Genomic DNA, 108,263 nt, shown 5'->3' on the forward strand with positions numbered 1-108,263 from the left:
GGCGTCAGAGATTAGGTATTGTGTCGAATTCATTTACAGTATTTTCAATAGGTGTTGATTTACTCAGACAACACCTATTGAGATAGGTTCTAAGTTGCGCTAAGTGTGTATTCATGCAACTACTCTTATATATAGGCGATGACTTGTCAATATTGTTTTGCTTAATAAGTGAACGATTTGATAGGAGAAAGAAAAGCCATCGCGATGGATGGCTTTGTCTAGGTTGAAAGAGACAGCTATTACAGCTCAACGCTCACTGGCTGTGCTTTAAACTTTTGAATCAGCTTTACGATTAGTGGACTTGCCAGTACCAATACGGCTAAAACAGTAAAGGTAAGGGTAATAGGGCGCTCCCATAGGAAACTCAATTCGCCGTCTGAAATCATTAATGCGCGGCGTAAGTTCTCTTCCATTAATCCCCCAAGGATGAAACCCAGCAATAAAGGCGCAAGTGGGAAGTTAGCGAGTCGAAGTGCAATGGCAGCCATAGCGACAATCAGCATCACGAACACATCCATGGTATTGAATGAGACCAAATAAACTCCGGTGATTGAGAAGAATAAAATCATCGGCAGAAGTACCGTTCTAGGCACCGCCAAAAGCTTTGAGATGTACGGAATCAACGGTAAGTTCAGGATCACGAGTACGATGTTGCCGAAGTACATGGAAATGATCACCGACCAGAACACGTCTGGGTGCTCAACAAACAGGCGAGGACCAGGTTGAATACCATAAGCGATCAGCGCACCGAGCATTATTGCTGTTGTACCAGAACCCGGAATGCCAAGCGTTAGCAGCGGTACAAATGAACCACTAGAGGCTGCATTGTTCGCTGATTCTGGCGCGACCAAACCACGGATACTGCCTTTACCGAACTCTTCCTTTTTCTCTTTAGGTGCGAGGTTGCGCTCCATGCCATAGCTTAAAAAAGCAGCAATGGTTGCTCCTGCGCCAGGAAGAACGCCAGTGAAGAAACCTAATATTGAAGAGCGAATTGAAACAGGCGCAACATCTTTGATTTCGTCCTTGGTCACTTTCATTGAGCCAATGTTACTCAGCTTTTCCTGTTCTTCATCGCTGGTGTCTTTTGATGGTTTAAGAATGCCCATCAGCGTCTCACCCAGTGCGAATGTCGCCATTGCAAGCAACAAGAAGCTAAAGCCATCCATTAAATCCGTTAAACCGAAGGTAAAGCGTTCAACGCCTACGCCTTTATCGATACCAACTGTAGATAGCATCAAACCAAGAATGGTCATCATCCACGCTTTGATGACCTGACCTTTCCCCGCAAAAGCCGCGACTGCTGATAACCCAAGTAGCATCAACGCAAAATAGTCTGACGATTGGAAGCTAAGTGAAACGCTAGCCAATGCTGGTGCTGCGACAAGCAACATAATGGCAGATAGCGTACCGCCAGTGAAAGAAGAATAAGCTGCCAAAGCTAATGCTTTACCTGCTTGGCCTTTTTGAGCCATCGGGTAGCCGTCGAATGCTGTCACCACGGTTGAAGAACAACCCGGCGCGTTAATTAAAATCGACGATGTAGAACCACCAAATACCGCACCGTAATAAACACCCGCCATCAAAATAAGGCCAGAAGAGGGCTCTAGGCCATAAGTAATTGGGATCATCAAAGCAATGGCTGAGATCGGCCCAAGCCCAGGTAACATGCCGATAAATGTACCGACGAAACAACCAACGATCACCATCATGATGTTCATTGGCATTACTGCAGTGGATAAACCTTGTAGAATTCCATCTAACATAATTCAGTCCTTTCTTTGACTACCAGATGGTGAAAATCAAACCCGGTTCGAGGTAGATGTCCAAACCTTGAGTGAGTAATAAATAGAACGCGATCACGAATGGAAACGACGCGCCGAACAGAACGGGTTTACGTCTTTCCCCCAGCAGATAAAAGCCAGCCAATAAAAAGAAGCCAGTAGCTATAACAAAACCTAGGTAAGTCAGGCCCACGCCGTAAAGCGCCATCAAAACCAAGAAAGCGATCAGTAACTTCCAATTAAAGGTCAGCACCGCGCCACTTTGTTTATCTGGTTGTCCTGTTGCCAGTAACAACAGAGAAAGGCCAGCACCAACGTAAGTCAGGATGGTTGGCAAAGTACGTGCGGTGAACGGTTCGTATTCATCACCAGGGAACAATGGAATTTGCGAGGTTTGATAACCGTAGCAAAGACAGAAGAGTAGAAAGATCATTGCGCCGACACGGTCACGACAGAGCAAATATTCTTTGATGAAAAAGTTGGTTGAACGAGGCATATTCAACTCCTAACAAAAATAAAAAAGACCGCATATGGACGTTAATGAATAAACTAAACCATTAACAATTAAGCATTTCGCTGCTAGTCGAGCTGCTTTGGGTATATAAACAAAGGAGTGTGCATGCCGATTGTCGACAATATCCATATACGGTGAAACTTAGAGTGCAAATACAGTTGGGGAAATACCAACCCCACGTTATTGGGTGAGGTTGGAATCTAAGGAACCCAGTTCGACTGTTACTTTAGGAAGCCTAACTCGCGCATTAAGTCACCCATTTGCTGCTCTTGCTCTTCAAGGAACGCGAAGAACGCTTTGTCCGCCTTGTAGTTGTCTATCCAACCATTGCGGTCACGGACGACTTGCCATTCGTCAGTGTTGTACATTTTGGTAAATGCTGCATTCCATTCATCCAGCTTTTCTTGGCTAGTACCTGGTGCAGCAAAGAATCCACGCCAGTTAGCGAAGACAGTTTCGTTACCATATTCTGTTAGCGTAGGGATGTTTGGTGCGGCTTCTAGGCGTTTTGGTGCAGTTACCGCTAGCACTTTGACTTGACCAGATTTTGACATCTCCAGTACTTCACCTAGGCCCGTAGAGAGCAGTTGAGTTTCGCCTGAAAGAAGGGCTGCCATGGCTTTACCGCCCGCATCGTAAGCGATGTAACGCACTTTACGCGCATCAAATCCTTCGCCTTTAAATGCGGCGGCAACGACGAGGTGGTCCATAGAACCACGAGCAGAGCCACCCGCGATTTTCACTTTGCGAGGGTTAGATTCAAATGCTTTTACTACGTCTTCCCAAGAATTGTATGGCGAATCAACAGAGGCTACGATGGCACCGTAATCCGCAATGGTGGCTGCAACGGGAGTGAGATCTCTAAAGGATTGAGGGAAAATACCTGTTAGAGAGCGAACGACGATCGGTGTTGAATTCACCATCAGCGTATCTTCTTGGCGATCTGCCGTTTCAATCAAGTGCGCAATGGCTTTACCGCCGCCGCCACCAGAAAGGTTTTGGAAAGATACCGTCTCAACGATGTCTGATTTGAGTAGCACATCACCTGTACCTCGTGCGGTCATGTCCCAGCCGCCACCGGCACCTCCAGGGATCAAGAAATGCATTTTTTCTACATCAGCAGCAAAAGCGTTAAATGAAAATGAAGCTGCGATGATCGATGCGGCGAGCGTTGGTTTGATTACCTTTAACATGTTCACGTTCCTTATGTTGGTGACTCTATTTTTTGATGAGTCTTATTTTTGTTTCAGCCTTTAACTCGAACTGGATGCTGATGTATCAAAGGTTAATCAAGTGTTAAATCGATGTCTTTAAAACGTCGATAAAGAGAATATTGAGCATAACGGGTATTTTGTTCATAAAGTTCACGCTGAAAAATTGGTTGCACATCACGCGTGCGTGCTAACAATTGCGTCATAATGGAATGACATCAAACGAATAAGGAAACAGAGAATGAAAGGGACATGTTTGTGCGGTGCTATTGAAGTGATCGCAGATGCTAAGAATGAGGTGAGTCTATGCCACTGCTCGATGTGTCGAAAATGGTCGAGTGGAGCACTCCATGCTGTGCATTGTGGTTCTAACGTAACGTTTAAGGGGGCCGAGCCAAAGCGCTATCAATCGTCTGACTGGGCGGTGAGAGGTTTTTGTGGCGAATGCGGTACAAACCTTTTCTATCATTTGTTACCGACAGGCGAGTACATTCTCTCCGCTGGTTTGTTCGACAATCCAGATTTCAAACTCTCATTAGAGATCTTTACCGATGAAAAGCCCGCGTATTATGACCTCAATCCCACCTCACAAAAGATGACATCGCAGCAAGTTTTTGAGCAATTTTCACCTAAAGAATAGCCTTTTGTATCCTTAATTGTTCGACAGCTTAATTATTTTTCTTTTATATCATGATGTTAAGAGGTGCTTTGCTGTCGACAATTTATTTTTTCCTTCGCAATTATCCCTCCATTAAGCCCGTAACAGACGATTTTCTTCGATTTAAATTACGACCTTAGTCTAAATTGTCGACAATTTACTTGATTGTCGACACTTTGATCGACTACTTTATATTCAGGTTAAGAAATTGTAGACATTTTGATGTCGGTAACGTGAGTATCTGAGTATGAACTCTGAGTTGAAAACTCGTTATAAAGTACTGGGTTCTGAGAAAGAACACACCAAGTCAGAAACACTGACAGAAACACTGATTGAAGTCATTGTGAATGGCGATGTTAAGCCTGGCCATAAAATCTCGGAGCCTGAACTGGCGAAGAAATATCAAGTCAGCCGTGGCCCTTTGCGTGAAGCATTAATGCGTTTAGAGGGGCTAGGGCTCATTGAACGTATTCCTCATGTCGGGGCTAGAGTGACCACTTTTTCTCCAGAAAAGCTGATAGAACTCTATGCGGTTCGCGAAGCGCTAGAAGGTATGGCGGCAAGGTTAGCAGCGCGACATATTACGCAAGAAGAGCTCTTGAGCTTGGAAATGCTATTGTCGACACATTCTAAGCACATAGATCAAGTGGAGGGAGCCTCTTACTTCCATCAGCATGGAGATTTTGATTTTCACTATCGCATCATCCAAGCAAGCCGAAACAGCAAGCTGATTTCTCTGCTGTGCGACGAGCTTTACCACTTGTTACGCATGTATCGCTATCAGTCACCGCGCGCGCAATCTCGTCCAAATGAAGCGCTGACTGAACACAAATTCATTCTGGAAGCCATCCGTAATCGCGATGAAGAGCTTGCAGAAATGCTGATGAGAAGACACATCTCAGGAAGTCGAAAGCTCATCCAATCGCAAATTATACATACAGAAAGTTTAGACAAAGACTAGAAGGAATTCGTCATGAGCTTAACACCGGGAGCGAAGTTCAGACTCGCTATTGAACAAAACAATCCGCTGCAAATTGTTGGCACCATTAACCCTTACTGCGCCATGATGGCGAAAAACTTGGGGCATCAAGCGATTTATTTGTCTGGCGGCGGTATTGCAAACGCGTCATACGGATTGCCGGATCTCGGTATTACAACATTGAACGACGTACTGGTCGATGTTGACCGCATCACTAACGCGTGTGATTTACCGCTATTGGTCGACATCGACACCGGTTTTGGAGGCGCATTTAATATTGCTCGCACGATCAAAGCAATGGAAAAGGCGGGTGCTGCTGCGGTTCATATGGAAGACCAAGTCGCACAGAAACGTTGTGGGCACCGTCCGAACAAAGCAATTGTGAGCCAGCAAGAGATGGTTGATCGCGTAAAAGCCGCGGTTGACGCACGCAATGATGAAAGTTTCGTGATTATGGCTCGTACAGACGCGCTAGCTGTTGAAGGCATGGACAGTGCAATTGAGCGTGCGATTGCGTGTGTGGAAGCTGGCGCGGATATGATTTTCCCAGAAGCGATGACCAAGCTGGATCAGTACCTTCAGTTCTCAAACGCACTTGAGCAAGCAACTGGAAAGCACGTTCCTATTCTGGCCAACATTACCGAGTTCGGCGCAACGCCACTGTACGGCTGCGACGAGCTTGCAAAAGCGAAAGTCGATATGGTGCTTTACCCATTAAGTGCGTTCCGTGCCATGAACAAAGCCGCTGAAACGGTTTATAAGCATTTGCTAGAAGTGGGCAATCAGGAAGCTTTGGTTGATTCAATGCAAACACGCAAAGAGTTGTATCAGCACCTGAACTACCACGATTACGAAGACAAACTTGACCAGCTATTCTCTGAAGGAAAATAGCGGGAAAAGAAAAGATAGACGGAAGCCCAAGAAAAGATAATCGGAATTTATCTAATTCAATAACGTGAAATTCGTCTGGCTAAAAAACGCTCCAAAGAGGGCAAAGCCAGACAGAAAAGGAGTTCAAACAATGTCTCAAACTGCAGAAAAGAAAGCAGAGTTAGGTGGTGCAGGCCTACGCGGTCAAAGCGCTGGAAGCACAGCTTTATGTACTGTCGGAAAAACGGGGACCGGTCTGACTTATCGCGGTTACGATATTACTGACCTTGCCAATAATGCTCAATTTGAAGAAGTTGCACATCTTCTGTTACGCGGTCACTTACCAACTCAGAAAGAACTGGATGCGTACAAGACACATCTCTTAAACCTTCGCGGCTTACCAACTGAGCTTAAGCAAGCGTTAGAGCTTATTCCTGCTACTGCTCATCCAATGGATGTGATGCGCACTGGTTGTTCTGTGTTAGGAAACCTAGAGCAAGAAATGAGCTTCGATGAGCAATTGCATTCGACGGAACGTATGCTGGCGCTTTTCCCAGCTATCATCTGCTACTGGTATCGTTTTAGTCACGATGGCGTTCGTATCGATACAGAAGATCAAACCGAAGACTGCATCGGCGGTTACTTCTTGCGATTGCTTACAGATAAAGAGCCATCAGCGCTACACAAACAAGTGATGCACTGTTCCTTAATCCTTTACGCTGAACATGAATTCAACGCATCAACTTTTGCAGCGCGTGTTTGTGCATCAACGTTGTCAGACATTCATTCTTGTATCTCGGCAGCAATCGGTACGCTTCGCGGGCCACTTCATGGCGGCGCAAACGAAGCAGCGATGGAAATGATTGAAGATTGGCAAACGCCAGATGAGGCGGAAGCGAACATCATGAAAATGCTGGCCAACAAAGACAAGATCATGGGCTTTGGCCATGCCATCTATCGCGAAAGTGATCCTCGCAACGCGTTGATTAAGCGCTGGTCGAAAGAGCTGTCACAGCAAGTCGGTGATACACATCTATATGCTGTTTCTGAGCGTGTGGAATCAGTGATGAAGCGAGAGAAAGGTCTGTTCTGTAATGCGGACTTCTTCCATGCATCGGCTTACCACTTCATGGACATTCCAACCAAGCTGTTCACACCAATTTTTGTGATGAGTCGTTTAACGGGCTGGGCGGCACACGTTTATGAGCAACGTGCCAATAACCGCATCATTCGCCCAAGTGCTGATTACACGGGCCCAGACCATCAAGAATGGGTACCTATCGAGAATCGCTAGCGCGAAGGTCAATCAGGGCACATATGCTTTGATTGACCACCTCCTTCCTTTGTACCTCTCTCTGACAGAGGAAGGAGCCCCTCTCATCACGATGTTTCTGGATCAATGGAAAACGTTGATGAAGGCAAGATGTACAGACTGAATGGAAGCAAACCATGAACACAAATATTAATACCCAATATCGTAAGTCGCTTCCGGGAACTCAACTGGATTACTTTGATGCACGCGAAGCCGTCAATGCCATTTCTCCTGGAGCCTATGAAAAACTCCCTTATACCTCCCGCGTGCTAGCTGAGCAACTGGTCCGTCGCTGTGATCCGAACACATTGACGGATAGCCTGAAGCAGTTAATTGAACGTAAACGTGATCTTGATTTTCCTTGGTATCCAGCACGCGTTGTTTGTCATGACATTCTTGGTCAGACCGCTCTAGTTGATTTAGCGGGTCTGCGCGATGCTATTTCGGATCAGGGCGGCGATCCTGCAAAAGTGAACCCTGTGGTTGAGACTCAGCTGATCGTCGACCACTCTTTAGCGGTTGAGCATGCAGGCTTTGAAGCTGATGCTTTCGATAAAAACCGCGCGATTGAAGAACGTCGTAATGAAGACCGATTCCACTTTATCGAGTGGTGTAAAACAGCGTTTGAAAACGTCAGTGTGATTCCTGCGGGTAACGGCATCATGCACCAAATCAACTTGGAGAAAATGTCTCCTGTGGTGCAAGCGAAGCAGGGTATTGCCTACCCAGATACCTGTGTGGGTACAGACAGTCACACGCCTCACGTAGACGCCCTCGGTGTTATCGCGATTGGTGTTGGTGGTCTGGAAGCTGAAACCGTAATGCTTGGCCGACCATCAATGATGCGTCTACCTGATATTGTTGGTGTAAAACTAACGGGTAAACGTCAACCGGGCATTACCGCAACGGATATTGTCCTCGCGATTACTGAATTCCTACGCAACGAGCGTGTCGTCTCTTCATATCTTGAATTCTTTGCTGAAGGTGCACGCGATCTAACGATCGGAGACCGCGCAACTATTTCAAATATGACACCAGAATACGGCGCGACAGCTGGCATGTTTTATATTGATGAGCAGACCATCAATTACTTGAAACTAACTGGTCGAGATGAAGAGCAAGTTGCTCTAGTAGAAAAATACGCAAAACAAACCGGACTTTGGGCAGACGATCTAGATACAGCGGTTTACGAGCGCGTACTTGAATTCGATTTGTCATCAGTCAGCCGTAACATGGCCGGCCCGTCAAACCCTCACCGCCGTTTACCAACATCGGAGTTGGCGCAGCGTGGCATTTCTGGTGCGTGGGAAGAGAAAGAAGGTGAGTTGCCAGATGGCGCAGTGATCATCGCTGCTATTACCTCATGTACTAATACTAGTAACCCAAGAAACGTCGTTGCGGCTGGCCTTGTCGCGAAGAAAGCCAACGAGCTCGGCCTTGTACGTAAACCTTGGGTGAAGTCGTCTTTTGCTCCGGGTTCTAAGGTAGCGCGTCTTTACCTAGAAGAAGCGGGCTTATTACCAGAGTTAGAAAAGCTTGGCTTTGGTATCGTCGGTTACGCATGTACCACTTGTAACGGCATGAGTGGCGCGTTGGATCCAAAAATCCAGCAAGAGATCATTGATCGCGATTTATATGCGACAGCCGTGCTGTCTGGTAACCGCAACTTCGATGGCCGAATCCATCCTTACGCAAAACAAGCTTTCCTTGCATCACCACCATTGGTTGTCGCTTATGCGCTAGCGGGTACCATTCGTTTCGATATCGAACGCGATGCTTTGGGTACTGACCAAAACGGTAAACCAATTTACTTAAATGATTTGTGGCCTAGCGACGAAGAGATCGATGCAGTGGTCGGCAAACACGTTAAGCCAGAGCAGTTTAAGCAAGTTTACATCCAGATGTTTAAGCTCGATGACGCAGAAAAAAGCTCTAGTCCGCTTTACGACTGGCGTCCGATGAGTACCTACATTCGCCGTCCACCTTACTGGGAAGGTGCGCTTGCGGGTGAAAGAACACTGTCTGGCATGCGTCCATTAGCGGTTCTTGGTGACAACATTACCACCGACCACTTATCGCCATCGAATGCGATCATGGCGAGCAGCGCGGCGGGTGAATACCTTGCCAAAATGGGCGTTCCGGAAGAGGACTTCAACTCTTATGCGACTCACCGTGGCGATCACTTAACGGCGCAACGTGCGACCTTTGCTAACCCGAAACTATTTAACGAAATGGTGAAAGAGAACGGTGAAGTGGTTCAGGGTTCTCTAGCGCGAATCGAACCAGAAGGCCAGGTTGTACGCATGTGGGAAGCGATAGAAACCTACATGAATCGTAAACAACCATTGATCGTGGTGGCTGGCGCGGATTACGGTCAGGGGTCATCCCGTGACTGGGCAGCAAAAGGTGTTCGATTGGCAGGCGTAGAAGCCATTGTTGCTGAAGGCTTTGAGCGTATTCACCGTACTAACTTGGTTGGCATGGGTGTACTACCACTGCAATTTAAGCCAGGCGTTAACCGCAATACGCTAGAGCTGGATGGTACTGAACTTTACGACGTAGTTGGCGAGATTAAACCGGGTGCGGATCTGGCCTTGGTTATCACGCGTAGCAACGGCGATAAAGTTGACGTTCCTGTTACCTGCCGCCTAGACACCGCTGACGAAGTTCACGTGTACAACGCAGGTGGTGTTTTGCAGCGTTTCGCACAAGATTTCTTGGCGCAATAAGGAGTGGGTATGGAAAGCAAAACTCCGAATCAAATGAGCCAAATCAAAGTGCCGGCGACGTACATGCGTGGCGGTACAAGTAAAGGGGTCTTTTTTAACCTCGACGATTTGCCACAAGAAGCACAAGTGGCAGGCGAAGCTCGTGACAAACTCTTGTTGCGTGTTATCGGCAGCCCAGATCCGTACGCAAAGCAAATTGATGGCATGGGTGGTGCGACGTCAAGCACCAGTAAAACAGTAATTGTTTCTCGCAGTAGCCGAGCCGATCACGATGTTGACTACTTGTTTGGACAAGTGTCGATCGACAAACCATTCGTCGATTGGAGTGGTAACTGCGGCAACTTGTCTGCCGCTGTCGGTCCTTTCGCCATTCATGCTGGGCTGATTCCACAAGATCGCATTCCAGAAAATGGCATTGTGACGGTGCGTGTTTGGCAGGTGAACATCAGCAAAACTATCTTGGTGCATGTGCCGATTGTGAACGGATTCGTCCAAGAAACCGGCGAGTTTGAGCTCGATGGCGTGACGTTTCCGGCCGCCGAGATTCAAGTCGATTTCGTTGACCCTTCTGATGGCGAAGGCAGCATGTTCCCAACAGGCAACTTAGTTGATGATTTAGTGGTGCCGGATGTGGGTACGTTCAACGCGACCTTTATTAACGCGGGCATACCAACCATTTTTATTGATGCTGAATCGATTGGATATCAGGGCACCGAGCTGCAAGACGATATCAACAACGATGACACAGCATTAGCGATGTTCGAATCCATCCGTGCACATGGCGCATTAAAAATGGGGCTGATCTCTGAACTTGAAGAAGCTCAAACACGCCAGCACACACCAAAAATCGCGTTTGTATCCAAGCCGAAAAGTTACCAGTCCTCAAGCGGTAAAGCGGTAAATGAGTCGGAAATTGATGTGTTGGTTCGTGCGTTGTCGATGGGCAAACTTCACCATGCAATGATGGGAACAGCAGCTGTTGCTATCGCTTCAGCGGCGTGTGTACCGGGTACGTTGGTTAACTTGGCTGCTGGTGGCGGTGAAAAAGAGTCAGTGACTTTTGGCCACCCCTCAGGAACGTTAAAAGTTGGAGCACAAGCGAAGCAAACTGAGCAGGGCTGGGTGGTGCAAAAAGCCATCATGAGCCGAAGTGCGAGAATACTAATGGAGGGATTTGTGCGTGTACCCTCTGATGTCTTTGAGTGAAAAGAATGGTCTTTGAATAGAGCGAGAGCAATGTCAGGACATACTGGAGGAAGCAATATGTCTTCATACGAAAAAGAATATTTATGGGCGAAAAACGAACCGGAGAGTTTTTGGCGCGCTCAAGCGGAGAATATCGATTGGTTCGAATCTCCTAAAACTATCTTGAAATCTGATGAAAACGGCATAGAACGTTGGTTTCCAGATGGTGTAATGAATACGTGCTGGTTAGCATTGGATTACCATTGCGAGCAAGGACGCGGTGATAATACGGCACTCATTTATGACTCGCCAGTAACCGGCAATAAAACAACGTATACCTATAGTGACCTGCGTGACCAAGTGGCAAAAATTGCCGGCATGCTGTCTGCCCAAGGCGTTGAAAAAGGCGATCGAGTTGTTATTTACATGCCGATGATTCCAGAAGCCGCAATGGCGATGCTAGCCTGTGCGCGTTTGGGGGCGATTCACTCCGTTGTATTCGGTGGTTTTGCACCTAATGAACTTGCTGTACGAATTGAAGATGCAGAGCCGAAAGTCATCATGACGGCGTCGTGTGGGATTGAGATCAACAAAGTTATTCCATATAAGCCAATGGTAGACAAGGCCATTATGGACAGCCGATGGAAGCCTGAAAAAGTATTTATATTCCAGCGTCCTGAGTGCGAAGCCGATCTAAACCAAGAAAGAGATCTGGATTGGCAGCAAGAGTACAACCAAGCGTTGCCACACGGTTGTGTTCCGGTGTTGGCAACCGATCCACTCTACATTCTTTATACTTCGGGTACGACAGGTAAGCCAAAAGGCGTTGTGCGTGACAACGGTGGCCATGCCGTCGCGATGAAGTACTCTATGAGCGCAATCTACAACATTCCTCAAGATGGCGTATTTTGGGCGGCATCTGATGTTGGCTGGGTAGTAGGGCACTCTTACATTGTTTACGCGCCACTGATTCACGGTTGCACAACAATCCTATTCGAAGGCAAGCCCGTCCGAACACCGGATCCTGGTGCATTTTGGCGAGTGTGTGACGAATACAAAGTAGATGCGTTGTTCTCTGCCCCGACAGCGTTCCGTGCGATCAAGAAAGAAGACCCAGAAGGTGAGTTTTTAAAACAGTATGATCTCTCTAAATTGAAAACCATCTTTATGGCAGGAGAACGCCTTGACCCTCCAACACTGGAATGGGTTCAGAGCAAAGCAGACAAACCCGTTATTGACCACTGGTGGCAAACGGAAACGGGTTGGGCTATCGCGGGCAACCCAACAGGTGTTGAAATGATGCCAGTTAAAGCGGGTTCTTCGACGAAGCCAATTCCGGGTTATCAGGTCGAGATTCTGAATGAACTTGGAGAGTCGGTCGGGCCTAACCAACAAGGCTTTGTCGCATTAAAACGTCCGCTGCCACCGAGTTGTCTGCCAACGGTTTGGCGTAACCATGACCGTTTTGAAACCGGTTACCTCAGCCAATTCCCTGGCTACTATGTGTCAGGTGATGGTGGCTATTTGGATGAAGACGGTTACCTGTTCATTATGGGACGTATTGATGACGTGATTAATGTCGCGGGGCATCGTTTATCGACAGGCGAAATGGAAGAAATTGTCGGTGGCCACCCAGCGATTGCGGAATGTGCAGTCGTGGGTATCCACGATGAGTTAAAAGGGCAGTTACCACTTGGTTTTGTTGTGCTTAAAGATGGTGTCAAAGTGGACGAGCTTGATCTTGAAGGTGAGCTTGTTGGCAAGGTACGTAGTGAGATCGGTGCGGTTGCCTGCTTTAAGCATGCACTGGTTGTGGATCGCTTACCGAAAACACGTTCGGGTAAAATTCTGCGCCGAACCATACGTCAAATAGCCGATGGTGAAAAATACACCGTTCCGTCAACGATTGATGACCCAAGTAGTTTGAACGAAATTGAACGAGTGTTAAGACGCTAATTAAAACTCAATTCTAACTAACCCCTGATCCTCGAACTCTGTAGGTTGGTTCTGCCTCTGTACGCTTATTAAGTGCAGGGGCTTTTTTGTTTGTAGATCGCGTAAACGTCTCGTGCAGGCAATTTTGTGACTTGCCAATACGGCATTTTCCTCACAAACTACAGCCATTCAATTTTTAGTGACCCTTTGTATGACCACGTTTGTAATTAAATCTGCGTGTTTTAGCGACCTTGAGTCGCTCAACGACCTTATGTTTGAGCTGCATGATGAGCATCATCTTCAATCTCCTGAGCTGTTCAAAACTGCAGAGGAGATAGAGCAAGAAAAAAGTATTGCTCGATACATTGATGATCCTGAATGTCTTGTTTATGTAGCAAAACAAGGAGATGAAATTATTGGTTTTATCTCTGGTCATTTCTGTGAACTTGTTTCTACCGTCAGTCAGCCGGTTATGATGGGAAGTGTGGATGAGCTCTATGTGTTACCTGAGTTTCGGAAACAAGGCACAGCTCAGGCATTGATTAACAAAATTGAGTCAACGTTCTCTGATTACGGTGCAAAACAGATGTTTGTTGAAGTATGGCACTTTAACCAGGGTGCAATCTCTTTGTATGAAAAACAAGGGTTTGCACACCATATTCACTATCTAAGAAAGCCGTTGAGCTAATGGCCATGCTTAATTTTAATATTGTGATACACATTCTAGCGAATTGAAATCATTCAGTTCGTCAATAGACTTTTCTCTATAAGTTGCTCGCAATGTTAGTAAATTAATATGCGCCCACATTGGTATTGGCGTTTTTGTCTGCTTGTTTATTAGTAGCACGAGGATCGTGCTTACAAAAACAAGAGGACAATATTTTGAAACTAACAAAATCGTTACTTGCGTTGGCTGTTTTGCCAATGTTCGCAAGTGCTGATGATTTGTCACAGACACAAAATCACACTATACAACCCCAGATCGTAGGCGGCATCACTGCTGATCCTAGTGAGTGGAGATTCTACACCCAAATTGTGGGCCGTTATGGTAACCGATCATATTGTGGTGCCAGTTATATTGGAAATGGCTACGTCCTGACTGCGGCCCACTGTGTCGAGGGTGATTCACCGAATCAGATTGCGGTTAAAATTGGTGGCGTCGTTTACAATGGCACTGACGGTGTTCGAGCTAACGTGAGTGAAATCCACATGCACCCGGCATATCGCCGAGCAACGCTTTCTCACGATCTCGCAGTCTTAAAGTTAGACTCTGTACCTCAAGGTGTTGCCGCGGTTGAAATTGCCGATGGCAGTCTAACGCAATACGCCAGCATCGGAGATTGGCTTACAGTCGCAGGTTTAGGGAGAACCTCTGAAGGAGGAAGCTCCCCATCTCGATTGCAAGAGGTTGACGTTCCGCTCGTGTCGGACACGACTTGTCGTCAAGCCGGTGGCAATTACACAACCGTTGGAGAAGTGTCATTCTGTGCGGGAATTCCTCAAGGTGGGATAGATTCCTGTCAGGGAGATAGCGGTGGCCCAATCGTTATTAATCGTGGTGGCGTAATTACTCAACTTGGTGTGGTCAGTTGGGGGATAGGTTGTGCTCGTCCGGGTATGTATGGTGTTTATAGCGATATCGCCGCCATGCGTAATTTTGTTAATGGTGTCATTGGCACGACTACACCTCCTAAAGAGAATGTTTCTGTTGGGTATACCACCGAACAGACATTGGCATCATTTAATGTTGGCGAGTTGCAGCAACATAGTTTTGTTATCAAAAATTCAGGTAACACGACGTTCACTGTAGAAAACGTTCGCGCGTTTGCTTCTGGCGTTGCTGATGCTGCCGTTATTGCAAATGATCAGTGTTCTCAGGCGACGTTAGCAATGAATGCAAGTTGTCGTGTCGATGTCGAATTTGGAGCAGCTCAGGCGGGAGAAGCAAGAGTTGCTTTGAACTTCAACGTTGATAAGACCAGTACACAATATCAGGCGCTAGTGTCGGCTCAAGCCAAAACAGTGACAACGCCTCCAACAGATAACTGCGCAGCAGAATGGCAAGCGAGTACGGTGTATCTCAAAGGGGATAACGTTACTTGGAATGGCAAAGTGTGGCAGGCGCAGTGGTGGACTCAAGGCGATAACCCAGCAGACTCTGGACCTTGGGGTGTTTGGCAAGAAGTTCGCGACGCACATTGCAAGTCTAACTAACCATCAAGCATTCAAAAGCTGATTCGTTGGTGACTTGAGGTAGAATTCATTCTTGGTTTCAACGAACAGCGCATAGTTATCATAAGCAGGGTTTATTGTTTTCGAATAATAAGCCCTTTTTTATTGTTCCAACTTTGAGAACCCATAAAATGTGTATGACTTTATCCTGACGCTACCTTTATATAACTGGCAGAATTGCGATCAACATTTCATGTTTTGTCTGATTTTTGTCAGGTTTGCATTAAATTACTCTCCAATGAGCTTCAAGATCATGCTTTATTCGATCAACGTTGTTTGGCATAACTCGTTACTTAATTTTTATCGAAAAAGATAAGATTAACTGCCATTATTCATTGGTTATCATAATGTTTACTTAAGGTCATATTTTGTGTTGAGACAGCTGTTATTACTCATCCTTTGTTTTATTTTGTTACCTGTTTCACCAATCTCTACGGCTAAAGCTGCCGCGAGCGAAGTAAAAGGGGCGCTCTGCGTTGTTCGTGCTGACGACAAGTTAGTGCTAGTTCATGAAATATTGACGGATAAGATTTCTCTACCTGGTGGGACAATTATTGATGGAGAATCCCCCAAAGTTGCTGCGCAACGAGAAACGTGGGAAGAAACGGGTTTAGTGGTCACGGTTGGGGAGGAACTTGGCAGAACAGATACCGCGGTTTATTACGATTGCATATCAGACTCTGAGATTATTGCTTTTTCGATGAACAATTCCTTGGGTGGGAATGAGTTACCTATTTGGTTTGCTCCTCACTACGGAGTAGAAATCGCATCAGCAATGTTACTTGGACCATCCGAGCTGCCATCATTTTTGTACCGCTATCCCGCTCAATGGCCACAAGCCATTCAGTTTTTTGAACAAGCTACTCAGCAGTCTGCATCTTATGTGACTCAGCTGATCGAATCCGCGCCTTCATTTCGTCAGATTGAATTGAGGTGGATGAAAGACTTACAAAGCTGGGTAGGAGCTTTATCAGAAACGAGTTTCGAGGTAGCGAATCAGATCTCAAATCTTGTTATAGAACTGACAGAACCTACGATACTGCTTTTTCTATTTCCGTTAGTAATGATGCGTTTTGGCAGTCGATTTGTATTCCGACTCTTTTTCGCTATTAGCGCGACGTCCCTGATGGTACTTGTAGCTCAACAGGGCTTTGCGCTTCCTCGCCCGCATGTCTATATACCAATGATGGAGTTAACACACAGCTTTGGATTTAGTTTTCCAAGTTTGCCTATTGCCGTTTGGTTTTGTGTTTTAACCTTTTTATTTCAGAGAACACATTATTTCGGTTTGAATGGTACGACCGCTGTCATGATGCTCGTCACGCTTACTATTATGTTATGTAAGTTTTTCCTTGGTAGCGCCTTTTTCTTAGATATGTTGTTTGGTGCGCTGTTAGGAAGCTTGGTAGCCTGGCATGTTCTGCGATTGGAAACAAATCAAGACGTGAATGTTGATCAAGTGCTGAGCTCAAAAGGCGTCTGGTTCATTATGACTGCGGTAACGGCGGTCATCTCTGTTATCTGGCCATTACCTGTGTTTGGCCGCTGGTTAGCTATTTTAATTACGGCATCAGCGTTGGTTATGACGTTTAGAGAGTCAAAAGTGCATTTGGATTCTCGTCAGATGATTTTTGTAACGCTTGCGTTGGTATTCGTTGAGCAACTTTATTTGTACTCAAGCTCTGTTGTCTCGTTTAGTGGTTTGTGGTCATTGGTATTGTCGACGTTGCATTATCCATTGTTGATGTTGCTGTTTATCTTGCTTGCAAGAAAGCTGATTCATGAAAAACAACAGAGAGAAACAGTGCTAGATTGATGGTTGTATGTTTTTTTCTCAGGCATACGAGTAAAAAGAAAGCCTTGCTTTACAGCAAGGCTTTTTTGTATGTTGAGTAGCTCAACAATGTGGCTTTGCGTATATCTGACGCCATGGCTGAGTTAAAGGTAATAACGTTGATGCCATAGCGGCGGAGAGAATTAAGCGTTAAGGACGAATTTGTCAATCGCTTTAGCTACACCGTGTTCATCATTACTTGCCGTAATGTAATCAGCGATTTGTTTGGTCTCTTCCATCGCATTTTCCATCGCGATACCAAGGCCAGCGTACTTCAGCATGTGGTGGTCATTTTCAGCATCACCCATACAGATCACTTCTTCCGGTTGAATACCTAGATACTCAGCAATTGCAGCAACACCAATACCTTTGTTGCTTGCTGGGTTAAGAAATTCCAGGAAGAACGGAGCGCTTTGAACCACCGTAAACTCTTCACGCATTTCAGACGGAAGCGCAGCGATGACTTCAGTTAACTTACTTGGCTCGGCAACCATCATTGCTTTGATGATTGGATGATCATCTTCTAGCGATTCAAAATTAATCTCTGTCACATTTAAGCCATTAATGTTGGCTTCTATGTCAGTGTATGGGTTTTTCTCATTGGTGATCAAGCCATGTACTTGGCTGAATGCGTGCACATAAGCGCCTAATTCTTTCGCTTTACGAGCGACTAATTTAGCTGCCTTACCATCAATGATTTGCTGGTGGATGATTTCATTTGTTCCTACGTTCTTAACCATAGAGCCATTGTAGAAAAGGACAAAATCTTTATCGGAATGGATATTCAGTTCGTCGAGCTTGCCTTGCATTCCTTCTAATGGGCGACCAGAAGCGAGAACGACAGTAACGCCTGCTTCTCGAGCCTTTGCGATCGCTTGTTTGTTTTCTTCAGAGATTGCTTTATCACTATTGAGCAGTGTGCCATCCATATCTAATGCGATCAGTTTATACATCATTTCTTACCTTAAAGTTTTTGGGAACTGTAAGTGAATAAGGTTTGGTATAACGCTAACCAGAAACCTACGCTCACCGCGACTATGAAACTACAAAATGGTCTATTTTAACAATTAATTTTTGGTTTAAATTGACCTAGACACGTGTGTCCATTAAGGTCTTCGCCTCGAAGTATTATGAGTTGAGTGAGTTCTACGTTGTATAAGCTAAATGAGATGTTTGAAACCATCCAAGGGGAAGGGGTTTTCACTGGAGTACCTGCTGTTTTTGTTCGCCTTCAAGAGTGTCCGGTTGGTTGCTCATGGTGCGATACCAAACAAACGTGGTATGCAGATGAGAATGACCAACGTCAAATTGGTGATATTTTGGTGAAGACGGAAGATTCTCCGACATGGTGCGTCGCATCTGCCGAGAACATCGTAGAGCAATATCAACTGCAAGGCTTTAATGCTAAACATATCGTGATTACTGGTGGTGAGCCTTGTATTTATGATCTACGCCCTTTAACAAAGGCGTTTGAGGATATGGGTTGCCAATGCCAAATCGAAACCAGTGGCACATCAGAAGTCATCACGTCAGAAAATACATGGGTGACCGTGTCACCAAAAGTGGCGATGAAGGGTAAACTGCCAGTTCTCAATAGCGCGTTAGAGCGTGCGAATGAGATTAAGCACCCAGTTGGTACGCAAAAAGATATCGACCACCTTGATGAGCTATTGGCAAATGCGAATGTCGCGGTTGAGACTGTCATTGCATTGCAGCCTATTAGCCAAAAGCCTCGTGCAACGCAATTGTGTATTGAAACGTGCATTGCTCGCAATTGGCGTTTGTCTGTTCAAACTCATAAATACCTAAGTATTGCTTAAGAGCGGAGAGAGAAATGAAAAAAGCCGTTGTTGTTTTTAGTGGTGGTCAGGATTCCACGACTTGTCTGGTTCAAGCACTTAAAGAGTTTGATGAAGTTCATGCCATTACTTTTGATTATGGTCAGCGCCACAAGTTAGAGATAGAAGTGGCACAAAAGATCGCAAAGGATCTTGGTGTCAAAGCGCATAAAGTGATGGATGTTGGCCTTTTAAACGAACTTGCGATTAGCTCTCTCACGCGCGATGACATCCCTGTCTCACACGAATTGCAAGAAAACGGCCTACCAAACTCTTTTGTTCCTGGCCGTAACATTCTATTTTTAACGCTCGCAGGAATCTACGCCTACCAAATTGGGGCTGAAACCGTAATTACTGGCGTGTGTGAAACTGACTTTAGTGGTTATCCAGATTGTCGTGACGATTTTGTGAAAGCAATGAACACGGCTTTGGTGAAAGGGATGGACCGTAACCTGACGATCAAAACACCGTTAATGTGGCTAAATAAAGCAGAAACGTGGGCGTTAGCTGATCAATATGACGCGTTGCAACTGGTTCGTGAAAATACGTTGACCTGCTACAACGGGGTCATTGGTGATGGTTGCGGTGATTGCCCATCGTGCGATTTGCGCAAGGCTGGCTTAGATGATTACCTAAACAATAAAGAGACCGTAATGCAGTCTCTTGTGAACAAGCAGGCTGCTGACGTTTAGTCGTGCCTTGCTTTACTGGCTAACATAGTCAGAACCTAGGCTAATTGGCTCATCGTATGCGTCTATAATGATGTTTTTTCCCTGCTTTTTAGCCTGGTATAAAGCTTGGTCTAGTATCGAATAAAGTTCATCAAAGTTGGTAAGCGGCATTGATGTTGATAGATAGGCCAAGCTAGCGGTTACACTCAGATCACTATTATTTACCGTGCGTACGCGCTTCTCTGAAATCGTTTTGTGTAGGCTTTGTACGCGGAAAGGAACGTCAATTTCATCGACGTTTTTCAATAGTAAGATAAACTCTTCTCCACCCAAACGGCCGATATACTCTCCCTTATTGAGCTTAGCTTTAAGCACTTGGCAAACTTGCTGTAACACCAAGTCGCCAGTCGGATGACCGTATTGATCATTTATCGTCTTAAAGTCATCAAGGTCGATTAATGCTAAAACATAGCGGAAGTCTTCGTCTGCTTTGGAGGTTTGACCTTTGATGGTCTCTATAATTGCCGCTCTATTCAACGCACATGTTAGACTATCTATTTTGGCTTTTTGTCGTGTTTGTCGCTGAAGTATCAATGCCAGAATGAGCAAGACCAACAAACAGGAAACCACAAAATTATAAGTGCGCTTTTGATCGGTAAGCTTCTCAAATTGATTCTGATTTAAGCTTTTTTCATTATTCAACCGAGCGACTTGAAGATCATATTCGTACTCTTTCTTTGTGAGGTCTAATGCCTCTAATGCTTTAATATTGCTAGCGTCTCGGTTGGCCAATTCAATGGTTGAATAGGCTTCGTGGTGCTCTAATGCCAGTTTATAATCACCTTGGGCTTGGTATGCTTCGGAAAGGAGTAATTGAGCTTGTGCCTGTAATAATGGTCTAGAGTTATTGATCGCTAGTGTTAACGCGACTTTGCCATGTGCAATCGATTTTTCAGTAGCATGGTTTTTCAAATACGCGAACCCAGCAGCTAAATGCCCTTCCGTTTCGAGGTGCGTATTTTCATACGTCTCAGCAATGTCTAAAGCTTTTCTAATGTAATCTACTGCGGTATCCAGTTGCCCACTTTCGGCTAAAACCGCAGACAGCCCTAAGTAGCTTAACCCTTGACCATATGGGTAGTGGATCTGGTTGAGTATTGTTAATGCATTTTGATAATGATTGATGGCTTTATCGAATTCTTTGGATTTCTTATACATTGCCCCAAGGCTATGTTCGACTTGGGCGACTTTGAGTGGTGTCCCTTCATCTTGACGAGCGAGTAGGGCTTGGATGAGATATTGTTCTGATTGTTCAAACTGCCCAAGCTCTGCAAGCAAATTTCCGACGTCATTGTAAATGCCAGAAGGATCGCTTTGAGCAGACATGTTGGCCAGCAGCTTTCGATAAAGGCTCAGCGCTTTTTCATAGTCACCACGATAGTTATAATTGTTCGCTACCACACGTAACGCGAGATCAATAGGGAAGTTTTCTTGGTGTTGTTGACTTAGATGACTTTCTAACGACGAGCAATAAAAGTTTGCTTTGTGATAACGACCTTGTTGATTCAAGGTATAACAGAGCTGATAGTTCATCAAAGCTTTGCCTTCAGAATCTGAAGTCTGCTTCATTTTTTGTCGCAATGAAGAAAAGCTATTTACTGAGGCGTCATAACTACCATGCTTACGTTCATTTAAGGCAAGAATGTACTCTGACTCTAACTGAGCAAAGTTATTGTTGAGAACTTGGCTGCTTCCATAGTACGGCTGTTTTATGTTCGACATGTATTCATAAATCAGCCCGCTGACGTAGAGTTTTTCGCTGTGCGATTTCGCTGTGTGGTATCGATCTTGAAGCATGCTTAATGCTGAGTCAGGATTACTTCTCAATGTGGTTTGATAAACGGCGTGCCACTGCGTGATATTTTGTTCTGGCTCAATATCTTGAGTGTCACTAGCATATACCGGGGCGAGTAAGAGTGACGCAAGCAAAGGATAGAGCGTGCGCATATTTAAACGTGCCTTATGTTCTTTTGTTGCTTTGGAATTAGAGAATCATAACGCTATTAATTGATCAGCGTTGTGATTGAGTTGGGTGTACGAAGAAAAAGAATAGGAAAACTATGCACTTGGTCGACATATCAAAAAAAGAGCATAAAAAGAAAGACCCCAACATAAAGTTGAGGTCTAGAAGTCGTTATGCAATGTAAAGCTTAGCTAGATCTTGAGGCTCCATTTCTTTGCCTTCTAGCTGATCGTTCCAGTTAGTACCAACAAGAACACCATCTTCTGCAAGAGTTAAAAGCCAATCTTCAACAAAGATATCTAGTGGGATTTCTAGTACAGTGAAGTCAGCCCATTCTTCAACATTGTGCGCTTCTGCATCTTCTTTCGAAGACCAGAAAGGCATGACTTCACTGTTTTCGAATTCAGTTGAATCGCAAGATAGCCAACCTTCTTCATTGCGTAAACCCCAAACCAGTTGGTTTTCTTTTGTTTCTGCAACAAAAAGGTCAAGGTTTGCTTGGATATCTGATGTAAGTTTGCTCATTTCAAAACTCTCGTTGTTATGACGCCGCTAGGGTAACACTAAAGTGCCGATTCCTAAAGCATAATACGGTTATTGCAATGAGTAAAAATAAAGGAGCCGAAGCTCCTTTTCTTATGTCGTTCTAGGTTTATTAATGCTTGTTTGAACAATCATTAATACAGACATTTTTACCTTTCAGGGAGGGTAGTGAATATTGTCCACTCTTTTTTAATCTCGCCTTTATAACCAACGACAGAAGCAGTTACTCGGCGGTTTAAAGCGTGGCTGACTTCATCGGTACCTTGTTGCGCTAGGTGAGTATCTCCAAAGCCAACAATACGAACTCTGCTCGGTTCGATGTTGTAGCTCAATAGCGCCTCACGGACATTGCGTGCTCGTCTCTCTGATAGATCTTGGTTGTGTTGAGAGCCACCAACTTTACTCGCGTAGCCGTGCAGTTCGATCGATGTAGTAGGGTATTCTTTTAAAAAATCGGACAGTTCACGTACTTGTCTTCTGAACACGGGATTGATTTCATCAGAATCATTGGCAAAAAGTATTCTCACTTGCATGTTATCTGATGCTTTAATGTATTCGCCGCAACCGTCATTGTCGACTTCTGAGCCTTCAGGTGTGCCAGGGCACATATCTCGAGCGTTGATGACGCCATCGTTATCTTCATCTTGAAGGTCAGCAATTTGTTCTGCACTTGGTACAGGTCGATAGTCATACTCGTCTTCAGCAACAACCTGTTGAGTAACGGCGAGAAGACTTAATACAAATAGAATTTTCATTGGTTTCATGATTAGTACTCCACCTTTTCATTCCATTCCGTAGGCACATCGACTCGCAAGGCATTTAACAATTGGCCGGTCGCATTCATTACACGGTATTTCGCGTATTGCTCTGAATATCGAGCATCCAAGTAGTTTTTTCTCGCTTCAAATAACTCGTTTTCAGTATTTAACAAATCCAGAAGGGTTCGTTTACCGATGCGATACTGTTTCTCGTAGGCGATAACAGTTTCAGATGCCGAATCTACGTGATCCGCCAGAAACTCTTTTTGCTGAAGCGTTAAATCTAGCGCGCTCCATGATAGACGAAGCCCTTCTTCAACGCTGCGGTATGCGCGTTCTCGTAAATCTTTGGCTTTGTTTAGTTGATAGGCAAAGTTTTCAGCATTGGCGACATCACTACCACCATTAAAGAGGTTGTAACGCATACGCAGCATCGCTGTCGTTTCATCACTGCTTCCTTCGATACCGCTTGCATCATCACGCCACGTTTGAGCCGCTTCTACAGATATCGTTGGATAGTAAGTTCCCTTAGATTGCTTATATTGGAACTTAGCTGAGTCTACATCTGCCATCGAAATTTTGATTACTGGATGCGATTCAAATGCCAAGTCAATTGCTTCATCTATGGTGTAGGGAATAAAGTTCTGGTCCGCTCGCGGAAAAATCAATCCTTGTGGGGACTGTCCGACAAGGCGTGTAAACGTGGTGTGGCTGTCATATAAGTTGTTCTGAGCCGCCACCAAGTTACCGTGAGCTTTTGCTAAACGAGCTTCTACTTGAGTTAGGTCAGCGGTAGACCCAAGTCCTGAGTTAACTCGCTTTTTAATGTCTTCGTAGATCTTCTTATGAACCTTCAAGTTGTTTTCTGAAAGTGTAAGAATTTCATAAGCTTTTACTGAATCTAAGTAAACCTTTGCCACTTCGAGTGCCGTGTCTTGAGCATCAGCGAGCAGTTGATAACGAACTGATTCTGCGTCAGCTGCTGTTCGATCCATATCGTTAAGTGTCGCAGAACCGTCCCATATCAACTGGGTTAGTGTCACGGTCGCTTCTTTTCTTGTCAGATCCGTTGAATCTCGCCCTGCTTCTGCTGGGTTAATGCCTTCATAACCGATACCGGCGTCTAAATCTACGGATGGGAGGTAAGCACCGCCAGATGCTTCATTCACATACTGCTTGCTAACGAATTCATTGAACGCACTTTTGATGTCAGGATTGGTTTTTAATGTGTTTTCAACCGCTTGCTCTAGTGTTTGCCCAAAAGCATGACTAGCTGCGAACACACCAATGCAAAAGGCGTTGGCACGAGTCCACTTCACTGTGATTCTCCTAGATAATAATAAAATTTCTCGAGGTGAGAGGGCTTATAAGTGGGATACCTATAAGGGCGTCAATAATTTAGCGCACAATAACATTAATACACGATGAAGTAACCTGTTGATTCATTGTTCATTTGTTTCATTCTTGATAAATCAATTCATTTGGTGGGTCTAAATTTTGAATAAGGATCCCGATTTTAAAGTGAAATTGATGTTTAACAAGAGTTGAGTGGCTTTTATTAAAACAAGATAAATATGCGCATAGATTCCTATTGATGTATGACACATAATTACTTAATTGAGCATCAAATTGCTGTTATTGCACTATATAATCAGGCAATATATAGCAAATTAGTATTGTTAGTCAAAAACTTGACAGTTATTTAGGGTTAAGATTTATATGGATCGTACAGCGTTAGTGTCACTCGGTAATCAAGTCGTCGTAATAGGTTTAGATGGGGAGCTGAGAGTCCTAACAGAAGGACAACAGCCCCTACCAGGTGAAGTGGTAGTGGCAACGACAGATGCTGCACCTCTAAATTTGAACATTCAACTAACTGAAGAGCAAGGCTCAAAAGATATTTCTGATGATGTGGCACGAATTATTGGTGCTATTGAGCAAGGTCAAGACCCTTCTATAGTTGATGAAGAACTCGCGCCAGCTGCGGGTGAAAACAGTGGTTCAAGTTTACAAAATAGTGCCACGATTGCACGGGATGGCACTGAAGTACTGGCCTCAACAAATTTTGAAACTATTGGCTTGGAATCCCTCGGTTTATCTGAAACACAAGCGTTGACCTTAAATGACTTTTTCGCAACAAATATAGAAACCAGTGGAGATGGCTCAAATAAACCACTTACTAATTCTCCAGTGACATTAAGCGCTATCGAAGAAGATAGCGATCCCATCACGATAACTACCGAAGAATTACTATCGAATGTCGATATTGAAGATGCTGATACTCTTATCGTTACAAACGTCACTATTGAGAGTGGGAATGGCACTTTAATTGATAACAACGATGGATCTTGGACTTATATCCCAGAAGCTGATGATGATACTGAAGTGTCATTCTCCTATGACATCATTGATGACGATGGGGGTGTTATTAATGGCAATGCTAATTTAGATATTAAGCCTGTTAATGACGCGCCAATAGCGACTAACGATGCGATTCAAACTGACGAAGATTCCCAGGTTGTAATTGATGTGCTCGCTAACGACAGTGACATTGAAGGTGACGATTTATCCATTACTTCTGCTTCTGTATCAGAAAAGCAAGGTATCGTTGAGATTGTCGATGGTAAGCTTGTTTTCACTCCGGCTGAAAACTTCAATGGTAATGCAACTATTAGCTACACCATCTCAGATGGTGAGCTAGAGGATGAAGCTCAAGTCTCGGTAACAGTAAACTCAGTTAACGATGCGCCTATTGCCCTTAATGACGCAACAATTACAGAGGAAGATACCTCAGTAACGATTGATGTGTTGCCAAACGACACTGACATCGATGGTGATACGTTAAGCATTGAATCGGCGTCTGTGCCGAGTGACCAAGGTCAAGTCGAGATTATTGACGGCAAGCTTGTATTTACGCCAACTGAGAACTTCAATGGCGACGCTGAGATCACTTACACCGTCACCGATGGTTCGCTGACTGACCAAGCGACGGTCACCGTCACCGTGAATGCGGTGAACGACACACCTGTGGTTGAAAGCAACATCGCAGACCAAACCTTGGCGGAAGATTTCACGCCATACACCATCGATCTAAATACCGCTTTCAGCGATGTGGATAACGCCGATGGCGAGTTAACGTTTAGCGTCTCTGGCAACAGCAACATTCAAGTTGCGATCGTCAATGGCATTGCTACGTTCACTCCAACCGCGGACTGGAACGGCTCAGAAATCCTAACGTTTACTGCCACTGATCCAAGCGGTGAAAGCGTTAGCCAAACCGTGAACTTCACGGTTGCGCCTGTGGCGGACATCGTGGCAGACAAAGCGACGGTTGTGGAAGACACGGCGACCATCATCAAGGTCTTAGATAACGACACGTTCGAAGGCGACGACAAAGTGGTGTCGCTTGATACCAATAACGGTCCAGCTAACGGCACGGTCTCGGTCAATCCTGATGGCAGCGTAACTTACACGCCAAACGACAACTACCACGGTACAGACAGCTTCACCTACATTGTCACGTCAGGCGGGGTATCGGAATCCACCACGGTGAGCGTTGATGTGACGCCAGTGAATGATGCACCAGTGGCAAAAGATGACACGGCGATTACTGACGAAGACACGCCAGTGACGATTGATGTCCTGCCAAACGACACCGATATTGATGGCGAGAAGCTGAGTATTGAATCAGCCTCTATACCTAAAGAGCAGGGCACGGTTGAAGTGGTGGATGGAAAACTCGTCTTCACTCCGGCAGAAAACTTCAATGGTGACGCTGAAATCACCTACATCGTTACGGACGGTGAATTGACCGACGAAGCGAAGGTGACCGTTACAGTAAATCCAGTAAACGATGCACCAACTATCAAAGTTGATGCCGTAGAAAGCATCACTGAAGATGCAGTGAACACGGATACGGTAGTCGCAACCTTAACGGTTCGTGATACTGATACGCCAGAAGACCAATTAACCGTTTCTTTAGAAAACAACTCAAACGGTTACTTTGTGTTAGTTGGCGATGAAGTCAAGCTGACTCAAGCAGGCGTCGATGCGGTTAACAACGATGAACTTAACCTAAAAGACCTGACTATCAGCGCGTCAGTATCGGATGGTGTTAATCCAACGGCTAACGACAGTGATAGTTTGATTGTGAATCGTGTTAACGATGCGCCGACTGTTGATAATGTCATCTCAGATCAAGTGCTATCGGAAGACTTCGCGACCTACACGATTGATTTAAACAACGCATTTAAAGACAGTGACTCCACACTTAACTTCTCAGTGTCCGGTAACAGCAACGTGTTGGTTTCGATTGAAAACGGCATCGCGACCATTTCACCAACAGCAGACTGGAACGGTTCAGAAACCCTAACGTTTACTGCTACCGATCCAAGTGGTGAAATCGTCAGCCAAGCGGTGAACTTTACGGTTGCACCAGTAGTCGACATCGAGGCTGACAGCACGGATGTAGTCGAAGACACGCCAACCGTCATTAACGTCTTAGGTAACGACACGTTTGACGGCGAAGATAAAGTAGTGTCGCTTGATACCAATAAAGGCCCAGCCAACGGCACGGTCTCGGTCAACCCTGATGGCACCGTGACCTACACGCCAAACGACAACTACCACGGTACAGACAGCTTCACCTACATCGTCACCTCCGGTGGCGTCAGTGAGTCCACCACGGTGAACGTCGATGTGACACCGGTCAACGACGCGCCAGTGGCAAAAGATGACACCGCTACGACACAAGAAGACACCGCAGTGACGATTGATGTTCTGCCAAACGACACCGACATCGATGGCGATACGTTAAGCATTGATTCGGCGTCTGTGCCGAAAGAGAAGGGCACGGTTGAAGTGGTTAATGGCAAATTGGTCTTCACTCCGGCAGAAAACTTCAATGGCGACGCTGAAATTACCTACATCGTAACGGATGATCAATTGACCGACGAAGCGAAAGTGGTAGTTACCGTTAACCCAGTAAACGATGCGCCAACTATCAAAGTTGATGCCGTAGAAAGCATCACTGAAGACGCAGTGAACACGGATACGGTAGTGGCAACCTTAACGGTTCGCGATACTGACACGCCGGAAGATGAGCTTACGGTGTTGCTAGAAAACAACTCAAACGGTTACTTCGTGTTGGTTGGCAATGAAGTCAAGCTAACTCAAGCGGGTGTTGACGCGGTTAACAACGATGAACTCGACCTTAAAGACCTGACTATCAGCGCGTCAGTGTCGGATGGTGTTAATCCAACGGCTAGCGACAGTGATAGCTTGGTTGTGAATCGTGTTAACGATGCGCCAACAGTTGATAATGTCATTACAGATCAAGTGTTATCGGAAGATTTCGATGCATACACGATCGACTTGAATGAAGTATTCAAAGATTCCGATTCCTCGCTAGAATTCTCAGTCTCTGGCAATAACAACATCCAAATTTCTATTGTGAATGGTGTTGCTACCATCACTCCGACTGCGGATTGGAATGGCAAAGAGACAATTACGTTCACAGCTAAAGACCCAAGCGGTGAAAGCGTCAGTCAAACGGTGAACTTTACGGTAGCACCAGTAGCTGACATTGAGGCTGATAGTGCGGATGTAGTCGAAGACACACCAACCATCATTAACGTCTTAGGTAACGACACGTTCGAAGGCACTGATAAAGTGGTGTCTTTGGACGCCGATAATGGTCCTAAAAATGGCACCGTCATTGTGAATAACAACGGCACGGTGACCTACACACCAGATGACAACTACGTCGGCAAAGATACGTTCACTTATGTCGTGACATCAGGCGGTGTATCCGAATTCACTACCGTTGAAGTCAATGTGACACCGGTCAATGATGCGCCTGTGGCAAAAGATGACACGGCGGTTACTGACGAAGACACGCCAGTGACGATTGATGTCCTGCCAAACGACACCGATGTGGATGGCCATGAGCTGTCTATTCAATCGGCGTCAGTGCCGAGTGTTCAAGGTACAGTCGAAATTATTGATGGCAAACTGGTGTTCACACCGGCAGAAAACTTCAATGGCGACGCTGAAATCACCTACATCGTTACGGACGGTGAATTGACCGACGAAGCGAAGGTGACCGTTACCGTTAACCCAGTGAACGATGCGCCAACCATCAAGGTTGATGCCGTGGATAGCATCACTGAAGATGCAGTGAACACGGATACGGTAGTGGCGACGCTGGAATTCGCTGATACTGATACGCCAGAAGATCAATTAAACGTTTCTTTAGAAAACAACTCAAACGGCTATTTCGTGTTGGCTGGCAATGAAGTCAAGCTAACTCAAGCGGGCGTCGATGCAGTTAACAACGATGAACTTAACCTTAAAGATCTGACTATCAGCGCGTCAGTGTCGGATGGTGCTAATCCAACGGCTAACGACAGTGATAGCTTGGTTGTGAATCGTGTTAACGATGCACCGACTATCGATAACGTCATTGCAGATCAAGTGCTAGCGGAAGATTTCGATGCATACACGATCGACTTGAATGAAGTATTCAAAGATTCCGATTCCTCGCTAGAATTCTCAGTCTCTGGCAATAACAACATCCAAATTTCTATTGTGAATGGTGTTGCTACCATCACTCCGACTGCGGATTGGAATGGCAAAGAGACAATTACGTTCACAGCTAAAGACCCAAGCGGTGAAAGCGTAAGTCAAACGGTGAACTTTACGGTAGCACCAGTAGCTGACATTGAGGCTGATAGTGCGGATGTAGTCGAAGACACATCAACCATCATTAATGTCTTAGGTAACGACACGTTCGAAGGCACTGATAAAGTGGTGTCTTTGGGCGCCGATAAGGGGCCTGAAAATGGCACCGTCATCGTAAATAACGACGGCACGATAACCTACACACCTGATGATAACTACGTCGGTAACGATACTTTCACTTACATCGTGACATCAGGTGGAGTGTCTGAATCCACCACCGTTGAAGTCAATGTAACACCGGTCAATGACGCGCCAGTGGCAAAAGATGATACCGCTGTTACTGACGAAGACACACCAGTGACGATTGATGTCCTGCCAAACGACAATGATGTGGATGGCGATAAGCTGAGTATTGAATCAGCCTCTGTACCTAAAGAGCAGGGTACGGTTGAAGTGGTGGATGGAAAACTCGTCTTCACACCGGCAGAAAACTTCAATGGCGACGCCGAAATCAATTACAACGTAACGGACGGCCAATTGACCGACGAAGCGAAAGTAACTGTTACAGTAAATCCAGTAAACGATGCGCCAACGATCAAGGTTGATGCCGTAGAAAGCATCACTGAAGACGCAGTGAGCACTGATACGGTAGTCGCAACCTTAACGGTTCACGATACTGACACGCCGGAAGATGAGCTTACGGTGTTGCTAGAAAACAACTCAAACGGTTACTTCGTGTTGGTTGGCAATGAAGTCAAACTAACTCAAGCGGGCGTCGATGCAGTTAACAACGATGAACTCAACCTTAAAGACCTGACTATCAGCGCGTCAGTGTCGGATGGTGTTAATCCAACGGCTAGCGACAGTGATAGCTTGGTTGTGAATCGTGTTAACGATGCGCCAACAGTTGATAATGCCATTACAGATCAAGTGTTATCGGAAGATTTCGATGCATACACGATCGACTTGAATGAAGTATTTAAAGATTCCGATTCCTCGCTAGAATTCTCAGTCTCTGGCAATAACAACATCCAAGTCTCTATTGTGAATGGCGTTGCTACCATTACTCCGATTGCGGATTGGAATGGCAAAGAGACAATTACGTTCACAGCTAAAGACTCAAGTGGTGAAAGCGTTAGTCAAACGGTGAACTTCACCGTAGCGCCTGTGGCGGACATCGTGGCAGACAAAGCGACGGTTGTGGAAGACACGCCAACCATCATTAACGTCTTAGGTAACGACACGTTTGACGGCGACGATAAAGTGGTGTCGCTTGATACCAGTAAAGGCCCAGCTAACGGTACAGTCTCCGTCAACCCTGATGGCAGCGTAACCTACACGCCAAACGACAACTACCACGGTACAGACAGCTTCACCTACATCGTTACGTCCGGTGGGGTATCGGAGTCCACCACGGTGAACGTCGATGTCACACCAGTGAACGATGCGCCAGTGGCAAAAGATGACGCGGCAACAACACAAGAAGATACCGCTGTCACGATTGATGTTCTGCCAAACGACACCGATATTGATGGCGATAAGCTGTCGATTGACTCGGCATCTGTGCCGAGTGACCAAGGTACAGTTGAAATTGTTGACGGCAAGTTGGTCTTCACACCGGCCGAGAACTTCAATGGTGACGCCGAAATTACTTACACCGTCACCGATGGTGCACTGACTGACCAAGCGACGGTCAACGTCACCGTGAATGCCGTAAACGACACGCCTGTGGTTGAAAGCAACATCGCAGACCAAACTTTGGCGGAAGACTTTACGCCATACACCATCGATCTAAATACCGCTTTCAGCGATGTGGATAACGTTGATGGCGAGTTAACGTTTAGCATCTCTGGCAATAGCAACATTCAAGTGGCGATCGTCAACGGCTTTGCTACGTTCACTCCAACGGCAGACTGGAACGGTTCAGAAACCCTAACGTTTACGGCTACCGATCCAAGTGGTGAAAGCGTCAGCCAAACGGTGAACTTCACGGTAGCGCCTGTGGCAGACATCGTGGCAGATAAAGCGACGGTTGTGGAAGACACGCCGACCATCATCAAGGTCTTAGGAAACGATACGTTCGAAGGCGACGATAAAGTGGTGTCGCTAGATTCCAATAACGGCCCAGCCAACGGCACGGTCTCGGTCAACCCGGACGGCAGCGTAACCTACACGCCAAACGATAACTACCACGGGGCAGATAGCTTCACCTACATCGTTACATCTGGGGGCGTCAGTGAATCCACCACGGTGAACGTCGATGTGACGCCAGTGAACTATACGCCAATGGCGAAAGATGACACGGCAACAACACAAGAAGATACCGCTGTCACGATTGATGTTCTGCCAAACGATACTGATGTGGATGGCGACAAGCTGAGTATTGAATCAGCCTCTGTACCTAAAGAGCAGGGTACGGTTGAAGTGGTGAATGGCAAACTGGTGTTCACACCGGCAGAAAACTTCAATGGTGATGCTGAGATCACTTACACCATCACCGACGGTGTGCTGACTGACCAAGCGAAGGTGATCGTTACCGTTAACCCAGTAAACGATGCACCGACTATCAAGGTTGATGCCGTGGAAAGCATCACTGAAGACGCAGTGAGCACTGATACGGTAGTGGCGACGTTGGAAGTCGCTGATTCTGATACGCCAGAAGACCAATTGACCATCTCTTTAGAAAACAACTCAAACGGTTACTTTGTGTTAGTTGGCGATGAAGTCAAGCTGACTCAAGCGGGTGTTGACGCGGTTAACAACGATGAACTCAACCTTAAAGACCTGACTATCAGCGCGTCAGTGTCGGATGGTGTTAATCCAACGGCTAGCGACAGTGATAGCTTGGTTGTGAATCGTGTTAACGATGCGCCAACAGTTGATAATGTCATTACAGATCAAGTGTTATCGGAAGATTTCGCGACCTACACGATTGATTTAAACGACGCATTTAAAGACAGCGACTCCGTGCTTAGCTTCTCAGTAGCCGGTAACAGCAACGTGTTGGTTTCGATTGAAAATGGCATCGCGACCATCTCACCAACGGCAGACTGGAACGGATCAGAAATCCTAACCTTTACGGCTACCGATCCAAGCGGCGAGAGTGTTAGTCAAACCGTGAACTTTACGGTTGCGCCTGTGGCGGACATCGTGGCAGACAAAGCGACGGTTGTGGAAGACACGCCAACCATCATTAACGTCTTAGGTAACGACACGTTTGACGGCGACGATAAAGTGGTGTCGCTGGATACCAATAACGGCCCAGCCAACGGCACGGTCTCGGTCAACCCTGATGGTAGCGTAACCTACACGCCAAACGACAACTACCACGGTACAGACAGCTTCACCTATATCGTCACCTCTGGTGGTGTCAGTGAATCCACCATTGTTAAAGTTGATGTCACGCCAGTAAACGACAAACCTGACAGTGAAGACTTTAAGCATGTGGCCGATGATCAGCTTACGCACGTTGTGTTTGATACCGATACGAAGCCTCTGGGTAGCGGTGACTCTCAAGATCATATCGCGGATGTTGAAGACGACTTAAAAGGCAACGATCTACATGTCCGAATTACTGAACTGCCAACCTCAGGTACGTTGTTCTTTAAAGATAGTGATGGTGAGTTGCACGAAATTAAAGAAGTTAGCGATACGCTTTATGACAAAGACAGCCTTTACTATGAAGCTGATAATGTTGGCTTCTTATTAGGTATCAAAGATCGTCCAAATACGCCTAATGGCTCGGAATCTACAACAGATTTCAATAACTGGGGATTAAGTGAGGATGGTGGTCCATCACATTCCCGTACTGAGCATTTAGCAAATGGAGCCTCTATCACCATTTCTTCTGATAGCGATGAGCTTGCGCAATACAACCGCCAGGTGTCACACATCGGCAATGGTATCGCTGACAATGATGGGCAGGGTATTGAGAAAGGTGAAACGATTACGATCGATTTGTCTAATAACCCTGTGGGCAGCGTAAACCTTGGTCTAGATGGACTAGGTGGATTGTTTGATTACGGTGATGACAACGCAGCACTTATTACGGTTACATACTTAGATTCAAATAATGTCCAACAGACTCAAACGTTCGAGTTTTTGAAGCCTGAAGGCAACTTCATGCTATTCCAAGAAACAAGCGTTGGTTATGGGAAAGAGCTAGCTCTTCCTGAAGGTTCGGTCATTACTCAGTTAGATTTTTCTACGAAAAATGAAGGTAACTGGGAGTTACGTTATGTAGAAGGTGTTCCTGCCGAAGACAGCTTTGGATATGTGGCCGTCGACTCTGAAAGTGGCGTTAGTGATCCATCTACAGTCAATATTGTTAACGAAATGCTAGATGGTAATGTTGCTGAAAATGGGCCAAGCCTGTCTGTGGTCGGTGATAGTGTGACCGAGGGTGACAATGTCACGTTTTCGGTTGTTCTAGATGAAGTCACCAGTACTGCTGTTAAGTACCAAGTTGATATGCTTGCTCAAGGTTCTTCAGTTGATAAGAATGACGTAAATCTATCAAATGCAACCTACACAAATGGTGTTGTTTTCTTAGGTGGTTACTTGATTGTTCCTGCAGGTATAAGTAGCTTCGAAATATCGATTCCGACTATTGATGATTTGGTTGTGGAAAGCAGCGAAACGATCGTTCTTGAGATCGGCGGTGAAACGGGGACGGCAACAGTTCTTGATAATGATAGTACAGAACTTAGCGTAGTAGATGCCGGCGATGTCATTGAAGGAACTGACGCAATATTTACCGTTTTACTCTCTAACCCTGTTCAAGAGGCCGTTGTCGTCAATCTGAAGTCAACAACAAATGATAGCTATACTGCGGAAGATGTTGATTTAGGCACTATGGTAGTGACCTATGTGGATACTCATGGTCAAACTCAAACATTAGATATAGCGCCTAATGGAGACGTTACTATACCTCCAGGTGTCGCTGAAATTAAAGTCGCAGTCCCGACCAAACTAGATAATGTCCATGAAGGTGATGAGAGCTTTGGTCTGACGGTTACGGAAATCGGTAGTGTCACCAGTAATGGTATTGCAACTGGTAACGCAAATATTGTGGATTCTGATCCTGCACCTTTAGTTAGTATTAGTGCCGATCAAAACAGCGTAAATGAAGGTGAAACGGCAGGCTTTACGCTGACACTTGATAAAGTTGCAGATGAGAGTGTTACGGTTCATGTCGAATATAGTGGCGTGGCCCAAGATGGAAAAGATTTTGTTGGCGTTCTGAGTGTTGAAGTTCCTGCGGGTCAATCTTCAGCTGCTCTTGACTTACTGACGCTCACCGATGGTATTTATGAGGGCGCAGAATCTTTCACAGTAACCATTAAAGAGGTGGATGGCGCTGATGCGAGCATTGCTTCAAATAACAGCGCAAGTGTTGTGATCGTTGATGCCCAAAGTGCACCGAAAGTGACTATTAGCTCAGATCAACCCTCAGTTGATGAAGGTAGTGATGCAAAATTTATCGTCAACATTGACCAAAAAGCAGATGAAGATGTACTGGTAACATTCACAATCGGCGGAAATGTTGATGACAAAGATTATATTGCTCCAAGTACTTACACAGTCACGATTCCAGCGGGTAAAACGTCGGCGCCGATTGATATAAAAACTCTCGATGATGGTATTTACGAAGATCTTGAAAACCTAACCGTGACTCTAATTGATACGGTTGGTGCAGATTCGACGCTTGCAAGTGACTCGAATGAAGCAACAGTCTCTATTATAGATGCTCAGCACGCTCCAGAGTTTATTTCTGACGGCGATAGTGCTGGTGACAAACCAAATGATGATGTTTACGACTTCGGGTCAGTTAACGAAAACACGGTGAGTGGGTCCGTTATTGGTACGGTCGTTGCTGAAGATCACGATAATGACGTGCTTGTATACCGCTTTGCAGATGGCTCGACCACTAATGGTATTTTTGATATCGACCCGACAAGCGGAGAGATTTCATTGAACAAGACAATCGATGATGTTGACTTGGGCGATTATACGCTTCAGGTTGAGGTTATCGATGGAACTGGCGGGATTGATACTGCCGAGGTCAATGTTTCTCTGGTAAATGTGAATGATGCACCTGAATCTTCGCCTTCCGCGGTTGAGATGAGTGAAGATACCCAAGTGATACTTGATTGGTCATCATTCGGTATTAGCGATGTGGACTCTAACGTATCAGAGCTCTCCGTCCAAATTACAACGCTTCCTAGCGATGGGTCATTAGAGTATTAAGATTCGCAGGGCGATTGGCAGTCTGTCCAAATCGATCAAGTGCTTGATAAATCGCTCTTTGATGAAAACAGTGTTCGTTTTGTACCTGAATTAAATGAGTCTGGCAGTGACAGTTTCGGCGGAAATCAAGTCGGAGATCAGGAGTCTAGTTACGCTCAAATTGGCTTTAAACCAACAGATGGACAGAGTACCGGTCAAGAGTCAACACTGACAATAGACGTAAACCCTATCGCTGATAAACCGAACTTAATCGCAGTGACGCACGAGAACTCATTACCCCAACAAGAGTTTAACGTTACAACATGGAGCAATGTTCAAGTTGGTTCTAGTAATGGCATGGGGGTCAACGGCGAGACTCTAATTGCAGCGATCAACGCTCTTGATGCAGCAGATGGAACTCAATTGAGTTGGTCAAATGTGGAAGATTTAGGGACTCATGCAACCTTGGCAAATGAGGCCGTTCTAGTCACATCTCTTGTTTATCTCGAAGCTGGATCGAGTTACGACTTTGTTGGCCAAGCAGATGATAGCCTTGCTATCAAGTTGGGTGGTACGTTACTTGATCAAGCTCGTTGGGGTAGCGACAGTGGTGATATTAAGGGTGCTAGCTTTACACCTTCGGTATCTGGCTTTTATCCAATTGAAATTTATCACCATAACCAAAGTGGTCCGGGTAACTTTAATGTGGATGTATCCATTAATGGACAAGCACCTGTCAATCTGAGCAACAGCAGTCTTTACGTAGTTAGTGATGAAAGTGCACTAGAAGCAACTGATATCAGAACGTCTGAACTACAAGAAGTTAATGGTGTTGCGTTTTACGAAACATATCAGCTGAACGAAGGGTTACAAGATACAGCGATACCGCTCTCTGAAATTAAAGCAAGCTTAAACGATACAGATGGCTCTGAATCACTTAAAGTCACGCTAACTGGCTTACCTGTAGGTGCGATCCTTTCAGATGGAAACAGTTCTATTACTGTAGCAACCATTGATGAAGAACTGGACGTGACAAGTTGGGCATTAGATACACTTACTGTGACTCCACCAGCGGGCTCCCATGATGACTTCACAATCAATTTGAAGGCAACGAGTACAGAACGCGCGAATGGTGATTCAGCAGAATCTAACTTGGCGATCAATGTTGTAGTACATGAGAACTTACCGACGGAAACGGAAAGTGATATTGGGAAGGCCAGCGAAGATAATTCGCTACAGGGTAACGTATTGCGTAATGACTCTGATGACGACAATCTTTTGATGGTTGATCACATTACTATTAATGGCACTGACTATGTGGTAGGTGAAAACGTATCTTTGACCAGTGGCACTTTATTAGTAAACCAAGATGGTAGTTACGTATTTGAACCTACCGAGCACTGGTCAGGTGATGTTCCATTAATTAATTACACCACAAATACTGGCGCAACAAATACGCTTGATATCAACGTTGTCGCAGTTGCAGATGCCCCTGCGATCACGATTAATGTTGGAGAGTTAGTAAAAAGAGATGCTGTTGATCCTAATCACAACTTAGCTACTTCTGCGATAGATAAAACGCCTACAGAGAATGAACTCGTCGCTGCAGATCTTGGTTTGGATGATGTCGTGCAAAAAAATCACTCATACGCCGGAGTGATGCTAGGAGACAACAACGACAGAAGTGATACCGATAGCTTATTCGTTGGGACTGATTACAATGACACCTTCTATGGTGGCGGCGGTGATGACGTATTTATTGGCGGTGGTAATAACGATTCTTTCTATGGTGATGATGCGTCCACTATTACAGATTATGATGGCCAAGATACGGTTTACTTAACTGGAAACTTCAGTGACTACAAAATGACCTTCAAAGACGATCATGGAGGTCAAGTCCCATATTGGATTTTGCTAGATAATCGTTCTATCGATTCGGTAAACGACCACACAGGTAGTGATGATCGTGGTGATCACTTATATGAAATTGAACGAATTGTTTTTGCTGACAAAGTCGTTGAATTGAAGCCCGACGGCACCTATGAAGTGCTTCAAGAGCGTTGGATTCCCGTTGATATTAACGTTGATTTGGTTGATGTCGATGGAAGTGAAAGCTTGGCGCAAACTGTTTTTGTGGAAGGTTTGCCGGATGGTGTAGAGCTGTATATCGATGGACATGCCGTTAATCAGGACGCAAACGGTAATTATCTTGTCACCCTGGATGCTAACGGTAAGGTCTCTTTAGATATCAGAGTACCGTTTGATTATGAAGGTAGTCTAGAGTTCCCACTAAGCGTTACCGCGACGTCGGTTGAAGAAGCAAATAATGATGCCGCTTCAACAACAGAGTCTGTTGCTCTTACAGCTCGTGACTATGTTCTAGATTCGGGTTCACATGGGAACGATCAGATAACGGGCAGTGACGATCACGATATTATTGTTGCCGATGTCCAAGGATTGGAGATTATTGCGGGTCAGGACTACAACATCGCCTTTGTTTTGGATACTTCAGGGAGCATGGGTAACTGGGTAGGAACTGCGAAGCAAGAAGTGCTAGATGTGTTTGATGAACTGTTAAGCGCTGCAAATCAGGGTGAGAAGCCTGGAACAGTGAATATTCACCTCAGTGAGTTTGCTTCAAGTGCGTCAGCAGTTATTTCCGTTGACTTGAGTTCTCCAACAGCAAGAGATGAGTTTGTAAAAAAACTGAATAGTGCTATAGGTGATGAGGGTGACGGCGGCACAAACTATGAGGCGGGTTTACAGTCAGCTGTTGAATGGTTTAGCAGTCAACCTAACCCTAATGGCCAAAATATCACGTACTTTGTTACTGATGGTCAACCAAATAGAGCAACGCATCTCTATCATTTAGCGCAGAATGAATTCTCGAAAGTGATTTTGGATGTCGATGATTCTGGCAAGCTTGTTACCCTGCAAGATATAGTTAGTAACAGTAGTTATTCATACGGACAGACGGTCACCTACAAAGGTGACGTTGTTATAGATAGTTACGGTCAGGTATATTCACCGCTAACAGGCAGAACCCTTGGTGATATCGACAGATATAATGGTTCTATCCGTTACTACGATGAAGGTGGCAGCTCAACACAAGCTCAACATATGTATCAAGTGTTAGCAGCATTGTCTTCAGTAGAGTCGATAGGTCTTGGTAGTGGTGTTGATGAACAGACACTTAAGCAGTATGACACTGATGGTGTGGTAGAGTCAGATATCGATGTTACTAAACTTGCTGAAACGATATTGGGTCAAGATGTGCCCCTAAAACAAGGCTCAGACACTATTCAGGGTGGAGAAGGTGACGATATCTTGCTGGGTGATTTAATTGAATTTGGCGGTAATGAGCAAGGTTTGAGTGCGATTCAATCACATGTGGCACAGCAAACGGGTCAAGATGTTTCTACCATTGATGGTGAAGACATCCATGAATACGTTAAAAATAACTTAGAAGAATTCAACCAATCTCACCAAGGTGATAAGTCGGATAACTTATCTGGTGGTGCTGGCAACGATTTACTGTTTGGTCAGGGTGGTAACGACATACTCGTTGGTGGTGAAGGTGATGATATTCTGATTGGTGGTTTAGGTAATGATATCTTAACGGGAGATGAGGGCTCTGACATCTTTAAGTGGAGTGAAGTGACCAACGAGGTTGATACGGTTACTGATTTAAATAAAGATGAAGACACTCTAGACTTCTCCGATCTGTTTGATGACTTATCAAAAGATGAAATTGGAGAGCTTCTTACTGATCTTCAGTCCGGAGATCATACTGGTGATGTCGGAGAGTATCACGTAGAAGTGGCACCAGATGGCGGCTCCGAAGCGAACTTGAGTATTACGAAAGGTGGCTCGACATTGGACATCCATTTTGATGGTGCAAGTGTCGATGATGTGACTCAAAGTCTGATTGCAAGTTTAGAAGCGCAATACAAAGACATGTAGCATGTCTAGCCACAGGTGAAATTGAAAATCAAAAAAGGTCTCGCATTTTGCTAGACCTTTTACTTTTAAACTCCGTTCATTGCGATGTTAGCTCTTAGGAAGTGTCGTGAAAACGGTCCACTCTTTCTTCACTTCACCTTTGTGGCCAATCACCGTTGCGGTGACTCGACGGTTCAACGCATGACTCACTTGGTCGGTGCCTTGTGTCGCAAGTACCGTGTCTCCATAGCCGACAATGGTGACTCTATCTCCACTAATACCATTCATCATGAGTTCTTTTCTAACGTTCTCAGCGCGGCGTTTAGATAAGTCAAGATTGTGTTCTGCAGTACCAGTACGACTGGCATAGCCCTGAATCTCTATCGATGTATTTGGATACTCCTTCAAGAAGTCGGATAGTTCTCGAATTTGCTCCGTAAAGATAGGATTGATCACATCGGAATCATTCGCGAACAGAACTCGAATTTGCATTTCTTGCGAGGAGTCGACATACGAACCGCAGCCATCGTTATCAATCTCGGCACCTAAAGGAGTCCCCGGACATAAATCGCGCTCATTAATGACTCCATCAGAATCATCATCAAGATGATCTGCCCACTGATCGGCAATTGGCGTATCAATATAATCATATTCATCGCCTTTATCGGATGAACTGCATGCCGAAATCATCAATGAGAGTGCAATAAGAGTTATGTATTTCATAATTAATACTCCACTTCTTCTAGCCATTCTTTAGGCATTTCAACCCTTAATGCACTCAACAGTTGACCTGTTGCGTTCATCACTCGATATTTGGCGTACTGCTCTGCGTATTTAGAATCTAAGTAGTCTTTACGTGCCTCAAAGAGTTCGTTTTCAGTATTCAATAGATCAAGCAGCGTTCGCTTACCAATGCGATATTGTTTTTCATACGCAATAACGGTTTCAGATGCCGAGTCTACATGATCTGACAGGAACTCTTTTTGCTGTAGGGTCAAATCCAGCGCGCTCCATGAAAGCCTTAACCCTTCTTCAACATTGCGATAAGCACCTTCACGTAAGTCTTTCGCTTTATTTAACTGATAGGCGAAGTTTTCTGAGTTTGCAGCGTCACTGCCGCCATTAAATAGGTTGTAGCGTAGACGTAGCATGGCAAGTGTCTCATCACTGCGGCCTTTTAAGCCATCAGCGTCGTCACGCCATGTTTGTGAGGCTTCAATGGAAATGGTTGGGTAATTAACACCTTTAGATTGTTTGTATTGAAACTTAGCAGAGTCTACGTCTGCGAGCGCGACTTGAATGACAGGGTGTAGTTCAAATGCCAAACCTACCGCTTCATCAATGGTGTATGGAATGAAATTCTGATCCGCTCTTGGAAAGATCAACCCTTGCGGGGTTTGACCCACTAAACGAGTGAACATAGTGTGAGAGTCGTACAAATTATTTTGAGCAGCTGCCAAATTACCGTGCGCTTTTGCCAAACGTGCTTCTACCTGTGTTAAGTCAGCGGTAGAGCCGATACCTGAGTTGACTCGTTTTTTAATGTCTTCGTAAATATCTTTGTGAACCGCCAAGTTATTTTCAGAGAGCTTGAGTATTTCGTAAGCTTTTACTGCGTCTAAATACACTTTGGTGACTTCAAGTGCTTTATCTGATGCATCGGCCAAAAGTTGAAATCTAACTGACTCTGCATCGGCTGCGGTGCGATCGATATCATTTAAGGTTGCACTGCCATCCCATATGAGCTGAGTTAGTGTTACCGAAGCTTCCTTTCGAGTGTAATCTGTATCCCCACGTCCCACCTCGTCAGAAGGGTCTAATCCCTCGTAACCAATGCCCGCATCTAAATCAATAGAAGGTAAGTAGGCGCCCGAAGAGGCTTCATTTACGTATTTTCGACTGGTGAACTCGTTAAATGCGCTCTTAATGTCAGGATTGTTTTTTAACGTCAATGCCACGGCTTGCTCTAAAGTTTGACCGAAAACGGGTAAAGACACTATTAAACTACAGCAGCAAGCAATATTTAGTCGGTTCCATTTCACGGTATTTCTCCTAAAAATTCGTGTTGCTTTTTGCTATTTCATCTCATAACTGAGACGAAGCATCATAAATAACAGTGCTTGAGTAAGGGATTTATCAACCTACTGTTAAAACAAAGCTTTTGTTTCAAAAACCCAAGATTTCGCCTTTTAAAACCTTAGCACATATGTCGAATGTTGCTTAGCAACATAGCAAGTTTAGCTCGGAGAAAAGCTTGAATTCTTAATATCATAGCGTTTCACGGCCTGTGTCACTCTGCGCTTTTTTGTAACTCTGCCCCTAGAGTTATCAAACGTCCTACAAGCTACACATACAACGAAAATATGATGATTTTGACTAAACTATAGACGTAAATGTAGAGGTGACAAACTTTTGACTTGGTTTGAAGTGGGGCGAGGTAGATATGGATCGAGTAACTTTGAGCTCATTGATGGGCAACATCGTGGTTATCGGGCTGGATGGGGAAATCAGGACCCTAGAAGAGGGACAACCACCTCAACCAGGAGAGTTAATAATTGATGAGGTATCAGATACTTCTGAGCTTGTGATCGAGCAGGTGACACCACAAGGAAGTTCGATAAACGTAACTGATGATATCACAGCGTTAATTGAAGCAATTGCTAGTGGGGAAGACCCGACTGAGCTGGGTGAAGAGTTTGAGCCTGCTGCAGGTGAAGGAAACGGGTCTAGCCCACAAAATACGGGGGCTATAGATCGCACAGGTGCTGAATTACTCGCCAGTACCAATTTTGAGACAGTGGGAACTGACGGAACAGGATTTTCAAGTACTCAGGTAGAGACGCTACTCGATATTTTCCAAATACAACCACCAGAACCAACAGCAATATCAGTTCCTGCAACAGTAATTGTTCAAGAGATTTCTAGCCCAACTGTCAATGAGGGCGATCTGGTTTCCTTCGACGTCACACTTAACCAACCAACAGAAGACAATATAAATATCACTTTTTCTCTGTTCGATCAGACTGCGACTGGTGGATCTACTGACGAGAGCGGAAGTGACTACGTCAACGAGAGTGTTTTCATAACATTTTCCGATGGCACAACAGAAGAAATCTCAGTCGATGACAACGGTATTTTTACTGTGTCGGTCCCGTTAGGGGAAAATGGTTTTACTGTTTCTCTCGACTCTATAAATGACTCTATATTCGAAGGTCCAGAAACATTTACGCTTTCTGGCAACACAGAAGAACAAAGTACACCTGCAACTGGGATTGCAACCATTGTTGATGATGGTAGTGGGCCTGGTTTAAGTCCTGATGATGATCGTCCAACGGTAACGATGAGCGATGCAGGGACGATTAATGAAGGTGAGTTAGCCAGCTTTAAAGTGTCTTTATCTAATCCATCAGCTACAGATGTTGAGGTCGAACTAAGTCTCAACCTAGGTGATACAGAAGCCGGCGACTTAGGCACCTTGGAATACAACACGGGCTCCGGTTGGGTTACGCTGCCAAACGACGGTGTGGTGACGGTGCCTGCCGGGCAGACTCAGTTTGATGTGCGCATTGCTTCCATTGATGACGCCGTTTATGAAGGTCCTGAAGATTTCAGTGTTACGGTAACGGGCATTGGTGCGGTGCAAGGCAGCGATACGGGCACGGCAACGATTGTGGATGACAGCAGTGGCCCTGGACCAGATCCAGACGATGACCGTCCGAGTGTTACTATTACCGACGCTGGCACCATTAATGAAGGTGATACGGCGAACTTTAAAGTCACGTTATCGAATGCTTCAGAGTCTAGTGTTCAAGTTGAACTCGGCCTCAACTTAGGCGATACCGAAGCGGGTGACTTAGGCACCTTGGAATACAACACGGGAAGTGGCTGGGTCACAGTACCAAACGATGGCGTGCTAACGGTGCCAGCCGGGCAAACCGAGTTTGATGTGCGTATTGCTTCTATTGATGACGCCGTTTATGAAGGTCCAGAAGATTTCAGTGTAACGGTAACGGGCGTTGGTGCGGTACAAGGCAGTGATACCGGCACGGCAACGATTGTGGATGACGGCAGCGGCCCAGATCCCGATCCAGACGATGACCGTCCTAGTGTGGCTATTACGGATGCTGGCACTATTAATGAAGGTGAAACAGCTAACTTCAAAGTTACGTTATCGAATGCGTCTGAAGCGGAAACGCAAGTAGAGTTGGGTTTTAATCTCGGCGACACCGAAGCTGGTGACTTAGGTATCTTAGAATACAACACGGGAAGTGGTTGGGTCGCAGTGCCAAACGATGGCGTGGTGACGGTGCCAGCCGAGCAAACCGAGTTTGATGTGCGCATTGCTTCCATTGATGACGCCGTTTACGAAGGCCCTGAAGACTTCAGTGTGACAGTAACTGGCATTGGGGCGGTGCAAGGTAGCGATACGGGTACGGCAACGATAGTGGATGACGGTAGTGGCCCGGGGCCTGATCCGGATGATGACCGTCCAACGGTTTCTATTAGCGATGCTGGCATTATTAATGAAGGTGATACGGCGAACTTCAAAGTGACGCTGTCGAATGCCTCCGAGTCCACTGTTCAAGTCGAGCTAGGCCTCAACTTGGGTGACACTGAAGCCGGTGACTTAGGTACCTTAGAATACAACACGGGAAGTGGTTGGGTTGCAGTGCCAAATGATGGCGTGGTGACCGTGCCAGCCGGGCAAACCGAATTTGATGTGCGTATCGCTTCCATTGATGACACCGTTTATGAAGGCCCTGAAGATTTCAGTGTGACGGTGACTGGCATTGGGGCGGTACAAGGCAGCGATACGGGTACAGCAACGATTGTGGATGATGGTAGTGGCCCAGGTCCCGATCCAGATGATGACCGTCCGAATGTCTACATCGTTGAAGATAGCGTGGGTGTTAACGAAGGTACCGATGCTGTGTATACCGTTAGATTGTCGGCGGCGGCCGATATCGATGTGACCGTCAGTTTGAACACCTCAACCGACGGCAGCAACACAGCGGAAGCGGACGATATAGGTAGCTTTGTGGTGACCCTTGCTGATGGTGTGACAGTGGTGAATGCCAACAGTGACGGTACGTATACCATTCCCGCCGGTGAGAACGAGCTGAAAGTCACTGTGCCAACCACAGATGATGGCGTCTACGAAGGGGATGAAACCTTCACTGTGGCGGTACAAGGTGACACGGGCGTCCTAGGCAGTGACAGTGCGCTGGGCATTATTTACGACGGTGGTAACGGCCCTGGTCCCGATCCAGACGATGACCGTCCAAGTGTCTATATTGTCGAAGATAGCGTTGGCGTGAATGAAGGTACTGAGGCTGTGTATACCGTCCGGTTGTCGGAGGCTGCCGATATTGACGTGACGGTGAGGTTGAGCACATCAACAGGAGGAACTAATACGGCAGAGCCTGACGACATTGGTGCTATTAAGCTGACATTATCTGATGGAGTAACTGTGGTGACCGCCAACAGTGATGGCACGTATACTATCCCAGCAGGTGAAACCGATCTCAAACTGTTTGTCCCAACCACGGACGACGATGTGTATGAAGGAGATGAAACCTTCACGGTTGCAGTGCAAGGTGCAACTGGAGTACTTGGTACTGACACTGCGTTGGGCATTATTTACGACGGCGGTAACGGCCCTGGTCCTGACCCGGATGATGATCGCCCGACCGTATCTATCTCAGATGCGGGTATCGTAGATGAGGGTGATATCGCGACGTTTACCGTGTCATTGAGTAATGCTTCGGAAGGTACAGTCCAGGTGCAGTTGACCTTAAACCCAGACGAAACAGAAGTGGATGATCTTGGCTCGCTAGAATATAACACCGGAGCAGGTTGGGTTGCTGTGCCTGTCGATGGCATCGTAACAGTGCCAGCAATGCTTACCGAATTTGATGTGCGCATTGCGACCATTGATGATGAAGTTTATGAAGGTCCGGAAGACTTCAGCGTGACCGTGACGGGTTTGGGCGCAGTTCAGGGCACCGATACTGGTTTGGCGACCATTGTGGATGATGGCACTAAAACGGACGACGATCGACCAACTGTGTCTATCTCGGATGCGGGTACCATTGATGAAGGTAGTTTCGCTACATTTACCGTGTCATTGAGTAATGCCTCAGAAGCAGCGGTCGAGGTTCAATTAACGCTGAATCTGGATGAAACAGAAGTAGGTGACCTTGGCACTCTAGAGTACAACACCGGTTCAGGTTGGGTAAGTGTACCTGTAAGTGGCATTGTGACGGTGCCGGCAGGTATGACGGAATTTGATCTACGCATCGAATCAATTGATGACGGTGTGTACGAAGGCCCTGAAGATTTCAGCGTTACAGTAACTGGCTTGGGAGCAGTGCAAGGCAGCGATACTGGTCTGGCGACCATCGTGGATAACTCACCACCTACAGCCCGTGATTTCATCATTTCGCTCGATGTTCAAAATGGTATTTTCCCGGTTCAGGATGTTGAATTTGATGGATTAACGACGTCTGGGGAACAGCATGTTGAAGATCTCGAAGATGACGCAGTTACTGCAAATGATGATGATATTTTAATTCAGGTCGTTAGCCTTCCTGAACACGGTGAACTGTATTATGTGGATGGAAATGGACAGGAAGTCATTATAGACGAAACCACACAGTTCCCTGAAAACACAGAGGTTAAGTATCGTCTGACTGAAGATTTCTTTGAGGAGCAGAGCTTTGACTCAGCCGATCTTCTTGAAGATCAAGGGAAAGATATCTTGGTTGGTTCTTACACTCCTCCTAACTCGAACTTAACGTTCACTGGAGGTCAGATCACCACCATTGGCAACAGCATCATCTTTGATTCCGACGCTCAGATTTCAGTCGATTTTGCGAATCAACAGGTCGGGTTGGTTGTCGTTTCGCCAAATGAAACGGGTCAGGGTGATGAAATCAGTACTGGTGAATATATTACGTTAGAACTGGATGAGGATTTATCAGCAAACGAAGCGAAACTGAACTTAGCCAGTCTGAATGACCGCTTCAACAGTGGTGGTGCATGGTTAACGGCATACATCTTCCTAAATGGTGCACTTGTTGATGTTCAGCAGTTTTACTCAACGGATATTACTTATACCAGCAACCACGAAGGTTCTATTACCGTTGCGTTAGCAAATGGGAGCTTTGATGAAATTCGACTTACTCCAGAAACCGATAGCGCGAGTGATAAAGCGGGCTTTACCTTGGTGGGGACTGAAATTACCAGCTTTACTGATGTGAACGATGACTTTACTTATCAGGCAATCGACACTGATGGTGCGGTAAGTAACGAAGCTACGGTAGCGGTTGATTTCGAGAACGTCACGGTAGAGGCTGTCACGGCGCTTGGTTATCAAACCATGGCCTTAAATTCGGATCTGAATCTGGTTATGGGGACAGATGGCGATGATATTCTGGTTGGTACTGAAGGCAATGACCTGATCATCGGTGGTTTAGGTAATGATATCTTGACTGGCGGTGAAGGTGATGACGTATTCAAATGGACAGAAATGCAATCCGCAACGGATACCGTGACAGATTTCAGTGACGGGGATCAGCTTGATTTTACCGATGTATTTGACGATATGAGTGGTACGGATATCTCCGCCTTGCTTGATGATCTTGGTTCGGGTGACTATCGCGGCAGTGTGGATGACATTTCCGTTGAAGTGACTGAAAGTGGGGGTAACTCGACGTTGACCATCAACAAAGATGGACAACAGCTAGAGGTTAACTTTGATGGTGCCTCTGCAGCCGATATTGCCAATAGTCTGATTTCTAATCTCGAGCAATTACGAGAATAGATGGCTAAAAATAAAAAAACGGAGCGTTTTTTCGCTCCGTTTTTTTATTTAATAATACGGTAAACTAGCACTGTGATTACAGAACTTTACATGCAAAACCTTTCAGGTAGAAACCTTCTGGGTATGCTGTATCGGTTGGGTGGTCAGCAGCTTGTTCAAAGCGCTCCACAAACTTTACTTGGCGGTTAGCATCTAAGGCTGCGTCAGCAATGATTTTCTGGAACAAAACTTGATCCATTAAGCCAGAGCACGAATAGGTCAGTAGCGTACCGCCAGGTTTTAGGATTTGCATTGCTAGCATGTTGATGTCTTTGTAACCACGACATGCGCCGTTTAGTTGGGCTTTACTGTCTGCAAACTTAGGTGGATCCATGATAACTACATCGAACTGAGTTCCTTGGTCACGATACTCACGAAGCAGTTTAAACACGTCTGCGTTTAGGAACACGGCGCGCTTCTTCGAGATATCAAATTCATTCAGTTCTGCGTTGAACTTCGCAGTGTCTAGAGCAGGTTGTGATACGTCAGCGTTTATCACACGCTTTGCATCACCTTTCAGAGCGTAAAGTCCGAAGCCACCTGTGTAAGAGAAGCAGTTAAGAACTTCCTTGCCTTTCACATATTTCATCGCTTGCTGGCGACTATCACGTTGATCTAGGTAGAAACCTGTTTTATGACCGCCAACGATATCTACACTAATCTTTACGCCATTTTCTTCGATGACGACCGATTTAGGTGGCTCTTCGCCGTGCAAGACGCCCGTGGTTTCTTTCAAACCCTCTTTCTTACGTACCGCGACGTCAGAACGCTCGTACACATTACAATCAGGGAAGCACTCAACTAGAGCATCAACAATGGCCTGTTTATTGTGTTCTGCGCCAGCACTGAGAAGTTGACACACAAAGAAGTTTTGGTAACGGTCAATCGTAACGCCTGGCATACCATCAGACTCTGCCGCGATAAGGCGGTAACCCGTAAGGCCATCACGTTCGATAATGTCTTCACGAAGAAGTTGTGCGTCTTTTAATCGTTTTACGAAAAATGCGGTGTCGATTTCTTCTTTATCAAAACTCCAAATACGAGCACGAATTTGTGAAGCTGGCGAATATGCCGCTTTAGCTAGCCATTTACCGTCGTGAGTGAATACATCAACCGTTTCGCCAAGAGCGGGGTCGCCCTCAACTTTGTTGATGCCTCGAGAGAAGATCCAAGGGTGCTTGCGCTTGACCGATTTCTCACGACCTTTTACCAAATAGATAGCAGCTGTCATTTCATTAGCTCTTGTTGAATTTTGAAAGGGGCGTATTGTCCGGGATGTGAATGGTAAAAGCAATATCCCTCGGCAATCCAGTACATTGTAGTGACTTTTAAATACAAAAAAGGGTCACTAAAGTAACCCTTTTATTTGAACTGGTCGTAACAGATTACGTTGCTACGCTTTAAGTCCAGTAAGGAGCGACTCCATGGTGTCGCTTTGCTTACGCAGTTGATCCACGTTTTGTGAAGTCGTGCTGATCATATTGCACACGTTATCTGCTTGAACTCGAATCTCTTCAACGCTTGAGGCGATATTGTCCGCGACTACACCTTGTTCTTCAGCCGCTGTTGCAATTTGAATGCTACTGTCGGAGATAGTTTGATTTTTATCTGCCAAAGAGCCGATTTCGTGATTCACTTCCGTCATGAGGTTTTGTCCCTCATTTGCATTGTTGACAGTCACTTCCATCAGTTTAGTAAGTGATTGACTGTTACGCTGTAATGATTCGATCATCGCTTGGATTTCAACGGTCGCTTGCTGAGTGCGTCCCGCAAGAGCGCGAACCTCATCCGCAACGACCGCAAATCCACGACCTTGCTCACCAGCACGTGCTGCTTCAATGGCTGCGTTCAATGCAAGTAGGTTAGTTTGCTCGGAAATCCCATTAATGGTTGTCACGACTTCATCAATTTGTGCGGCATTGGCATCTAACTCCGCTACTGCTTGAGACGCAGATTGAATCTCATTAGAGAGGTTCGAAATCGAGTGAAGCGTATTCTCTACTTTTACTTGTCCAGACTGAGCCACGCTGCGCGCATCATCGGTTTGCGCACTTGAATCGTGAGCTAATGTCGCGACTTCTCGAATCGTTGATGCCATCTGTTCCGTTGCACTCGCAAGAGAGTTGAGGTGCTCTTGTTGCGTCGCAGAAATATCTGAACTGTGATGAATTGATTGATTCAGGTCTGAGCTAATTTGTTGCATTAACGCCACAGACTCTTGAATCGACAGCACCATTTGCTGCTCTCGTTCTGCAACTTTGTCTATCGTAATAGCAATTTCACTAAACTCGTCGCGAACTGGGAAGAAGTTCATTCTCGCGGTTAGGTCACCATCCGCTAGGGTGTTTAATGCTTTATTCATCGTGAACATTGCGCCGCCGATAAACGTCATGATGTAGTAAACGCCAAGCGCGAGAATAAACAAGCTCACACAGATGATGCTCACTTGAGTCGTTGATAGGGCAGTCCATAGAGAAAGTTCATGGTTTGCAACCAAGCTGTACGCACCATTTAGAACAGACACGGATTGCGGACCAGAGCCAAGAGAAACGGTTTCTGAACCAGCTATGAGGTTTGCTACTTGCGATTGAGAAAGGTTGCCTGCCTCTATCAGACCTTTCATAAGCATGAGCTCTTCTTGGTACATACTTGAGATCAACGTATTAGCCGCGCTATTAAGGACGAGAGTGAGAATGACTAAAGCAAGAAGAGGGAGAACGAAGAGCAAATAGAACTTTTCTTGAATCTTTAATTGAATGAGATACTTATCAATCCAGCGGAATGGAATTTCTTTCATAATTATAATAACCGTGCAAAAACCCACTATCCTTAGTGGGGTGAATAGACGAAAAGAATATATCACTCAGTAAAAAGAAGCGGTACAAAGATGAACGTAAAGTGTGAGAGATTTATAGTAAAAGGTCACGTTCAAGGCGTCGGCTTTCGTTACCATACTTCCCATCAAGGATTGAAACTGGGTTTGACGGGTTACGCGAAGAACCTAAACGATGGTGATGTTGAAGTGATGGCGTGTGGAACAGACGCACAAATAGCTGCGTTTTACGAGTGGTTGAAAGAAGGCCCGCGAACGGCAACAGTAGAGAGTGTGATACAGGAGTCTGCGTCATATAAGCCGTTGCGCGGTTTTAAGATTTTGTAAATTCTACAAGCATTTAGCTGGCTTTGGTAGGCCGGCTAATTTAGTCGCTTGTTTGGCTGGCCCCTTTTTAAACAGCTTGAATAGATACTTACTGTTACCTTTTTCTGGACCGTGCGCTTTTTCCATTGCTTTGACAAGCATACGCACAGCAGGGGAAGTATTAAACTCTTCATAAAAATCTCGCACAAAGTGCACAACTTCCAAATGAGCATCCGTAAGCTCGATGTCTTCTTCTTTTGCTAAAAGCTCAATCATACCTTCTTCCCATTGAGTATGATCCAGTAAGTAGCCTTGAGCATCAGTTTCAATTTCTTTGCCGTTGTAAACGAACATAACGTTTTATCCGTTAAGTGAACATGGATGTTTATAGATTAGCGACAGGTGAGGATGTTCTCAACAAAAGAATCTCGAAGTAGTGCCGAGCGAAGCAAAAGCGTACAAAATGGTGAGTGCTTTTTGACTGAGCCAGGTGCTTTGATATAAATGCTCTTTTATTCAAATAAATAGGAAACTATTCAGTTTGTTAGAAATTTTTCGGGGTGAGTACCAATAAAATTGCATGGATATCCAGGCTTATTCATTTTTGTTTTGGTTTTTTCTTGGCTACTTGTCTGAATATGGAATTTTATCGGTGAATGAATAGCTTACGACGTTGTGTTTGCTCTTATAGACCGATATTCTCTTGGTTGATAAGCAACCTACATTCTGGTTGTAAACAATAATGATGACAAGGAGTTAGTCATGTCGAAACAACGTTACATTGAAATAAATGACAACGTAAAATCCATTTGGTCTATTGAGCGTATTTGGAAGCTCGCAGAATCCCTACCTGTAGAAGAAATTGCTATTGATGATATCAAAGGCCCTAATGAAGTGACCTGGTTTAGTGATGATGGACCACAGCCAACCTGTCGTGAGATCGCGAAGCATTGCCAACGCATCAACAATGCCGATTTGTCGTATCCCGTAATTTTAACCAATGATTACCGTGTTTTTGATGGTATGCACCGAATTGCTAAGCAAATCATGTTGGGTGAAGATACGATTAAAGTGAGACGTTTTAGAGAAAACCCTGAGGCTGATGAAGTTATCGAGTTAGCAGTCGAACAGGCGTAATGTACTTAACCACTGACAAAGAAAAAGCCCGAAGGAATTACCTTCGGGCTTTTAGTATTCACCTTAGAGCAAACGATTAATCGTCGTTCATAATACCTAGAATGCTTAGTAGGCTGATGAAGATGTTGTAGATTGATACATACAAAGTCACTGTCGCAGAGATGTAGTTTGTTTCGCCGCCACGAATAATGCTTTGTGTTGTCATCAGGATCGCCATCGTAGAGAAAATGATAAACAAGCTGCTCAACGCCAAGTGTAAAATGGTTGATTGAATAAAGAAGCTTGCAATCATACCCACAACAAGCACAACAAACAGCGATAGCATCAAGCCGCCCATCATAGATAGGTCACGTTTTGTTGTTAGTGCATAAGCTGATGCCGCCATGAAAGATAGCGCCGTACCACCTAGAGCGGTTAATACGATATCGCCCATCCCAGCACCGATGTACATGTTTAAGATTGGACCAATCGTGTAGCCTAAGAAACCAGTGAATAAGAACGTAAACACAAGGCCAAGGCTGTTGTTACGGTTTTTCTCTGTTAAGAATAACAGGCCGTAGAAACCAACCAACATTAGGATGATTCCTGGATGTGGCAGGTTAAATGCCATTGCTACGCCAGCAACGACTGCCGACCATAAAAGCGTCATTGAAAGTAGTGCGTAAGTATTACGCAACACTTTGTTTGTTTGTAGAGCACTTTCTTGTGTTGAAGTGCGGGTAAACATTGGACTGTTCATAATCTTCCTCGATAAGAGACTTTCTTTTAAGTACATTTATGGGATTGAAAGTTCAAAAAATCAAGCCCTAACCATGCGCAACTTAGATAAAATAATAATAGAAATAAGATGTTATGTATTTGGCAACTTGTAACACAATATTACTGCAGAGCAAAGTCATAGTGATTGTCACACAGAACTTTGAATTTAGTAACAAAAAGCACCGACTTCATTGAAATCAGTGCTTTTATTATGCCAGTTGGAAAAGATCTTAGTGATGTAAGATTTGCGCTAGGAAATTTTGAGTTCGATCTGATTGAGGGTTTTCAAAGAAATCAACAGGGTTGTTCTCTTCGATGATCTCTCCTGCGTCCATAAATATCACGCGATCGGCAACCTCTTTCGCAAACCCCATTTCATGTGTAACACAGAGCATGGTCATGCCTTCCTCGGCGAGTTCGACCATTACATCCAACACTTCGCGAACCATCTCCGGATCAAGCGCTGATGTTGGTTCATCAAAAAGCATAACTTTAGGGTTCATACACAATGAACGGGCAATCGCCACGCGTTGTTGCTGACCACCAGACAACTGGCCAGGATATTTCTCTGCTTGGTCCGGAATTTTAACGCGTTCCAGATATTTCATCGCGACCGCTTCTGCTTCATCTTTAGGCATCTTCTTCACCCAAATAGGCGCGAGCGTACAGTTTTCCAGTACGGTTAAATGAGGGAAGAGATTAAAGTGCTGAAAGCACATGCCCACTTCACGGCGCACAGCTTCAATATTTTTTAAATCTTCAGTTAACTCCGTACCGGAAACATAGATGCTACCAGCTTGGTGCTCTTCGAGGCGGTTAATACAGCGAATCATCGTTGATTTTCCTGACCCTGATGGGCCACAGATTACGATCTTTTCTCCGCGCTTAACATCGAGGTTAATATTCTTTAGTACGTGAAACTCACCATACCATTTATTCATGTCCTTCAATTGGATCATATAGTCTTGTTGTTGCGTCATAATACGTCCTTGAGCTTGATGAGTTATCGTTTGTGACCGGTATGAAGTTTGTTTTCAAGCCATATCGAATAACGCGACATGCCAAAACAAAATACCCAAAACACTAACGCGACAAATACATAACTTTCAGTAGCAAAGCCTAGCCAGTCAGGGTCGGTGTTTGCTGCTTGTCCTATACCTAGGACGTCAAACATACCAATGATAAGAACCAAACTGGTGTCTTTAAACAATCCGATAAACGTGTTCACGATAGAAGGGATCGTAATCTTCAGCGCTTGCGGCAAGATAATAAGCCCTGTTTTTTTCCAGTAACTTAACCCAAGTGCGTCGGCAGCCTCATATTGGCCTTTTGGAATCGCTTGTAAGCCACCCCGTACTACTTCGGCCATGTAAGCCGAGGCAAACATCACTACACCAATAAGAGCGCGAATAAGTTTGTCTGTCTCGGACCCTTCGGACATAAACAAAGGCAGCATAACGGAAGCCATGAACAGAACGGTAATCAGTGGCACACCACGCCAAACTTCAATATAGACGGTACAAATACTGCGAATGATGGGCATTTCCGAACGTCTACCGAGCGCGAGTACCACACCAATAGGTAATGAAACGACAATACCAACTAGCGCAATGATGAGCGTAACGAGTAATCCGCCCCATTTGTGTGTATCGACCACTTCTAGCCCAAATATCCCACCATATAACAGCCCAGCGATAATGAATGGGTAGATGTTTACGAAGAAAAGCCAAATCCAAATCCGTTTCGGTGTCTTTTCATACGCTAGCAACACAGTAAATATAGCCAATGTGATATAGAAAAGGCGAGGGCGCCACAGTTCAGACTCAGGATAGAAACCGTACATGAACTGCTCCCAGCGCACGCTGATAAATACCCAGCAAGCACCTTCTCGGCTGCAATCGTCACGCGTCGAACCAATCCAGTCCGCGTTGATAAACGCCCAATCAACGATATGCCAAATTGCACTAAAGACAAGATAAGCAAGAATTACGGTAACAATGGAATTGACAGGTCCATTAAATAGGTTTTTCCGCATCCAACCAACAAAGCCGACGGTATTGGCTGGTGGTGGGAGATCCGGTTGAAATTGATGAGTACTCATATTATCTCTCCACCAGTGCGACTTTACGGTTATACAAGTTCATTAATGCAGACGTAATCAGACTTAAGGTTAAGTACACGCCCATCGTCATCGCAATGATCTCAATCGCTTGCCCCGTTTGGTTCAGGGTAGTACCAGCAAAGACAGAGACAAGATCTGGGTAACCAATCGCCATCGCTAACGATGAGTTTTTGGTGAGGTTGAGATATTGACTGGTTAAAGGTGGAATAATAATTCGTAACGCTTGCGGAATGACAACAAGCTTTAAAGTTTTCGCGCGTGGTAAGCCCAGCGACATCGCCGCTTCCGTTTGACCATGGCTAACCGCATTAATACCAGAACGTACAATTTCGGCAATGAAGGAGGCGGTATAAACGCTCAGTGCCAAAAGTAGTGCAGCAAGTTCAGGAATAATGCTAATACCACCTTGGAAGTTAAACCCTTTCAGTTCAGGATAATTTAGTGAAATTGGCATACCAGCAAGGAAGTAGACAATCAGCGGAAGGCCAACGACTAAGCCTAAAGCTATTCTTCCCATTGGCGTTTGTTGCCCAGTTAGGCGTTGCTTGTTATTCGCCCATACATTAATTAACAAGCTGGCGATCACCCCGAAGATTAATGCAGCAATAACAAAGCCACTGCCTGCCTCCATTTCTGGAGCTGGAAAATATAAACCACGAACATTCAAGAAGATGGCTTCGCCAAGGCTCAAGCTTTGACGAGGTGAGGGTAATGCTTGAAGAACAGCGAAATACCAGAAAAATATTTGTAGAAGAAGTGGGATATTTCGGAACGTTTCGATATAAACAGCAGCCAAGCGACTCACTAACCAGTTAGAAGAAAGGCGAGCGACCCCCATGGTAAAACCAATCACGGTAGCCAGAATAATACCTAATACGGAGACCAGCGCTGTATTAAGAAGGCCAATAATAAACGTTCTGCCGTAAGAGTACGTTTCATCGTATTCAATTAGCGTCAGCCCGATACCAAACCCGGCTTCTTGATTTAAAAAACCGAAACCCGTAGCGATCCCACGAGCATCTAAGTTGTTCAGTGCGTTATTTATAATCGTGTAAAAGAAAAATACCAGTGCAGCTATGGCAATGATCTGGAAAATAGCAGAACGAAAGGCGGGATTATAAATCAAGCTCTTGCTTCCGCTCGGTTTGGACATCGTACTTGGCGATGCATCTTTTGTCGGTTTCATACAGCGATAACCTCAAACCTTAGTTATAGATATCTGCCTGTATAAATAGTCACGTCCTTGCTGGTCGAAGCATGTTTTCACCAGAGTTAAACGGCGATATTCGAGTTGAAATAGCCTATCTAAGCGAATACTTCTTACCATTCAATGAGCGGTCCTTACTCATACAGATGGATAAAATCAAGAAAAAGGGCGGCATGAACCGCCCTGATTAACTTGTTCTATCGGATTGGTGGCGCGTACATAAAGCCGCCTGCATTCCATAGCGCATTAACGCCACGAGAAATTTCTAACGGCGAACCAGTACCGACTGTGCGTTCGAAGCTTTCACCATAGTTACCGACTTGCTTGACAACTTGGTAGCCCCAATCATCACGAATACCCAAACCTTTGCCTTTCGGACCGTCAACACCAAGAATACGTTTGATGTTTGGATCTTTCGATTTCAGCATTTCATCCGCATTTTTCGAACTAATACCGTACTCTTCGGCGTTAATCATTGCTGATAAAGTCCACTTCGCAATATTGAACCATTGGTCATCACCTTGACGAACGACGGGACCTAGTGGTTCTTTAGAAATGATTTCCGGAAGAACGGCTGCAGAAGAGGGATCTTTCAGGTTCAGGCGCAATGCATAAAGACCAGATTGGTCAGTCGTTAACACATCACAACGTCCTGCATCGAAACCTTTTGACGTTTGGGCTGCCGTATCAAATACGACCGGCTTGTATGACATACCGCTGTTACGGAAGTAGTCAGCAAGGTTCAGCTCAGTTGTTGTACCGGACTGTACGCAAACTGATGCACCATCAAGCTCTTTTGCGCTTGAGATGCCAAGATCTTTCTTCACCATAAAGCCCTGGCCATCGTAGTAGTTTACCCCTACGAAGTTTAGGCCAAGTGCAGTATCACGATGCAGTGTCCAGGTAGTGTTACGAGAAAGCACATCAATCTCACCTGATTGAAGCGCAGTGAAACGTTCTTTCGCGGTTAGGGGTACATATTTAACTTTCGTTTTATCCCCAAGAACGGCTGCAGCCAGTGCTTGGCAATATTCTACGTCGATACCTTCCCATTCACCTTTTGAGTTAGGGTTAGAGAAACCAGGTAGACCGGTACTTACGCCACAAGTAAGAAAACCTTGTTTTGTGACTTTGTCCAGAGTAGTGTCTGCTGCTTGAGCTGATGTTGCCATCATCGCAGTAGAAGCCGCTACGACGGAAGCAAGAACTGTGAGTTTATTTGCCATTTGTATCCTTCCTGTATGATCCATGTTTAATCAGGAGTGACCTGAAACAACGTGTCCAATTCGTTAGAGTTATCGTCCTACGTGATTGATTTTCGAAGAAACGGTATTCGATAGATCAACCAGTTATAAGCGTAGGAAAGGATCTGTTAATTCTCAAATATATAATTTAAATGAAGTTTTGAGAGAACTTACAAAGCGCCTTGAGATTTAGAATGACGAAATGTTAATTGTTTGTAAATAGTGCAAATCATGGACAATTTGGTGCATCAGAACAATCAATAGAAGAGTGAACAATACAAGAGAATAAAAAGTTGTTATTAAAACTGTCATTAGCTGAGCTTGGTGAAGTTCAGTAAAAATTCGAACAAAAATTATTTGTGATACCGAAACAGGGTGATGAGCTTGCCCCATTTTTGGTAGCATGGTCCGCAACAGCTAATTAGAGTAATCATGGATTGAAATGCGATATTTTCCTCTGTTCTTAGATTTAATCAATAAACCCGTTCTTGTCGTGGGCGGCGGTGAAGTGGCAAGCAGAAAGGTGGAAGCGTTGCTAAAGGCAGGGGCGGATGTCACTATCGTTTCTCCAACGTTGGTCGATTTTCTGTCTAAGCTTGCTGCAGAGCATCAAGTGCGCTGGGTGCAACGTTTCTATTCAAGTGACATTGTCACTAAAAACTTTGTTCAAGTGTGGGCCACGACAGATAATCCTGAGCTAAATCACCAAGTGTATAAAGATGCGAAAGAATTAGGCATCCTAGTGAACGTTGTGGATGATAAGCCTTATTGTGACTTCATTACGCCCTCTATGATCAATCGTGGCCGCATACAAATTGCTATTTCTAGTGGCGGCGCCTCACCAGTTTTAATTCGAAACATCCGTGAAAAGCTTGAATCGATACTGCCACAAAACATGGGGTTGATGGCGGACTTTGCTAACTCAAAGCGTAATTCGATTAAAGAAGCACTACCTAGCGTCGATTTACGTCGTAAGTTTTGGGAGCAATTCTTCTCGAATCCTGAGGTTGAAAACGCGCGAGATAATAGAGAGTTAGAAACGATTTACCAAGCGACCATGGCAACACCTTTGGATGAAAAGGGAAGTTGTACTTGGATACAGGTAGGGAAAGACGTTGAGATGTTGCCAATTAAGGCCGTGCGCTACATGCAACAAGCCGAGCTAGCACTTTACTCAACTCGATGCGAAGCGAACGTGTTAGAGCTAATACGAAGAGATGCAGAGCGAGAAGCTTTCTCCAGCGCAGCTGAACTCTCTGATATGTTGACCAAGGCTAAATCTGAAAAGCTTCGAGTTTGCGTGTTTATCCCTAAAGGGACGAGCGAGTTCTTATTGCTGCAAGGGCAGGACTTGGTGATATAACCACGTTAAAAAGTGGGCACTTGGCTTCTCGATTAAAAGGCCAACAAAAACGCCAGCGAACTATGCGCTGGCGTTTTTAAACTAAGTTACTTCTCAGACTGAGTTAATCACGGAAGTTGTTAAACTGGAATGGTATGCCCATCTCTGCTTCACGAATCGCTGCCATTGTCGCTTGCAGGTCATCACGTTTCTTACCAGTAACACGTACCTTGTCGCCTTGAATAGAGGCTTGTACTTTTAACTTTGCGTCTTTGATAAGTTTCACTACTTTTTTGGCTGTTGGTGTATCGATACCTTGGCGGAAAAGCAGAGTTTGGTGCCAGTTCTTACCAGTTACATCTGGGTCCTGTGCATCCATTGCGTTTGCATCAATATTACGCTTTGCCAAGTGGCCACGTAAAATATCGCGCATTTGCTTAAGTTGGAAGTCACCTTCCGCAGACATTTTTACGTTTTCTTCTACTAGCTCAAAGCTCGCATTAACGTTGCGGAAATCGAAACGAGTAGACAATTCACGGTTAGCATTATCAACGGCGTTACGTAGTTCAACCGTATCGATTTCAGAAACAATATCAAACGATGGCATGAAGATTCCTTGATTATTTTGTTATAGGGACTTTCGGGTTTTAACGGCGTTTGCCAGCATATCTAGCATTGTAGCAGTATCTTCCCAGCCTAGGCATGGGTCTGTAATAGATTGACCATACGTTAGGTTGTTGATGTCAGTCATTGGCTGATTGCCTTCAAGAATAAAGCTTTCAGCCATGATACCCGCAATACGAGTACTGCCTGACTTAATTTGGCTACAAATGTCTTGAGCAACGTCGATTTGTTTTCTGTGCTGCTTCTGACAGTTTGCGTGGCTGAAATCCACAACCAAACGTTGTGGCAACCCAAACTCGGCTAGAGCATCACACGCTTGTTTTACTGACGCTTCATCAAAGTTAGGGCCTTTCTCTCCGCCGCGTAAAATAATATGACCATATGGGTTACCACTTGTACGGTAAACCGTCATGCGGCCATTCTTATCTGGAGAGTAGAAGTAATGCGAGGCTTTCGATGCGCGAATTGCATCAATTGCAATTTTTACGTTGCCATTTGTGCCATTTTTGAAACCAACTGGGCAAGACAGCGCCGATGCCATTTCACGGTGAATTTGCGATTCTGTTGTACGAGCACCGATCGCGCCCCACGTGATCAAATCCGCTATGTATTGACCAGTAATCATATCAAGAAACTCAGTAGCAGTCGCAAGACCAAGCTTGTTGATATCCAGTAGTAGTTTACGTGCTTTATGGAGACCAGCTTCAAGCGCGTAAGAGCCATCTAGGTTAGGGTCGGTAATTAAACCTTTCCAACCAACTACTGTACGAGGCTTTTCAAAGTAAGTACGCATCACGATAAACAGTTCGTCTTTGTACTTGTCTTGGATTTCACTCAGGCGAGTGGCGTAATCAATGGCAGCTTCAGTGTCGTGAACAGAACACGGACCTACAATCGCAAGAAGGCGATCGTCTTCACCCGATAAAATGTTTTCAATCTGACGACGAGATTGAGCGATACGGTCTGCAACGTCATCCGTAATAGGATGTACACTACCTAGCTCTGCTGGGGTAGGCATTGGACCCAAAGGTTGGGTTCTCAATTCATCTGTTTTTATAGGCATGTTATAGCTTTATTCTCTATTGCGAAGGGGTAAAGATAACGGAATTACAGGCAGGAATAAACCGTTTCACGGGAATCTTCGCCAGGAAATACCGAATTGTATACAAAGGTGTAGGTATTCATTTAAATGACTTATGTATAAATGACAAAACTTGATCATTAAATCAATATATATACATTTGAATTTATAACCATTTCATCTATCTCATCGTTAGGCAATCAAGATAACTGCGGCAAACCTCATGTTTATCTGTGTGACAATGTCACTAAATTGGTGGCTAAATAACTCGTGAGATCGAGCTTTTGTTAACATTTCTTTGACATCTATTTCTTTCGTTGATTAACTGGTCTGACTAGATTGGTAAGGAGACCAAAATGTTATCAGCTGTACGTCGTGCAAATTTGTACCTAAATCTATTTGGCTTTTCTAAAGTGCCTCTGATTTGGCTTTGTCATCCTAAGATCATTGCGATAGATAGCGAGCACGTTGAGGTTCGAATCCCTTTGCGAAGAAGAACAAAGAACCATTTGAATAGCATGTATTTCGGCGCTTTAGCGGTTGGGGCGGATGTAGCTGGTGGTTTTCTTGCTATGAGCAAGGCGCAAGAAAAAGGAGAAGCGATCTCTTTAGCATTTAAAGGCGTCAAAGCCGAGTTTTTAAAACGTCCGGAAGCGGATGTACACTTTGTGTGTAACGATGGTGATGTTATTGATGAGATGCTCGATCATACGTTGGCAACGGGTGAACGAGTGAATCGCGATGTAAAAATCGTCGCGTTGTGTCCTAGCTTACATGGTGACGAACCTATGGCTGAATTCTCGTTGACTCTTTCGATAAAAAAAGCAGCCCAACAAGGAAAAGAGGCTGCTTAGTGGTTTGCTGTTTTAAAGAATATCGCTTTAATTGAGTTCAATCTGCTCAATCGAGACGATTTTGGAGCGGTTTAAGACCACTTTCCAACGGTAATAAACAGGCTCATCGGTGTGGTTGTCCTCTTTGACAATCACATTGAGCAAATGACGTTTCTCTACCGACTCTTTGGTCACTTGCCCTTCATTTAAACGATAAACTCGGTTTGAGCTTTTATCCATCAAGCGGATGATAGGGCGCAAACTGATGTTCAGTGTTTCTCTTGTTTGCTCATAACCACTCAAGAATAGAGAGGTTGCCATTTCGGTTTTCTCGTGATAATGAAGTATCTGCTCTTCGCGCTGCACGACGCGCTTCTTACGTATTCTTTGAATCTTATCTGGCAAGCTACTTAACGTACGATAATCGAGCCACTCTAATTTTCTGCCGACCACTTTTTTCGTTGTTGGATCAACATACTTCTTACGCCACTTTGGCTTGCCTTTACGGATCCATCGCCACATCGCATCGCGCAAATCATCTTTAAAGATTTCTCGTAGAGCATAAATAAATGACATCGCGATAATGAAGGACGCGGAAATTTCCCCAAGGTAATCGCGAGCGAGAATCACGGTTGAGGTCACGACAACCATCACCAAGCCAGTAGCAATACCTTTGATAGCACGCTTGATGTTGTTACCCATTGATATGGTTTCTTCACGAAGCACGATAGGGTGTTCAATCAAGCGTCTTAGCAAGCGCATTTTGTTAGATAGGCGAGTAACGTCTTCAACGACTCTTGGAGAGTTGTACTTGTTGAGTTTTCGATGGGCTTGCTCTTTTTCACAGAGCGTGATCAAGCGTTTCTTAATCGTGCCATAATCGCCTTCACGCGGGAGATGAGCCACTAGAGATAAAAACTTCTGCTCGGTATACCAAGACAGGTAGTTATCGATGTTAACGTAGTACCGTTTTAAGTTCTCTTCATAAGGAATAGAACGTCGCAAGCGCTTTAAGATCTCAAGCGTGAGCTCGATAACTTCGTCTACTTCATCTTCCGTTACGGAGTTGTTCTGATGCTTGTTTAAACTTGCCACCGCTTTGTCTAGCGCAATAACGTATTGGTACGCGAACAAACTCAAACTTACTCGGTATTGTTGATTCGACAGGCGTCCACGCTTGGCAAGTCGACTGTGTACTAGCGGTAGAAGGATTTCAGTACTGTAATAAGAGCGTTGCTGTGTGATTGAAGTGTAATAAAATTCGGATTCACTGATGATATCGGCGTTTAAACCAAGCTCACCAGGTATAAAAAAGTAAATATCTAGGTCGACACTTTTGCTCTTTGCGAGTGCATGACTGATTTTTAATGTTATTGAGTCTTGTTTATCGACGGTGACCAAAGAAAGCTCCTGACTTTGTTAAAGCATTCTTAACTTATGCGTACTGTTGAGCAGGTAAGCATAAAAGTGCTAAAAGAGTGACTGGGGCATATAGCTGAACGACAACAGCATAACAGAGCACTATGCTTTTCTCTCTGATTTTCTTGTTAGTTTAGGTATAATTCCACGTAAATTTAAAAAGAGACAAAATCAATGATTAAAATTGGTCAAATTAACAGCTTAGAAGTCATTAAAAAGGCTGATTTTGGCGTATTTCTGGATGGTGATGATTACGGTTCTGTTCTACTGCCTAATAAGTATGTACCAGAGGGTACTGAAATTGGTGATCATGTAGACGTATTTTTGTACTTCGATTCAGAAAGCCAGCTTGCTGCGACCATTGAAAGACCTATTGCCCAAGTGGGTGAATGGGGCTTAATGAAGATTGAGGGCGTCAACGCGACAGGTGCTTTTGTAAATTGGGGCATCAAAGAAAAGGATCTACTTATTCCTTTTAGTGAGCAACGCACTCGCTTCTCTGCGGGACAAACTATTCTTGTCTATGTATATACTGACAAAGCGTCAGGCCGCATTGTTGGTACGACTAAGTTCAACAAATGGTTAGACAAAACTCCGGCGAATTATGAAGTTAACGAACAAGTTGATTTGATCATCGCAGAGCGCAGTCAACTTGGCTACAAAGCGATTGTTAACGGAAAGCATTGGGGCATGATTTTCCCATCAGATGTGTTTGGTAAGCTTTACATCGGTAAGAAACTGAAAGGCTTTATTAAGCAAATTCGTGAAGATGGCAAAATCGATCTCGCGCTACAAAAAGTCGGCGTGGCAAAAATGGACGATCTTTCTAGCAAGATTCTTGATCTGTTAGAGAAGAAAGGCGGCTTTTTACCTTTGAACGATAAGTCTTCTCCTGAAGCGATTTTTGATGCTTTCCGTACAAGTAAAGGTACTTACAAAAAGACCATTGGTGGATTGTACAAGCAGGGCAAGATTGTTATCGAGAAAGACGGTATTCGTCTGGCGTAGCCCAAACTCACGTATAGCGGATCTGCAGCCAAAAAAACGGCCCAAACTTTTCCTTTTTTGGGCCTAGGGGAAACGGCTCCGCAGAGCCTGCGCTAAACTTTTTCCAACAATAATTTTGTTGGTGAACATAGAGAGAAATGCCATATCAAAGCATTACTTTGATACAACTAGTTTAGTACAGCGTATCCGGATCGCTAGCGAGCCCAGTTGCTTTCATACTTACGAATTAAAAAGCCATCGCAAATACGATGGCTTTTCATTTATTTATGATTCGTTACTTCTTTAAAATAAGTTCTTATCTCGTACTAATTCGCGAGGAAGACCATTCTTTATTCTGTTGCTTACCCATTTCCCAAGGCCAATGACTGCGCCTTGATAGGTGACAAGCACTTCGCCTTTACCTGTTTTCATTCCCTCAGGAATCGTTTGTGGGCGAACATCACGTCCCATGTACCATTCGCGCGCTTCTTCAATACTGAGTTCAATGGCGTTTGCCTCAGAGCCTGTCGCTAATGCCGTTGCCACCTGATGCTGCCAACGGTAGCCATTTTTATGGGCTTCCGCGATCTTTATACCCATCCGGGAGAAGCGTAATTCGCCGATCATTGGCTCTAAAGCATTAGGGAACAACCAGACATCTTTATCGCGAAGCCATACAGAACTGTCATTCGGAAGTTCAATACCTAACGCACTTTGCAGCTGTTGGGCAATTTCAACCGATTCTTTTTTCGATGCTTTGGTAAACGGGAACTTGCCCATGCGCTTTTTGACCTTTGGTGGTTCAACAGCTGCCAGTTTACGAATTCTTGCGACAAAGAATCCTTCGCAGTCGTAGACCTGTGGAAAAATATGCAAAAAACCTTCTTCAGTTAGAGCAGCATTTGCATCTTCAAACAAGTTTTCAAGGCTTTCAAACTCAACGGCATCACCAAAGGTTTCTTTCAAGTGATGACAAACTTGTTGGTTTTCTTCGGTACTGAGTGTGCACGTTGAGTAAACCATCACACCACCGGGCTTTAGTGCATGGAAGGCGCTTTCAATAAGATCTTTCTGTGTGTCAGCGATGTCGAGCACGGAAGCTTGCGTCCAGTTTTTCATTGCATCTTCGTCTTTGCGAACGGTGCCTTCGCCGGAGCAGGGCGCGTCGAGCAGAACCGCATCAAATTGTTCTGGTAGCCAACCACCAAAAACGCGCCCATCGAAGTTACTTAGTGCGGCGTTACGTACACCACAACGTTCCACGTTGGCATGCAGCACTTTTACACGACTTGCGGCGTATTCATTGGCCACGAGAACGCCTTCATTGTTCATTAAAGCCGCGATTTGAGTGGTCTTTGATCCTGGTGCAGCTGCTGTATCTAACACGGCATCGTACGATTCGTCATTCATAAACAGCGCAGATACTGGCATCATTGAACTGGCTTCTTGAATGTAGAATAAGCCTGACATGTGCTCTGCGGTGTTGCCTAATGGTACAACTGACTCGTCCGCTTCAATCCAAAACCCTGTGTCACACCAAGGCACAGGGGAAAGCTTCCAGCCTTTTGCGTCTGCACGTTCTAGAAACGCTTCAACGCTGATCTTCAACGTATTAATACGAATACTTTTGCGCAGTGGCTTTTGGCACGATGCGATAAAGTCTTCCATGTTGAGGTTAGCAGGAAGGATAGTTTGGATTTTTTCCAGAAACGCGTCTGGGATGTAAACATTAGGATGCAATGTGGGATCTCGTTTGCAGAATTTGTGGCAAATAATATACGAAAGCGAAGCAGAAACGAATAGTGACAAGGGCCGAGCAATAAAAAAGAGCAGCGATTGCTGCTCTTTTAAGGTAATCAAACTTCAATTGTATGTGAATTGAGCTTTATTCTACGGCTTAGGAATCGCAGTACGCCATTGAGTCCAGCCTTCTTCAGCTTGTGGATATAAAAAGAAAGATTGCCCACTTTTTGCCGCTGGTGGAATAGTCGATTGCTCTGGCGTTGAAAACGCAATTCCTCCGCGAACTAAACTATCAAATGTGCCCGCTTTGATGTTCGCACCAGTAATTCCGATGGAGACATCTACTCCTGAAACATTCCAAAACACACTGTTTTGACGAACGAGGTAAGCATATTCAGGCTGTATCTTGATGGTCGTGACGACGCGATCGGCAAATTCTCCTAGGCTCACGTCGGTTACTTGGCCGACTTCCATCTCGCGGTAAAGAATAGGCGTTCCGACTTGTACTGAGCCTCGTTGTTCACTTTGTAAAGTAAACATCATGCCCTGAACACGTTCTGAACCGTTTTCCAACTGAAAATCAAATTTAGCTTTACCTTTACCTGGCTCAACACTGATGGATTTCGACACCAATGCGCCAAGGTTTTTCACGCCCCCTAAGCCAATCTCTGGCTCAGTTAGCCAAAAATGTGAGCCTTCAACCGCAATGTTTTCTACGTATTCAGGTAGAATTCTTGCGGTAATTTCAACCATATTGCGACGAAAATTCGGTACAACCAGTGTGACTTCACCAACTTTGACGCCTTGATACTCAATCGGCATTCCTTTAGCAATCTCTTGCGAGCCGTCGGTTTCTAAAGCAATGACGCGTCCAAACTTGCGAGCGGTTTTTTGATCTGTATATAACTTCCAGTTGTCTCCAATTTTGTTTTCAACGCCAGGAACAGAGTCAAAAGCGATGCCACCTTCGATTAACGATTTTAAAGGGTGAGCTTTTACACTCACACCGGCTAGCGATGCATCTATCTCTATCCCTGAACGGTTCCAAAAGACGGTTTGCGGTGTTACGAGGTAAGCAAAGCGGTTTTCGATGGTTGTTTTAATTAACACACCGCCATCAACCAATTGGAAATCGGAGACGTTACCAACAGGAAGATTACGATAGAGTAGAGGGCTGCCTTTGGAAATCGGCGGCAATTCAGAAGCAAACAGTGTGAGTGCTCTAGAGCCACTTTGGTTGTACTGTGCTAGTTCTGCCAATGATTCGTTTTGGAACAGTTGATACTCTTTTTGAATATCTTGCTTGCCTTCGCTTACAAAGCTAATGGACCCAGTTAACAACTGTTTTGCCGGAGGAACGGTAACGCTGAGGCCCGATTCCGTTAATTCTGCAGAGGCACTTCCGGTTACATAAAAACGGTTGTTTGATTTGATCAGGTGTTTGTATTCATGATCAATCAATACATCCATAAATACTTCATGTTGCGATTTTTTACCTTCTTCAACTAAGCCTACGTTGATAATTGAACCGACAACGATGCCTTTGTAAAGCACGTTGGCACCGCTATCTAGGCCAAACGAGTTGTCAGACACTAAACGAATAGCGATGGACTTTTCTTGCTGTTGGTTAAAAACGTTTTTACGAATGGCAGTAAAGCGGCGAGAGCGATCACCAGCACCTGGCACAATGGTTAAGAAGTTTCCTCTCACGAGATTGGCAATGTTTTCAACACCAGAGAGGGACACTTTTGCTTCTTCTAAGACGAATCGGGTACCTGTCGTCAGCATGTCACTGAAAGCTGGTTGAATTGCCGCTGACGCTAATATCACTTCTCGCCCTTCGGATAGGCTTAAGTCTGTAACTTGGCCAATCTCGATTCCGCGATACATAATGGGTGCGCCTTCGCCACTGATTTTACTGTCATCAGGGAGGACGATTTTAACAGCGATACCTCGACCTGCGGTTTTCAAATCTTTATACAGACGGAATTCAGTGTTCTCTTCTACAGGCTCACCGTCATCCGGAGAGTCGACGGCGATCGCGCCTCCGAGTAGAGCACTCATACTTTCTAGCCTTACATCGACGCCTTCAAAACCGATGCTGGCACCGATTCCACTTACGTTCCAGAACCGACTGCGGTTGTTAATGATATGTCGGTATTGATCCTGAATGTTGGCTTGAATCGTGATAGATTTTGCGTCTTCATCCAGCTGGTAGCTGTAGACTTCACCGATTGGAATTTTCTTATAAACAATTTGAGATCCAATCGACACACCACCTAAATCGCGGCTTTTGAGTTTAATGTTCAAACCTTGTGAAACGCGCAAATCTGTTGGTGCAGAGTCTAACGCATGGAACGTTGTTTCAAACTCTTGACCATCTCCAGGTTGAATCGAAATGTAATTACCCGACACGAGCGCATCGAGCCCAGAAACTCCTGTTAGGCTTGCTGTTGGTTTTACCAGCCAAAAGCGAGTTTTATCGTTCAGCAATTTTGCCGCTTCAGGGTAGATATCGGCATCAACATAAATACTGCCGAGATCTTCAGTGAGGTTAATGTCTCTCACCATACCGACTTCTAGCCCTTGGTAACGGATAGTGGTTCGCCCGGCAACCAAGCCAGCAGCGTCAGAAAAATAGATTTGCACCCGTTGTCCTGCATCGTGTATCGACTTCACCACAAGCCAGCCAGCTAAGACCATGGTCAAAATTGGCAAAAGCCAAAGAGGAGATATGCCTTTGCTCCGCTTTACATCTGGTACGTATGACGTTTGAGAACTGTTCTGATCACTCATTCATTGACTCTTTTTCTGATTGTGTTGGGCCTGTTTGGTCCCAGATTAGCCTTGGATCAATACTTTCCGCTGCAAGCATGGTCAATACCACGACAACACCAAAGGCCACGGCGCCATATCCTGGTGTGAAATCAAGTATCTGACCACGATCGACTAAGGTCATCATGATAGAAATAACAAACAAGTCCATCACAGACCATTTACCGATCCATTTAACAACAAAGTAAACCATCATTCGTTGTCTCTTAAACACCGAACGTTTGAATTGAATGCAAAGCATGATGTAGGCAAGGCCAAGTATTTTTACAACTGGCACAACAATACTGGCCACAAAAATGATCACTGCGATGCCATACATACCGCTTTTTACCAACCCAGCTACGCCTGAGAAAATAGTATCTTCCAAACGTTTGCCATTGGTCAGCAAGATGGAAATAGGAATCAAGTTGGCTGGGAAAATCGCTATCGTTGCCGCAATGAGGTAAGCCCATGTCTTCTGAATGGAGTTGGGCTTGCGATGATATAACTCGTGGTGACAACGCCGACAATGGTCACCTTCAGGTTGAGACAAGTGGCACTCATGGCAATGCACGTCTTTGTGTTCAAAGGAATAAAGACGTTCTGGCTTCCAGGCTTCCCAGTAACGACGCACACTGATTCGAGAAACTAACAAAACGGTAAATATCTGCAAAAGAACCAGACCAATTAACCCTGGGCCTACAAAAATGTCGGAATAATCTTGGAGTTTGAAGCAGGAAATGGCGATGCTAACTAAGAACACATCCAGCATTACCCAATGTTTCAAATGTTGAATTAGCCACAGTGAAACACGAAGCCCTCGAAACCATCGTTGATGCAGCGAGATATGTGCCGTAACCACTGAAACACAAACCGTCAGAGGCGCTAGAGAGCTACAAAATAGAATAAGCAGTGAAAGAAGAACAAAGCCTTCTTCCATCAATGTGATCATCCCTGAAGGTAGGGTTGCCGGAATCATCACACCAAAGAGTCGGATACTAATAAAGTTAAAAAAGTGTGATGGAATAAATAGCAGGATACAGGTTATCGCGACGGCTAAATTACCTGAGAGGCTAGGGCTACCGCCTCGATACAACTGTGTGCCACAACGAGGACAGTGTGCATTTTTTCCATTGGGTAAGTCGACGATATCGACAGGCAATTCGCAACCTTGGCACAAGCGCACATTATTTGGCTGCATGGCGTGCTTAGACAGAGAGGTCATAACGACCTCTCTAACTTGAACGATTTAAGCGTGGGACTGTATGCCCCCATATAAGGTTTGATATAAGCCTTCTTGCTCAACTAACTCACCATGAGTACCTGTTTGCGTCACTTTTCCATCTTCAAGCACGTAGATCAAATCGGCTTGTTTTACGGCTGATAGACGGTGCGCAACGATTAATGTTGTTCTGCCACGTAAGAATTCAGTCAATGCTTTGTGCAATGCCGCTTCAGTAGCGGTATCAAGCGCAGACGTGGCTTCGTCTAAAATAACAAATTGAGGATTACTCAGCACCATTCTTGCGATGGCAAGGCGTTGTCGTTGACCACCTGACAAACGAATGCCGTTACGGCCGACTTGAGTATCCAAACCGTGGTTCAGTTGAGAAATAACATCTTGCAGCTGAGCAACTTCAAGTGCTCGCCAAAGTGACATTTCGTCAAAATTCCCACCGAGCGTTAGATTATGCCTCAAGGTGTCGTTAAATAGTATAGGTTGCTGTAATACCACGGCAATTTTGTCGCGAATTACTTCAAAACCAATATCTTCTGTTAATTCATCATTAAAGCGAATGCTACCGGAGTTTTGACGATAAACCCCAATAAGTAGTTGTATTAAGGTCGACTTACCGCCTCCGCTCGCACCAACTAGCGCCACTTTCTTTCCTGCCGGTATATGTAAAGAAAGGTTATCTAGAACTTTGTTTTCATTATTATAAGAGAAGTCTACGTTTTCTACTTTAACATCGACTTCTCTGTCTTCTTTGAAAGGATTTACCTTAGGTACTGGTCTTTGTTCTTCTTCTAATACTAATAAGTCGTTGATGCGTTTTAACGCAGCTTTCGCGCTGTACCAAGAAAACTGAATGCCGAGCAGCTCTTGAACAGGAGACAACATAAACCATAGGTAACCAAAAACAGCAAAGATTTGACCAATAGTGAGGTCACTAAACATGACCATCAGCATGGCGACGGCTCTGAATAACTCAAAACCGATTAAGAAGAGTAGGAAAGAGACGCGACCTGCTGCCTCTGATTGCCACGCATACTTGTCTGCATCCACACGAACTTGGTTCGCACTGTCTTTGAGTTGCTGGAGAAATTCTCGCTCTTTATTGGCTGCGCGCAGCTGGTAAATGCCATCTAATGTTTCAACTAAACGATTTTGGAAAATTTCAAAAGAATGATTTTCCTTCCGTTTCAGATGTTTAACCATACTTCCTAGTTTACGTGAGAAGTAAATGACAATAGGGTTAACTAGCAGAATAAATAGACCAAGTCGCCAGTCGAGCCAAAGCAGAACGATGGCAGTACCAATGACCGTTAAAAAACTGATAACGAATTTTGCTAACGTAGAACCAATAAATTTATCGATCGTTTCAATGTCAGTGATAAGGTGGGCATTGATGCCTCCGCTGCCTTTGGTTTCGTATTGGCGGATGCTGATACGACCAAGCTTGTCGATCATTTTACTGCGCATCTCAAACGTGATCGTTTTAGAAACAAGTGTAAATTGTCGGCTTTGAAGGATATTTAACCCCTGACTTGCAGCTCGCATCAGGACGACCAAGAAAAGAGTGAAAAATATATAACCCGTCGGAGTGTGCCACGCTTCAGGGAGAATGGCATTCATAGCAGCTAAGCCTTTTGCTGGTTGGTCCAATAAAACCTCATCAACCATCAACGGCATGAGAAGGGGGATTGGAACACTAATCAAGGTTGCAAGCACCGCTATCAAGTTCGCTATGATAAGCTTGGACTTGTGCTTTTTTACTTGTGTTATCAACCAAGAACGGCTAATAGTGTCATTTTTCAGAAGCATTGTAATTGAGAATAAGTCCTATTATAAAGTAGGGCTGCATTTTAGCGCCATACAGTGAGAATGGAAGCTTTTATAGTAAGTAGGAAGTTAATATGAACATAGAACAATACCATAGACTAACCAAACAAGCCGTTGCTCTAATTGAGTCTGAGCCTGACTTTATTGCTAACCTAGCAAACTTGAGCTCACTGCTTTTCATGGAATTGGACGATCTTAACTGGGCTGGCTTTTACCTAGCAAAAGGTGAAGAGCTCGTTCTTGGTCCGTTCCAAGGAAAACCAGCTTGTGTCCGCATTCCTATGGGGCGCGGTGTCTGTGGTACTGCTGCAAAAACTAACACCATACAAAGAGTATACGACGTTCATGAATTTGAGGGACATATAGCGTGCGATGCAGCGAGTAATTCGGAAATTGTGATTCCGTTTTCTATCAATGGAGAGGTGGTTGGTGTCCTTGATATTGACAGCCCAAGTATTGGTCGATTCAATGAAACAGACGAAGAAGGTCTCACTCATTTCATGGCTGAAGTAGAAAAGCTGCTTAATTCACACGCGAACGACGCATAAATTAGCCCTCGAGTGTGGTTTTTCCTTGGCATGTCACTATAATACGAGAATATTTTTTCTTAATGCTTCGCGGAAATCCGCTCAAATCAGGAACCCTCATGACTGAAAAGTTAAAAAACAGCAAAGAAGTTATTGCATATATTGCTGAATGTTTCCCTAAGTGCTTTACTTTAGAAGGTGAAGCAAAACCTCTGAAAATTGGTATTTTTCAAGATCTTGCGGAACGTCTAAGTGAAGACGAAAAAGTAAGCAAAACACAGCTTCGTGCAGCGTTAAGACAGTACACTTCATCATGGCGTTACCTACATGGTGTAAAACCAGGTGCAGTACGTGTGGACCTAGACGGCAACCCTTGTGGTGAGCTAGAAGAAGAGCACGTTGAACACGCGAAAGCGACACTTGCAGAAAGCAAGGCAAAAGTTCAAGCTCGTCGTAAAGAACAAGCACAAAAAGCTCGTGAAGAGGGTAAGGCGAAAGCGAAACCAGCGGCTAAAAAGCCTCAACAGCCTCGTCGTACTAACAAACCAAAAGTACAAAAAACAACTAAGCCTGTAGAAACGCGCGCTCTAAATGCTGACGAAATCACAGTAGGTAACGCAGTTAACGTGAACATGGGCAAAGGAAACATGGCAGCGACCATTGTTGAGATCAATAAGGATGATGTACGTGTTCAACTTGCTAACGGCCTACAAATGGTTGTGAAAGCGGAGCACTTGCGCGCATAAAGGAGATACTCCTACGCATGAATTGCCGTTCAAAAGTGACACTGATTGCTGCTAGCTTATGGCTAGCAGCATCAGCTCAGGCTCTCGAAGCCAAACTACATAAAGATGACTTGCCGGTTCTCGCTCCTGAAGTTCAGCACGAAACAGCTAGCAAACGAGTCACCTCTCGATTTACCCGCTCTCATTATAAGCATTTCAGCCTCAATGATGATTTCTCCAAAGCGATCTTTGAACGCTATGTAGAATTGCTTGATTATAATAGAAATATTTTTACTCAAGCGGACATCGACTCTTTTAAAGACTGGTCAATTGAGCTTGATGATCAGCTAAAAGCTGGTAACAACCAAATTGCTTTTGATGTTTATAACCTCTCAATGCAAAAGCGTTTTGAGCGCTTTGCTTATGCGTTAACGCTACTCGACGAAGAGATCAAGTTTGATACTGACGACGAGATAGAGTTAGACCGTTCTGAAGCTGCATGGCCAAAAGACGAAGCGGAGCTCAACGAGTTATGGCGTAAGCGCGTGAAATATGACGCGTTAAATCTGAAGCTGACTGGCAAAGAATGGCCAGAGATTAAAGAGGTTTTAGAGAAGCGTTATAACAACGCGATGAAGCGGATCACACAGACTAATAACGAAGATGCATTCCAGTTATATATGAATGCCTTCGCCCGACAAGTCGACCCTCATACTAGCTACCTTTCCCCACGTAATGCTGAGCAATTCCAATCGGAAATGAACCTTTCTCTGGAAGGCATTGGTGCCGTTCTGCAAATGACAGACGATTACACAGTAATTCGTTCACTTGTTGTTGGTGGCCCTGCGTCGAAGAGCAAGCAACTTGGCGAAGGGGATCGAATCATCGGTGTTGGACAAGACGGTGAAGAGATTGTCGACGTGATCGGTTGGCGTCTGGATGATGTAGTTCAATTAATCAAAGGCCCAAAAGGCACAAAGGTTAATCTACAGATCTTGCCAGAAGGTAACGATGCGAAGAGTTACATTGTCACAATTGTTCGTGACAAAGTTCGTCTAGAAGATCGCGCAGTGAAGTCGGAGATCATCGAAAAAGATGGTAAGAAGATTGGTATTTTAGAAGTGCCAAGTTTCTACGTCGGTTTGTCGAAAGATACCGATAAACTGCTTGCTGAGTTAAAAACCAAAAACGTTGACGGCGTAATCGTTGATCTACGTAACAACGGTGGTGGTGCATTAACGGAAGCGACAGCATTAACAGGGTTATTCATTAAAGAAGGTCCTGTTGTTCAAGTTCGTGACAGCTATGGTCGTATTAAGGTGAACGCCGATACTGACGGAAAAGTGAGCTACGATGGTCCGCTGACGGTGTTGATTAACCGCTACAGTGCTTCAGCGTCTGAAATTTTTGCAGCAGCAATGCAAGATTATAATCGTGCCATTATTTTAGGTGAAAATTCTTTCGGTAAAGGTACGGTTCAACAGCATCGTTCACTGAATCATATCTACGATCTTTTCGATAAAGAGCTAGGCTACGTTCAGTACACGATTCAGAAGTTCTACCGTATTGACGGTGGAAGTACGCAAAATCGTGGTGTTGCACCCGATATTTCGTACCCAACACCAATTGAAGCTTCTGAAACGGGTGAAAGTGTAGAAGACAATGCACTACCTTGGGATCAGATTGATAAAGCAAAATATCAAACCTTCCCAAGCAACGAAGCACTAGTTGAAAAACTCACCGCTCTTCATAACAAGCGTATTTCTGATGAGATGGAATTCCGTTTCATCAATGAAGACATAGAGAAGTATCGTAAAGAAAAAGACGATAATATGTTGTCTTTGAACGAGAAAGTTCGTAAGGCTGAATCGGATAAAGCGGAAGCACTTCGTTTGCAACGCATCAATGAGCGTCAAGCTGCTTTAGGTAAGGAAGCATTCAAAACATTGGATGATATACCTAAAGATTATGAAGCGCCTGATGTTTATTTAGATGAGTCTGTCGCGATTATGGTTGATCTACTCAAGCAGAAAAATCAGTCATAATAACTGGCAATTCAAAGTAAAAAGAGTGAGTCTTTCAGGCTCACTCTTTTTTTATGTCTTTTCATCTTTGTTTGTATTGAGTATCAAGTAAGATATTCGCTTATTTTTTCCCAATAATTTACGTGATCTACATCTAAAATTTCGCGAAAGTGAGGACTACTGCCTAAGCTAAAAGAAAACGATAAGGATGCCGATATGAAATGGTTCTTTATTTTACTTAGCTTTTGCTGCTTTAGTGTGTTTAGCGGAGAAAACACCAGAGAAGATGAATTAAGTCACTTTGACACGCCGTTTCTCATTGGAGACTGGTATTTAATGAACCCAAACCCCGAAGAGTCGGCTGAAAATTTTCGTGCGATAAAACTGTCACTGGGTTCCGACTACAGCTTTTCTATTGATATTCAAAAGAAAGATTATTCTGTCGATCATTGGGAAGGATTGTATAACGCCAATGAAGACACCATCGTTCTTGGCTTAAACACAGATGAGCCTCAAATTTATGCCTATCGCAATAATCACAATACGCTTGATCTTAATGGTGTGACTTTTACTAAAGGGTTGTCTAACTCGCTAGCGGGCATATGGTCTAGCTCTTATGTATCCGGAAATGGCCTTGTGGCAAACAACATCAACCATATGGATCTGATACTTCAACCTGACTTCGTGTTTATGTTTCGGGTATCCAACGAAGAAGGGGATGAGTCAATCAAGCAAGGTGTTTTCTACACAGAAGATGAATATTTAGTCTTGCTCTATGAAAATGGCGAGCACGGGACCACCTATAAGCTCAACAAAAATGAATTAACGATTGAAGATTCAAATGGCGATATGTACGCGGTACTTAATCGGGTAACGCCTTGATAACTTATCTTGCTACGACAAATTACGCGAGCATACGGTAAATTACTAATGTTGTTTAAATGTTAATCAAAAAACGGAGCTAGAGCACTAAAAGCTCCGTTTTTTGATGGAAAGACTTGTATTCTGATACCACAATCCCTACAAATAGCTTATATAGTGATACCAGAACTGCATTTTTGATCATGCAGTCTGGTATTTTTGTTGTTCGACATACAAGGATTTATGCTCATGTCCCAAGCTCCCCAGGCCAAATATCGTAAAGATTATCAAGAGCCATCTCACGCGATTACCGATATCGATCTTACGTTTGATCTTTATGACAATGACACCATCGTTACGGCGATATCAAAGGTTGCTCAAAAAGGCGATACAACAACGCTAGAACTCGATGGCGAGGGGCTTGAGCTGCGCGCTGTAAAAGTAAACGGTGAGGATTGGGCTCATCACGAAGTGAAAGAATCATCGCTTGTACTGACCGATCTTCCATCCGAGTTTGAACTTGAAATCGTCACCAAAATTGATCCTGAAGCGAATACAGCACTCGAAGGTTTGTACAAATCAGGCGGCGCATTTTGTACTCAGTGTGAGGCCGAGGGCTTCCGTCGTATTACTTATTACTTAGATCGTCCTGATGTTCTGGCAAAATACACGACAAAAGTGATCGCAGATAAAGCCGCTTATCCATATTTGCTGAGCAATGGTAACCGAATTGCAGAAGGCGAGGCAGAGAACGGTCGTCATTGGGTTCAATGGCAGGACCCGCATCCAAAGCCAGCTTACTTGTTTGCTCTTGTCGCAGGGGACTTTGACGTACTGCGTGACAAATACACAACGATGTCAGGTCGCAGTGTTGATTTAGAAATCTTTGTTGATAAAGGTAACTTAGATCGTGCAGGCCATGCGATGACATCGCTGATCAACTCGATGAAGTGGGATGAAGAACGCTTTGGCCTTGAATACGATCTGGATATTTACATGATCGTTGCCGTTGATTTCTTCAATATGGGCGCAATGGAAAACAAAGGCCTAAACATCTTTAACTCAAAGTATGTTCTGGCGAATGACCAAACGGCGACCGATCGTGACTACTTAGGTATCGAAGCTGTGATCGGTCATGAGTACTTCCACAACTGGACTGGCAACCGTGTCACTTGTCGTGACTGGTTCCAACTAAGTCTAAAAGAAGGCTTAACCGTATTCCGTGACCAAGAATTCTCTTCTGACTTAGGCTCTCGTGCAGATAACCGCATCGATAACGTACGTATCATCCGTGGCCCTCAGTTTGCAGAAGATGCAAGCCCAATGTCTCACCCGATTCGTCCTGACAAAGTCATTGAGATGAATAACTTCTACACGCTAACAGTGTATGAAAAGGGCAGCGAAGTTATTCGCATGTACCATACGCTCCTTGGCGAAGAGGGCTTCCAAAAAGGGATGAAACTTTACTTTGAACGTCACGATGGTACTGCTGCCACATGTGAAGACTTTGTTTCTGCAATGGAAGATGCCACCGGTGTCGATTTAAAACAATTCCGTCTATGGTACAGCCAGTCTGGTACACCGACGCTGCGCGTAAATAGCGAATACAATGCCAATGCAAAAACTTACGCACTAACGGTAGAGCAATTTACGGAGCCAACGCAAGACCAGGCTGAGAAGCAAGCGCTGCACATTCCGTTTGATATCGAGCTGTACGATTCGAAAGGTCACGTTATCCCATTGCTGATTAACGGTGAATCTGTTCATAACGTATTGGATATTAAACAAGATAAGCAAACGTTCGTATTTGAAAATGTCGAAGAACAGCCAGTGCCATCTTTGTTGCGTGAATTCTCGGCACCAGTAAAACTAGAATACGACTACAGTGATGATGAATTAGTCTTCTTGATGAAGCACGCGACGAATGACTTCGCTCGTTGGGATGCAAGCCAAATGCTATTGGCTAAGTACATTCGTCAGAACGTGAAAAACGTTCAAGCCGGACAAGACGTGTCGCTTTCTGAAGGCGTGATAGATGCGTTCCGTGGTGTGCTATTGGATGAGACGCTTGAGCCAGCTTTCATTGCTCAAGTTTTCTCTTTGCCTTCAATTAATGAGATTACTGGCTGGTACCAGCAAATTGACATCGATGCCGTAGACAAAGTGCTAAATAGCATTACAGTGTCACTTTCTCAAGAGTTAGAAGATGAGCTAAGTGCAACTTATCATACACTGAAGCAAACAGAGTACACGATCGATCATGCTGCGATTGGCAAGCGTGCATTACGTAACCGTTGTCTGCAATACCTAGCACATACGGAAAAAGGTAATGATTTAGTGAAAGCACAATACGCATCTGCAAATAACATGACAGATACGATTGCAGCGATGAGTGCGGCAAATAGTGCACAGCTTGAGTGTCGTGAAGTTCTAATGGCAGATTATAGCGATAAATGGAAGCACGATGGTTTGGTTATGGACAAGTGGTTTGCACTTCAAGGTAGCAATCCTGCAGAGGATGCACTTGAAAAAGTGAAAGCTACCATGAACCACGAAGCATTTAGTTTGAAGAACCCGAACCGTACGCGCAGTTTGATTGGCTCGTTCTTAAGTGCTAACCCTGTACGTTTCCATGATAAATCCGGTGCAGGTTACCAATTTGCAGGAGAAATCCTTCGCCAACTTAATGATTCGAACCCACAAGTCGCATCTAGAATGATTGATCCTTTGCTTAAGTTCCGTAAATACGATGAAGGTCGCCAAGCTTTGATCAAAGCAGAACTTGAAAAGCTCAAAGCAATGGATAATCTTGCTAAAGACTTATTCGAAAAAGTGACTAAAGCACTAGACGAATAGTAAACAACACAATAGGGTGGTCATTAAGGCCACCTTATTGTTTATGTCACTTAGTTTTTACTTCATGAACTATTACTACTTCAACCTCAACATTTCATATCAAACGTTTTTATCCCATTATTCTGGCGCGGCAAGTGTTGTTCAAGTCGTCACACATAATGGTTTACGTTTGCAGTTACCCGCCGCACGATTTAGACCATTTCTTAGTCAATTAGGCATTAAAGGCCAGTTTAGACTAACAACTGACCAAAATAATAAGTTTCTTAAGTTAGAAACTCTGTGATGTATTGTATTTGCAGAGAGTTAAATAGGAATCTTAGTCACAGAATCGGACATTTCACCTCTTACCACCACGATTAGTTGTTAAACATTTGTAATTATGCTTTTACAATGGGCACATGCATTACCTATGCTTAGTTTCTAAGGTAACAACCTAGCTACTAAGTCCCCCTACAAAACAACAATTCTAATGTGGAGTGTGAATATGACCGCGCGTGAAAATGTAGTGCCGGTTCTGCTTGAAAAAGTTTACCAACTGATTCAAGACAAACTCGAGCTTTCTCACCAAACGCTTGTAACTAAACTTGCTCAACACTTATTCAGTAACATTGCTGATGATGACCTGATTCAGCGAAACGAATCCGATCTTTATGGTGCTGTCGTCAGCCTTTGGCACCATATCAATGAAAAAAAACCAGAAGAGATTTCGGTACGAGTATTTAACCCGACCGTAAGTCGTCAAGGCTGGCAATCCACACACACAATCGTAGAAATTGTTGTTCCAGATAGTCCATTCTTAGTGGACTCAGTCAAAATGGCTTTAGCGCGTTTGGATCTTGTTTGCCACTTAATGTTAAACAACCCAACACAGATACAGCGTGATAAAAAAGGCCAAGTTACCGACGTAAACGGTGAGGGTGGTGTTCTTCAATCACTGTTCCATATCGAGGTAGACCGCCTTACTAGTAAAGAAGAGATGCAAGCGCTTAAAGAAGAGCTGTTAAAAATTCTATCTGACACTCGTTTAGTCGTTGATGACTGGAAGCAAATGGTTGATAAGCTTAAGCTTGTGACTGATGAACTTGAGAAAAATAAAGATCGTGTTTCTATCCAAACGGATCGTATGGACGAAACGATCGCATTTCTTCGTTGGCTAGAAGATCATAACTTTACCTTTATGGGTTACAAAGATTATGACTTAGAAGAAGTCAATGGTGATACCGAGCTTGTTCCTGCTAAAGAAAAAGGACTTGGTCTATTTGCTGATGACAAGCGTGTGCGTAGCGTCAAGCTATCTGAGCTTTCAGATTCAGCGCGGTTAGAAGCGAAAAAGCCATACGCTCTGATCATCACAAAAGGTAACAAAGCATCTCGTATTCACCGTCCAGCTTATACTGATTACATCGGTATTAAGAAGTTTGATGAAAACGGTAAAGTAATAGGTGAGCATCGCTTTACTGGTCTATATACCTCTGCCGTGTATAACCAAGCGGTACAAAGCATCCCTCTGATCCGTGAAAAAGTGGACCGTATCCTTGAAGCGAGCGGATATCGTCACGGATCGTATTCATACAAAGCATTGCACAATATCTTAGAAAACTACCCACGCGATGAACTACTTCAAGCAAATGAAGAAGAGCTGCTTGAGGTGGGTATGGGTGTTGTACAAATGCAAGATCGTGACCTACTGCGTTTATTTGTTCGTAAGGACCCATTTGGTCGTTTCTTTAGCTGCATGGTTTATGTCACTAAAGATCGTTACAACACAGAGTTACGTCGTCAAACTCAACGCATTCTTAAGCAGTACTTTGGTTGCGAGCAAGAGGTTGAATTTACAACGTTCTTCTCAGAAAGCCCACTAGCGAGAACACATTACATTGTTCGTGTAGACAATAACAACATTGACGTAGACGTGAAAAAGATCGAGCAAAACCTAATGGAAGTTTCTACCTCTTGGGATGACAGACTAAAAGAATCCATCATTGCTAACTTTGGTGAAAGCAAAGGCCTTCCTCTTTCAAAAGAATACATGAGTGCGTTCCCTCGCTCATATAAAGAGGACATGATGCCAGGTTCTGCGGTTGCAGATATTGAACGCTTAGAAGCGTTAAGTGATGATAATAAACTTGGCATGTTGTTCTACCGACCTCAAGAAGAGGGGGCGGATTCAAAAGCTGTTCGCTTGAAGTTATACCACCGCGATGAGCCAATCCATCTTTCTGACGTAATGCCAATGCTTGAAAACCTTGGCTTACGAGTGATCGGTGAATCACCGTATGAGATCGAGAAAAATAACGGACAGACATTCTGGATCCTTGATTTCTCTATGCTGCATAAGAGCGAGAAAACGGTTGATCTTCGTGAGGCTCGTGATCGTTTCCAACAAGCATTTGCCGCAATTTGGGCGGGCAACCTTGAAAGTGATGGTTTTAACCGATTGGTACTAGGTGCGTCGCTATCTGGGCGTGAGATTTCCATTCTTCGTGCTTATGCTCGATACATGCGCCAAGTCGGTTTCCCATTCAGTCAACAATACATCGAAGACACGCTAAGCCACTACCCAGACTTAGCAACAGGTCTAGTCAAGCTGTTCACCAAGCGATTCGATCCGAAACACAAAGGCAGTGAAAAAGGCCAAAACGATCTGATTAAAAAGCTAACAGAGCAGTTGGATCGTGTAGAGAGCTTGGATGATGATCGTATTATTCGTCGTTACATCGACATGATCATGGCGACACTTCGTACTAACTACTATCAATTAGACGAAAGCAAGCAACCTAAGCCTTGGTTATCTTTGAAAATGAAACCGAGCGATATTCCAGAGATTCCGCAGCCTGTACCCGCGTTCGAGATCTTTGTGTACGCACCAGATATTGAGGGTGTTCACCTTCGTGGCGGAAAAGTGGCTCGTGGTGGTTTACGTTGGTCAGATCGTCAAGAAGATTTCCGTACAGAGATTCTTGGTCTCGTAAAAGCTCAGCAAGTTAAGAACACCGTTATCGTACCTGTGGGTGCAAAAGGCGGCTTTGTTTGTAAACGCCAGCCATCTCTCACAACCCGTGATGAGATCTTTGCTGAAGGCCAACGTTGTTACAAACGATTTATTCGTGCGCTACTTGATGTATCAGATAACATCATTGAAGGTGAAGTCGTGCCACCACAAAACGTTGTGCGCCATGACGAAGATGACCCATACCTAGTAGTGGCTGCAGATAAAGGCACAGCAACATTCTCAGATCTAGCGAACTCTGTTTCTGCAGAGTACAACTTCTGGTTAGGTGACGCATTTGCTTCAGGTGGTTCAAATGGTTACGACCACAAAGCGATGGGTATCACTGCAAAAGGTGGTTGGGAATCAGTTAAGCGTCACTTCCGTGAAATGGGCATCAACTGCCAGACCACTGACTTTACCGCAATCGGTGTAGGTGATATGGCTGGTGACGTGTTCGGTAACGGTATGCTGTTATCGAAGCATATTCGATTGCAAGCTGCCTTTAACCACATGCACATCTTTATTGATCCAAATCCAGATTCAGCCACCAGCTGGGAAGAACGTAACCGCTTGTTTAATCTACCAAGATCAAGCTGGGAAGATTACAATAAAGATTTGATCTCTCAAGGTGGTGGTATCTTCTCTCGTCGATCAAAGTCGATCCAACTAACGCCAGAAATTCAGAAAATGTTAGGGACAAAGAAAGCATCTTTAGCGCCTAACGATCTGATTAAGATGATCTTGAAAATGAAAGTCGATCTGCTTTGGAATGGTGGTATCGGCACTTACGTTAAAGCCTCGACAGAAACTCATACGGATGTTGGTGACCGTGCTAACGACATGCTACGCATTGACGGCCGTGACTTAAGAGCAAAAGTGGTTGGCGAAGGCGGTAACTTGGGTATGACTCAGCTTGGTCGTATTGAATACGCACTGACTGGCGGCCGAGTGAACACAGACTTCGTTGATAACGTGGGTGGCGTTGACTGTTCGGATAATGAAGTCAACATCAAGATCTTCCTTAATGGACTGGTTTCAAATGGCGATCTTACGGTTAAGCAACGTAACCAAATTCTAGAGTCTATGGAAGACGAAGTGGGTGAAATTGTCTTAGATGATGCTTACCGTCAGTCGGAGTCGATCTCCGTTACTGAACAGCAAGGTGTTGGCATTGTTAAGGAACAAATTCGATTCATCCATACCATGGAAAAAGCAGGGTACTTGGATCGTGCTCTCGAATACATCCCTGATGATGAAACGCTAATCGAGCGTGAAAAACAGGGACTAGGTCTGACTCGCCCTGAGCTATCAGTGTTAGTTGCCTACGGTAAAATGGTACTTAAACAGCAACTTGTTACGGATGAAATCGCGAATGATGAATTCCATGCGAAACAGCTTGTTGAATATTTCCCAAGTGCGTTACGACGTAACTATAAAGATCAAATGGTTAATCACCCACTGCGAGCTGAAATTATCGCTACAGCATTGGCTAACCAGATGGTTAATGAAATGGGCTGTAACTTCGTCACTCGTTTGCAAGAAGAAACCGGTGCAAGTGTTGTCGATATTGCTAACGCATACAGTGCGGCTCGTGAAATTTTCGATCTAGAAGCAATTCTTAAGCAGACTCGTGAACTCGATAATATCGCCACTGCTCAAGCTCAGTACGAAATCATGTTTTATGTTCGTCGAGCACTACGTCGAATTGCACGTTGGTTGCTTCGCAACCGTAGTGGTAAATGCACAGTTGGTGAGCTGATTGCTATCTACAAGCAAGATGTCAATGTTATCACTGAAACCTTAGACACTATGCTGGTTGAGTCTGAAGTAGAAGAACACAATGAACTTGCTCAAGGGTGGATTGAGAAAGGGGTAGAAGAGAAACTTGCACATCAAGTCGCTCGTTTATCCAGCTTACAATCTGCACTGGATATCTCATCAGTGGCGAGTGAAACAGGTAAAACGGTTGAGCAAGCATCGAAGCTCTATTTTAACTTAGGTGACCGTTTGTCGTTACACTGGTTCTTGAAGCAAATTAACAGCCAAGCCGTTGATAATAACTGGCAGGCACTGGCAAGAGCTGCATTCCGAGAAGATCTGGACTGGCAACAACGTCAACTTACGGCTCAGGTATTAAATTGCGGCTGTGCAACGGAAGAGCTAGACGTGATGAAAGCGTTAGAAGATTGGATGGAAACTAACGAGCAATCACTGCACCGTTGGGAAAGCATCTTGAATGAGTTCAAAGTTGGCTCTGTCCACGAATTTGCTAAGTTTTCTGTAGCACTTCGAGAATTAGTACTCTTGAATCTCAACTGTTCGTCGAAAGAGTAGATGAGTTAGTCAAATTGTAAGTAAAAGCCTCGTTATTTAGCGAGGCTTTTTTGTTGCTCATCGTTTCTATTATAGCGCCGATTGAGTTACAGCGTAACGGTGTGGGGAAGTTAAAATAGGCTGAAATCGATTGCTTTAGGGTGGTTAGTTATAAATTTTATTGTTGAAATCTTACTCTAATTGTTTGTTTTATATTTGAAAATATTAGAAAGATATAGGTTTTTACTTAATACATTCATTTTCATTGAATTACGATGAAAAACAGTAAATAATATTGTCCCGTTTATACGGGGCTTTTTTCTTTCGGAGGCACAATGCTTTACCGTCTAGCCAGAACTGGCTTTTTCCAACTCGATGCCGAGAAGGCACACGATCTTGCAATCAAGAACTTCCAACGCTTTAACGGCACACCACTTGATCTCTTCTACCGCCAACAATTACCAACTCGTCCAGTTGAGTGTATGGGACTAACATTCCGTAACCCAGTAGGTCTTGCGGCTGGCTTAGATAAAAACGGTGAATGCATTGAAGCATTTGATGCCATGGGCTTTGGCTTTGTCGAAGTTGGCACAGTAACACCTCGTCCGCAACCAGGGAATGATAAACCACGCTTATTTCGCTTAGTCGAAGCTGAAGGTATCATCAATCGCATGGGCTTTAACAACCTAGGCGTTGATAATTTGGTCGAGAATGTAAAGCAAGCAAAATTCAACTGTGTTCTCGGAATTAATATTGGTAAAAACAAAGACACACCAATTGAGAAAGGGGCAGAGGACTACCTGATTTGTATGGAGAAAGTGTATGAGTACGCAGGCTACATTGCGGTTAATATCTCATCACCAAACACTCCGGGTCTTCGTTCACTTCAATATGGTGAAGCGCTTGATGAACTACTTTCTGAATTAAAAGCGAAACAAGCGGAACTTTCAGAGAAATACAACAAATACGTCCCGCTAGCATTAAAAATTGCGCCTGATTTGAGTGACGAAGAAATCTGCCAAATCTGCGATTCTTTATTGAAAAACAATATAGATGGTGTGATCGCGACTAACACAACTCTGGATCGCACGATCGTAGAAGGAATGAAACACGCCAATGAGGCAGGTGGTTTAAGTGGTCGCCCTGTGCAATCACGCTCTACGGAAGTCGTACGTAAGCTTCATGAAGAGCTAGGAGACAAACTTCCAATTATCGGTGTTGGTGGTGTGGATTCCTATGTTGCAGCCAAAGAAAAGCTGATGGCAGGCGCTAAACTTGTTCAAGTCTACACCGGCTTTATTTACCACGGCCCAGGCCTAGTACGTGATATTGTTAAGAACCTTTAACATACACATCAAAAACCACTGAAAAATCAGTAGCTATTACATAAAAAAGAGGACTTTGTTTCCTCTTTTTTTTTATCCGTTCGTTTGTAAAATTTAAAAATCACGAGTAGGTAATTAAGCGTCTTACCTCTTTACCACTGATTTAACTAGTCAAGAGAGAACGGAATAATGCTTAAACCCAGCGACAAATGGAATTGGTATTTTGACGAGCAAAAAGCTTGCTTAATGCTGGATCTGGGGGAGGAAATGATTTTCCAAACCAATTTATCCCGAAAATTGTTGGTTAACTGTGCCTTCTCAAACAATGAATTTACCGTTGATGACGCCAGTGCATTCCAAACGTTTAATGAACGTATTCGATGCCTCGACATCAGCGAATACCGCCAAGCTGAGTTAACACTGTATTGTGTTGCAGCAAAGCGCTTTCATAAACCTGTACAGCCTAAAAGCTGGTTCTTTGACGCACAGTCCTCAGGTTACGAGCCTGAAGAAGGGGACATGGTCTTTCTAACAAACCAATATTCTGATGGCATGTTCATCGTGTTAGAACTAGGCGAGACGTCGAGCTTATGTGCTTATGTTAACCAAGAAGCGTTTGTGCTTGATGGCAATAAGGCGCTTCAGTTTGGGCAGCCGATTAAAGTAATGCATGACCGCATGGCTTGTGCAAATCACCTCTTTGCAATAACCCCTATGGCAATGGTGGGGTAAACCTGTTTAATTTTTTTCTTTATTTCGTTCCTTTGTTTGCATTAGTCGACCTCGTTAGGTCGATTTTTTTTGTCCTTTCCTTTGATACTAGAGCCCCATCAGCCATGAAACGGTATGTTTTCTATGCATGCAAACATGAAGCTGGTCACTTTTATTTTACTTATTTCAATCTGATGACTCCCTTAACTAGGCAACCTAGCGCTTAAAATGACCCCATTTATTCCCCTATAAGGCAAAAATGTAAGTAACTTACATCAATAATTATGTTCTGGTGTATACCAAAATCAATGTAAATAAGTATTCACTTCTTTCCAAGGGAACAAAATTTCGTTCGTGAATAAAAAACACTCAAATTAAAGATATTGAAAGTTTCAGATCATTTTGTTGGTGATGATTTGAACTAACAGGTGGGGAAATTCCTTTAAAAACGAGGCATTGATCGTAAAGTCAGGTATAATTGAAGCCATTTTTTATCAGCGAAAGAACACTATGAATCAATATCTCGCGGTAACTTCAAATGGCATGGAAAATTTGCTTGTTGAAGAACTGACTAAACTAGGCATTGAAAATGCGAAACCAGTACAGGCAGGCGTAAAATTTAAAGCGACAAACGAACAGGTTTATCGCTGTTGTTTGTGGAGCCGTTTAGCGTCTCGATTTGTACGTGTTTTATCTGAGTTCACGTGTAACAACGACATGGACTTGTATTTATCTACATCTGCTATTAACTGGGTTAACCAATTTCATAGCTCTAAACGTTTTGTTGTGGACTTTAACGGCACAAACCGTGAGATCAGAAATAGCCAGTACGGTGCGATGAAAGTCAAAGATGGCATCGTAGATTGCTTTGAAAATAAAGGTTTGCCGCGTCCCAACATCAGTAAAGAACGCCCAGATGTTCGTATTCACGTTCGTTTGCATAAAGATAAAGCGTTGCTTGGGATAGATATGGTAGGCAGTGGTTTGCATCAACGTGGCTACCGACCAGAATCGGGTCGTGCCCCGTTACGTGAAACGCTTGCTTCTGCGATTATCATGCGTTGTGGCTGGGATGGGCATCAACCATTACTCGATCCAATGTGCGGTTCTGGTACTTTGCTTATTGAAGCTGCGATGATGGCTGCCAACATGGCTCCTGGCGTTAAGCGAAAGCAATGGGGTTTCGAAGTGTTGGAAGACTTTGAACCAGAGACTTGGGCAGAGATTAAATCAGAGGCTAATGTTCAAGCTAGACGGGGTGTCAAGAAAGTTGACGCTAAGTTTTTTGGCTTCGATAACGACCCTAAAGTATTAAAAGTTGCTCAAGAAAACGCGCGCAGAGCAGGCGTTGAAGAATTGATTGAGTTCGCACAAGGTGATGCTGCAACCATAACTCGTCCTGCAGGATTCGAACACGGTGTTATCGTTTCAAACCCACCTTACGGTGAGCGTCTAGGAACTGAGCCGGGGCTAATTGCGCTCTACACCGCATTTGGTGGACAGCTAAAATCTGAGTTTGGTGGATGTAAAGCCTCTATCTTCTCGAGTTCAGACGAGCTGCTGAGCTGTCTTCGTATGCGTGCTGATAAACAATTTAAATTGAATAATGGTGCGTTACCTTGTCACCAAAAGAACTACAGTATTGCAGAGCGCAGTGCTGATGAAGTGAAGGGTGCTGATACTAATGTTCAAATCGCACCAGACTTTTCAAATCGTTTAAAGAAAAACATTGGCAAGATTGGCAAGTGGGCCCGTAAAGAGAAGCTTGATTGCTACCGAATCTATGACGCTGATCTTCCTGAATACAATGTGGCGATAGACGTATACGGCGATCAAATCGTAATTCAAGAGTATGCTGCGCCAAAAAACATTCCAGAAGAAAAAGCAAAACGTCGCCTAACGGATATCATTCGTGCAACGATTCAGGTGACAGGTGTAGAGGCGAACAAAGTAGTACTTAAAGTTCGTGAAAAGCAGAAGGGTCGCAGCCAATACCAAAAATTAGGTCAGGTATCAGAGACGCTTGAAGTAAACGAGTACGGTGTGAAGCTGATCGTAAACCTTCATGACTATCTAGACACTGGCTTGTTCTTGGATCATAAGATCACTCGTCGTCGCTTAGGTGAAATGGCGCAAGGTAAAGATTTCTTAAACTTGTTTGCATATACTGGGAGTGCGACGGTTCACGCAGCGGTTGGTGGCGCTCGTTCCACAACGACTATTGATATGTCAAATACCTACTTGAACTGGGCGAAAGACAATATGCAGCTTAACGGCTGTGTAGGACGTCAGCATCGCTATGAACAAGCAGACTGCTTGCAATGGCTAGAAAACGCGAAAGGTGAGTACGACTTGATCTTTATTGATCCACCTACGTTCTCTAACTCTAAGCGTATGGAAACATCATTCGATGTACAACGTGATCACATTAAACTGATGAAGAATCTTAAACGTTTACTAAGAAGTGAAGGCACTATCGTATTCTCGAATAACAAGCGCCACTTCAAGATGGATGAAGAGTCGCTTGCTGAACTTGGTTTGAAGGCTCAGAATATTTCTTCTCAAACGTTACCATTAGATTTTGCGCGTAATAAACAGATTCATAACTGTTGGCTAGTAACGCACGCGTAGTATAAACAAAAGGATTAATACGTGCTGATATTGTATAGCACGGAGGGATGCCATCTTTGTGAGATGGCATTTGCTCTAGTAGACCAAATTGGTTTGGCCGAGCAAACAGATATCATTGATATTGCGTTCGATGATGCACTGTTTTCTCGTTACGGCGTCACAATACCCGTATTAAAGTATCAAGATTCTGAGTTGAACTGGCCGTTTGACTTAGAACAACTCACACATTGGTTGGATAATAATGGCATTACTTACCATTCATAACGCACAACTTGCATTTGGTGACCACCCATTGCTGGACAAAGCGGAGTTCGCTCTTCAAGAAAACGAACGCGTTTGTTTAGTGGGTCGCAACGGAGCAGGTAAGTCCACGTTAATGAAAGTGCTTGCCGGCGACATTTTGTTGGACGACGGCAAGATTCAAATCACTCAAGACGTCGTTGTTTCTCGACTTGAACAAGATCCACCGCGTAATCAAGAGGGTACGGTTTACGAATACGTATCTGGCGGTTTGGCTGAAATCGGCGAACAACTGAAGATCTATCACGATCTTCTCGATCTTGTTGCTCAAGACCCGAGTGAGAAAAACATCAACCGTTTAGCCAAGGTTCAAGAGCAACTTGACCATTCTAATGCTTGGCGTTTTGATGACCGTGTTAAGAACGTACTTGGTGCTTTAAAACTAAGTCCAGAAACTAAACTGACCGATTTATCCGGTGGTTGGCAACGTAAAGCCGCTTTAGCTCGCGCGCTGGTTTGTGACCCTGATGTATTACTTCTTGATGAGCCAACAAACCATCTTGATGTAACAACTATCGAATGGTTAGAGAACTTCTTAAAAGACTTCAAAGGCTCGATCATCTTTATTTCTCACGACCGTGCGTTCATCAAATCAATGGCAACACGCATTGTTGATTTAGATCGCGGGCAATTAGCTTCTTTCCCAGGTGATTACGACAACTACCTAGAAGAAAAAGAAGAGATGCTCCGCGTTGAAGAAATGCAGAATGCTGAATTCGACAAAAAGCTTGCTCAAGAGGAAGTTTGGATTCGGCAGGGCATTAAAGCACGCCGAACTCGAAATGAAGGTCGTGTACGCGCATTGAAGAAACTTCGTGAAGAGCGTCGCGATCGCCGGGATGTCCAAGGCAAAGTTAACCTTAATATCGATGATGCTTCACGTTCAGGGAAAATTGTATTTGAAGCAGAAAACATATCTTTTGCTTACGAAGGCAAGACAATCGTCGACAACTTTAGCTTTAACATTATGCGCGGTGACCGTATTGCACTTATCGGACCAAATGGCTGCGGTAAGAGTACGGTACTTAAATTGCTATTAGGGCAATTGGAAGCGCAGTCTGGTCGTTTACACTGCGGAACAAAATTAGAAGTCGCGTACTTTGATCAGTACCGAGAGATTTTGGATCCAGAAAAGACAGTGATCGATAACTTAGCGGATGGGAAACAAGAAGTAATGGTTGGGGGACGTCAGCGTCATGCGTTGAGTTATCTTCAAGACTTCTTATTTGCACCTAAGCGCGCAAGAACCCCGGTTAAGGCGCTCTCTGGTGGTGAGAAAAACCGATTACTGCTAGCTCGTATCTTGTTGAAACCAAACAACTTACTTATTCTTGATGAACCAACCAACGATTTGGATATCGAAACGTTGGAACTTTTAGAAGAAATGCTTGCCAACTATCAGGGCACATTGCTTTTAGTTAGCCACGACCGAGAGTTTGTTGATAATACCGTTACCACAAGCTGGATCTTCGAAGGAAACGGAGTGATTGAAGAGTTTGTTGGTGGTTATCACGATGCAAGACAGCAGCGTGAGCAGGTATTGGCGGTTCGTCAAGCGGTTGAAAAGCCAGCGAAAAAAGAAAAAGTGGTTGAGGAAACTCCCAAAACAACTCAACCTAAGAACAACTCGAAGAAGTTATCGTATAAGCTGCAAAGAGAATTAGAAGCTCTACCAGCTAAACTAGAACAATTAGAGTCGGATATCGAGAGCCTTCAGGAGCAAGTGAACGATCCAGAGTTCTTTGCTAAACCTGTAGAGCAAACTCAGCCGGTATTGGAACAGCTTGCTGCGCTAGAGCAGGAGTTGGAAAACGCATTCGAGAGATGGGAAGAACTCGAAGCAATGCAACAGGATAGTTAAGAATTCAATGAATTGTAGTAATAAATTCAAATTGACCGCCATTGCGATGATGGTTGGTACCACAATGAACGCACAGGCGGCATTGTATCAAGTGGTTGAGGTTTCACCTCAGGATCATGGTTCAAACGGTGACTACCAAACGGCTTACGGTGTTGCAATTCAGCAAGGTGATGCGGGTACAGATCCTTCAACAGGTTCCCCTTTCGCTTTGGGCTGCTTTGATGCGGCAGCAAACTGTACACCAGACCAATTTAAGCTTGCGATGGAAACTCGCACAACACCTATTTCAGCAACACAAGCCGTGGATGGAAATAGCTATCGTGAGGAAATTCCATTTGGATTGGACGCGGGCTTTTATTACATCCAAGAACTCAAAGATTTTGAACGTTACTGTTATAACCAGCTTCGCTATTCTACTTGTGACTCTTGGGCTTCTGTAAACTGGACCCCATGGAACAAAGAGCGTAGTAAAGACTTTACTTCTAATGCGTTAGCATTTGTAGAAGGCGATTCTGCTGCTTATAAAAATGAATATAACAATGTTATCAATCAGCTTACCGAAGATGGTGCAGCTGTCGGTAATCAAAGTAAAGTCAACAGTGAAAACAAGTCGACACTGGAAACAAGAAATACAGTCGTAGCACCTATTGAACCAAATTTTGTTACAGGTGATAACGACGCAAGCGTTGTGCAAAGCCACGCTTGGAAAACCGATGGCACTTTTACCGTTGGTAGTGTATCTCGAACAGCAAGCAATACCAATGGCGCTCACCACACATCGAAAGCAGCCATTTGGGATCAAAGTGGAACCGTCAGTGAGTTGGCTTGGCCAAGTGGCACATCTAAAGACGGAGAAAGACTGGCTCAAGGAAGCATGCGTGACCTTGTCACAGATGGAACAACGGTTTACGGCGTGGGTTACAACACATACAGTGATGATAACTATCTGAATGCTACTGTTTTTGTCGGAACCCTAGAGGCAGAAGGTAGCGTTGAAAACGCAACTTGGAAAAACAAAGTTGTTGTAGGAGCGAGACAGCGTGAGGGCGATGATACGGTTCATACAAACTCACGATTAACCGATGTTAACTCAAATTTTGTTGCTATTGGTGAAGCAAAACGTTCGGGCGGATACTTAATGCCAACGGGCTCTGCTCCGAATCGTCTCTTTATCGTAAATGATGTTCGTAAGGATTCTATTAACGCTTTTTACCCAAGTACCGGAATTTTCTTCAGCGGTGCGGGCGGTAAGATGGGCGGGATCAACGCTTACAATGAAATTGTCGGACAACTTGATGCGGAAACGACGCGTGAAGACGATGGTAAGCCACGTCGTAAGCGCGGTTTTATCTACCCATATAGTGTAGGTGGTGAGACTAGTGAACGCGCTTCAACACTATTTAATGGAAAAGCTTGGTTCCTAGATAGTTTGACTAATGGCGGTGACTACTCTGAACAAAACAACCAGTTCCGTATTCTTGACGCAACCGATATCAACGATGCAGGTGTGATTTCTGGTACCGCGATGAAATGTGCTGGCGGTTACAGTACAACAGCAAACAATGCGACATGTAGTTCTGATGAGCAAATCGTAGCTGTAAAATTGGTGCCTATTGCAGGTGCGACTGAGAAGGACATTGTGTCTCGAAGCGTTGACTCAACGACAACAGAGCGTCAAGGTGCAGGCCTTGGTTGGTTAGCTTTGACCATGCTTGGATTGTTTGGGTTCCGTAGAAAATAGTCAAAAATCGTCAGTAATTTTTAAATCAAGCAGAGGCTCACACATTTGAGCCTCTGCTTTTTTTATGCCTTGAGAAATCACTCAACTTGATCGATTCTTATAAGTGGAGTCATAAAAACTCCATCAAAGTTTCACAATAACAGCTGTACGTTAGTAAATGGACCTGTATGAGGAATTAACTATGAAGAGACAAAAGCGTGATCGCCTAGAACGAGCTCAATCTCAAGGCTATAAAGCTGGGTTGAATGGAAGGTCTCAAGAGGCTTGCCCATATCAACAAGTTGATGCTCGGTCGTATTGGTTAGGTGGTTGGCGTGATGCCAGAGATGAAAGACAATCTGGTCTCTACAAATAAACTCTCCACATACAAAAAGAAGGATTCGAAAGGGCTCTACGGAGCCTTTTCTACATTTATAGACTAGGCAAACAAAAAGGCCCCTAAATAGGAGCCTTTATAAATCGATTAAAGTCGTGATTAGAAGTTTGAAGTGTCTTGGAACAAACCAACTTTCAAATCTTTCGCAACGTAGATTTCTTTGCCATCTACGCATACACGACCGTCAGCCAAACCCATTACTAGTTTACGATTTACGACGCGTTTCATATGGATTTCGTAGGTTACTTTTTTCGCCGTCGGTAGGATTTGGCCTGTAAACTTCACTTCACCAACACCTAGAGCGCGACCTTTACCTTTACCGCCAACCCAGCCAAGGAAGAAGCCAACAAGTTGCCACATCGCGTCAAGGCCAAGGCAGCCAGGCATTACTGGATCACCAGGGAAGTGGCAATCAAAGAACCACAAATCTGGAGTAATATCCAATTCCGCCAAGATCAAACCTTTACCAAAATCGCCCTCTGTCTCAGACATTTTAGTAATACGATCCATCATTAGCATGTTTGGCGCAGGAAGCTGAGGGTAACCAGGCCCAAACAGTTCCCCTTGGCTAGAAGCAAGTAGATCGTCACGGTTATAAGAATCACGTTTGTTTTGCATTATCAATTACTCCAATTTTTGATAGCTGCATCTTAGTGAACACGTGTACGCTAAACAACTCCGATCAGTACTAGACAAACCAGTTTTTGATGCGCTGCACAATTCCTTCTGGATGCTCATGTCTTTCAAAGTTTTCAATACGTTCCGCTATTTTGCCAATAATGCTCTCGTCTTCGCCTCTAAAAGGTTTATTCATAACAATCGGAATAGCTTCATCTACCGTAGAGACGGACCAAATATGGAACTCACCATTTTTAATGCTTTCTATTACATCTTTATGTAATGCAAGGTGTTTAAGGTTTGATTTCGGCATGACAACGCCTTGATTTCCCGTAAAACCCTGATGTTTACAAACCTGATAAAAACCTTCAATTTTCTCGTTCAAGCCACCGACTGCTTGCACTCGACCAAACTGATCGACGGCTCCTGTAACCGCAACTTGTTGATTAATTGGAGATTCAGATAACGCACTCACCAAGCAACAAAGTTCTGCGAGAGATGCGCTGTCACCGTCAACTTCACTATAAGACTGTTCAAATACAATTGAGGCAGAGTAAGGCAGTGGTTCATCCAGTTTTAGAGCAGAGCTTAAGAAAGCTTGCATAATCATCATGCCTTTCGCATGTAGATTGCCTCCAAGCTCAGCTTTGCGCTCAACATCGGAAACATCGCCATCACCAAAGTGAATTACACACGATATTCTGGCAGGCTCACCATAGCTGACAGGGTGTCCAGCCATATCGATGACGGTTAGGCCATTGATTTGGCCAACTTGCTCCCCAGTTGTCTCAATGATGACTTGTCCATCTAAAATATCGTACACGGCACGCTGAGGAAGATAGGATTCGCGGTAATACTTGTCGTCAATCGCTTTATCTAATGACTCGTAATCTAATGTTTGGCCATCACTGAACTGGCTGGCAAGTGTTAGAAGTTGAGAATGCCACATTACACCTAACGGCAAATAATGTTGATCTTCAGTAAATCTCATACCAGCTAGCAATAGTCTTCTAAAGCCACATTCCGTTAAATGAGGCAGCTGATATTGAGAACATATCCAGTTCACCAAACCAAAGTAATCTGTCAAATTCTGCTCTGACAAATGAATATCTTCTTCAACTTCGGTATACATGGCAAAGCCTGAACAAAAGTCCTCGTCGATATATTCTAGCTCTGCTAACTGACTTCTTTCCCCAGTTACAATCAGTTTTACATCATAAGCTTTAGATGGCGGTACTGAAGTAGGTAAGCGAGTAGGGCTTAGGTTCAGTGGCTCGATAAGGTTTTGTTGAATTGCAGACTTTATATTCGGCCAAAGTCCCGGGTTAGCCAGAATGAGATTAGCAGGTACAATCAAATAACCGTCGTCAGCTTGTGAAATCAAGCCAGGTTGGAAGGCAATATCACCACTTACATCAACACTGTAACGGTCAAATAAACGTTTGGCATCAAGTGATTCCGACAAAACAATCGCAGCGTTAGAATGACTCTGAAGAGCTTTACTGATGAACTCTCTATAGACAGAATTATCGACGCAGTTAATGAGTAGCACGCGTGTCAATCCCGACATTTTGGAAAAGCGAGATATCGTTGCCGACATCCTCGGTTGAAGATCAGTAAAAGACTTCTTTGGTAACGAAGGTGCAGACTTTAAAAGTGCTTCGTACTGCTCAAGTGAAGGTGTTACGTCTTGCCAATTAAGTTGGTTCATTAAAATTCATCGTAATTCAATCTTGCCGACATTATAACGAAATGGACTATAACACCCTAGCACCAATTTGGTTCGCTCACGGCATTCAACACTCAATGAACAATACTTAGACAAATGAGTGATCAACATCGATACTTCTAAGAGTTTTATTTGCCCAAGTAAATTATCTGGGTTACGCTGTCACTAGGTTATGTTTATGGGTCGGAATAAATGAAATATCAGCAGCTTGAGAATCTAGAGTGTGGGTGGAAATGGAAGTATCTCATCAAGAAATGGAAAGATGGTGAAGCGATTACCCGACATATTGATACAAGTGAAGCAGATGCCGCGGTTGCAGAGCTAAAACGCCTTGAACATGAGCCTACACTTGTCTTGGCTTGGATAGAAAACCACATGTCAGAAGAGTTAGACAATAAACTCAAGCAGGCTATCCGAGCGAAACGGAAACGCCACTTTAATGCAGAGCAAGTCCATACAAAGAAAAAATCCATTGATTTAGATTACCGAGTTTGGGAAAAGCTTTCTAGTAGAGCAAACGAGCTCGGTTGTACATTATCTGACGCAATTGAATATCTACTTTCTGAAGCATCGAGAAGTGAGAAAGCGAGTCAAAAAGTTACCTCAATCAAAGAGGATTTGAGTAAATTGCTATCTAGCTAGGATAGGGAGTGCCAAATGTTATATGTAATCTTAATTGCTGCCATTGTGATCTTTTGGTTGATCGCAGTTGATAGACCAGTGCTAAAAGTAAAGTTTGATAACGGCCATATCAGTAACGTAAAAGGGCATCTACCACCTTCTTTCAAACATAACTTACAAGATATTAGTGAACATAATCCGTTTAGTGGTGAAATGAAGGTATATAGCCAACGAACCGGCATGCGCTTGAGCTTCTCCAAGGACGTTCCCAAAAAAATCCAACAGCGGATTCGCAACGTTTTTCCGCATCAAGGTTTCAAAGCGAGCAAAGGCAAGAAGCGAGCTTAATTACATATCAGTTACTTAATCGTGTTAAATGGGACGCAATATAGCGTCCCATTTTCGTATCTATAGAAAAATTATTTATCATTGATTAATCAATAAGATAAACGGGCTTAAATTATGCGATACGTTGTAACTTTAATGTTCTTACTCTTCGTAAGCACTCCAGCTTTGTCTGACGACTCGGAAACGAATCCATTGGCTAAAAAGATTAAAACTAAGATTCAAAGGAAAGCAGACAATAAATTTGATGACTACCAAGGTTATTGTGATGTCATGATAGAGATGGAACACAAAGGTAAAAAAGCAGTAATAAAAAGAGTAACCAGTAGTGGTGACAAAAAAGTTTGTCGGTATGTGAAATCCAACTTGAGGAAAGGAAAACGCTATCGTTATAAATATCCAGAAAAGTATATTCGGCTTCATATAGCCACAGGTTCGTGATTTCAATGTTGATTAGAAGCATCGGGCAGCAAGAGCGCAAAGCTTTCAGACTCGATGAACTAGATGAAAATGAAGTGGCTCTCGTGTAATTGGCTGGGAATGCAGGCTAGGTGAGATAAACCAATCAACTCGAAATGATAATCTGCAGATAAAATCAGTATGGGAAGGAATTGCAAAAAAGTTTAATGGGCTTGGATTGTCAGGAATCTCAATGGCTTGCACTGGATTGGCCTTAGTGATTTCAAGTCCACAGGAACCACTATTACAGTGCGCATTATATTCGTGTTTATGTTGAGTGGTTTGCCAACGGCCTAGAACGCGCAAAGGGTGGGCGAAAGACTTTCTCATTGTCGCAGCTTGCTGCGTACATGACAGGAAAGAGAATCGCTTTGAAGAGATAGCCCGTAACATAAAAAGCGTATAATGCGAATTAAGAAAGAAATGACATACCAATTACTCGGTATGTCATTTTTTTTACGTACTAGCCCCGCAGGGATAAGGGCGTCCACTTCAGTTCTTAGGGAATGACTCGTCCAAACGCCCGAAAAGTAGGGAACTTGTTCCCGTAGCTCCCCTCAATGAAACCGCAAAACATCCCTTCATCCTGCCAGAATCAGCCTTGCAGAGCCTTTCAGCACCAAAGGCGTTTAATCCCACTGGAACGCTCTAAAACTTCCATTTCGACGACGATAAGGAACAGAGGAGAAGAGAGAGGGAGCGCAAAGCGGGGAGGAAGCGAGAGCGCCACGGTGTGCGCTCTCTCTACTTAGCTTTCATTTATTTCATGGCCAAAACCTACCGCGAAGCGGTTCGGGTTCCTGTTACACCCGAACTAACTCCGGAATTCCGGACTATTTTGCCTTTTTCATTTCTTCCGTTTTACCTTCAAAAATGGATATTCCTAAAAGAGTATTGTGCTCGATGAGATGCTGTAAGCTCTTAGCAATACAGTATTTATCGATCACTGCCAATAGATGATCTTTGTCCTCATCTGGCAGACCTTGGATCCTTTCAAGAGCAACTGACATTATTGCGTCAATGCTTGTCTCTTCCATATCCATTAGTAGTGCATTGGGTGTGCAGTTTAGTGCTCGTGTTAGCGCGTATATGGTACTTAACTTGGGGTCTGTTTCATTTCTTTCGATTTTTGAAATTTGACCAAATCTTATACCACACTTGTTAGCCAGGTCTCCTTGAGTCCAGCCTTTGTCACGTCGTAATCTTTTTAAGTTTTCGCCTATAGACATAATAAAATCGCATTTTTTATCTTGTGAACTCAATTTTAACCCTATATATTTATCGCTCAGGATAAATTGATTCTATGGGATTAGTCATTTTTATTCCATAAGACTATTGACAGGGTTTTCACTTGTACTTTATTGACCAACTTTTCATGCAACAAGATCACCCAGAAGGCGGACTTCCTTTGGTTGGCACGCATGTTATTGAGCGTGTTGATATGGAAAGTGGTGAGAAGCTCCCTCCAAGTGTGAATCAGAAAATTCTAGAAGGCTCTTACAGCACAAAATTAACTATTCGCTGTAATGGCAATCGCGTCCGTGTTGAAGGAAACCCTTCGAGATGGCAGCGTATGGATAATTTATTTGGTTTAAAAACACTTGATGAATGTGTATCCATCTATAACCACATATTAGCAAAATATGATTTACCTCCGTTTACTAAAAACACTCGTCTCCATCATCGCCAAACGGCTGAAAGAAAATCTTCTTGCCTTGTTGGTGATGGTGCTGAGATTACGCTTATTGACTGGACTCGTAATCACATGGTGGGGCGAGGGCGCGAAGCTTCATTTATTCGAGGAATGTCTTCGGTGCAAATTGGTCGCGGGCGTGAACCAAAGCTTTATCCAAATGGCATGACTTGTAACTGGGGTGAAGCTTCTGAATGGATGATGGATAAGCTTTACTGCAAGGCATTTGAATTAAAAGAGCATTTAAAAAAAGACAAGCGCAAAAAGAAAGGAGTTACAACAGAGCAACTTAATTATATCAATCAGCTAATTTCATATTGTGAAGAGCAAGGCGTAGTACGAGAAGAGCACAGCTTAAGACAGAAGTTATTGAAAAGACATAATTTACAATTTTACGGCTTAGTAGACGAACAAGACTTTTATGCACATTTGAATGATATCGAGAACGCTATGAACACACTGCACGCAACACATGATGAGCACCAATCTATTGCACACCAATTACTATCTTCTGGTGCTGTAGACACTTTACGACAGGCCAATACAACAATGAGTTATTTCACAATGTGGCAGCATGGTACTGATTTAAGAGACATCCTAAAAGACAGTCAATTTTATCAACATAAAGCTCGCCTAAAGCAAATTGGTATCGATATCTCTCGTCCTTTCGATGTTTCTCGGATGTGTCCTACATTGAAGCGTTCAGAGGTCATTGAGGTTGCTCCATTGCCAGTCCCAGACTGGTATCAAATGCCACAAGTTACCCAGTCAAACATTTTACCTTTCAGAGCAGTCGCTTAAATCAACTTTAATAAGGGCATTAACATGTTGAAAATTGAAATTTTTAAAGAGGATGAAAGACTCATTACTCGAACCATTCCTGGTAGAGAAGGGAAAGCGCCTAGAACTATTTACGAACAAACAGCATATGCATATTTGGGTGGTAAATTTCCCGTAGAGATGAAGTTATCTTTAGATGAAGGACAACCGCCATATGTCGCAGGAGATTACACAGTTCATAGTTCTAGTTATGTTGTTAATAACTTCGGTGGCCTTGAATTAAAGCGATTTGGTTTACTTATTTCTCCTATGGAGGCCGAACTATGATTTTGAACCTTCCTAAGAGAGCTATCCCATATAAAGGCGGCGTCGCTATGGTTAGCCGCGAAGATGATCCAGCGTATCAATGTACGTCTTGCTATAAGCCATTTTTTCAAGATGAAGTGACTGTTACCGCATATTTGACTCATATTGAGTGCCCAAATTGTTGTTCATCTTTACGAGAGATTACAGACTCTAAGCCACTAATCACTGAATAGAATTAAGCCCGTAACTGGTTGGACAGCTACGGGCTTTCACCACAACCAACTACTGGAGAGTTGATTATGACTATCAAAGAATACACGTTAACTGATTTAGAATCTAAGCTTAATGAAATTTCAAATATCTCGATGTTCTTAGGGACTGGCGATTGCCCAAAGGAAATTGCATCAAATTTACATGAACACATGAATGATGAGATTGAAAAGCTTCAAGGGATGTTAAGCTTTATGCGGTTATATCCAGAGATTAAAGCTCAAGAACTCAAGCAGACAACGGCCCATGCCTAATACCTTAGTGCGCATTATATGTGTTATGTTAAATATCCCCGTTTTATTCCTAGATTCACGAGAGACCAATAATCAATAAGTTAAGCCCTGCCTTCTACTCTTTACAGAAAACTGTTTTGCGTTTACGCTGAGTTCATGAACTTGTGTTCTGGGTTTAGTGTCAAGTTCATAAGTGTATTTAACAGTATTCGGATTTACCATAAAATCCTTAATAGTTAGTTAATCATCTCGCGATGATTAACTAACTATTAAAAACATGGTTAACCTTAGCACTGCATCGTTTCATCTAAATGTGTTCACAGAAACCAACTAAAAGGATTTTTGAACGACTATGAGCTATAGCCTTGCCCACACGAAACGTAATGGACAGCACCTAAAACTGGTTGTTGATGATGTCACGACGCTGCCGTCTCTGTTCTTGACGATTTATACGATTACTAAACTCACAAAGAGATCGCTTGGAACTCAAACCAACTCACTTAAAGCATTGCGCTTCTTCTACGAATTCTATGAAAGAAAGTACGGTTGTACCTTTGATGGTGCGTTCCTAGATGCCAATTACTATATTGAATCATTCCTGAAAGAAGTTGATCTCTTCTTTGATTATCTCTTATCAAAACAACACATTGATGGTTCTTCTTCATACATTTCCGTTAGCCCTATTTCTAAATCAGCTTCAGCAAAGGAAGCGTATGTGGCTTATGTTCATGTGATCACGCGCTACTTTAAGTTCCTGAATGACAGATACACATGCATGGATTATCAAAATTGCTCTCCGCTCGATGCCTCGGTGATGCATCGTGAAATAGAGAAGAAGATCAAGCAAATCACAAAGGAATACTCTTCAATGGAGGTGGATTCGAATTCTTCAACAACACGATACAAGAGCCTAACAGAGCAACAAGCACTGCTGTTAGATAATATGCTTTTGCCATCAACTGAAGAGTTTGTAGATGCGGATACTGGTGAGGTTTACCCAGCAGTGATAAACCCTCAGAACCCTTTTTCAAGTCAATTTGAGCAATTCCGCAACTACATTATTCACAGACTGCTGTTTCAGTACGGACTGAGGATCGGTGAGTGTTTGCTTCTTTCGCTGGAATCGTTCGGGCCAACGCTACCTGACCAAAAAGGTGAACGTTCTTATATCCTTCTAGTCCAGAACCTACCCGATGGAGTTGATGACCCTCGGGCAAATCCTCCCTCAATTAAAACAAAGGGTTCTCAACGAAAAATTAAATTAGACCCTAGTGACTACACGATGCTCACTATCTACTGCGAAAAGAGATCCGCCCTCTTTGAATCTAAGCCAGAGGCAACTGACTATGGCGTTCTTTTCATTGGATCGCGTGGTGATTTAGCTCCCCTAACCTATGATGCCGTCAACTCCTACTATCGAAAAATTGATAGCGCATTTATAAAAGAGCACCCGTACTTCAGAACGACATCAGAGGTTAATATCGAATCTATGCCTCAGATCACTCCCCATGTAGGCAGACATACGTGGGCTTATATAACGCTGGAGTTCATCTATAACGAGCTGTTTATTGAAGAGCTAGAGTTGAAGCGAGACTATGGCGTTAGAGCAAGAATGAAGGGGCTACTAGACGTTGCGGCTGACAAGTTGAGAGTCCTTGGTGGGTGGAGCCTCACGAGTAAAATGCCAATAAGGTATGCCAATCGATTCATTGAGAAAGTAGCAAATGAAAGCAACACTAGGCGAACGGATATGGTAACGAAGCGCTCCCAAATGCCATTGACCTCAACGAAAGACGCACTTCTGAGTTCAAATAAGGAAAGTGCTATTAATAACGACTACGACGACAACGGATTTGGAGATTTTGATGAGTTCCAATAATGTAACGCCACTCAATTTTCGCGCAGCCGACGATACCCCTTTTTCTTCGGAGCAACTAACGTGGATCAGCGAACTTGAATTACCAAAGCGTGTATTCCTCAAAGGTGCTGACAGAACTGATGATAATACCTTAACGTTGGACGAGGATTGGCGTTGTTATTTTTCAGGTGGGGAACGTTATATTGGATTCGAAAGCTCTCCAATATTCTCTGAGCTTGGTAGCATCAAAGTAAGATTGATAAAGTTCGTCGCTGTCTGTTACCTTCGGGAGCACAGCCCAACGAATTTACCTACGATGTGTTACTCCCTAGCCCATTATTTTAGGGAGTGTGAGCATTTCACTAAAGTCACCTTTTTAGCACATCTTGAGCACTTGGCTACTCGAATTAATGAGTCTAAGAGTAAAACTAATAAGGATTTTTATCCTATCCTGTATGCTTTAAGGGCGCTTGATCGTGATGGATTCTTTAACAGTACAGATGATTCAAAACAAGATCTTGAAGACCAACTGCTTTTTGTCCCTCGCCCTCAATCTGATACTTTCGGGATTTATCAAAATCTTGATAATGTGATTCCATTAGAAGTGTGCGCGATGATTCAGGATGGTATTACTCGTTGGGCATCCAAGTTGACGCCTAGCCTGAAAAGTAAAGCAGAAATTGAAGCGCACCTAAGCATTATCAAAGCCAAAGTCAGCCTCGATTCACTTCGTGATTGCGTTATTCTTGGTCTGACCTATTACACTGGCGGTAGACCTGTACAACTTGCAAAACTTTATGCCAGCGATATACATCTGGACACCAAAAATGAAGCTGGTAATCGCTATTCTCTCCTGCTCCCGTTCGCAAAAAAATCAAAAAAGAACCCACACCCAATATTGATTGCACTCCCCGATGAATTGGGTAAGTTAATCAAGCTTTATATTCGGTTGGCTAAAATCAGTCCTGAAGAACCGTTATTTCCAAAGTCGAAGTCAACAACAAAAGCTGCAAGTGATGCTATACAAAGAATGCTATTTCGCTTTTCTCCTCAAGAAACGAAAGACGCAGTTAATGAAGGGCTATTAGAGCTTCCACGCTATACATCGACCCTTTTCAGACATAATGTCGGACACTCAATGGCAATGAGTGGCGCGAGTGCTACTGACATTGCCTACATCTTAGGACACAGCAATGATACGGTAGCTTCTCGCTACATAGCTGTGACGCCTGATATCGCTGATATTCGAGAGCAAGCATTAGGACGCAACCCCGTATTCAAGAACATGATGGCTTTGATGCTCACAGGGAACCTTGTTCATAGTGAAAACTGGGATGGCCGTCGAGTAGCAGGCTCTATTGGAGGCATCCTACATACGCACATTGGTGGGTGTGGCTATGAAGAGCCAATATGCCCATTCAGTCAAGGGCGAGCCTGTCATGGCTGTATTTACTTCCACCCGTTCCTCGATGGATTACATAAGGAAGTGTATGACGCATTTGGTCGAGAAGTTGACGAGCTGATAAAGATAACTGTAGATGCCAACCTTCACAAGCACCCTCTCGGCAATGACTTAATCCGCCGCCAAAGAAATGTGGCTAATGTGATCAGCCGAATAGAAAACTATCAGGGAGCGAGAAAGTAATATGCTTGATGTGAGCAAGAATGTTGATGCCTTTATAAGCAAGAACCGCGAGAAATTCCGTGAGAAAGCAATAGAGGCAAACGTTGAGAATGTATTTCTATGGGAATTGGATAGCTGGACGTATGGTAAATCAGGCTACGCATGGCTTAAGGGTGCAAATAAGGGAAAACTAGCCTTTACCCATATCTCACGAATAAAGGGCGTCGAAAAAATGGATGTCGCCCCCATATATCAAAATTTCATGAGAGCAATGTTGGTTGAGACACTAACCATGAGCGGCAATAGTACCCCTGCGGGGGCTGTGTTTCAGCAAGAAATATTAGTAATGAAGCGTTGGTACGCTGAACTTGTTAAAGCTACTGGGCAATCCCACCCTATGTATCTAACATCAGACATTATCCACGCCGCCATGGACACTCACGCTGAATGTGGAGCAGCGTCAACGGCTGTTAGTGATTATGCTGATAAAGCAGTTGCGCTAGCAAAAGTGCTGAGTGCAAAATCGCTAACGTTAACCACGCTTAACGTGCAGAACCAACACCCTACGCGAAATACGTCAGTCGATGTTACTGATCTAGATCCTTTAAAAACTGAGGATGAACACTTAATTTCGATTAAGGCGTTCATGTCCATTATTGAGCTGATTTATCTAGCCGAGAATGACGAAGATAAAGTGCTGTTAATGAGCTTGCTTTTGCTACTAATCACAGGTCTTCGTTTCCAAGAATTGCAGAACTTGAAAACTGATTGCCTTGTTAGGCGAGAAATAACTGACCCCGATAAACTGCAATATGCCAAGGATATGGGCTTCCCTGATTATTACCTAGGCATTGACTACATCGGCGCAAAGAAGGCAGGCAAACGCATACATTGGCTAGCCCCTTCAACCTACCCTGTTATTGAAATGATATTTGAGAGGGTCAAGGAACTAACCAACAAACAACGCGCACTGTTAATTTACTATCGAGAGTCTGATTTCACCTACTTTCTGCCTGACGCTATCCGTGAATTGCCAGAAGATGAAGTTGAATCTAGAGAACTGGTTGGTCATGTTGTTGATGGGACTGGCGGTGCCAGAAATGCCATCGTTAGAAGTATTCAGACATCATTCAAAACCTATGCTGGACACGAGCCGACTAGAATTCACGAGGTACACAAGCAACTCAAACACTACTTCTACACAAAAACTCAGGTTAATGATTACATCGTCGCTGTTTATTCAAGTTTATACAACTTCGAACAAGAGCACCGAGGGGTTCATACCTATAACGACAATGGTACATTGTTGAACTTTAACTACGAAGAATTACTGTTCATTTCTCCCTATGGCATGGGAAATCTGGTTAATGACTTCCGTCATTTATCGGTAATCACCCCGCTACAGGAAAACACTCTCAAAAAATGGCTCGGCAACACGCAGGGTTCTACATCCATTTTCTCCTTATTTGGACTGACGGAAGACGATGGTTCAGAGATACGAGTCGCTAAACACACCCCTCGCCATAACATAAATACGTTTTTAGCGATTGCTGGCGTAACAGACCACTTACAGGCGATCTTAATGGGGAGAGTAGACGTCACGCAGAACAAACATTATCAGCATGGGGTTGAATCTCTTGAATATAGAGCAGCAGCCATAGCAATGGTTGCTCTGGAGAAGACCTTTCATGCCAAGAAAGATGTATTCACTGAAGATGATCAAATGTCGCTTTTCGACACGCCAGTTGAGCACTCTCTAGTCGTACAAGGCACTGATAAGTCAGAAGTAACTCAGCGTATGGCTGCATACGCAAAAGCCAACCGCACTCGAACTGGTGTTGAAGCCGTTAAGAGTACGGCGAGTATGATTGTCTCAAAAGACTTATCCACCGAGGCCAACCTAAAGCGAGCAATGCAAACATATGGCGCAAGCAGCGAAGAAATGGCGAAGTATGTTGGTGATTCGATGTCAGAAAGCTTCATGCCTGAACTAAAAGAAGCTCACGATAAGCTCATTAATAACAAGCAAGAACAGGAAGCTAAACGCCTACTTGAACGTCACGCTCGGATTTACCCGCTTGTTTTTGGGGCATGTACTAGAGACGTAGCTAGATTCGGTTGCCCTTTTGCAATGCGATGTCAGGAAGGATTACCTTGTGGTTATTTCACGCTTTCTGGTCGAATGGGAGAAACAGAAGAAGTTATCTCTCGACTAGAACGCAAACAAAAAGAAGTAGAAACACTAAGAGAGTTGGTCTCGACTAATCCAGCCTTTCAACTCGCTCTTGATGAGCAAGAGCAGTCATTATTGTTATATGAAGCGCTGAAAAATAAAGCTCTCAAGTCACTACAAGAGTCAGAAATCGTGTCCCTGTTAAGTGACGACCCACAAAACCCATTCGCTCACCTTTTAAAGACAATCAGAGATCAGGATCTCGTAGGTAAAACGCCAAAAACCTTGGCAGACCTTTTCTACATTGAGCAAAAACGAATGGAGCGTGATGCCGCTAAGGGAATTGAGGATAAAAGGAGCGAAACACAATGAGAGAGAAACGCTTAGCTGGAAAAGAGCTTGACCAGTACATCCAGAATGAACTGCTGATGATGATTCGAGAAGGCTTAGAGAAGTCCCCTATTCAGCCATCTACTGTACACGCTCGACTTGTGTCGAGAGGAATTATCAAAGGCGGCCTGAGTACCTTGAGTGTGCCTCACCGCAAGAAAATGATTGAGGAGGCAAAGCAACGTCAGCACAACACCAGTGAATTCACTGATGAAGAGCATGAAAATTTCTCAAAAGGTCGAGTATCGAAAGCCTATGTCCAAAAAGCAGAGCGGTACAAGCAAGAGTTGGATGAGTTCAAAGAAAAATATGAGCGGAACGTGCTAGCGGTAGCAGACATAGTTCATTACGTCGATTCCGTTACACCCATGAAAGTAGAGGAAGTTCTGGGTGAATATTTAGTTAGAGAGCTAGCGATGGCTAAAAAACGAGGGTAACGACGTCATGAAAAAGACACCTGCTGAAGTCAATGTAGAAAAACTTGAAGCGTGGATAGCAAAACAAACGGATCAAGATATCAAGGAGCTAATCTACCGAGGTTCAATCAATAAGGGAGCCGTTGCCGCTCAGTCAGGTGTAAACAAGCGTGCCATAACGGGTCAAAACCAACGAGCAACCAAGATTTTTAATGACTGGGAAGAGTCTTGTAGAGAAAGAAACTTACTGCCAAAACCAACAAGCTCAGTCAGTACTCAACCTAAAGGTGACGCGCACCAAGCTTTTGAGTACCAAGACCCTAAAGATGCTGAGATTGCCAGATTAAATCGCGAAGTCAGTCGCCTAAAAGAGCAGCTATACCAACAGGAAATCATGATGAAGCGATACGACGAATTTAAAGATGTCCTGTACAGTCGGGGGTTCTACTCATAATGAACCTACCGAAAAAAATTGTCATGTATTTCCGAGTCACTTACGTGCAACACAATAATAAAAAAGATAAGTGTTTCATTAGAGGTGCTGTTAGTAAACGAAAGTCCAGAAATACATACAGTGTTCTATCTAGCGTCAAAATAAACACCACATGCACTGGGTTGCCTTCAATTCCTGCTAAAGGCGAATACTGGAAAGTTATCGGGGAAGCAGAGCGTTACCTTGAAGACCATGATGGATTTAGTAGGCATATTTTTGAATTTAATGCGCCTACTGCGCTTGAGTTTCAAATCCCCAACACCTTAGAAGAAGTGAAGGACTTTGTTGCCAAATCGAGTGACTTTCAAGGCATCGGAACGGTCAGACTCTTTAATGTTTGGGATAAATATGGTGATACCGAAGCCATGAATATCATTCTTCGAGGGGATATAGAGAAGCTCGTTGCGGTTGAATTGGTCTCTGAGGAAGACGCTCGAACACTAGTGGAAGGCTTCAAAAAATACACTAATCTGAAATATGCCAAATGGTTTGCCGAGCACCGTATCCCGCCATTTGTACAGCAGAACTACTTCAAAATGTCGGCAGTTATAGAGGATGAGCAAACAGGTGCAAAAAAGGGACTACCAACACCTCCAGAGGTAATTTCAGATAACCCCTACCACCTTACTACTCTGGGTATGTCTTTCCGCTCTGTAGATCAGCTTGCCCTCACTGTATTTGAGAAACAACTTGATGACCCGAATCGCCTCGTGTGCGCTGTAAACCAAATTCTTAATGAACAGGTTGTTCCAAGAGGTCATACATTTGGCACTCATAACCAGATATTCCCATATCTAGAAGCCCTGCTAGAGTCTAGGGAATTAGCTGCGCTGGCATTAATGCAGTCGGAGCAACTATTAAACTTCAAGCTTGGCGATGATGGTAACTACCACCACGGTGCGCTGTATATAATGCAAGGCATTATTGCTGAGCGTATAAGTACACTCGTCAATCGTAAATCGAACTGGTGTGATTTCACTTACCCCAGAGCAATCAATCTTGCCTTTAAGCAACTCCCTTTTCCCTTAGTGCCAAAACAAGTTGAAGCCGTCTATTCTGCCCTAGAGCATGAAATCTCCATTATCTCTGGAGGCGCAGGAACAGGAAAAACTACGGTGCTACGAACTATATTAAGAGCCTTTTCAGAACTGAAGTACAACATACACGGCATTGCTCTTTCAGGGAGAGCGGCGCTTAGACTCCATCAGTCGATAGGTTTCCCAACTAAAACTATTACTAGATTCCTAAATGACGAAGAACTAGAGAGCGTTGATTCGGCAGGTGAAGAGATTAAGCACCTCGTGGTTATAGATGAAGCCTCTATGGTTGATGTGCCATACATGAGCCAAATTATCTTACACTGCTGTCCTAATGTGAGATTCCTTATTGTGGGCGATCATGAGCAACTCGCTCCTATTGGTGCTGGCAAAGTTCTGTATGATCTCATTAAGTCTGGGCTGGTTCCTTTTGTTGAGTTAGACCAAGTGCAACGCCAAGATGAAAGCACAGGGATTCCAGAGTATTCTAGGGTAGTAAGGTCTGGTCAGATCCCTCAATCCCTGTCGAATAAGAGTGTTCACTTTCATGAATGCGATGAGCAAGACATCGTAGACAAATGTATTGAAATCTATCGCCGCAATCGCTCTAACAGCCAGATGGTCTCAGCCACAAGGAAAACAACCTTTGAGCTGAATAGTAAGTGCCAA

74 protein-coding genes and 1 pseudogene are annotated in these 108,263 nt (G+C 44.1%); 47 read left to right on the forward strand and 28 right to left on the reverse strand.

What is annotated here, in order from left to right; genetic code table 11:
- Positions 1-239: 239 nt before the first annotated feature.
- From B7360_RS14105 to B7360_RS14115, 3 genes are all read right to left on the reverse strand, one after another.
- Positions 240-1,766 carry a tripartite tricarboxylate transporter permease gene (locus tag B7360_RS14105; RefSeq protein WP_085343803.1) on the reverse strand — a complete coding sequence of 509 codons (1,527 nt, stop codon included), beginning with the start codon at positions 1,764-1,766 and terminating at the stop codon, positions 240-242.
- A gap of 19 nt (positions 1,767-1,785) precedes the next feature.
- Positions 1,786-2,280 (reverse strand): tripartite tricarboxylate transporter TctB family protein, encoded by a 495-nt coding sequence (locus B7360_RS14110; RefSeq protein ID WP_085343804.1) that lies wholly within the window; start codon positions 2,278-2,280, stop codon positions 1,786-1,788.
- Between the two features lie 239 nt (positions 2,281-2,519).
- Complete coding sequence (locus B7360_RS14115) at positions 2,520-3,491, reverse strand: tripartite tricarboxylate transporter substrate binding protein (RefSeq protein ID WP_005395072.1); 972 nt, start codon at positions 3,489-3,491, stop codon at positions 2,520-2,522.
- A 259-nt stretch (positions 3,492-3,750) separates the two neighbouring features.
- Here B7360_RS14115 and B7360_RS14120 point away from each other — a divergent pair, with 259 nt between their 5' ends.
- The 10 genes from B7360_RS14120 to B7360_RS14165 all read left to right on the forward strand — a co-directional run bounded on the left by B7360_RS14120 (position 3,751) and on the right by B7360_RS14165 (position 17,225).
- Entirely contained in the window at positions 3,751-4,149 is a 399-nt protein-coding gene (locus tag B7360_RS14120; RefSeq protein WP_085343805.1) for a GFA family protein, read from the forward strand.
- Positions 4,150-4,414: 265 nt separating this feature from the next.
- Complete coding sequence (locus tag B7360_RS14125; protein ID WP_005395069.1) at positions 4,415-5,128, forward strand: GntR family transcriptional regulator; 714 nt, start codon at positions 4,415-4,417, stop codon at positions 5,126-5,128.
- Positions 5,129-5,140: 12 nt separating this feature from the next.
- A complete protein-coding gene (prpB, locus tag B7360_RS14130; protein ID WP_005395068.1) occupies positions 5,141-6,037 on the forward strand; it encodes a methylisocitrate lyase in 897 nt (298 codons plus the stop codon).
- Positions 6,038-6,167: 130 nt separating this feature from the next.
- A complete protein-coding gene (gene prpC / locus B7360_RS14135) occupies positions 6,168-7,310 on the forward strand; it encodes a 2-methylcitrate synthase (RefSeq protein ID WP_085343806.1) in 1,143 nt (380 codons plus the stop codon).
- A 155-nt stretch (positions 7,311-7,465) separates the two neighbouring features.
- Positions 7,466-10,057: a Fe/S-dependent 2-methylisocitrate dehydratase AcnD gene (acnD, locus tag B7360_RS14140; protein ID WP_085343807.1), complete on the forward strand. Its 2,592-nt coding sequence runs from the start codon at positions 7,466-7,468 to the stop codon at positions 10,055-10,057.
- A gap of 9 nt (positions 10,058-10,066) precedes the next feature.
- On the forward strand, positions 10,067-11,263 hold the full coding sequence (gene prpF, locus B7360_RS14145) for a 2-methylaconitate cis-trans isomerase PrpF (RefSeq protein WP_085343808.1): 1,197 nt from the start codon (positions 10,067-10,069) through the stop codon (positions 11,261-11,263).
- Between the two features lie 57 nt (positions 11,264-11,320).
- On the forward strand, positions 11,321-13,198 hold the full coding sequence (locus B7360_RS14150) for a propionyl-CoA synthetase (RefSeq protein ID WP_085343809.1): 1,878 nt from the start codon (positions 11,321-11,323) through the stop codon (positions 13,196-13,198).
- 190 nt (positions 13,199-13,388) lie between these two features.
- Positions 13,389-13,865: a GNAT family N-acetyltransferase gene (locus tag B7360_RS14155; RefSeq protein ID WP_046874942.1), complete on the forward strand. Its 477-nt coding sequence runs from the start codon at positions 13,389-13,391 to the stop codon at positions 13,863-13,865.
- A gap of 194 nt (positions 13,866-14,059) precedes the next feature.
- Positions 14,060-15,391 (forward strand): trypsin-like serine protease, encoded by a 1,332-nt coding sequence (locus B7360_RS14160; protein ID WP_085343810.1) that lies wholly within the window; start codon positions 14,060-14,062, stop codon positions 15,389-15,391.
- A gap of 388 nt (positions 15,392-15,779) precedes the next feature.
- Positions 15,780-17,225 carry a bifunctional NUDIX hydrolase/phosphatase PAP2 family protein gene (locus B7360_RS14165; protein WP_085343811.1) on the forward strand — a complete coding sequence of 482 codons (1,446 nt, stop codon included), beginning with the start codon at positions 15,780-15,782 and terminating at the stop codon, positions 17,223-17,225.
- 161 nt (positions 17,226-17,386) lie between these two features.
- Here the strand turns inward: B7360_RS14165 and B7360_RS14170 are convergent, their stop codons facing one another.
- On the reverse strand, positions 17,387-18,196 hold the full coding sequence (locus B7360_RS14170; RefSeq protein ID WP_031780443.1) for a Cof-type HAD-IIB family hydrolase: 810 nt from the start codon (positions 18,194-18,196) through the stop codon (positions 17,387-17,389).
- 216 nt (positions 18,197-18,412) lie between these two features.
- On the opposite strand from B7360_RS14170, the gene queE reads away from it, so the two are divergent.
- Positions 18,413-19,063: a 7-carboxy-7-deazaguanine synthase QueE gene (gene queE, locus B7360_RS14175; protein ID WP_041852955.1), complete on the forward strand. Its 651-nt coding sequence runs from the start codon at positions 18,413-18,415 to the stop codon at positions 19,061-19,063.
- Between the two features lie 14 nt (positions 19,064-19,077).
- A complete protein-coding gene (gene queC / locus B7360_RS14180; protein WP_048626429.1) occupies positions 19,078-19,773 on the forward strand; it encodes a 7-cyano-7-deazaguanine synthase QueC in 696 nt (231 codons plus the stop codon).
- Positions 19,774-19,785: 12 nt separating this feature from the next.
- Here the strand turns inward: queC and B7360_RS14185 are convergent, their stop codons facing one another.
- From B7360_RS14185 to B7360_RS14200, 4 genes are all read right to left on the reverse strand, one after another.
- Positions 19,786-21,759, reverse strand: coding sequence for a diguanylate cyclase (locus B7360_RS14185; RefSeq protein WP_085343812.1), 1,974 nt, complete (start codon positions 21,757-21,759; stop codon positions 19,786-19,788).
- 187 nt (positions 21,760-21,946) lie between these two features.
- On the reverse strand, positions 21,947-22,300 hold the full coding sequence (locus B7360_RS14190; RefSeq protein ID WP_005395049.1) for a DUF2750 domain-containing protein: 354 nt from the start codon (positions 22,298-22,300) through the stop codon (positions 21,947-21,949).
- A gap of 167 nt (positions 22,301-22,467) precedes the next feature.
- On the reverse strand, positions 22,468-23,082 hold the full coding sequence (locus B7360_RS14195; protein ID WP_065646447.1) for an OmpA family protein: 615 nt from the start codon (positions 23,080-23,082) through the stop codon (positions 22,468-22,470).
- A 2-nt stretch (positions 23,083-23,084) separates the two neighbouring features.
- A complete protein-coding gene (locus B7360_RS14200; protein ID WP_005395046.1) occupies positions 23,085-24,395 on the reverse strand; it encodes a TolC family outer membrane protein in 1,311 nt (436 codons plus the stop codon).
- Between the two features lie 400 nt (positions 24,396-24,795).
- On the opposite strand from B7360_RS14200, the gene B7360_RS14205 reads away from it, so the two are divergent.
- Both B7360_RS14205 and B7360_RS25255 read left to right on the forward strand, forming a co-directional pair.
- Positions 24,796-36,006, forward strand: a complete 11,211-nt coding sequence (locus tag B7360_RS14205; protein ID WP_085343813.1) for a tandem-95 repeat protein — start codon at positions 24,796-24,798, stop codon at positions 36,004-36,006.
- A 39-nt stretch (positions 36,007-36,045) separates the two neighbouring features.
- The gene (locus tag B7360_RS25255) at positions 36,046-39,948 is read left to right on the forward strand and encodes a VWA domain-containing protein (RefSeq protein ID WP_085343814.1); all 3,903 of its coding nucleotides are present in this window, start codon (positions 36,046-36,048) and stop codon (positions 39,946-39,948) included.
- Positions 39,949-40,035: 87 nt separating this feature from the next.
- Here B7360_RS25255 and B7360_RS14215 read toward each other — a convergent pair whose 3' ends face one another.
- Positions 40,036-40,650, reverse strand: a complete 615-nt coding sequence (locus B7360_RS14215; RefSeq protein WP_006741557.1) for an OmpA family protein — start codon at positions 40,648-40,650, stop codon at positions 40,036-40,038.
- Positions 40,651-40,652: 2 nt separating this feature from the next.
- Positions 40,653-41,969 carry a TolC family outer membrane protein gene (locus tag B7360_RS14220; protein WP_048626423.1) on the reverse strand — a complete coding sequence of 439 codons (1,317 nt, stop codon included), beginning with the start codon at positions 41,967-41,969 and terminating at the stop codon, positions 40,653-40,655.
- A gap of 401 nt (positions 41,970-42,370) precedes the next feature.
- Here B7360_RS14220 and B7360_RS14225 point away from each other — a divergent pair, with 401 nt between their 5' ends.
- Positions 42,371-47,752: a Calx-beta domain-containing protein gene (locus B7360_RS14225; RefSeq protein WP_164673221.1), complete on the forward strand. Its 5,382-nt coding sequence runs from the start codon at positions 42,371-42,373 to the stop codon at positions 47,750-47,752.
- A 76-nt stretch (positions 47,753-47,828) separates the two neighbouring features.
- On the opposite strand, the gene B7360_RS14230 is transcribed toward B7360_RS14225, so the two are convergent.
- The gene (locus B7360_RS14230; RefSeq protein WP_085343816.1) at positions 47,829-49,022 is read right to left on the reverse strand and encodes a class I SAM-dependent methyltransferase; all 1,194 of its coding nucleotides are present in this window, start codon (positions 49,020-49,022) and stop codon (positions 47,829-47,831) included.
- Positions 49,023-49,184: 162 nt separating this feature from the next.
- Complete coding sequence (locus B7360_RS14235; protein ID WP_085343817.1) at positions 49,185-50,588, reverse strand: methyl-accepting chemotaxis protein; 1,404 nt, start codon at positions 50,586-50,588, stop codon at positions 49,185-49,187.
- A 90-nt stretch (positions 50,589-50,678) separates the two neighbouring features.
- Between B7360_RS14235 and yccX the strand changes: the two genes are divergently transcribed.
- The gene (gene yccX / locus B7360_RS14240) at positions 50,679-50,951 is read left to right on the forward strand and encodes an acylphosphatase (protein ID WP_085343818.1); all 273 of its coding nucleotides are present in this window, start codon (positions 50,679-50,681) and stop codon (positions 50,949-50,951) included.
- Between the two features lie 3 nt (positions 50,952-50,954).
- On the opposite strand, the gene B7360_RS14245 is transcribed toward yccX, so the two are convergent.
- Positions 50,955-51,284 carry a TusE/DsrC/DsvC family sulfur relay protein gene (locus tag B7360_RS14245; protein WP_005377396.1) on the reverse strand — a complete coding sequence of 110 codons (330 nt, stop codon included), beginning with the start codon at positions 51,282-51,284 and terminating at the stop codon, positions 50,955-50,957.
- A 408-nt stretch (positions 51,285-51,692) separates the two neighbouring features.
- Between B7360_RS14245 and B7360_RS14250 the strand changes: the two genes are divergently transcribed.
- Entirely contained in the window at positions 51,693-52,067 is a 375-nt protein-coding gene (locus B7360_RS14250) for a chromosome partitioning protein ParB (protein WP_085343819.1), read from the forward strand.
- Between the two features lie 76 nt (positions 52,068-52,143).
- On the opposite strand, the gene B7360_RS14255 is transcribed toward B7360_RS14250, so the two are convergent.
- The 5 genes from B7360_RS14255 to B7360_RS14275 all read right to left on the reverse strand — a co-directional run bounded on the left by B7360_RS14255 (position 52,144) and on the right by B7360_RS14275 (position 57,381).
- On the reverse strand, positions 52,144-52,806 hold the full coding sequence (locus B7360_RS14255) for a Bax inhibitor-1/YccA family protein (protein ID WP_005396571.1): 663 nt from the start codon (positions 52,804-52,806) through the stop codon (positions 52,144-52,146).
- A 250-nt stretch (positions 52,807-53,056) separates the two neighbouring features.
- Entirely contained in the window at positions 53,057-53,806 is a 750-nt protein-coding gene (locus B7360_RS14260; RefSeq protein ID WP_005377400.1) for an amino acid ABC transporter ATP-binding protein, read from the reverse strand.
- 23 nt (positions 53,807-53,829) lie between these two features.
- The gene (locus B7360_RS14265; RefSeq protein WP_012841798.1) at positions 53,830-54,927 is read right to left on the reverse strand and encodes an amino acid ABC transporter permease; all 1,098 of its coding nucleotides are present in this window, start codon (positions 54,925-54,927) and stop codon (positions 53,830-53,832) included.
- Between the two features lies 1 nt (position 54,928).
- Positions 54,929-56,134, reverse strand: coding sequence for an amino acid ABC transporter permease (locus tag B7360_RS14270; RefSeq protein ID WP_005396569.1), 1,206 nt, complete (start codon positions 56,132-56,134; stop codon positions 54,929-54,931).
- A gap of 218 nt (positions 56,135-56,352) precedes the next feature.
- Positions 56,353-57,381 (reverse strand): amino acid ABC transporter substrate-binding protein, encoded by a 1,029-nt coding sequence (locus B7360_RS14275; RefSeq protein ID WP_053807446.1) that lies wholly within the window; start codon positions 57,379-57,381, stop codon positions 56,353-56,355.
- A gap of 460 nt (positions 57,382-57,841) precedes the next feature.
- On the opposite strand from B7360_RS14275, the gene B7360_RS14285 reads away from it, so the two are divergent.
- Entirely contained in the window at positions 57,842-58,762 is a 921-nt protein-coding gene (locus B7360_RS14285; RefSeq protein ID WP_048626418.1) for a bifunctional precorrin-2 dehydrogenase/sirohydrochlorin ferrochelatase, read from the forward strand.
- 103 nt (positions 58,763-58,865) lie between these two features.
- On the opposite strand, the gene B7360_RS14290 is transcribed toward B7360_RS14285, so the two are convergent.
- The gene (locus B7360_RS14290) at positions 58,866-59,348 is read right to left on the reverse strand and encodes a YajQ family cyclic di-GMP-binding protein (protein WP_005377415.1); all 483 of its coding nucleotides are present in this window, start codon (positions 59,346-59,348) and stop codon (positions 58,866-58,868) included.
- Between the two features lie 21 nt (positions 59,349-59,369).
- Positions 59,370-60,428 (reverse strand): 3-deoxy-7-phosphoheptulonate synthase, encoded by a 1,059-nt coding sequence (locus tag B7360_RS14295; protein WP_085343820.1) that lies wholly within the window; start codon positions 60,426-60,428, stop codon positions 59,370-59,372.
- Between the two features lie 374 nt (positions 60,429-60,802).
- On the opposite strand from B7360_RS14295, the gene B7360_RS14300 reads away from it, so the two are divergent.
- Entirely contained in the window at positions 60,803-61,300 is a 498-nt protein-coding gene (locus B7360_RS14300; protein ID WP_065646463.1) for a DUF4442 domain-containing protein, read from the forward strand.
- A 27-nt stretch (positions 61,301-61,327) separates the two neighbouring features.
- On the opposite strand, the gene B7360_RS14305 is transcribed toward B7360_RS14300, so the two are convergent.
- Positions 61,328-62,680, reverse strand: coding sequence for a hypothetical protein (locus B7360_RS14305; RefSeq protein ID WP_006743263.1), 1,353 nt, complete (start codon positions 62,678-62,680; stop codon positions 61,328-61,330).
- Between the two features lie 192 nt (positions 62,681-62,872).
- Between B7360_RS14305 and B7360_RS14310 the strand changes: the two genes are divergently transcribed.
- Entirely contained in the window at positions 62,873-63,706 is an 834-nt protein-coding gene (locus B7360_RS14310; protein WP_005396561.1) for a S1 RNA-binding domain-containing protein, read from the forward strand.
- A gap of 282 nt (positions 63,707-63,988) precedes the next feature.
- Here B7360_RS14310 and rsmF read toward each other — a convergent pair whose 3' ends face one another.
- From rsmF to B7360_RS14330, 4 genes are all read right to left on the reverse strand, one after another.
- Positions 63,989-65,425: a 16S rRNA (cytosine(1407)-C(5))-methyltransferase RsmF gene (gene rsmF / locus B7360_RS14315; RefSeq protein ID WP_085343821.1), complete on the reverse strand. Its 1,437-nt coding sequence runs from the start codon at positions 65,423-65,425 to the stop codon at positions 63,989-63,991.
- Between the two features lie 150 nt (positions 65,426-65,575).
- Entirely contained in the window at positions 65,576-68,224 is a 2,649-nt protein-coding gene (locus tag B7360_RS14320; protein ID WP_041852958.1) for a PqiB family protein, read from the reverse strand.
- Positions 68,217-69,467 (reverse strand): paraquat-inducible protein A, encoded by a 1,251-nt coding sequence (locus B7360_RS14325; protein WP_006743266.1) that lies wholly within the window; start codon positions 69,465-69,467, stop codon positions 68,217-68,219. Before B7360_RS14325 ends, B7360_RS14320 begins: the two co-directional genes overlap by 8 nt.
- 24 nt (positions 69,468-69,491) lie before the next feature.
- A complete protein-coding gene (locus B7360_RS14330) occupies positions 69,492-71,288 on the reverse strand; it encodes an ABC transporter ATP-binding protein (RefSeq protein ID WP_006743267.1) in 1,797 nt (598 codons plus the stop codon).
- Between the two features lie 92 nt (positions 71,289-71,380).
- Here B7360_RS14330 and B7360_RS14335 point away from each other — a divergent pair, with 92 nt between their 5' ends.
- The 14 genes from B7360_RS14335 (at position 71,381) to rmf (ending at position 92,528) form a co-directional block, all read left to right on the forward strand.
- Positions 71,381-71,854, forward strand: coding sequence for a GAF domain-containing protein (locus B7360_RS14335; protein ID WP_065646467.1), 474 nt, complete (start codon positions 71,381-71,383; stop codon positions 71,852-71,854).
- 98 nt (positions 71,855-71,952) lie between these two features.
- Positions 71,953-72,579 carry an RNA chaperone ProQ gene (gene proQ / locus B7360_RS14340; RefSeq protein ID WP_046876216.1) on the forward strand — a complete coding sequence of 209 codons (627 nt, stop codon included), beginning with the start codon at positions 71,953-71,955 and terminating at the stop codon, positions 72,577-72,579.
- A 17-nt stretch (positions 72,580-72,596) separates the two neighbouring features.
- Positions 72,597-74,603, forward strand: a complete 2,007-nt coding sequence (gene prc / locus B7360_RS14345; RefSeq protein ID WP_005396554.1) for a carboxy terminal-processing peptidase — start codon at positions 72,597-72,599, stop codon at positions 74,601-74,603.
- Positions 74,604-74,798: 195 nt separating this feature from the next.
- Positions 74,799-75,464, forward strand: a complete 666-nt coding sequence (locus B7360_RS14350) for a hypothetical protein (RefSeq protein ID WP_085343822.1) — start codon at positions 74,799-74,801, stop codon at positions 75,462-75,464.
- 228 nt (positions 75,465-75,692) lie between these two features.
- Positions 75,693-78,299 (forward strand): aminopeptidase N, encoded by a 2,607-nt coding sequence (gene pepN / locus B7360_RS14355; protein WP_085343823.1) that lies wholly within the window; start codon positions 75,693-75,695, stop codon positions 78,297-78,299.
- Positions 78,300-78,363: 64 nt separating this feature from the next.
- Entirely contained in the window at positions 78,364-78,582 is a 219-nt protein-coding gene (locus B7360_RS14360; RefSeq protein ID WP_046876238.1) for a DUF2835 domain-containing protein, read from the forward strand.
- A 201-nt stretch (positions 78,583-78,783) separates the two neighbouring features.
- Positions 78,784-83,625, forward strand: a complete 4,842-nt coding sequence (locus tag B7360_RS14365; RefSeq protein WP_065646471.1) for an NAD-glutamate dehydrogenase — start codon at positions 78,784-78,786, stop codon at positions 83,623-83,625.
- Between the two features lie 314 nt (positions 83,626-83,939).
- On the forward strand, positions 83,940-84,950 hold the full coding sequence (gene pyrD, locus B7360_RS14370; protein ID WP_006743218.1) for a quinone-dependent dihydroorotate dehydrogenase: 1,011 nt from the start codon (positions 83,940-83,942) through the stop codon (positions 84,948-84,950).
- Positions 84,951-85,118: 168 nt separating this feature from the next.
- The gene (locus B7360_RS14375; protein ID WP_085343824.1) at positions 85,119-85,661 is read left to right on the forward strand and encodes a cell division protein ZapC; all 543 of its coding nucleotides are present in this window, start codon (positions 85,119-85,121) and stop codon (positions 85,659-85,661) included.
- Positions 85,662-86,150: 489 nt separating this feature from the next.
- A complete protein-coding gene (rlmKL, locus tag B7360_RS14380; protein ID WP_005396504.1) occupies positions 86,151-88,271 on the forward strand; it encodes a bifunctional 23S rRNA (guanine(2069)-N(7))-methyltransferase RlmK/23S rRNA (guanine(2445)-N(2))-methyltransferase RlmL in 2,121 nt (706 codons plus the stop codon).
- 21 nt (positions 88,272-88,292) lie between these two features.
- Entirely contained in the window at positions 88,293-88,535 is a 243-nt protein-coding gene (locus B7360_RS14385) for a glutaredoxin family protein (RefSeq protein ID WP_074190119.1), read from the forward strand.
- Complete coding sequence (locus B7360_RS14390; protein WP_085343825.1) at positions 88,513-90,432, forward strand: ABC transporter ATP-binding protein; 1,920 nt, start codon at positions 88,513-88,515, stop codon at positions 90,430-90,432. The genes B7360_RS14385 and B7360_RS14390 overlap by 23 nt, the downstream gene beginning before the upstream one ends.
- Positions 90,433-90,439: 7 nt before the next feature.
- Positions 90,440-92,173: a DUF3466 family protein gene (locus tag B7360_RS14395; RefSeq protein ID WP_085343826.1), complete on the forward strand. Its 1,734-nt coding sequence runs from the start codon at positions 90,440-90,442 to the stop codon at positions 92,171-92,173.
- A 181-nt stretch (positions 92,174-92,354) separates the two neighbouring features.
- Positions 92,355-92,528, forward strand: coding sequence for a ribosome modulation factor (rmf, locus tag B7360_RS14400; protein ID WP_005377453.1), 174 nt, complete (start codon positions 92,355-92,357; stop codon positions 92,526-92,528).
- A 120-nt stretch (positions 92,529-92,648) separates the two neighbouring features.
- Here the strand turns inward: rmf and fabA are convergent, their stop codons facing one another.
- A complete protein-coding gene (gene fabA, locus B7360_RS14405; RefSeq protein WP_005396499.1) occupies positions 92,649-93,167 on the reverse strand; it encodes a bifunctional 3-hydroxydecanoyl-ACP dehydratase/trans-2-decenoyl-ACP isomerase in 519 nt (172 codons plus the stop codon).
- A gap of 70 nt (positions 93,168-93,237) precedes the next feature.
- Positions 93,238-94,878, reverse strand: coding sequence for a Lon protease family protein (locus B7360_RS14410; RefSeq protein WP_053807435.1), 1,641 nt, complete (start codon positions 94,876-94,878; stop codon positions 93,238-93,240).
- A 210-nt stretch (positions 94,879-95,088) separates the two neighbouring features.
- Here B7360_RS14410 and matP point away from each other — a divergent pair, with 210 nt between their 5' ends.
- From matP to B7360_RS14430, 4 genes and pseudogenes are all read left to right on the forward strand, one after another.
- Complete coding sequence (gene matP / locus B7360_RS14415; protein WP_005396497.1) at positions 95,089-95,538, forward strand: macrodomain Ter protein MatP; 450 nt, start codon at positions 95,089-95,091, stop codon at positions 95,536-95,538.
- Between the two features lie 15 nt (positions 95,539-95,553).
- Positions 95,554-95,865 (forward strand): DUF3634 family protein, encoded by a 312-nt coding sequence (locus B7360_RS14420; protein ID WP_005396496.1) that lies wholly within the window; start codon positions 95,554-95,556, stop codon positions 95,863-95,865.
- 114 nt (positions 95,866-95,979) lie between these two features.
- Positions 95,980-96,303, forward strand: a complete 324-nt coding sequence (locus B7360_RS14425) for a hypothetical protein (RefSeq protein WP_048626405.1) — start codon at positions 95,980-95,982, stop codon at positions 96,301-96,303.
- A gap of 130 nt (positions 96,304-96,433) precedes the next feature.
- Positions 96,434-96,598, forward strand: a pseudogene (locus B7360_RS14430) (DUF3693 domain-containing protein); the annotation flags it as partial.
- Between the two features lie 556 nt (positions 96,599-97,154).
- On the opposite strand, the gene B7360_RS14435 reads toward B7360_RS14430, so the two are convergent.
- On the reverse strand, positions 97,155-97,583 hold the full coding sequence (locus B7360_RS14435; RefSeq protein ID WP_139046062.1) for a helix-turn-helix domain-containing protein: 429 nt from the start codon (positions 97,581-97,583) through the stop codon (positions 97,155-97,157).
- 89 nt (positions 97,584-97,672) lie between these two features.
- Here B7360_RS14435 and B7360_RS14440 point away from each other — a divergent pair, with 89 nt between their 5' ends.
- From B7360_RS14440 to B7360_RS14485, 9 genes are all read left to right on the forward strand, one after another.
- On the forward strand, positions 97,673-98,815 hold the full coding sequence (locus tag B7360_RS14440; protein ID WP_062887417.1) for a phage/plasmid replication protein, II/X family: 1,143 nt from the start codon (positions 97,673-97,675) through the stop codon (positions 98,813-98,815).
- 24 nt (positions 98,816-98,839) lie between these two features.
- Entirely contained in the window at positions 98,840-99,121 is a 282-nt protein-coding gene (locus tag B7360_RS14445; RefSeq protein ID WP_062887419.1) for a single-stranded DNA-binding protein, read from the forward strand.
- A 278-nt stretch (positions 99,122-99,399) separates the two neighbouring features.
- Positions 99,400-99,624 carry a hypothetical protein gene (locus B7360_RS14455; protein WP_062887423.1) on the forward strand — a complete coding sequence of 75 codons (225 nt, stop codon included), beginning with the start codon at positions 99,400-99,402 and terminating at the stop codon, positions 99,622-99,624.
- A gap of 331 nt (positions 99,625-99,955) precedes the next feature.
- Positions 99,956-101,482: a site-specific integrase gene (locus B7360_RS14460; protein ID WP_085343829.1), complete on the forward strand. Its 1,527-nt coding sequence runs from the start codon at positions 99,956-99,958 to the stop codon at positions 101,480-101,482.
- Positions 101,469-103,106 carry a site-specific integrase gene (locus tag B7360_RS14465; protein WP_085343830.1) on the forward strand — a complete coding sequence of 546 codons (1,638 nt, stop codon included), beginning with the start codon at positions 101,469-101,471 and terminating at the stop codon, positions 103,104-103,106. The genes B7360_RS14460 and B7360_RS14465 overlap by 14 nt, the downstream gene beginning before the upstream one ends.
- 1 nt (position 103,107) lies before the next feature.
- A complete protein-coding gene (locus B7360_RS14470) occupies positions 103,108-105,630 on the forward strand; it encodes a hypothetical protein (RefSeq protein ID WP_085343831.1) in 2,523 nt (840 codons plus the stop codon).
- On the forward strand, positions 105,627-106,085 hold the full coding sequence (locus B7360_RS14475) for a hypothetical protein (RefSeq protein WP_025796163.1): 459 nt from the start codon (positions 105,627-105,629) through the stop codon (positions 106,083-106,085). The genes B7360_RS14470 and B7360_RS14475 overlap by 4 nt, the downstream gene beginning before the upstream one ends.
- Before the next feature lie 7 nt (positions 106,086-106,092).
- Complete coding sequence (locus B7360_RS14480) at positions 106,093-106,518, forward strand: hypothetical protein (RefSeq protein WP_085343832.1); 426 nt, start codon at positions 106,093-106,095, stop codon at positions 106,516-106,518.
- A partial coding sequence (locus tag B7360_RS14485) for an AAA family ATPase (RefSeq protein WP_085343833.1) occupies positions 106,518-108,263 on the forward strand: 1,746 nt, incomplete at its 3' end. The genes B7360_RS14480 and B7360_RS14485, both read left to right, overlap by 1 nt.

The organism is Vibrio sp. ArtGut-C1 (assembly GCF_002105475.1).
Lineage (GTDB): Bacteria > Pseudomonadota > Gammaproteobacteria > Enterobacterales > Vibrionaceae > Vibrio > Vibrio diabolicus.

Coding starts and splice junctions, on each gene's coding strand:
- B7360_RS14445 (WP_062887419.1), top strand. CDS start 98,840: ATGTTGAAAATTGAAATTTTTAAAGAGGATGAAAGACTCATTACTCGA.
- B7360_RS14250 (WP_085343819.1), top strand. CDS start 51,693: ATGTCGAAACAACGTTACATTGAAATAAATGACAACGTAAAATCCATT.
- B7360_RS14255 (WP_005396571.1), bottom strand. CDS start 52,806: ATGAACAGTCCAATGTTTACCCGCACTTCAACACAAGAAAGTGCTCTA.
- B7360_RS14425 (WP_048626405.1), top strand. CDS start 95,980: ATGCGATACGTTGTAACTTTAATGTTCTTACTCTTCGTAAGCACTCCA.
- B7360_RS14410 (WP_053807435.1), bottom strand. CDS start 94,878: ATGAACCAACTTAATTGGCAAGACGTAACACCTTCACTTGAGCAGTAC.
- B7360_RS14335 (WP_065646467.1), top strand. CDS start 71,381: ATGAACATAGAACAATACCATAGACTAACCAAACAAGCCGTTGCTCTA.
- queC (WP_048626429.1), top strand. CDS start 19,078: ATGAAAAAAGCCGTTGTTGTTTTTAGTGGTGGTCAGGATTCCACGACT.
- B7360_RS14455 (WP_062887423.1), top strand. CDS start 99,400: ATGACTATCAAAGAATACACGTTAACTGATTTAGAATCTAAGCTTAAT.
- B7360_RS14260 (WP_005377400.1), bottom strand. CDS start 53,806: ATGACGCAACAACAAGACTATATGATCCAATTGAAGGACATGAATAAA.
- B7360_RS14185 (WP_085343812.1), bottom strand. CDS start 21,759: ATGCGCACGCTCTATCCTTTGCTTGCGTCACTCTTACTCGCCCCGGTA.
- B7360_RS14125 (WP_005395069.1), top strand. CDS start 4,415: ATGAACTCTGAGTTGAAAACTCGTTATAAAGTACTGGGTTCTGAGAAA.
- acnD (WP_085343807.1), top strand. CDS start 7,466: ATGAACACAAATATTAATACCCAATATCGTAAGTCGCTTCCGGGAACT.
- B7360_RS14290 (WP_005377415.1), bottom strand. CDS start 59,348: ATGCCATCGTTTGATATTGTTTCTGAAATCGATACGGTTGAACTACGT.
- B7360_RS14420 (WP_005396496.1), top strand. CDS start 95,554: ATGTTATATGTAATCTTAATTGCTGCCATTGTGATCTTTTGGTTGATC.
- B7360_RS14270 (WP_005396569.1), bottom strand. CDS start 56,134: ATGAAACCGACAAAAGATGCATCGCCAAGTACGATGTCCAAACCGAGC.
- B7360_RS14285 (WP_048626418.1), top strand. CDS start 57,842: ATGCGATATTTTCCTCTGTTCTTAGATTTAATCAATAAACCCGTTCTT.
- B7360_RS14275 (WP_053807446.1), bottom strand. CDS start 57,381: ATGGCAAATAAACTCACAGTTCTTGCTTCCGTCGTAGCGGCTTCTACT.
- B7360_RS14330 (WP_006743267.1), bottom strand. CDS start 71,288: ATGCTTCTGAAAAATGACACTATTAGCCGTTCTTGGTTGATAACACAA.
- rlmKL (WP_005396504.1), top strand. CDS start 86,151: ATGAATCAATATCTCGCGGTAACTTCAAATGGCATGGAAAATTTGCTT.
- B7360_RS14170 (WP_031780443.1), bottom strand. CDS start 18,196: ATGTATAAACTGATCGCATTAGATATGGATGGCACACTGCTCAATAGT.
- B7360_RS14460 (WP_085343829.1), top strand. CDS start 99,956: ATGAGCTATAGCCTTGCCCACACGAAACGTAATGGACAGCACCTAAAA.
- B7360_RS14295 (WP_085343820.1), bottom strand. CDS start 60,428: ATGCCTATAAAAACAGATGAATTGAGAACCCAACCTTTGGGTCCAATG.
- B7360_RS14230 (WP_085343816.1), bottom strand. CDS start 49,022: ATGACAGCTGCTATCTATTTGGTAAAAGGTCGTGAGAAATCGGTCAAG.
- pyrD (WP_006743218.1), top strand. CDS start 83,940: ATGCTTTACCGTCTAGCCAGAACTGGCTTTTTCCAACTCGATGCCGAG.
- B7360_RS14205 (WP_085343813.1), top strand. CDS start 24,796: ATGGATCGTACAGCGTTAGTGTCACTCGGTAATCAAGTCGTCGTAATA.
- B7360_RS14190 (WP_005395049.1), bottom strand. CDS start 22,300: ATGAGCAAACTTACATCAGATATCCAAGCAAACCTTGACCTTTTTGTT.
- B7360_RS14195 (WP_065646447.1), bottom strand. CDS start 23,082: ATGAAACCAATGAAAATTCTATTTGTATTAAGTCTTCTCGCCGTTACT.
- B7360_RS14320 (WP_041852958.1), bottom strand. CDS start 68,224: ATGAGTGATCAGAACAGTTCTCAAACGTCATACGTACCAGATGTAAAG.
- B7360_RS14265 (WP_012841798.1), bottom strand. CDS start 54,927: ATGAGTACTCATCAATTTCAACCGGATCTCCCACCACCAGCCAATACC.
- B7360_RS14465 (WP_085343830.1), top strand. CDS start 101,469: ATGAGTTCCAATAATGTAACGCCACTCAATTTTCGCGCAGCCGACGAT.
- B7360_RS14395 (WP_085343826.1), top strand. CDS start 90,440: ATGAATTGTAGTAATAAATTCAAATTGACCGCCATTGCGATGATGGTT.
- B7360_RS14120 (WP_085343805.1), top strand. CDS start 3,751: ATGAAAGGGACATGTTTGTGCGGTGCTATTGAAGTGATCGCAGATGCT.
- B7360_RS14215 (WP_006741557.1), bottom strand. CDS start 40,650: ATGAAATACATAACTCTTATTGCACTCTCATTGATGATTTCGGCATGC.
- B7360_RS14235 (WP_085343817.1), bottom strand. CDS start 50,588: ATGAAAGAAATTCCATTCCGCTGGATTGATAAGTATCTCATTCAATTA.
- B7360_RS14360 (WP_046876238.1), top strand. CDS start 78,364: ATGAACTATTACTACTTCAACCTCAACATTTCATATCAAACGTTTTTA.
- B7360_RS14150 (WP_085343809.1), top strand. CDS start 11,321: ATGTCTTCATACGAAAAAGAATATTTATGGGCGAAAAACGAACCGGAG.
- prc (WP_005396554.1), top strand. CDS start 72,597: ATGAATTGCCGTTCAAAAGTGACACTGATTGCTGCTAGCTTATGGCTA.
- B7360_RS14470 (WP_085343831.1), top strand. CDS start 103,108: ATGCTTGATGTGAGCAAGAATGTTGATGCCTTTATAAGCAAGAACCGC.
- matP (WP_005396497.1), top strand. CDS start 95,089: ATGAAATATCAGCAGCTTGAGAATCTAGAGTGTGGGTGGAAATGGAAG.
- fabA (WP_005396499.1), bottom strand. CDS start 93,167: ATGCAAAACAAACGTGATTCTTATAACCGTGACGATCTACTTGCTTCT.
- B7360_RS14375 (WP_085343824.1), top strand. CDS start 85,119: ATGCTTAAACCCAGCGACAAATGGAATTGGTATTTTGACGAGCAAAAA.
- B7360_RS14480 (WP_085343832.1), top strand. CDS start 106,093: ATGAAAAAGACACCTGCTGAAGTCAATGTAGAAAAACTTGAAGCGTGG.
- prpC (WP_085343806.1), top strand. CDS start 6,168: ATGTCTCAAACTGCAGAAAAGAAAGCAGAGTTAGGTGGTGCAGGCCTA.
- prpB (WP_005395068.1), top strand. CDS start 5,141: ATGAGCTTAACACCGGGAGCGAAGTTCAGACTCGCTATTGAACAAAAC.
- B7360_RS14110 (WP_085343804.1), bottom strand. CDS start 2,280: ATGCCTCGTTCAACCAACTTTTTCATCAAAGAATATTTGCTCTGTCGT.
- B7360_RS14325 (WP_006743266.1), bottom strand. CDS start 69,467: ATGACCTCTCTGTCTAAGCACGCCATGCAGCCAAATAATGTGCGCTTG.
- B7360_RS14225 (WP_164673221.1), top strand. CDS start 42,371: ATGGATCGAGTAACTTTGAGCTCATTGATGGGCAACATCGTGGTTATC.
- B7360_RS14245 (WP_005377396.1), bottom strand. CDS start 51,284: ATGTTCGTTTACAACGGCAAAGAAATTGAAACTGATGCTCAAGGCTAC.
- B7360_RS14300 (WP_065646463.1), top strand. CDS start 60,803: ATGTTATCAGCTGTACGTCGTGCAAATTTGTACCTAAATCTATTTGGC.
- proQ (WP_046876216.1), top strand. CDS start 71,953: ATGACTGAAAAGTTAAAAAACAGCAAAGAAGTTATTGCATATATTGCT.
- B7360_RS14105 (WP_085343803.1), bottom strand. CDS start 1,766: ATGTTAGATGGAATTCTACAAGGTTTATCCACTGCAGTAATGCCAATG.
- B7360_RS14115 (WP_005395072.1), bottom strand. CDS start 3,491: ATGTTAAAGGTAATCAAACCAACGCTCGCCGCATCGATCATCGCAGCT.
- B7360_RS14350 (WP_085343822.1), top strand. CDS start 74,799: ATGAAATGGTTCTTTATTTTACTTAGCTTTTGCTGCTTTAGTGTGTTT.
- pepN (WP_085343823.1), top strand. CDS start 75,693: ATGTCCCAAGCTCCCCAGGCCAAATATCGTAAAGATTATCAAGAGCCA.
- rmf (WP_005377453.1), top strand. CDS start 92,355: ATGAAGAGACAAAAGCGTGATCGCCTAGAACGAGCTCAATCTCAAGGC.
- B7360_RS14390 (WP_085343825.1), top strand. CDS start 88,513: ATGGCATTACTTACCATTCATAACGCACAACTTGCATTTGGTGACCAC.
- yccX (WP_085343818.1), top strand. CDS start 50,679: ATGAACGTAAAGTGTGAGAGATTTATAGTAAAAGGTCACGTTCAAGGC.
- B7360_RS14475 (WP_025796163.1), top strand. CDS start 105,627: ATGAGAGAGAAACGCTTAGCTGGAAAAGAGCTTGACCAGTACATCCAG.
- prpF (WP_085343808.1), top strand. CDS start 10,067: ATGGAAAGCAAAACTCCGAATCAAATGAGCCAAATCAAAGTGCCGGCG.
- B7360_RS14155 (WP_046874942.1), top strand. CDS start 13,389: ATGACCACGTTTGTAATTAAATCTGCGTGTTTTAGCGACCTTGAGTCG.
- queE (WP_041852955.1), top strand. CDS start 18,413: ATGTTTGAAACCATCCAAGGGGAAGGGGTTTTCACTGGAGTACCTGCT.
- B7360_RS14365 (WP_065646471.1), top strand. CDS start 78,784: ATGACCGCGCGTGAAAATGTAGTGCCGGTTCTGCTTGAAAAAGTTTAC.
- B7360_RS14310 (WP_005396561.1), top strand. CDS start 62,873: ATGATTAAAATTGGTCAAATTAACAGCTTAGAAGTCATTAAAAAGGCT.